The organism is Chitinophaga solisilvae, from assembly GCF_009928525.1.
Classification (GTDB): domain Bacteria; phylum Bacteroidota; class Bacteroidia; order Chitinophagales; family Chitinophagaceae; genus Chitinophaga; species Chitinophaga solisilvae.
In genome coordinates this window covers 1-115,343 of sequence record NZ_JAABOK010000014.1, presented here as the reverse complement: position 1 = coordinate 115,343, position 115,343 = coordinate 1, and the positions used below count along the sequence as shown (strand labels likewise).

Below are 115,343 nucleotides of genomic sequence, written 5' to 3'. Positions count from 1 at the left end.
TGCTGGGTGCGATCGGCTTTTTTATATTACGGCGCCGGATGCCGGATTATCCGCGGCCCTATAAAACATGGGGGTATCCTTTGCTGCCGCTGTTATTTATTGTGTTCTCCCTTTTTTATGTCATCAGTACGGTATGGAATGATGTGAGCGCATTCAGGAGCGGGCGCACGCCTGTGATCAACTCTTTGCTGGGGCTGGCTATAACTGCACTGGGACTGCCCCTGTATTTTTATTTCAGCAGAAAGAATAAAAAAGCGGGATGAATAATACCCCGCTTTTTTAAAAGGAGCTTAACCTTTAAGATCATAATTAACCATCCAGGCAATACCGAATTTATCTGTCACCATTCCGAAGTAGGCGCCCCAGAAGGCTTTGTCCAATGGCATGGTTATCTTACCGCCGGCGGCCAGGCCTTTGAAAATACGATCTGCATCAGCCTCGCTGTCAGGGGAGATGGCAATGGAGAAGTTGTTACCTGCGTTTACAGGTCCCATATGTGCAGGTGAATCACTGCCCATGAGGATAGTGCTGCCAATCGGAAGGGCCACGTGCATCACCAGGTTGTCTTCCCCTGCGCTGTCTTTATACTCTGCCGGAATTTCAGCGAACCGGGAGATGGTCAGGAATTCACCGCCGAATACGGATTTGTAAAAGTTGAAAGCTTCTTCGCAATTACCTGCGAAAGTGAGGTACGGATTTACTGCTGCCATAGTATATTGATTTAATTGTTAGACTGCTGTTATTTGTCAGGCAAACCTAATTTGAAATATCCACATGGAACGGGGGGGATTAAGACAATTAAACGGGGAAATACGACAATTTGTTTTAAGTAATGAAGGAATAGCTGACGAGCCGTAAGGTGTGCGTGGTATGAGCAGCGAAATAATAAAATAAGGAAATAATAAAATATTGACGGCGTGGCAGTTTAACTGCAACGCCGTCCTGGTATGTGGAAGGGAATTATTTGCGGGTGAATTTTATCTCCATATCTTTTACTTCTTTCCCGTTGACCATCCGGTACATTTCCATGGTATGGTGGTTATCATCCTGCCAGCGTATGACTTCACGTACTTTCATTTCCTGGTGGGTAGCGGGATCCACCATTTTGCCGTGGAGTATCAGCGCTTTAGCGGCGGGGTCCCATTTACCTTCCATCACGGAGAGGCCGGTGCCCATATTATCGATCCAGGTGCTGATGTATAATTTACGGGCATTATCGAAAGCGGTGGTACCGATGCCTTCGAATGGCATACCCATCATATCGCCGCTGAAGCGGCTCTCCTGGTAGCGGTCACCCAGGATCATTTTTGTGGTACAGTTTCCGGCTGCGTGCTGCGCGGGGCTGCCCGGCGAAGGCCAGAAGCTGAGATCGGTGGACCAGTTGCCGGCGCCTTTGCCCAGCAGCTGATGTTCAGGGCCGGGAGTGGCATATTCCATACAGGCTTTCTGCATGGCGGCGGAGTCCTGCTGTGCAGATGCAGAGGCTACGAACAGACATAACGCTACGGATAACAGGGTTAATGTTTTCATAATGTGCAGCAGTTTATTAGGTGAATAATGATTGGGGTGATATGCGACTGCAAAGTTACTCATTTATTATATCGGCGCCGTGTTGCATGTTATACCTTTCATTAAGCAGGCTGGCGCATTTGCCGTATAGATTGTATCTTAGGCGATCAATACCGGATCATGAGAACAGCTTCTATCAGTGAGTTGAAGAAAGAACTGCAGGCCATACCACCTTCGGAGGTGGCGGCGCTGTGCCTGCGCCTGGCCAGATTTAAAAAGGATAACAAGGAGCTGCTGACGTATCTCTTATTTGATGCGCATGATGAGCATGGGTATGTTGAATCCGTGAAAGCGGAGGTGGATGAAGGGTTTGACGGCATCCGGAATGACAGTCCGTATAATGCCAAGAAGCGGTTGCGTAAAATATTACGTGTTATGGCCAAGCATATCCGGTTTATGGGTTCCCGGCAGGCAGAGGCAGAGCTGCTGTTACATTATTGTACACGTTTTGAAGAAACAGGTTTGTTATCTCACTATAATACTGTCATCAATAATATTTTTCTGATGCAGATGAAGAAGCTCTCGAAACTGATTGATGCATTGCATGAAGACCTGCAGTTTGACTACCGCCGGCAGTTTGAGCGGCTGGTAGCGGCTGTCCGTTAAAAAGCTTTGATATTTCAGGGATAAGTAGTATTTTTTCCGTTGACCACATGATACCCGGTGGTCGTTCCACTTATGAAAGGCAGTATAGTATTGATTCTAGGGCTGTTTTTGGGGATGTTTTTGCAATCGAATGCACAGGCCAGGCTGCCGGTGCTTGGGATAGCCGCTTCCATTGAAAATGATAGTCTGGCACATGCTGCCGGATTTGTATACCTCGAAGAAACGGTAAAGAGATTATTATCGCCGGCCGTCAGCGACACGCAGTTTGCGCGGAATGTAGCCATGCTGAAGCGTGCCCGTTGCCGGGTACAGACCTGCAATGTATTTATTCCCGGTTATATTAAGCTGACAGGACCTGCAGCCGACGAGCAGCGGGTATTGGGTTATGTGGATACCGTGCTGCATCGGGCGAAGCTGGCAGGCATACAGCTGATAGTACTGGGCAGCGGAGAAGCCAGAAAGCTGCCGGAAGGCGTTACCGAAGCGGCGGCGAGGCCGCGATTTATTGCACTGGCGCGTAAGATGGCCGCGGTTGCTCAAAAATATAATTGTGTGATTGCCATCGAAAACCTGAACAGCAGCGAAACGAATTTTATCACTACGCTGGCCGCCGCCAATGAGGTGGTGACGGCAGTAGGGCATCCGCATTTCAGGCTTACGGCCGACATCTACCATATGCTGAAAGAAGGAGAATCTGCCGCCAGTATAGAACAGGCCGGGAAGAACCTGGTGCATTGCCACATAGCAGAGCGGGAGAAGCGGACCGCGCCAGGCGTTGCCGGCGATGACTTCCGTCCCTATCTGCAGGCATTGCATAAGATCGGATACACCGGCAGTATCATGATGGAATGCCGCTGGATGAATGCCGCTGCCGAATACAGGCCCGCCGTGGCTTATCTGGAGGCGCAACTGAAGGATGCCTATCACATCTCCCGGAAAAAATAATTAAAAACTATACAAATGACTACAACCAGAAAAACGAGACGGGAATTTCTGCAGCAATCGCTGATGGCCGGCGCCGGATTAACTATCAGCGCCATGGGGATGCCTGCCAGCAGTTATGCCCGTATCATGGGCGCCAACGACAGGATTAATGTGGGCCTCGTTGGTTTCTCCGACCGTGCACGCCAGGCATTGCTGCCTTCCTTCTTCAGTCACAACCGGGAACTGAATTTTGACCTGATTGCGGTGTCTGATATCTGGAACCGCCGCCGCGAAGAGGGAAAAGCATTCCTGCAGGAGAAAACAGGTCATAACGTACAGGCCTGTACGAATAATGATGAACTGTACCGGATCAAGGACCTGGATGCAGTGTTCATTGCCTCTGCCGATTTCCAGCATGCCTATCATACCATTGAAGCGGTAAAGAACAAGTGCGACGTATACAGCGAAAAGCCTTTTGCAGAAACCATGGCAGAAGCGCGGCAGGCGCTGAAAGCCGTGAAGGAGTCCGGCAAGATCATGCAGGTAGGTACCCAGCGCCGCAGTGGCGGCAGTTATCATGCCGCTGCCAACTTTATCAAAGATGGGAAATTCGGGGATATCACCATGGTGGAGATGACCTGGAATGTGAACCAGCCCGGCCGCTGGAGAAGGCCTGACCTGGTTAAAAGCATCCGTGAATCGGATACCGACTGGAAGCGGTTCCTGGCCGGCCGGCCCAATGACAGCTGGGATCCGCGCAAATACCTGGAGTATCGTCTTTTCTGGCCTTATTCCTCCGGTATTTTCGGGCAGTGGATGACGCATCAGATTGATACCGTGCATTGGTTCAGTGGATTGAAGCATCCGCGCAGCGCAGTGGCCAACGGCGGCATCTATATGTGGCATGATGGCCGTAAAAATCCGGATACGCTCACAGCAGTATTTGACTACGGCCCTGCAGACGCACCTGATAAAGGATTCCAGGTGATGTACAGCAGCCGCTTTCATAACTCTGCCGGGGGTACGAAGGAAATATATTATTCCAATGGCGGTACCATAGATATGTCTACCGGAAAAATCAGCAATACCGGCGGACTGACAGAAAGAGAAGCCAGTGAAATGGGCATGCATGCCAACCTGCTGCCTGCTGTATCTCTGAACCAGGAGAAAGTAGAAACGAGCGCCAATACCGGTGGCGATATACTCACGAATGCGCACGTACGAAACTGGATGACGTGTGTGCGTGAGCGTAAGCAGCCGAATGCGCCGATAGAAGCGGCCTATTCGCATTCCATAGCGCTGATTATGGGGAATGCAGCTTACAGAACGGGCATGAAGGCTACGTTTGACGAAGCCACGCAGGAAGTGATGGTAGGCGGAAAAGTATTTACATTGTAGCCGTACCGGCAGCATGCGCGGGTCTGTACGTTTGAACAGATCCGTGCTGCCGCAGTGGCCCGAAACATTTCCGGTATTTGTATCCCATTCTATTCAGGAACCCGGAAAAGGTATGTCCGCCTGCTTTAAACACCGGGCGGTGCGCCATCCATACCAGGCAGGAAGTAGCATAGAAAAATATGCCGTAAGCCGGTATACGGGCGCGTTTCAGCCAGCTGCGCCTATCCTGAAAAATAATTGCCAGCCGTTCCTGCTGAAAGGTAATGTGACTGGCTTCATCGATGAGAATATCCGTACAGATCTGTTGCAGCAGTTTACAGGGTGTGGCGTCTTTTAATGACTGGTAAAACAGCTGTGCCGTACTTTCCACCACGATCACTGCCACCGTCCATATTTCCATACTGGTATTGAAGTACCTGATTTTACGGAACAGGGTATCGCCCCAGTTCTGCTGAATCCTTTCTGCGCCGATAGCGTCAAGATACCGCCCCAGGCTGGCTCCGTGCTTTTGTTCTTCCTTAATAAACAGGCTTACTGCTTCCACATATTGCGGGTCCTGGATTTTCGCCGCATATTTTTTAGCGGCAGAGAGCAGGTGTGACCCCTCAGAGGTTTCTCCCAGCTGCCATGCCTGCAGGGAGGGGAGTAGTTCCCTGATAGCGGCGGCGGTGACTGCCGGTGACAGTTGCCAGTTGATGCGGTGGCGGGTGGCATTTTCCTTGAAATGCGCTACCCATTCGGCGCTGCTGTGCATGATGATGGCATTTTTCAGATGAGATAATTGTATTTGAAAGTGCTTTGTATTGCAAAGTAAAAGTAAAATTTTCTGCTACACAAAATTTTTCTGTACCGGAATATTTCAGGCAGATGATTATGTTATTTGCTTAAATAATGTTAATTTCAGTAATTATGTCAATCGATTGCAAAAAATATAAACCAAATACTGAACCCTTAACCCGGAACTAAAAATTCACTTTATGAAACCTTTATTCCGTGCGTCTTTCAAAGGAAGGCGCCTGTCCCTTTATTGCCTGACCACCGCCATTTTTGGTGTCCTGATGCTGGCATTTTCGTATAGCCATGCTCAGGTGACATTATCCGCCAATGGTCCCGGCAACACTTATGAACTCATCGAGAGCGTGCTGGGAAACGGCACGGCAGATGAAGTGCCGGACTGCGCACACCCTGCCTTCGGCAGGCATATTACGGAGGTGTTTGACAATGATCTCAATAAAAATGTGTTCGTCTTCCATATTCACAACACCCCCGACAATGATCGCTGCGGCGGCAACACCGACCGTCAGCGTAATGAAATAAAGACTTTTGGCCCTTCGCCGGCCAATGTAAAAGCCACTTACGGAGAAACAGTCACCTATCGCTGGAAATTCAAAATAGACGCAGGCTTTATTCCTACCAGCGGTTTTTGCCATCTGCATCAGATCAAAGCCGGAGACGGAGATGACGGCTCGCCGCTGATGACGCTGACGCCACGCGCCGGCAATCCGCAGAAACTCCAGGTAATATATACGCCCGGCACAGGCCAGACAGGAGGAGGGGAGAAAGCCAGCGCACCGTTATCTTCCTTCAAGGGAACATGGGTGGAAGTAGTAGAGAAAATCACCTACACCACCAGCGGCTCCTACCAGGTAACCATCAAAAAGGTAAGCGACGGCGCCACGCTGCTGACCTATACCAACAACAACATCAACATGTGGCGTGATGGCACTACTTTCTGCCGCCCGAAATGGGGAATATACCGTAAACTCGTCAGCGGTATGCGTGATGAGCAGGTACGATTTGCTGATTTCTGTATCGCTGAAGGCAGCGCCACCTGTGGCAGTACGCTGGACGAAACCGCCGCCGCACCGGCGCCGGCAACCGCAGACAAAACCGAAGCGGACCTTCCGGTAGTGGTAAACATCTTCCCCAATCCGGTACAGGAAGTAACCAACATCGATTTACAGGTAAAAGAAGCCGGCGCCACCCTGGTAGAGATTTTCGACATACGGCAGCAACGCGTAGCCATGGTCATGAATGCCAGCCTGAGCCCCGGCAGCCACCGCACCTCCCTGGATACCCATAACCTGGCCGCCGGTACCTACGTGATTAAGATTACACATAACGGGAAGAGCTATACGAAGAAGCTAAGTAAACAATAGAATTACGAATTACGAATTACGAATTGCGAATGAGGAACGAAGACATAATCGAAGAAGTAAATTCTTTATCCGCTAATGTCTTCGCTTCTCATTCGCAATTCGTAATTCGCAATTCGTAATTTTTACTATTTTGCTGTCATGATAAGGATACTTTTTATTTTTCTGGCCTTCACCAATGTATTATGCGCGCAGGGGCGCAGGTATGAAGAAGATGTTCAGACCATAAAGAAATATGATGAGATGTATGCGCCGGCAGCGCACCCTGTTTTGTTTACGGGCAGTTCCTCTATACGGAAGTGGGATGACCTGGAACGGACGTTCGGGGCGTACAACGCCATGAACAGAGGAATTGGCGGAGCAATTGTAAATGACATCTCCAACTTCACGGAAGAGTTGATTTTTTCCTATCATCCACGGCAGGTAATTATTTATGTGGGAGAGAATGATCTGCCGCTGGAAGGTACTACAGCAGACAGTGTGCTGCAGCGGGTAAAACGTTTATATACAGCTATCCGGAGCCGGTTGCCGCAAACGCCCATCGCCTATATTTCTATCAAGCCCAGCCCATCGCGGGTGCAGTATATTGAAACTGCTGCCAAAGCGAATGACCTGATACGTGAATTTCTATCGAAAGAAGCCAATACGCGTTTCATCAACATATATCCACTGATGCTGGACAGCACCGGTAAACCCAGACAGGAACTGTTTGTGAGCGACATGCTGCATATGAATGCCAGGGGGTATGCTATCTGGCGCAAAGCGATATTACCTTATCTTGTGAAGCCATAAAATTTTCTTTCCGATATTTATTTTTTGTAATATTAAGCCATGAATCTTATCGGAAATATTATCTGGCTCATCTTTGGAGGTTTTGTTGTATTTGTGGAATACATGATTTCAGGCATCCTGTTTTGTTTAACCATCATCGGTATTCCTTTCGGACTGCAATGTTTTAAAATAGGTTTGCTGACACTCTTTCCCTTCGGCCGTCAGGTGCGGGAAGTACCTGGTCCGACCGGTTGTATTGCCACTGTCTTCAACATCATATGGATATTCACCGGAGGCATCTGGGTGGCCTTGAGCCATCTGGTATTTGGCCTGTTGCTGGCACTGACCATTATAGGCATACCTTTTGCCCGCCAGCATTTCAAGCTGATGAGTCTTACGTTTGCGCCATTTGGGAAAGAGGTTATCTGAGGGAGGAATTAAACAGTCTCTTCAAAAATAATACTGTTGAGGAAGGGGTCGATGACAGTCATCATCAGGATATCGGGATTCCATTCCGCCCGTTCCAGTCCGGGTTTCATGTACTTATAATCTTTCTCCGTCAGTTCCTTGTGAAATGCCTTCAGGTTTTTAAAATCAGCAATAATGATTTTAGCGCCGGGGGAAGCATCGCCGTGGTGTTCTGACAGATCTATCACCGCATCGCCCTTGGAGATTTTCATGTAGATGGGAAAGCCGTCCGGCCTGTGTTCCCAGACAATTTCAAATCCGAGCCAGTCAACATAAAACTGTATTGCTTTGGCATAATCAAACATGCGAAGGATTGGAATAACACGTGACATAAGCAATAATTGTTCTTAAATATAAAATTTATTTTTCGCAGGGAAGCAGGGGCGGGAGATTTTTTTCAGAAAAAAATTTGGAGGAGAAAAATTAATTTCTATCTTTGCGCTCCCGAAAAGTTAATATATACAAGGGATTCCGTAGCTCAGTTGGTAGAGCAATACACTTTTAATGTATGGGTCCTGGGTTCGAGTCCCAGCGGGATCACCAGAGAAACAGGTTCGCTAATGCGAACCTGTTTTATTTTGTCATATTCCACCATCCAACAGAAATATGAAAATTGCAATAGCCGGTGCTCACAAGGTCGGTAAAACCACACTGGCAGAAGAACTGCTGCAGCATCTTCCCGGATATACCTTTGAAACGGAGCCATATTATCAACTGGAAACATCAGGGTATGAATTTTCAGAAATACCTGTTGCGGAAGATTTTATAGAGCAGTTTAATTATTCAGCAGCACTGCTTTCCAGGAGCGAAGACAATGTGATATTTGACAGGTGTGTTATTGATATCCTAGCCTATCTGCATGTTATTGATCCCGGGAGAAATATTCAGCGGCTGTTTGAAACAGCTCAAACAGTGATGGCAGGAATCGACCTCCTGGTATTTGTTCCTGTAGAAGAACCGGATCTGATACCTGGTCATCAGACGGATCTGCCGAAGCTCAGACGCCAGGTGAATGATTTGCTCTATGACTGGATAGGGGATTTTGGTATAGAAACGATTGAAGTCAGCGGTACACTATCGGACCGCAGCGGTCAGGTACTCGCTGAAATTTCATGATAGATCATTGTGATAAGATTCGCCTTAGTGGAGGGTTTGATGCATGCAGGAGTTGCGGTCCCCCGGAAGTTTTTTTTAAGCCAGGCCAGCCATCCTTTGCGTTGCCACCTGATGTTCATAATTGCAGGTAAAGTATTATTTTGTAACCTGTTCGTTTTCTACTGATATATAGCCGGCAATCACCGCATACCGGCAGCCATTGCCTGTACGCTGTAATTAGCATTTCGTCCTCACAACGATTATGAAAATAAAGCATAGCGTATGCGTAAGTTCCTTTTTATTACATGCCTTACATGGGCCCTTTTCTGCGGCCATAAAGGTTACGCCCAGTCTGAAAGCACTATTGCCGCAACAGGTTCCGGCAGACAATTATTACCGGTAGCGGGAATGCAGCAGGACCTTCTGATTTTACGGGATGCTTTTAAAGCAATTCATCCGGCCTATGGGTTGTATACTTCCGGAGATAGGTTACAGCAGCGCTGTGATACTACGATGGAGGCCCTTCGCCGGCCTCTGACAGAAGATGAATTTATTAATACGCTTTATCCTTTCGTCAGTGCACTGAAATGCGGACATACGCAGATAAAACACGCCGTAAACTATCAGCCATCCCTGGCGTACAGGATGCCGCAACTACCATTTCAGGTATTAGTGCAGCAGGGCAGGGCATGGGTGACTACCTGCCGGTTAACAGCCATTCAGACAGGCGACGAATTATTAAGTATTAACAGTGTACCGGTTACGGATATTATTAAGCATGGAGGAGATCTCTATGCCGCCGATGGTAATAACCAGACTTTCAAGGAGCTTTTTCTAAGCGAATATGATGGCTTTGAAGATGCCTGCAATAAATATTATCATTGGAAACCGCCTTACCGCATCACTTTCAGAAACCGGCAGGGGGCCATCAAAACTACAGTTGCTGACACCACCGGAAAATCATTGCAGTCAGCTGCAACCGAAGTTGATCATTACAAAGGCTGGAGCAGTGCTGCCAACACGGATTATCTGCCGTTGCGTTTTCTCCGGCATCCGTCTGTAGCCTGTTTAGAAGTACATAGTTACCAGTATCAGGACACGCTGATTTTTGATAAGGCATTTAAAGACATACAGGAGAAAGGAGCGGAGTACCTGATCATTGACCTGAGACATAATACCGGCGGCGATATCAGGATAGCTGCAAAGCTACTGACCTATCTGGCAGATGATCCGTTTCAGATGGTAGGAGATCTGTGGGCCAGGGTACCGGATCCCGGCCAAACCAGGTTTTCCGCTTACTTTGATTCCTCCGGAATGGAGAGTCTGTTTCAAAGTTTCCGGTCAACAGGCATAAAAAAGGATAACCATTACGAGATGGCGTTTCAGCCGGCGTTTGGGGACCTGCTCAATAAGACAGGTCTTGATAAAAGGTATCATTATAACGGGCAGCTGATTGTATTGATTGATGGCGCCACCTTTTCTTCAGGCGCTCACACTGCTGCCGTTATTAAGCAAAACTGCCGGAAAGCAATTTTTATCGGACGTGAAACAGCCGGCGGATCAGAAGGCTGCAGCGGCGGGTCTATTCAGCAGTTAACGTTACCCAATACCGGTGTAGTCATAGACTTTCCAATGTTGCGTGTAGTATCCGTAATCAGGCATCCCACGTATGGACGGGGCATTATGCCGGACTATCCGGTGTTGCTGACACCCATGGATGTGGTAACAAAAAGGGACCCCGATCTGGAGAAGGCTTTGAGTATTATCAATTCCCGGAAATGATGATATGACAGCCCGTTACGAAAGTATTTTCGTATAGGCGTTAATTTTTTTTGTAAAAGTGTTTGATTATTGATGGATTTTTATACCTTCGCGCTCCGTTTGAATGATTCCGTAGCTCAGTTGGTAGAGCAATACACTTTTAATGTATGGGTCCTGGGTTCGAGTCCCAGCGGGATCACAAATAGACTTTAAAACCTGCGCCTGGCGCGGGTTTTTCTTTTTAGTCGAGTTCCTGTTAAATAACCTCAATTTCTTTCCTGTACCTTATACAGGCTTTTACTAAGATATGAATCTAATTAATCTTGATCTATTAAACCCCGTATTAAGACTATTTCTCCCGGTTTCGATTAAGGCAAGGAGCTTTACACATGGAGCCAACCTGACCTTGGTAAACGTCCGGATTCCTCTTGGGCTTTTTATTCAGGATGCCGAAAATCAGTTAAATTAGAGCAAAGAATAGATACCAATAGACTATTATCCGATTAATAAATTTGAAAAGAAGCATGTATTGTTGCTTGTACGGGATATGCCGGAGTTTATTAAATTGAAATTACAGTTTAATTAAATTTTATACCAACTTTATCTCCCTTAATACTTTAAAATAATCCAATAGTTAGAACAATGTTACAAACTGGCTATAAAACTATGACCAAGAATTCCGTACGTATCTTTACCCTGCTTTGTTTATTCGTTTTAAACACAGGTCTGTCTATTGCCCAATCAGCAGACAGCCTGGTTATTACAGGGAGCCGACACACTATCTATTCTAAAATACTAAGCGAGAACAGAACCTATTCTGTTTATCTGCCGGCTTCTTATAAAAACAATAGAGAGAAAAAATATATAGTTGCCTATGTTCTCGACGGCGAAAGAAGTAAATTTTTAGAAGTATCGGGGATAGCACAGTCTATGCACTCCTCATTCAACCTAAAGTTACAGATCCCTGAAATAATTATAGTTTCTATAGAAAATACAAATAGAACCAGGGATTTTACGCCTACCCATTCCTTGAATTATTTGGATAAGGAAGATATTGCTGCATTTAAAAGTAGCGGAGAAGCAGATGGTTTTATGAACTTTATAGAGAAAGAATTAATGCTTGAAATTAAAAAATCTTTCAGAACCCTTCCACAGAATATGATTATTGGACACTCCATGGGAGGGCTGTTTGCTTTGTATTGTTTACTTGAAAAGCCAGAACTGTTCAGCTATTATTTACTGATTGACCCCTCTTGGTTTTGGGATCACAACTATATAGGAAAGAGAGGTAAAGAAGTACTGGAAAAACGGGCCGATATGAAAGCACGGGTATTTATTGCATTAGCCAATAATTTTCATGAAGACCCAAGGCACTACCAATGGGGAATGCAATTTTATAACCTTCTGAAAGAAAACAAGTCTTCTGATTTGACGGCAGAAATAAAATACTTTGAAGATGAAAAGCACCTGACAGTAACTATACCAGCTACTTATTACGGGCTTCGCTATATCTTCCAACCCTATGAAATTGATATTAATGAAGTAATTAAAGATCCGGCTGTATTAGCCAATTACGACAAGAAAATTCAGAAAGAACTGTTTCTGAACATGAAACCAGACGAGAATTTTGTAAATACAATCGGATATGTTGCCCTTTATGACAGGAAAATGCCAGATGCTGCAATTTCTATTTTAGAGATTAATACAAAAAATTATCCTCAATCATTAAATGCGTGGGATAGTCTCGCCGATGCTTACATCGCTAAAGGCTACACTGAAAAAGCAAAAATGTGTTACAAGGAAATTTTAATTCTTTCTCCGGATAACAATGACGCGAAAAGTAAACTGGAAAAATTAAACAGATTGTAACAGATAATATTTAATCTGACAATGGGATTGATTTTTTAATAATGCAATCCTGGAAGTAGAAAGGCGGGTTGACTCCCTGCCTCGAAATTTTCAATTTACAGCGCTACAGTTTTTCAGGGGAAAATGGGTATCATACAGGCTGAACTCTCGTCCAGCTGACGAGGTATTCCTACGTCTATACCCAAGTCTGCTTGTTTGTTGTCGTATGGTTGATGCTTCTTTAATTGTTACATCGCTTTCAATTGTATCGCTTCGGTTAAGGTGGGCAGGTCGTAATTATCCAGCATGACACATTGGCCATCTCTGTTGTGGATAGCGAAAAATTCAAATCAGTAGTGTCTAAGAGGGGCGTTTGCCTCAGTTGGATAAGGCGCCTGATTAGTAAGGCAGGAATTCTACATTAAACTTCCTGTCTTTAATTGCTGAGATCAGGCTTTCCGTAGCAACGAAAACCCGTTTAAATTCTGCGTCACGGGCAAGGAGAAAATTATCTGCAGCACTATTATTAAATGACGCTTTCGTAAGGATTTTAATGCCACGAATGTTGGAGAATCTTGAGGTTTCAAGATCAACCAATTTCAAATATTTTTTAGTCTTCGCGGCGAAATAAGTACATCTACCTCCCCTCAAGTGCAATTTCGCCGGAATTGGTTCGATATCGGCCAGCAATTCTCCAGGAGCATTCTCAACAAAGTTTTGTGAGAAGAGGGGGATACCCCAGGTCGTTTGCAGAAAGTCTGGTTGAACCTTCTCGAACTTTTGGAAGTTAAGGTCGGCATCCACATCAATGCATGTCAACATCGGGTTCACCTCTTCGTTATGCACGAAGAAATTCGTGCCCAACGTATCCTCTCCTCGCATGACAATAGAAAATTCTCCAAGTGAAGTTGGAGATAATAAACGATAAAAAATACTCATGTCACTTTAAGTTTTCAGGTTCTTCCCGTATGTCGAGTTGGTCTTGTCCTAACAAATTATTTCACAAATTTTACGGTAATCAAATATGATGGCCCGATAATTTCTAAAACACTTCTGAAGGCTGCTCCTTTTCTGCTCAATTAGATTTCTCTTTTTAATTGTTGTTTTTTTAATTTAACTCTGACAAACAGTGTGTTATAAAGCGTTTATGCATTAGCGTTACCGTGTTCGTGGCAGCTGCAATCAGGTGAACAAACCGCGGTTACATTCCGGAACTCTATGTTGTGCTTTTAAGCTAAGGTCCATGCTTACGGCATGGTTTATTATTGCACCTACTGATATGTAATCTACTCCCGTAGCTGCATAGTCTGCTACTGTATTCATATTTATGCCGCCTGATGCTTCTGTTTCATATTTACCATCTATCAATTGTATCGCTTCGGTTAAGGTGGGCAGGTCGTAATTATCCAGCATGATGCGGTGTATATTGCCCACACTCAATATGCGTTTTACATCATCAAGGTTACGGGTCTCTACTTCTATTTTCAAATCCAAATTATTTGTTTGCAGATAGGCCACCGTTTTTTCAATAGCTTTTTCAATACCGCCGCAAAAATCTATGTGGTTGTCTTTGAGCATCACCATATCGTAGAGGCCCATACGGAGGTTGGTGCCGCCGCCAATGCGCACTGCTTCTTTTTCATACACGCGAAACAATGGGGTAGTTTTGCGTGTGTCCAATATTTTGGTTTTATAGTTCTTTATTTTTTCTACATACTGATTGGTAAGGGTAGCAATGCCGCTCATGCGTTGCATACAATTCAATACCAGCCTTTCGGCCATTAGTATGGTATGTACATCGGCAGCTACTTCAAAAGCTATCTCACCATTCTGTACGTGGTCGCCATCTTTTTTGTATAAGGTAAATGTTGTCTCGGGTTGCAGATAATAGAATATTTCCTGTGCCAATCTAATACCAGCCAGTATGCCATCTTCTTTTATCTTTAACAGCGCTTTTCCTTTTGCCGTCTTGTCTATAGCGGCTAGTGTAGAGTGGTCGCCATTACCAATATCCTCTTTAAGAGCCGCTGCGATAAACATTGTACTATCCATATACACACCTGTTTGATCGCAAATATAGTAAATACAAAGTTGCAAGGCAGATATAAAGATTAACTTCAGAACAAGCCATTACTGTTTTTCTGAAGTCTCTGCTAATTTAAGTTTTACATTTTGCAAACCAGGCTTTAATGCAAGCGCCTTTCTATAGCATATAATTGCCTTTGAGCGATCACCTTTTTTCAGGTATGCATCACCCAACTGGCTAAAGGCAGTTGCTGATGCGGGATAGTTTTGAGTATTCATTTCCAGTAAACTTATTGCGCTATCCAGCGCTCCATACTGAGTTATTAAATACATGGCTGCGTTGTTCATATTTACCTCTGACGGTGTAATAGAATATCCGTACCGTTGGGACAGTTGCTGATAATGTTGCTTTACAACAGTGGCATTCAATGGTTTCAGATCTGTCAGTGGCAGATCCCATTGCCTGAAAATAAACCGTAAAGCGTCATAATAGGCTTTTATAGGCTCCGTCATATGTGTGTCTTCAGGATAGTAAGCATACTTATGGTCTAAGCTCGCTATCTTTCTTTGGGTTATTATAGCGTCGAATTTTAACAGATTGGTATGGAAGGCAGGTGATGACATTCCCTCGTCCGCATCACTGTAAAAGATTATTTTATTTACAATCCGATCATTTTTTAGTTTTTCATCAGCAAGGTTAAGTAGATATCCCTTGTCCCACCAAAAGGATGGGCTTATAGCTACATAGGCTCCAAACATATCCGGCTGCGTTAACAGGCAATTGATTGTGGTAATACCGCCGAATGAATGTCCTGCAAAGATTTTAAAAGGTTGTGTTTTGTAGTGGGCGTCAATATAAGGTATCAGCTCAGTGCCAATAAACTGTAGGAAATTATTTCCGCCTCCGCTTGACTTAAACCTGGAATTCGAACTGGTATCAGGTTTCCCTTCATAATCAGTAATACTCCTGGTAGGTGTAAGATCCCTTGTCCGGTTTGTATTAGGAATACCAACTATAATCATTTCCGGTATAGCATTTACATCGTTGCGGCTAAGGTACCGGCAATATTCTGTAAGGAGGCTAAAGTGGTTGTCTCCGTCAAGAACATATAGTACAGGGTAGCGCTTATCGGGCAGTAAGGTGTCTGCAGGTGGAGTATAAATATAAATTTTCCGGTCTTCATCCAATACTTTGGACGAGAGTTTGATGATGTCTGCTGATATGGGTCTGAATGCCGGATCCGTTTGAGCAATTAAGCATTTGGGTGCTAGTAGTATAAAGAGAATATAAGCAATGTTATTTCTAAAATGACGCTTTAAGAAACAGTTGTAAATCATACGAATAAAGGGTTAAAGTCAGCCTGGTTTGATTCAAGGAAGGCTTAGGGATATGTGTTTGACAAAATTCACAATATTTACTTCAAAAACTTCCCTAAGCTCATCAAAATTCAGTCTTTGTTCAAAGTTTACATTGGCTATATTATCTATCTCTGTTACTTTGAACTCAATATTTTCAAACCCGGTTCCAAAAATAATTTCCTGATTAATTGTATAATTCTTATTACCGTTAGTTTGTAATATGATGCTTAAAGTTATATCATTGGGCCTCTCTCCGTTTTCCTCCTCTATGTCCTCTTTGAATGTATACGATATGGAAAACGTAAATACTTCTCTTTTACCGCCTTCAAGCGAATGAAGCGTAAAGTTGTTTTTCTTTCCATAAATAACCTCTTTCTTTACCAATATATCAATACTTGTTTTAGGCAAACAAGTATTGATATATTGGTCTATTCGTAAAATTTCGGTATTAATAAATGATATTAGATTCATTAGATTTTATTTATAGTTTGCAGCTTTGGGATCACGAATTATGCTCCATTTACGGCCTTTGCTATCTCAATAATATCCTCTTGCAAAGATATTTTGCTTTGGAATTTTGTGTCGATCAGCTGCTGTACTGTCAGATCTTCTTTATAGAACGCTTTTAGCTCGCTTTTAAATTTACTAAGTCTCATCGTATTAACTAAAAAAAGCAAATCTGCCGTCTGCATTTTCAAAAGTGTAAAAAGTGCCAAGAATCGCTCCGTTCTGATTTACTGTAAGCAATTGGTAAACACTGGTTTTTTGTCCCAGGATAACTGGTTTAAGGAACTTAAGGTTTTTGGGGCTCATCATAGGTTTTTAGAAAAGCCTGTGACTGATTCCGTTATGTGAAAATCCATAGCTTTTTATATCTTCAGGCTTCAGTTTTTTTCTTTCCCCAAAACTATCAACAATCTCCACCCGGTAAATAAACTTTGATAAATCTTCTCCTCCAAAAATTAATTTAGGCAATTTTATTTTTGTATAGACCGTATCGTTTGAGTAGGTTACATAATACCCTGGAACTGTAGTGGGAGTTTGTGCATTTGAATTCCCAAATACCGGCAACAAAAAAAGCAGAAAAATGAATTGTCTCATTGCTGTTGATCATACATACCTCCAGTCCCCGGTTTATAGGTAACATTAGATTTACAAAAAGAGAATATTGGTCACTAAGTTTTCCCAATGCACAAGATACCGAAGAATTTGATGATATTACTGATGATATGTTGGATTTTTGTATGGTGGATCTTTGGTTTCGGTTCCGGGAATCCCGGTGGTAAATAGAATGCCAGCTTCTTCCAGCTAAATAACGGGTCATCTATATAAAGAAGTAAAGGATATCCAGGATTTTTTTACAAAATTGCTGGCCTGAATGTATCCGACATAATGCTGCCACAAGCCTGTATAGCCATTCTGCCCATTCTAACGGCGATTGGATGTGTCATTTAACGATAGTTATGATCCATCATTGGAGAACCGGGGAATCGTATTTGAGTTTTCCTGATATTGTTATGTGGGTAGCGATACCCCCATAAAATCCAGGTATTTTGTCAACAGCTCCTTGTTTATGACAGGGGTTTTTATATCGGTGCCTTTTAGAAATTCATCTGTGTTGCGTCTTTCGAAATAATAGGTCATTTCATAAACTTCTACCAGCGATTTACCGGGAACAACTTCTTCAGTGAAAAGGCTCAGTAAACTGTACAGTGGGCTGTTTTCATTGTCTTTCCATAGAGCCAGCCAGTCGCGGAAATGAGCAGGAACGAGGTTTAGGTTCAGGCATTCATTCAACTTTACGAAGAAGTCCGATACCGAAAGATCGTGGACCGGAGACGGCACCATATGGAAGTATTTACCTGGCGCGTCTTTGTTTTTCGAAATATGGACAATGGCTTTTGCCACGAAATCTACTGTGATAAGCTGATCTTTAAGTCCCATGATCATGGGATAGACACCGAGGGAAAGGCAACATCTGACAAAGCTTCCCCACCACTGGTTCATTTCTGTTGCCCCGGTCGTGCCATGACACATTACGAAGCCAAGGCGTATGCCAATTACAGGTAAGCCTTTCTTTTTCGCTTTTTCCAGTATTTTTTCCATGACCCATTTGCTTCTGACATAGTTGGTATCCCGGCAGATGGTCGGGAGGTTCTGATGTATGTCCTCATCCTCATACATCCACGTCTTGCCGGTCAGTAAATATCCCCAGCTAAAGACAGCAACAGTAGAACATGCAACAAGGTACTTGAGTTTTGTGGTGGTGGCAAACGCGATAATTTTCTGGATGCCGTCTACATTCACGGCTTTCATAATAGGGTAAGGCTTGATATAGTTAACATTCCCGCCAGTGTGGTAGATGATTTCCACTTCACTGGACAGACGTTGGTATTCATCCTCCGGAATACCCATGTTATCAAGTGTAAAATCCCCGATTACCGGTTTGATACGATGTTGCTGATCTTCCGGCCATGGCATGTTGTACTTGCCGAGCGTAAATTTGATCCTTTCAATCGCATGTGCAGTATTCTCTGCGCGAACCAGGCAATAGACATCTGCGGCTGTACCTGCAAGAAGCTCCAGTAGGAGGTGGACTCCGACAAAACCGGTAGGGCCGGTAAGGAATACCTTCCGAGGAGCCGCCAGCACACCGGGATCGATGTCGGTGGGATAGTCGTAATCGGCTTCCAGCAGAATGTCGTTAAGGAGTATTTCCGTTGATAGCTTCATTTTTTCCTCAAATGTCTGAGGGGGCTTATTGTCCCGGGCCCTGATCTCTGCGGCCAGTGTTTCAATAGTGGGAAAGAGGTAAAGGTCTATCAGTTTAAGTCGTATACGAATGTTGTCGGGTAAGGATGCGAGCACACGGACGATGCCAAGGGAATGGCCCCCGAGGTCAAAGAAGTTGTCCGTAGGCTTGATTTCCGGCCATTGCAGGACATGCTTCCATACCGTAATAAGGATACTTTCAATATCGTTTTCGTCCAGGCCGTCCAACGATAGTCTTTCTTCGGTTGACATCGTCTGTAATACTTTCTTGTCAGTTTTGCCAGCCGGGGTTTGTGGTAACGCTTCCAGTATGGCAATTTTTTCAGGTACCATATAGGATGGAAGCATTCTTTGTAGTGACTTGCGTATATGAGCTTTTACCCTCAGTTCGTCATCGGCCGGGAATTGTTGTAAAGTGATAAATGCGGCGAGCACCGCCTGCCCATGTTGTGCATTTATTGCTACTACGGCGCTTTCCTTTACGCCGCTGATGCTGTTGATGTGGCTTTCAATTTCTCCGGGCTCAATCCGGAACCCCCTGACCTTTATCTGGGAATCATTTCTTCCTATGAATTCGATATTGCCATCCGGAAGGAGTTTTACGATATCTCCCGTTTTGTACATCCGTATTATCTTTTTCTCATCAGTTGGATTATCCGCAATATTGATGTACGGAAACTTTTCTGCAGTCAATGCCGGCCTGTTCAAATATTCTTTTGCCAGTTGCGATCCGCCGATAAAAAGCTCCCCCGTTTCTCCTGCCGGCAGTTGCCGGAAATTTGAATCGAGTATATAAAACTCAACGCCTGGCAGGGCCTTTCCAATGTTTCTTACGCTTTGTCCCTGTTCATACCTGTGGCAGGTAACAGCTATGGTACTTTCAGTAGGCCCGTAGGCATTATATAACTTTACGTGAGCGGCCCAGTAGAGGTAGACATTTTCAGGGCATACCTCACCACCAACACCGATGCTTGTTAGTTCGCCAAATGGTTCCCCCTGCGGTATCGAAGCAAGAATGGTGGGCGTAATCATCGTTATGGTATCAATGTGGTGTTCTCTTATAAAGGCCAGGAGCGGGGCCCCCAGCATTTTGTTGTCCGGGTAGAGATGGAGGGTGGCGCCCACCAGCAGTGGGATCCACTGGTCCATAAAGGAAGCATCAAAGGTATAGGATAGTATCTGTATAACAGTGTTCTCTGCAGTAAGGCTGGTAACCGGCAGGTAATTTTTAGTGAAACTTGCGACAGCGCTGTGCTGTACTGCAACGCCTTTAGGATTTCCGGTACTTCCTGATGTGTAGATCACATATACCAGATCACTTAAAAGGATGGGTACCTCCAGATTACTGGTTGGGTTTGCGGATATCAGTTGTTGTTCGTCTCCTGGTATAATTATTTTGCCTTCGAAGTTGCTGAATCTGGAGGATAGCTCATGGGTGGTAATTGCATGAGATGCTTTTGTGTCCTCAAGCATGAAATTAATCCGGGCCTCCGGATACTCCGGGTCAAGCGGTATATACGCAGCGCCGATCTTCATTAGAGCGAGTATGGACAATGGCCTGCTTATGGACTGTTCTAAGCAGATCGCCACCAGGGCCCCTCTGGTAACTCCGGCGGCAATTAAATACCTGGCAAGCTGATTCGCTTTGTTATTGAATTCCTGGTAGGTTATACTTTCTGAGAGATGCACCAGTGCTGTTTTCCCTGCATGTAAAGTTACCTGCTTTTCGAAAATATCAATTATCGTTTCATCTTGGGTTAAGTTCATAAAAATAGATTTAATGAATTACATATATGCTGGAATATAATACCCCTGAAGTGTTGTTGCATAAGTTGACATTGCTGATAGTTAAGTACCTCTCTTCAGGCTCCTGAGCATAATTACTATTGATCTTTTGTAAGCGATATACGATTCAATGGTGAAAGTAAGCGCAATTGAATTAATGTGTATTTTGAGGATTTAGTTAATTGTTATAATGAAGATATGCTAACGGAGTTGAAGATAGGTTGCATTTTCAATGCTCCGATCCGGCGAATTAATGTACCCTTTAGGTGATAGAAAGAATGCTGATATGCTTCGTGGTTTTTCTATCAATATTGCTGTTGCGTTGCAGCATACTGATGTAAGTTATTGTAGATGTCATTGGTGCCACAATAGAAATTTTTTTAAAGTATGGGGAATAAATATTTTTAAACAAAAAAAAGCCATGAAAACGCATCCTGTCACTCAGTTTAATCCAGACCCCTGGTATCACGAGATGCGCAATCATCATCCCGTTTATTACGACCCGGATTTTCGCTTCTTTTTCGGAGCGCAGGGAGGATGGCTTTTATTTGCATATGAAGATGTAAAGCAAGCCCTTAATGACTACGAAACATACTCATGTGAGTATATACCTGTCACGGAAAATGATTTGCTTAGCGCCAGCATTTTTACGATGAACCCACCACGTCATAAAAAAATGCGCGCAATTGTTTCGAAAGCCTTTTCGCTCTCCATGGTGTCTCAGATGGAGCAATGGATGTACAATGTATGTCACTCACTCATCATGCCGTTTATCGGGGACGGCCGGATGGAGTTCGTACGTGATTTTGCCGCAGGCCTGCCCAATTTGGTGATGGCCCGGCTAATTGGCATACCCGATAATTATGGAGAAAAAGTATCACAGTGGTCGAAGACACTCACAGGAGACCCTGCAGTATTGGGAATGGACGCGCACTACAACACGATGGCCGAGATGAGTTCATTTTTATCGCAACTGATTCAGGAACGGTCCTTGCAACCGCAGGAAGACTTAATAACGAACCTTCTGCATGCAGAAATAGATGGCGAAAAACTGACAATAACAGAAATACTGGCATTTTGCGTTACACTGCTGGGTGCTGGCACAGAAACATCTGAGGGGTGGCTGTCAATTGCGATGTACATGTTCTCCCGCTATCCTGCAATTCAGCAGCATCTCCAGGCTGTTCCGGCAGATATACCCAAGGCACTTGCAGAGGTGCTGAGGTTGCGTAGTCCCGCAATTGGACTGGCGCGTATTGTAATCCGGGACATACAGCTCCAGGGGCAGAAGATCAAGAAAGGAGACCTTGTCAATCTATTTCTAAACGCTGCCAACCTCGACCCGGCTTGACATCAACCGGGACAACTCCCGGGCTCTTAGCTTCGGCTATGGAATTCATTATTGCATTGGGGCAATTCTAGGAAAAACGGAGGCAAGAATAGCATTTGAGGTACTGTTGCGAAACATGAAAAATATAAGGACCCAATCGGATAGCGACCCCATAAGGCCCCCCAGCACATTTATTTACAGTTATAAAGAATTGCCCATTATTTTTGATAAAACAGAACTGATTCAATAGGATATCGCTAAATATGCCGGCAGATGTTTTACTATGATAACTATTCTGTCATCCTTCTCCCTTAATCATAAGGGATGAACAATTAGTGGATAATATCTATCACTTGTCGTTGGATACAGTAAAGCTCCCCCTATTGGCCATGCTATTGTGGCGCTTATTTCCTATGGCCCCTTATCAGTTCATATGCTGCTACCGTTTAGACGTTCCCCTTTATTTCCCCTGGTCCGCAATTTTAATGCTTTAGAAAATAAACACCAGCTGATGCCGTTTACTCATCTTTTATGGTAATTCCTGCTACCGGGAATGTAGAACTGGTATCAGATTAGTGGTGAAATACAGGTATTAAAAATTAAAAGAAGATATATTATTGGGATATGCAATGAGAATTGTCTACTTTGGCCAGCATAAAAAAATAACTCCAATGAAGCTATCCCAATTCTCTATGCTGATTTTATTAACAGCTGCCATTTTTTTAGTAAACGCCTGCAGTAAGGATGGTAGTGCCGGGCCTGCCGGAGCCCCCGGTGGCAAAGGCGACAAAGGCGATCCTGGTGCTCCCGGTACTACAGGGATCATTTATTCCAACTGGCTGGATGTGAAGTATGAAGCAGATACTGTACATCTGGCCGGCGGCCGCATCGATACAACCGGCTATTACGCTGTCATAGATGCGCCGAAATTAACCCAGGAGGCACTGACGTCCGCTGATGTAAGATTGTATATTAACCTCAGTGACGCTGCGAATCCGACTATCGCACTTTTACCCTACGTAGAAGAAAGCGGGATAGTGATTCGTTTCATTGCATATAAGGGAAAACTGCAGCTGACTTCCAATATTAATGCCGGTACTATCATTGATAACCGTGGTGCCAAACGGTTGCAGTACCGCTACATGATTGCCCCCGGTGGTACAGCGGCACGAAAGGCCGGACATGATATTAACTGGAGCGACTATAATGTTGTAAAGGCTTATCTGGGTCTTAAAGACTGATCCTCCACATCGTCTGCTGACAATAAAAAAGCGTGGTGCTGACTCCACGCTTTTTTATTGCGCCTGTAATTTTCAATGAGAAAATGAAGAAGCCTTTGCCCTGTTAGCTGTTCCTTGGTTCAGCGCTGACGCTTCATCATCGTTACCAGGATATTTCTCCTGTTTCAGGATTGTTTTCCTCACTGAAAAACTTCCCTGTTGGGCCATCATCGCCAATCAACGCATATTTTACGATTCGTTTTCCGGCAGCTTTAACGGTTCCGGTTCCGCGATGTCCATTGAAATCTGTTTTTGTATATCCGGGGCAAACGGCATTTACTTTGAAGCCGGTATTTTTAAGTTCGTATGCCAGAACCACAGTATACATATTCAGCGCCGATTTGGAAGAAAGATAAACAACGCCTTTGTAGTCGTAGTATTTATATGTTGGGTCACTGTGCAGGGTAATGGAACCCTGGCTTGAACTTACGTTTACAATACGGGGTGCAGGCGAGTTTCTCAGTAAATCAATAAATGCCTGTGTAACCCGCACTGCGCCGTAAACATTTGCATCATAAGTTGCTTTAAACTGATCAATTGTTGCGTCAAGAGCCGTTTGAGGGTAACCACCATACATACCTGCATTATTAATAAGTATGTCCAGCACGTTGGTTTTTTTTCCTATTGCTTTGCGGGCTTTAATTACGGATGCATCATCTGTAATGTCAAGCTGAATAACTGCTACATTGTTTAATCCCTTCGCTTTTAATTTATCAACGGCTCCGGCGCCACTTTCCGGATTACGGCAGCCGAGGTAAACATATATTCCTTCCTGAGCAAGCTGCTGTGCAACTTCAAAGCCAATGCCTTTGTTAGCCCCTGTTACTAATGCAAATTTCATGTTGTATGAATTTTATAAGGCAAAAGTAGCAGGCCGGAAAATAGCGGGCATGGACAAATCTGTTTATTCCCCCGACAAATCGTGCCTGGGTAAAAATTCACTGGCGCTTTTACCGGTACTTTTTTTGAATAGCCTTGAAAAATAATCAGGATCATTAAAACCCAGTTCGTAGGCCAGTTCTTTGATGGAAATACCGGAATAGCGTAATTTTCTCTGCGCTTCCACCATCAAACGGTTAATAAAGTAATCTTTTGGCGATGTTCCGGAATATTCTTTTACAATCCGGTATAAACTGTTTGTAGATAACGCTAGTTTTTCTGCAATTGCGTTGATGGAAGGTTGCTCAGTAAGGGATGTTTCCACAACTAGTTTGAACTCAACAAATTTTGAAAGGTTGGTATTAAAGATATTGGCAGATGTTTTGTTTTTGAAATAGGCGCTGTTTAATTCTGTCAGTAACAGGTTCAGATATGCCAATATAATTTCAGTGTCTGTCTCAAATTTATCCAAGTACAGTATCTGGTTCAAAATTCCAAAAATCTTTATTACTCTTCCCTTTGCCGCGCTGTCAAGCGCTATGGTTGGTGTATTTAAAGGGTTGACTAAAAAAGGAAACTGTTGTGGCAACAAGGCCAGTGTATTTTCATCAAACAGCAGCTTGAAATATTTAAGGTTGTCTGTTTTGGCGGGGGGCGTAAAAATCTGATTGGGCATGGCAAAAAGCAGATGCCCGTCAGTAAGTGTATAGTCCTGTAATTCCAAATTGTATGTAATGGAGCCGCTTTCAATTAATACAATAAAATAAGAAGATAATCTGCGGGGTTGCAGCTGTTTTTTTTGAGAATCAGCTGAGGGGTAAGGATTGTCGTTTGACAGGATCTTTATTCCCGGCTCATCATGCGGTAAACCCTCCTGTTTATCTTTTTTTGCCTGCATAGTATTTGCCAAGGTTTGTAGTGGTCGCTATATAATGACCTCTAACCGGTGATTGGATTATTACAAAATTCGGATTCTTTTTTTACATTTTGTAAATCAAAAATAGTGGCCGGAAATGCCGGATGGGCAGTTGGACAGATAACAACGGTTTGCGCTGAACATCGGCAGGTCTTTGACAGACAAACCTAAAGATCAACTGTACCCTCAGCTGATGGAAAAGGTGCTGCCGTAACAAATAAGACCGGCTTTGCGGGCTACACTACGGGAAGCATGATTGTTCCAGGAGGTGCTGTACAACGGTAATGCACCGGTAGCGCGTACCATAGCTGCCCAGCGTGCCAGTACGGCGGCAGCATGGCCCTTGCCGCGAAAAGGGACCAGCGTATCAATGCCGGCCTCATGGGCGGTGGCGGTAATACGTACGCTGCGGCAAACAGACGCTACGCTGCCATTTTCAATTACGGCGGCGCACGGCTGAACATGCGCCAGCTCCTGTGGGAGCCATTTGAAGTCAGGGCCTATCAGGGAAGCGTGTGCTTTCGTCAGGTGAATGGAAGGCCCGTCGGAGGTAAAGTTCTCCGGTATATAAAAAGAAGGCCCTGCTTCCCAATGATGACTTTGCAGTAACTGTTGATATTGGGTGATATGCCGCGGCGCCTGGTCAGGTATACCTGTAAATGATTCAGTGCCTGCTACCGCCTCCAGTGCCTGTACTACAGCTTCCGGTACATCATGGCGGTATCTGCGTACCGGCGTGCCCGTTACCGGAAGACCCAGAAAGAACAGGGGAGCCAGGCCGCGGTCCGGCCAGGGCTCATTGGCCTGCAGCATGCGCCCGCGGGCATCGTAGGTGAAAAGCACGTCGGCATGCAGCTGCATCAACGTTGCTGCCGGTAAATCGTTCAGGAAGTCCATGCCTGCAAGTTATCCCAATAAAGGAAATTCTCACAGATCAAAGTCAGAAAAGTCCGGCTTTAATACCATGGGTGCTCATCACGGAACTGTCGGTGCCGGCCTCTGATGGGTTACTATATTCCTGCATGTTTTAGACATAGTACATCAGGGCGCCGGATGCCCGGAACCGGTTGCAGCGTATGCTTGTTCATATGGCAAACGGGAAGAAATTCAAAGTGCATACCCGGTAGATTTTTAAGACGGCTGATGTGGACCGGAACTACGGCTATCAGGCAAATCTGCAGTACACGCTTTACCTGACCGGCTGCTGTGTATAAGCAGGTGATTGTAAGCGTTTCATCTGGCAAACACCTGATCGGGCTATAAAATCACCCGATTGGAGTGTTGAAAATTAGAGGGAGTTTGAATACCGATCTTTAATTTTAATCAGGAAAACTAAAATGGACATTTCGATATGCTAAGTGCTGCTTAACAATATAAACTTTACCTGTCAACGATATTGTTAAACCTGAAGACGAAGTTAACCGGATAGGAAATATTCCTTAAACAGTGCAACCAGCTACTGAATGGATATGCCATTGACTGATAACAACACCTCAAAATAATATACTCAATGAAGACACCTGTGATTGAATTGCTGGAAGTAACCCCGGGGGTGGTGCAGATAACGATGCAGGACCGGATACATAAAAATACATTTTCCAGTGAGCTGGTATCAGGACTGGCGGAAGCCTTTAAAATAATCCACGGGAATCCGGCCTTTAAGGTGGCTATTCTTACAGGATACGACAACTACTTTTGTTCGGGAGGAACAGAAGAGGGTATACTTGCTATGGCAGACGGTAAATCAAAGTTTACTGATAATAATCTTTATAGCCTGGCAATGGAATGCGATATCCCCGTTATTGCCGCCATGCAGGGGCATGGTATCGGCGGTGGATTTGTGTTTGGGCTGTTTGCCGATTATGTTGTCCTGGGAAGAGAATGTATCTATACTGCTAATTTTATGAAGTACGGTATTACGCCAGGTATGGGCGCTACCTTTATTGTACCGAAGAAACTGGGAACAGGACTAGGAATGGAAGTACTGCTGGGCGCTGAAAATTACAGGGGAGGCGAGCTGGAAAAAAGAGGGCTGCCCTTTCCCGTATTGCCGAAAAATGAAGTGGTGAAATATGCACGGCTGAAGGCGCTGCATCTTGCAGATAAACCACGGATTTCACTGGTGACACTGAAGCAACATCTGGTTGCAGACATGCGGACGGAACTTGCCGCCGTCATTGAAAAAGAACTGCAGATGCATGAAATAACATTTCACCGGCCGGAAGTAAAAGACCGTATACGGGCCTTGTACGGAAGATAACCGGCCTTGTACTACTCCATGAATACATGTAACAAACACACACCAGCTAAAATTAACTTTTCCATGAGAAATACCATTGTTGACTTAATCACCAGAACCCTGGTTGAAATTATTCCTGATTTATCTGCAGAGAACATTGACCCCGATGAAACATTTGTTGATCTGGGAGCGAATTCAGTAGACAGAGGAGAGCTGATTGCACTTACCCTTGAACGACTGGATCTTGATATCCCACGTACAGATCTTGCGGGTGCACAGACCATCAATGAACTGGCAGACCTGCTGACAGCAAGAAACAGCTGATCTGTACCAATAGAGGAAGTATTACTGATCACGCCCCATTGGCAGAGCAGAGTCGCCGCCAGGTAATCTATTGCATAATCCCTGCCCGTATGGGAAATTATTTATTAACACAGATATTGAAACAATATGCATTTATCCGCTAACACCCTTGAGCAGAAGGATAAAATGTTTCTGCAGCAGGTATCTCTCAGGTTGAAAAGTATGCTGACAGATAACCCGGAACTGAAAGACTTACTGGTAGAACGCCATTACTGCGAATCTCTGTCGCAGGAAGCTTTCAGTATCACGCTGATGAGAACTGCCTGCGAAATTTATGCTGACAGGCCCGCTATGGGAAGCAGAAGTACCGGTATAGAAACGGATGAAAGCGGATTGTCAAAATTGACATTTTTGCCGGCGTTCCGGACTATTACCTACCGGCAGCTCTGGAAAAAAATAACGGATATAGCTACCGGATTACGTCACCTGCAACTGATAGGTTCAAAGGAGATAATGGCTTTCCTGGGGTTTGGCAGCATGGACCTGTTCATTATGGAACTGGCCTGCATGCACCAGGCAATTGTTGCCGCGCCACTGCAACCTAACCTTACCGCTGATGTGTTGCAGGAACTGCTGAATGAATGCCAGGCAAAAGCAGTTACCTGTAGCTTTGATCAGCTGGAGAAAGTAGTGGATTTACTACATCAGTGTCCGTCTGTACAAAGTATTGTTGTAACGGATTTCTATAATACGGATACGGAGCAACTGCAATGGGATAAATATGCACAGCGGCTGAAGGCGGTAAATGATAAGATGGTGATGATTCCGTTGCAGCAGGTAGAAGCACTGGGTGCCGGTATTGCGCCACTGCCCGTTGTCTGTCCTGAAGATCCTGAACAGCTGCTGACCCTGATATATACTTCCGGAAGTACAGCACGGCCCAAAGGCGCCATGTATACCGAAAGGGCAGTACTGACACAGACAAGAACCGCACTTGGATTTATACGTCCCTTCGAAGGCCTGCCAATGGTATCGCTTTCCTGCCTGCCGCAATGCCATGGACTGGGTAAACTGGGTGTGTTTGTAAGCATCATCAGCGGAGGGTTACTGCATTTTACCCTGAAACCGGATATGTCATCCCTGTTTGATGATCTCGCCCAGGTACGCCCTACTTATCTGATGCTGGCGCCCAGGATATTTGAAATCATTCATCAGGCCTATCATCTGAAACTCCGGCAGCATACAGCACCTGAAGGTAATGGAGCGATCATTGCCGGACAGAATGATATACCGTCCGAAAAGGTCGTTGCCGGTGACCGCCTGTTATGGACGGTTACCGCCGGCGCTCCCTTACAAGAAGAACTGTATGCATTCATGGAGAATACAATGGGCGTACGGGTTATTAATCTTTACGGGCAGACGGAAACCGGGTTTATCAGTACGGATAACCGGCTGATAGAAGCTAATGTAATAGATTATAAACTGGTTGATGTACCGGAGCAGGGTTACAGGAAGGCCGACAGTCCTTTCCCGAGGGGAGAGCTGCGTGTCCGTATCAGGGGAGGTATTACCGGTTACTTTAAGAATCCGCATGCGACACAGAGCCTGTATGATGAAGACGGATACCTGTGCATCGGTGATATTGTGGAAGAAAGAGCCCCCTGGCATATTGTACCGATCGGAAGAACTACGGGAATATTCAAATTGTCACAGGGAGAATTTGTAAATGTTAACCGTCTCGAAAATGTTTTCCATACAGCAGATGGCCCCATATCCAGGATTTTTCTCTATGGTAAAAGTACACAACCTTACCTGCTGGCTGTTATTGTTCCGCGTTTCGAGCTGTTGCAGCTGTTACAGCTTACTGAGAGCAGGGATGAACCTAAAATCAAGGAACTGATCAGCTGGCATCTGGCCAGGGTTGCTGAAAAAAATAGCCTCCAGGAATATGAAATCCCCAGGGATTTTATTATTGAATGGGAACCATTTACGATTGCCAATGGTTTGTTGACGGCCGCCGGAAAAACGGCCTATGGCGCGCTGAAACAAAAGTACCAGGAACGCCTCGATAATTTGTATGACAGGCACCAGCAATTAGCCAGGCTGGCAGCGCAGGAAACTAACGGTGAAAAAAGCCTGGCTGATAAAGTTCGTCATGTCTTTGCCATCGCATTGCATTTACCGGAGAGCCAGCTGAAGGAAGCTACTGGTTTTAAAGACACCGGTGGCGATTCTGTCAATGCCGCACTGTTGAGTGAATTGCTTTACAGGCATTGCCAGGTGAAAGTGCCGGTGAGCTTTATCCTGAGCCCTTCGGTAACCCTTTCTGATATTATCCGGTATATCAGCAAATCTGCCACCAGTAAGGATACACGGAGTTTTGAAGCCATTCACGGTAATAGCCCTGACAGCATTAACGCTGACCAGCTGCAACCGGAACATTTATTCAGCAGGGAAGAACTCAGCCTCTTTGAACAGGCCGCACCTTACATGGATGGTAAGGTAAAACAGGTGCTTCTTACGGGCGCCAATGGATTTCTGGGAAGATTTATTGTATTGGAAGCACTTACCCGTTTACCTGAAGATGCTAAGCTATATTGTATTGTACGTGGTAAAGACAGGGAGGATGCCACAAAAAGACTCCTGCAGTCATATGCTCCTAATCCGCATCTGGCATTACTGATGGAAGAAGCTATTAAAGCAGGATACCTGGAGGTGATGGCCGGCGATCTTTCATTGCCGCGGCTGGGGCTTGACGATGATACCTGGGACAGGCTCTGTCATGATATTGATTGCATCATTCACAATGGTACATTGGTAAATCACCTGCTTTCCTATGAACAGCTGTTTGCTCCCAATGTCGCCGGAACTGCTGCGTTAATCAGCATGACATTATCTGTAAGGAAGAAACGGTTCAGTTTTGTTTCTACCCTGGATGTTATGCGTTTCCTGCCGGTAAAGCCACGGTTAATAAACGAGGAAATCGCTGCCACTGCTATAACTTATAAAGTACCGGTGAGTAACACAGAACCTGGTTACAGCGCTTCCAAGTGGGCGTGTGAGGTATTGCTGGAGCACTGCCGGATACGTTTCGGCTTACCCGTCACCATATTCCGCTGCGGCCTGATCTTCGGGCATTCCGGTCTGCAGGACCAGATTAATATTCCTGATTATTTTACAAGATTGTTATTTAGTATTATTCATACAGGAATAGCACCTGCTTCTTTCTACACGGATCCTGTCAACGGATTCCATTCCATGCTGCCGGTTGACTTTGCCGCAAAAGCTATTGCGGGCATTACTTTCAGTAAGCTGGAGAAGGGATACACTGCCTATCATGTCTCCAATACGCATCGTGCCGGCAGTATATCGCTGGATGATATTGTACGTTATGTACAGGCTGCCGGCTATTCCATTAATACCATAGCCGGTTACAATACCTGGGTCAGTACTTTCAGGAAGAAATTGGAAGCCTTGCCTGCAGTACAGCAACAGCGTTCATCCCTGCCTGTTATAAGGCAATGGGAACAGCAGGAGTCCCCGGAGGACTATAAAATTGAAACCACCCGTTTCCGTGAAAAAATAATCACTGAATCAATTTCAGATACAATTCCTGATATAACAGGGGGGATGATAGATCATTACCTGAAATCAATGCAGTCTCTGGGTCTGATACCTTCTTCTGCCGGCGGGGAACTGTAAATCAGGTGTTGTGTATAGATATGTTGATGGTTTTTTGTGTGTATACATAGTAGTTAGGACTACTAATAACATAGTTTTAAAGAAAATAAAATTAATGTATGAATAAGGATGTCGCAATTATAGGCGTTTCGTGCCGCTTCCCGGGTGCGGAGAATTACGAAGAGTTCTGGAGGCTGCTGAAGCAGGGAGATTCCGGTATCCGGGAAATACCGCTTTCCAGATGGGATTGGTCGAAAGAAGAAAAGAAGGATGCATTTCGTGATAAGGAAAAGATAAGCAGATGGGGAGGATTTATCAGTAATGTTTCAGGCTTTGATGCGGCCTTCTTTAATGTGTCTGCTAAAGAAGCTGCTATAATGGATCCCCAGCAACGCATTATGCTGGAGCTTTCCTGGGCATGTTTTGAAGATGCGGGTATACCTCCGTCCGGTATGTCAGGCAGCAGAACAGGCGTATATACAGGTGTTTTTAATTATGATTATAAACAACTGCAGGAGAGTACGCCAGGTTATAGTATTCAGGCTCATTATTCAACGGGAACTGCTGTAACAGCAATACCCAACCGCGTTTCCTGGTTCTTTAACCTGAAAGGGCCAAGCCTGCCGGTTGATACGGCATGTGCGAGTTCATTGCATGCTATTCATCTGGCAGTACAAGGAATATGTACCGGAGAATGCGAAATGGCACTGGCCGGAGGTATCAGTCTGATGCTGACACCTGCACGGCATATTTCCTTTTCAAGGGCTGGTATGCTGTCGTCAACCGGTAGCTGTAAAGCGTTTGATGACGCAGCAGATGGATATGTCCGGAGTGAAGGCGCCGGAGTTGTCTTGTTGAAACCGCTGGACAGGGCACTGAATGACGGGGATCATATTTATGCCGTCATTAAAGGAAGCGCCGTAAACCATGGCGGAAGAGTACGTACCCTGACATATCCTGACGCAGATGCACAGGCTGACGTAGTGCTTTCTGCGATGCGACGGGCCGGTGTTTCTGCTGACAGCATAGGCTACATTGAAGCGCATGGAACTGGTACCCCCCTCGGAGATCCGGTTGAATGGGAAGGCTTATGCAGGGCATTCAACCGCGCTGCATCGTCGGGACTTGCTCAGCATTACTGCGGTATCGGTTCCGTAAAACCCAACATCGGCCACCTGGAATCCGCGGCAGGTATTGCAGGGGTAGTGAAAGTACTGATGGCGATGAAATACCGTGAACTACCCGGTCAGCTTAATTATCATACACCCAACCATAATATAGCTGTTGAAAGCAGCCCGTTTTATATTGTTGAGAAGAACCTGATATGGAAACACTTACAGGATGAAGCAGGAAACGAAATACCATTACGTGCAGGTGTCAGCTCCTTTGGATTCGGAGGTACCAATACACACATTATTCTGGAAGAAGCGCCGCAAATAAACCGGCCGGTGGCACATGCATTCCGGGAACAGCTTATTTGCCTGTCTGCCAAAACAGACGCTGCCCTTCATCGGAAAAAGGAAGCATTGCTGTCCTGGCTGAATGAACATCCGGATGCTGACCTGCACAGCATCAGCGCAACATTGCTGGCAGGAAGGGAGCATTTCGATATACGGGAAGCTTTTGTAACAGAAAGTGTGCCGCAAATGATAAATACGCTGAAGTCCTTGCAGGCGGGGGGAGTGAAACAGACAGCATTTGACCGGGAAAGTATGACGCAAAGAGAAGATGTAACAGCAACGGTTACACGTATATTACAGCCGCCGGCAGAAATGACCGGCGAAGAGTATAAACAATTGTTACAGCTACTTGCTGACAGGTATCTGCAGGGCGCCCGCTGGAATACCGCCGGCCTCCCAGTGGCTGCGCATGATTTTTATGCAGGAATGTCTGTTTATCCATTTGATAAAACGGAATACTGGCTTAAAATACCTCCTGCCGCCGTCAGTACGGATGAAACCACGGTCAGAAGCCCGCAACCCGCAACTGCCGCAGTTAACCTGAGGCAGCTGCTGAAGGAATATGCCACCGGTTTACTGGGGAGCATGCCTTCCGGACTGCCTGAAAATGCCCTGTTGTTTGAATATGGATTTGACTCTGTACGCTTCACTGCGCTGGCTGATAAGCTCAACCGGACATTCGGGTTAAAACTTTCTCCTACCTTGTTTTATAGCTATAAAACCATCCGGGAACTGGCGGATTATTTGCTGGCCGGCTTCCCGCATATCGCTGCGGCAGTAACAGCGGAACAGCAGGATAGCCGTAACGGTAATGCGGCAGCTGCAATTCCGACAGGCGAAATAAAAGCAGCTGTAAGGCCATCAGACAATACCAGACCGGCAGGTAAACAGTATGATGATGAGCGTATAGCCATTATTGGTATGTCAGGAAGATATCCCGACGCACCGGATCTCCATGTATTCTGGGAGAATATGGCGGCCGGGAAAAATGCTGTAAGGGAAATAGCTGCAGAGCGATGGAATATCAGCCGCTATTATCAGCCCTGGCCGGGACAATATGGTAAGACTTACTGTAAATGGATGGGAATGGTTGATGATGCGCACAGTTTTGATCCGTTGTTCTTTAATATTACCCGGGAAGAAGCATCCAAGATGGACCCTCAGCAACGTATTGCATTGGAACAGGCTTACCTGGCTTTCGGAGATGCCGGGTATAACCGCAGTGCACTTGATGGTAAAAAATGCGGTGTTTATCTGGGCGTAATGTCAGGAACCAGCGTATATCCCACCCAGGGAGAGGCAGCCTTTTTGACAGGAAGCAGTAATGCTATTTATGCGGGCCGTATCGCTTATTTCTTCAATCTTAAAGGACCGGCAATTACCGTTGATACAGCCTGTTCCTCCTCACTTACCGCTATCCATGCTGCCTGTCAGGCACTGAAAATGAATGAAACCAGCATGGCATTGGCGGGTGGGGTGACCTTGTATCTGAATCCGGTTTCCTATATCCAGATGTCAAGTGCCGGTATGCTCTCCGCTGACGGGAAATGTAAGGTCTGCGATGATGATGCCAACGGATTTGTTCCCGGAGAAGGCGCAGGTTTTGTGGTATTGAAACGGCTCAGCGATGCCATCGCTGACCATGACCATATCTATGGTATTATTCTTGGGTCAGGTATTAACCAGGATGGCAAAACGCAGGGGATTACAGCTCCCAATATGTACAGCCAGCAGGAAGTAGAAAGAGAAGTATATAACCGCTATGCTATTCATCCGGAAAGTATCTCCTATGTGGAAATGCATGGCACAGGGACCAGGCTGGGAGATCCCATAGAACTGAATGCCTTGTCCGCAGTTTTCCGGGAGCGGACAGACAGGCAGCAATTCTGCGCTGTCGGATCTGTAAAGAGCAATATTGGACACACTACTGCTGCTGCAGGTGTAGCCGGTGTTCACAAGGTATTACTGAGTATGCTGCATGGAGAACTGCCACCTTCGCTGCATATGCACCGGCCGAATCGTAATTTCGACTTTGAAACATCTCCTTTCTTTGTCAATACACAATTACGTCCCTGGATAGCTCCGGACAATACCCCGCTGCGGGCAGCCGTCAGCTCTTTCGGGTTCAGCGGTACGAATGCCCATATCGTACTTGAAAAATTCATCCCGGAACCTCAGGAGAAAATGGATGTTCCTGTAATCATTGTTTTGTCGGCTCAGCACAGGGAACAGCTGCAGGAGACAGCTGCCACACTGAAGGATTATCTGACTGCACATGAAACTCTCACGCCTGAAGACGTTGCATTTACCCTGCAGACCGGTCGCGATGCCCTGCAGGAAAGAGCAGGATTTATTGCTGATGACAGAAACATATTGCTGGAAAAGCTGACGGTTATTGCCACCGCCGAAATATGGGATGAGGATATATATACAGGAAAGGTAAAGCTGCATCGTTCTGAACACCTTTCTGCTAATGAAGACAGCATCGCATCTGTAAAGCAATGGATAACAGCCGGGCAATACACCCGGCTGCTGGAAGCATGGGTGAAAGGAGAAGTGATAGACTGGTCGCTGCTTTACCATGATAAAGACATGCAGCCGGATAAAGTCAGCCTTTCGCTAAATCCATTTGTAAAAGAACAGATGCCGGCAACCACCGATATCCCGGTAACAGAACCTGCATCTATAGCTAAATACAGGGAACTCCATCCTTTGCTGCATCAGAATATATCTACCCTGACTGCTCAGCGCTTCAGCAGCGTTTTTACAGGAGAGGAGTTTTTCTTCCGGGATCATGAAATACACGGTAGGCTGCTGCTGCCTGGTGTGGCCTACCTGGAGATGATCCGGGAAGCAGTAGTGCAATCAACCGGTGCTGCCGGAAATATCAGTATAAAGGGGCTTACCTGGCAGCAGCCGGTAACAGCCGGCGGCAATCCTGAAAAAGTACTGCTGGAACTGCATCCGGTTCGTGATAATGAAATGGCATTTGAATGTTATAGTGAAAAGGCTGCTGATACCCTGGTTATGTATGCATCGGGGACCGCTGTAATCCGGGAATTGCCGCCTCCTGCTGTATATGATATAGCGGCGCTGACGGAAAAGTTTAGCCATAACCGTTACCCGGCAGATAAACTATATCAGCAATACCGGGAAAAGGGATTCGCATATGGTCCTGGCATGCAGGCAGTATCAGAACTGTTCGCAGGAGAGGGGCAAATACTTTCCAGGCTTGTTTTACCGGAAGCATTGCAGGCGCATCTGAATGATTTTATGCTGCACCCTTCTTTAATGGATGCTGCGCTACAGACAACCGGAGCGTTTCACCTGCTTCCTGACGTAGCTGACTGGCCCGCTCCGGGATCAGCATTGCCTTACCTCCTGGATGAAGTGCTGATATACAGCAGCTGTACGCCGGTAATGTGGGCTGCCGCCCGCCCTGATCCCGCCGGAACCCTGCAGGGCCCCTTGTTCCGGGCCGATGTTGACCTTTGTGATGAGAATGGAAAAGTATGTATTGTGCTGAAAGGTTTTTATGTAAAAACAGTAGCTGCATGGACTGATTATCCGGTTCAGGAGCCGGAAACAACTGCTCTTCCGGCTTCTCCTTCATCTGGAGTGGAAGAAGCAACAGTATTGGTGCGGAAAGTACTGCTTAATCTGACGCAGGAACTGGCTGCTCTCCTGAAGATGAGTAGCACTGACCTGGAGCCGGATACCTATTTCAGCGATTGCGGACTGGACTCGATTCTTTTCAGTGCATTTACCAACCGCCTGAATGATATCTGGAATATTGGCATTACACCAGCCATATTCTACGAATACAGGACATTACTTAATCTCGCTGATTTTCTGGCAGTGGAATACCGGGAACAGTTTACTGTTTTGTTCCCTGATGCCGCAGCACAGCAAGAGACGCCGCAAACCGCAGCGATACTGCCTGAGAACAGGGAAAAGGTTGCGCAGCATAAAAAAGCACAGCCACGTTTCACATCAATGGCTGCTGTACAACCGGCTGCTGTTTCCCGGAACGGTGCAGTTGCGGTAGCTGTTATCGGTATGAGCGGCCGTTTTCCGCAGTCGCCGGATATACAGACTTTATGGGAGCAGCTCCTGGCAGGAAAGGATTGCATCACGGAGGTACCCGCAGAACGATGGAACTGGCGCGATTATACGGAAACTTATGGTGAAGCCATGCGCTGGGGCGGATTTATAGAAGGAATCAAGGAATTCGATCCGCTGTTCTTTAATATTTCTCCGGAAGAAGCATCCTATATGGATCCGCATCAGCGGTTACTGATGATGTATGCCTGGAATGCCATTGAAGATGCCGGCTATGATCCTCGTAGTTTGGCTGGCAGTAAAACAGCCGTTTTTACTGCCATCGGTTCTCAGGAGTACAGAAAGATGATGATGGATGCGCAGGTGGACATGAAGGCTTACTTCTCCACGGGTACAACACCCTCTATCGGACCAAACAGATTAAGCTATCTGCTGGATCTGCGGGGTCCCAGTGAACCTGTCGAAACAGCCTGCGCCAGCTCCGTGGTGGCTATTCACAAAGCCGTAACAACATTGGCTGATGGCTCCTGTAACCTGGCGCTGGCAGGTGGCGTGAATATATTATTGTCGCCTGAATTTGCAATGGGCCTTTCAAAAGGAGGCTTTATCAGCTCTGACGGCCGCTGTAAAACCTTTTCTGCTAACGCCAACGGGTATGTGAGAGGGGAAGGAGTAGCTGTCATAGTACTGAAACGCCTGGAAGATGCAGAACGCGATGGCGATCACATATACGGCGTTATCCGTGGTACTGCGGAAAATCACGGAGGTCACGGTAATTCACTTACTGCTCCCGGAGTGACCGCTCTGGCAGAAGTGGCAACTGATGCTTATAAACGCGCGGGTATAGACCCACGTTCAGTAGGGTACATAGAAGCGCATGGCACCGGTACAGAGCTGGGGGATCCGATAGAGGTAAATGCGCTCAAAGCTGCGTTTAAGAATTTATATGCTGACACCGGTGCTGGCGCTGCCACATCCCGGCATTGCGGACTCGGCACAGTGAAAAGTAATATAGGCCATACTGAAATGGCATCGGGTATGGCATCTGTGATAAAAGTACTGTTGCAGCTGCAACATAAAACACTGGTGAAAACACTGCATGCCGATCCCATCAGTCCTTTTATTTCACTGAACAACAGCCCGTTTTATATTGTGCAGCAGAATGAGGAATGGAAACAGTTGTATGATGCGGAAGGGAAAGAAATTCCCCGCCGGGCTGGTATCAATACTTTCGGTTTTGGTGGCGTGAATGCCCATATTGTACTGGAAGAATATGTTGCCCCTGAGACTGCCCCGCAGCCCATACCTGAAATACCCAACATGATTCTTTTATCTGCAGAAACGCCGGATGTACTGAAGGAATATGCAGGCAGGCTGCGTGAAATGATTGACAAAGGTTATTACCGGGAAGCAGACATGCCGCGTATCGTATATACATTACTGTCAGGCCGGTCTTACATGAAATACCGCACTGCTTTCATGGCGGATAACCTGAAGGATCTGCGGAAGAAACTGCAGCTGCTTGAAAAAGGAGAAGACGGAGCTGGAATGTACCGCAGTGGAGCAACCGATAATAAGCAACTTGTACAACTGCTGCGGGAAGAAGGCGACCGGGAGATAATGCTCGAAACATGGATGCAACGGAGAAAATTCGATCAGCTGCTGACAATATGGTCACAGGGCGAAAACCTTCCCTGGCATAAACTCTATCCCGCTGCACATCCGGTGCGTATCAGCCTGCCGGGATATCCCTTCGCAAAGGAACATTGCTGGATTCCGGAAGATAACGCACCTGCTGCGTCTGTTACTCCGGCCGCCATTCCGGCAGATACGGACAGCCTGCTGGCGCGAGAAACGCTATGTTTCTATCCTTCCTGGGAAATTGTTCCCGCTTTGAAAAGTAGTGTTGTGGCCTGGGAGCAGCGCCTGGTAATAGCTTGCGATCTTGAAATACCTGCAGACCTTGGGCAGAATGCCGGCATCTCCTTTGTAACGCTGCGGTCAGCAGAAGAACATCCCGGTAGAAAATTTACTGACTATGCCTGGCAGACGCTCGCTGCTATACAGGATCTGATAAAGGCTGCCGTCGGGAAAAAAATACTGGTGCAGGTACTCATTTCCCACAATATGGTGAGAAAAGGTGGAGCCGGATTATCCGGCCTGCTGAAGACAGCAGAAAAGGAACAGCAGCGGCTGGCCTGTCAGCTGATTGAAATTCATGGCCACTCCCCGGAAGAAAAATTATCAGACATACTCGAATCAAACAGTATGCAGCCTGGTGATAAACATATCAGGTACCTGGGAGAGCAGCGGCAGGTAAGGCGATGGAACCGGCTGGACCATCAGACCGTACAGGAGCTTCCGTGGAAGGATGGCGGCGTTTATCTTATTGCAGGCGGACTGAATGGCATAGGGCTCATCTTTGCAGAAGAAATCGTTAACCATACAAAAGATGCCAGCCTTATACTGGTTGCCCGCTCAGCGCCCGGAGAACAGGCTTTACAGAAAATAGAACAGCTGCGGCGTGCCGGAGCATCCGTGGAATACAAACTGACAGATATTGGTGATGAAGCAGCCGTTACAGCGCTGTTTGAACATATACGGCATCAGTACGGCCGTCTGAACGGTATTTTGCATAGCGCAGGGCTGTTGAGGAATAACTTCATCGTAAGAAAAACGTATGAAGAACTGCAACAGGTACTGGCCACCAAAGTATCCGGTTTGGTGAATCTGGACAGGGCGGGCAGTGAGTTTAATCTGGATATATTCATCCTGTTTTCTTCTATTGCCGGTGCAATCGGCAATGCAGGTCAGGCAGATCACGCTGCCGCGAATGCTTTCATGGATGAATATGCCCTTCATTATACCAATGAACAGCGTCAGGAGGTGAAATATCCTGAACCACCCGGTCAGCAGGATTTACAGCAGATTCAGAAAATGGAAAAGCTGCTGACGGAACTCCTGCTGCTGCAGCTGCATTCGTTACAATTCTTTAAAGGCGGACAACCGATAACAGTATTACAGGCAAATGCAGGCTGGAACAACCTGTATGACCGCTGGCTGAAGGAAAGCCTGCATATGTTGACACAGGCAGGATTGCTGCAGACAGATGGGGAAAATTATATGTTGTCAGGTAAAATGCCAGACGCAGATGCACTATGGGCAGCATGGGAACAGCAATGTGCCGCCTGGGAAAATGATCCCGGTATGCATGCACGGGCAATCCTTGTAAATGCTACGCTGAAGGCATTACCCGACATTCTGTGCGGAAGGAAACACGCAGTTCAGCTGATGTTTCCGGATTCATCCATGAAGCTGGTGGAAAATATTTACAGGAATAATCAGGTAGCTGATTATTGTAATGAAGTAATAGCTGATTGTGTGGTGGCCTGTCTCGAAGATCACCGGAAGAATAAGCCGGGACAGCCACTCCGGATACTGGAGATAGGTGCAGGAACAGGAGGAACCAGTGTGCCGGTTTTCAAAAAACTAAAACCCTTCCGTGACAGTATCGGCGAATATTGCTACACCGATATTTCGAAGGCTTTTTTACTGTATGCTGAAAAGGAATACGGTCCTGAACATCCCTATCTGACCTGTCAGCTGTTTAATGCAGAAGAACCTGCTGCCAGGCAGGCCATAGCCGGACAGCAGTATGATATCGTAATTGCAGCCAATGTATTGCATGCTACCAGCGATATACGGCAGGTATTGAAAAATACATCAGGAACATTGAAGGAAGGTGGCGTGTTGCTGTTATGTGAGTTACGCAGTAAGTCAGTATTCCATCTCCTGACATTCGGCCTGCTGGAAGGATGGTGGCGATACGGGGATCCGCAACTGCGTATGCCCGGCAGCCCGGGACTATACCCGGAGATGTGGCAGCGTGTACTGGAAGTGGAAGGATACTGTGATGTGTTTTTTCCCACAGCGGCAGCAACAGGACTGGAAATACAGGTCATAACAGCGCGGAAATCATCTTCCGGAAAATGGCATCCTTTTGAAGACATATACCGGGATTATTTCCGGCAATTGCAAATGTTCCGGAAAACAAAGATATTGTCTGTCAACTGGCCCTTCTGGCAGGATGGGAAAACAGCCGTGAAGGAAGTGGTACTGCAGGAGTTATATCAGCAGTGGGGACTGATGCCTATGGATACCGCTTCCGGATTAAAAGCCTTTTATCAGGCGCTGGCATCGAAACACCGGGAAGTAGCTGTTATGCATGGAGTAAAGGAAAGCATCCTGCCAGTTTTCCTTTCTGCAGAAAAAGCTTCACCGGAGGTTGTTCCGGAGGAGGGCAGGAGACGGGTCTCCGGGAAGGAAGTAATCGCCTATTTCCGTTCTTTTTTAAGCAAAGCATTGCGCCTCTCTGAAGATAGAATCGGGGAAGAAACACCCATGGAAAAATATGGCATCAGCTCCCTGATGATTATTGAACTGATGGCACAACTGAAGCAGATTTTTGGTCCATTGCCGCAGACACTGTTTTTTGAATTCAGTAACCTGCAGGAACTGAGCAGATATTTCGCGGATAATTATCAGGAAGTACTGGCAGCTTTGTTGTCAGAGAATGCCGGGAATACCGATATCAGTACTCCGGCAGCAGACGATGTCCCGCAACCGGAAATACCTGCTGGCCGTATACCACCGGGCAGAACTGATATTGCCATTATCGGTGTTGGCGGCAAATATCCCGGCGCCGGAAATATATATCAGCTTTGGGATAACCTCCGTAACGGAAAAGACAGCGTTACAGCGATTCCTGTGGAACGCTGGGATTATCAGCTGAATTTTGACGAAAGTAAGGCCGCAGCGGGAAAGGCCGGTAGTAAACACGGAGGCTTCCTGCAGCATATTGACAGATTTGATCCGTTGTTTTTTAATATATCTCCCCGCGAAGCCCATCGCATAGATCCACAGGAAAGGTTGTTCCTGCAATGTGTTTATGAAGCGCTGGAAGATGGAGGATATACGGCGGAAATACTAAACAGGCAGACACACGGCGGAAAAGTAGGTGTTTTTGTCGGAGCCTCCTATATGGAATACCAGCTGCTGGCATTGGAGGCAGCATTGCAGGGTAACCCGCAGCCAGTTATCAATATCATTTCTTCCATTGCCAACCGGGTGTCCTATTACTTCAATTTTAAAGGACCCAGTTTAGCACTGGATACGATGTGCTCTTCTTCCCTGACCGCAATACACATTGCCTGTAACAGTATATACCAGGGCGATTGCGAGGTGGCCATTGCCGGAGGTGTCAATATCTCTGTACATCCGTATAAATATAATCTGCTGGGTGAAAAAGGATTCCTGGCATTGAACGGAAAATGCAGAAGCTTCGGAATAGACGGAGATGGCATGGTGCCCGCAGAAGGTGTCGGCGCCGTATTGCTGAAGCCTTTGGACCGCGCTATAGCAGACGGTGATAACATATACGGCATCATCAAAGGCACGGCTATCAATCATGGCGGAAAAACAAACGGTTACACGGTACCTAATCCGGTAAGCCAGCAGCATGTCATATTGCAGGCGCTTCATGCCGCCGGTGTCAATCCCAGAAATATCAGTTACTTGGAAGCGCATGGTACCGGCACGGAGCTGGGAGATCCTGTGGAAATAGAAGGGCTGAGCCGCGCATTCAGGCAATTCACCGGAGATAAACAGTTTTGTGCTATCGGCTCTGTTAAATCGAATATAGGGCATTGTGAAAGTGCTGCAGGCATTGCCGGCATCACAAAAATATTACTGCAGTTCCGCCACCGTCAGCTTGCTCCCACCTTATACGCAGATGTACTGAATCCGCATATTGACTTTGAAAACAGTCCGTTTAAAGTCCAGCGGGAGCTGGCGGCCTGGGAACGCCTTGTGGTGAAGGGCAATGACAGAACGCAGGAAATACCGCGATGCGCGGGTATCTCTTCTTTTGGCGCCGGAGGTTCCAATGCCCACGTCATTCTTGAAGAATATATATCTCCTGTAACCACTGACAGTACCGGATTACCGGTTATAATCGTGCTGTCCGCCAGGCAAAAAGAAGAACTGCTGCAACAGGCAGAGCGGTTGGTGTTGTTTATAGCAACACAACAGTTAAATGATGATACACTCCCTCATATAGCGTATACCCTACAGACAGGACGGGAAGCGATGCCATTCAGATTGGCCTTTACCGCTGAAACGATGAGGAACCTATCAGATAAACTCCGCCGGTTTATCAGCGGACTTAGTGCACCGGATGAAATTTTTTATGGCGAGGGAAACACCGTAGTCTCAACTGCCAAGGACACGTTACCTGTCAGAGATTGGTTGAATGCCCGGGAATATAACCAATTGCTGAAATATTGGACTGAGGGCCATAATATAGACTGGCAGCCATGGTATGCCGGCAGAAACATGCGTCGTATCAGTCTGCCGGTGTATCCGTTTCAGGGCAAACGGTATTGGATCGCGGAAATACAGCGCAGGCAGCCGGATGCCGGCATCCCTGAGGTAAAGCAGATTGACGTACCTGAAAACAGTATAGCATCCGGCGCAGCCTTTCCGGTTGCAGAAAACAAAACAGCATTTACACAACAAGCAAATACGAATATGACCACTATCAGCACCCAGGTATTACTGGAAGAACTGGCAGCAAGCCTTTGCGAGATTTTATATCTTCCTGCAACCGCACTTGATCCTTCGAAAAACTTCCTTGAAATGGGACTTGATTCTATTCTGAGCGTAGAATGGATAGAGGTGATTAATGCAAAGTATGGTCTTTCCCTTCAGGCAATAATAATATATGATCACCCCACATTACGGGAAATCTCCTCCTTGCTGCAAAAAGAACTGGAGAAAAAGTATAATGGCGGCGTGCCGGAAACTGCATCCATTTCTGCCCCTGCGCCTGCCATGAATGTCATACAGCCCGAAAAGCCACCGGTAATAACTGCCGCATATTCCATTGCCCGTTTACAACAGGAGTTATCAGCAAGCCTGGGTGAAGTATTATATCTGTCAGAGAAAGAAATAAACCCGAATGAAACCTTTCTGAATCTCGGTGTGGACTCAGTGCTGGGACTGGAATGGATTACTGCTCTCAACCAGCGGTATGGCCTTTCCCTGGTAGCCACAGTACTTTATGATTATACTAATATCAGGGAGCTGGCTGCCTATCTGGCGACTGTACTCAAGGGGCAGGAGAATGTCTCCTCCGCTGTAACGCCTGCGGATATACTGCCAGCTACCAAAGCTACATCCGGGTTACCGGTAATTCATTTAACACAGACTTCAGTCGCAACAGCGGAAATAGTTTCAACACCTCCGCCTGTCTCTGTAACAGCTGCATTTTCAGCCAGCCGTTTGCAGCAGGAATTGTCTGATAGTCTGGGTGAAGTATTATACCTGCCGGGCAAGGACATTAATCCGAATGAAACCTTCCTGAACCTGGGAGTAGACTCCGTGTTAGGGCTGGAGTGGGTAACCGTAATTAACAATCAGTACGGGCTTTCTCTCACGGCAACCGTGTTATACGATTATACCAATATCAGGGAGCTGGCAGATTTTCTTGAAGCTACATTGAATGAAGGAAAGCATCCTGCGGCGCCGGTCGCAGCCAGCCAGCAGGATATGCCTGCTTATTCATTACCAGCTGTGACATTGTCAGACCTGGGAGTAAATACAATCTCTGAAAAGAATACCGGTGGTATCAGAGAGCAGCAGAAACCACAGGTATCACCGTCGTCAGAGGAAGCAACTGCAAATAGTATAAAGAATATTGCACCGGATCATCCGGATATGGCGCCACCGGGGACGGAAGATATCGCCATTATCGGCATATCAGCACAATATCCTGATGCACCAACCACACAGGATTTCTGGAATAATCTGTTGGAAGGCAGGGACTGTATCTCAACGGTGCCGGCCAGCCGCTGGAATATAGAGGACTATTATGATCCTGTACCTGGAACATCGGGTAAAACAACCTCCAGATGGATGGGAGCCATTCCGGATGTGGACAAATTTGATCCGGCATTTTTTAATATTCCTCCGGATGAAGCGGTGCGGATGGATCCTCAGCAGCGATTATTCCTGACTCATTGCTGGCATAGTATTGAAGATGCGGGTATCAATCCGGTTTCGCTGTCAGGCAGCCGGTGTGGCGTATATGTGGGATGCACTACCGGCGATTATATATCCCGCGATGTAGAAAGAGAACTGACTATGCGGGAATGGCTGGGTAATTCGGCTGCGTTGCTGAATGTGCGGATTGCTTACCTGCTTAACCTGCAGGGGACGGGACTGTCGGTTGACACTGCCTGCTCTTCGTCCCTGGTAGCCGTTATTGAAGCATGTAAGAGTCTTATTTCAGGAGAGAATGACTTGGCACTTGCAGGAGGCGTTACTGTATACTCCGGCCCATCCATGCACATTATGACGGCCCATGCGAATCTGTTATCTCCTAAAGGACGTTGTTATTCATTCGATCAGAAAGCTGATGGCTTTGTGTTGGGAGAAGGAGTAGGGGTGCTCCTGCTGAAGCGGATGAAAGATGCGTTGCGAGATGGAGATCCTGTATACGGAGTAGTGAAGGGATGGGCCACCAACCAGAATGGTAAAACAAATGGTATTACGGCACCCAGCATGAAATCGCAACTGGCGCTGGAAATGGATGTGTATAAAAAATCCGGCATCAATCCGGAAACTATCACGATGGTGGAAGCGCATGGTACAGGCACCCGTTTCGGAGACCCGATTGAAGTGGATGCCCTGACTACGGCTTTCCGGAATTTCACGCAGCAACAGCATTTCTGTGCTTTGGGAACCGTAAAAAGTAATATTGGAAATACCCTGGCAGCATCAGGAGTGGCCGGCATGCTCAAAGTATTGCTGGCTATGAAGGAAAAGGTATTGCTGCCGACTATCAATTTTGAAAAACTGAATGATTATATACACCTGGAAGAAAGCCCGTTTTTTATTAGTAACAGGCTACAGCCCTGGAACATACAACCAGGTATGCTGCGCAGGGCTGCTGTCAGTTCCTTTGGATTGAACGGCACAAACGCGCATCTCGTTATGGAAGAATATGCTCCGCTCCGGAAAAAGATTGCTGAGTCAAATGCCCCGGTGCTGATAGTATTGTCAGCCAGGAATGAAGCCAGACTGAAAGTCGGTGCGGAAGAACTGGCTGCGTTTATTTCCGGCCATCCGGAATTACTGTCTGCGGAAATAGCCTGGACACTGCAATATGGCAGAGAAGCCATGGAATGCAGGGCTGCATTTGTGGCAGCCTCCCGCGATGAGATAGTAGCTGCATTGAAAGGGATAGCTGCAGGAAACTGGTCATTACCAGGTATTATGACCGGAAAGGTAAGCAGCTGGCAGGATGCAGCAGGGCAGGCGGACCTTGAAGATGAAGCCATACTTCTGCGCTCATGGATAGAAAAAGGTAAACTGGATAAAACAGGCAATCACTGGATAAGTGGAAAAAACATTGAATGGCGGCTTTTGTACGGGAACAACCTTCCGGCGCGCGTACATCTGCCTGGTTATCCCTTTGCCCGTGAAAGTTACTGGCTGCAGGCTGCAGCAACAAATGGACAGACGAAAGAAGAAATCAGTCATCAGACAAAACAGGAACATTTCCCTGCTGAAAAAATTGAAGTTGTCGAAAATAAATTGCAGCAGCAGTTAAAGGAAAGTATTGCAGCAATACTTGCTGTGCCTGCGGAAAAAACAAATATAGATGCAAATTTCCGGGATATGGGACTGGATTCAGATAAGGCCCTGTTATGGGTCCTGGAACTTAACCGCAGATATGGAACCGATTTACTTGTGCCGCATGTTTTTGACTGTCTCAACATCAGGAAATTGGCTGTGTTGCTGGAAGAGAGAATAAGCAAATTGGCGCATGAGAGTAAAACTGGTAATACAGTACCGGTCAGTATCGTGGAAGTAGGTGATGTACTCCATCAGGTGAAGGCCGGAAGAATTGATATCGAAACAGCTCATCTGAAAATACTGCAACTGACCGGAAAATATAATGGCAGTCAGCATATTTGAATTACCCGGAACCTTTATTGGTAAGCAAAAAAATAATAGAAAATGATAACAGCAGGAATACAGGCCATGAATATTTACGGTGGCGCCGCCTGCCTGGATGTCCAGGAGCTGGCCATACACCGTAACCTGAACCAGACCAGGTTTGAAAACCTTTTGATAAAAAGCAAGACAGTAGCATTGCCTTATGAAGATCCGGTAACCTTTGCGGTAAATGCTGCACAGCCGCTGATAGCATCGCTGACAGAGCAGGAAAGAAGCCGCATCGAGTTATTGATTACCTGTACGGAATCCGGGATAGATTTCGGTAAATCAGTAAGTACCTATGTGCATCATTACCTCGGCCTTAACCGTAACTGCCGCCTGTTTGAGATAAAACAGGCCTGTTATTCAGGTACAGCAGGTCTGCAGATGGCTGTCAGCTTTATTCTTTCCAACGCTTCCCCCGGAGCTAAAGCGCTGGTGATTGCTACAGATATCAGTCGTTTTACAATTGTCAGCGGCAGCGAAAACGGTGATAAAGACCTGGCGTTTGCGGAACCCAGCAATGGCGCCGGAGCTGTGGCGCTGCTGGTAAGTGCATCTCCTGGTGTGTTTACAGCGGATATTGGTGCAAACGGATATTATGGGCATGAAATAATGGATACCTGCCGGCCACAGAATGACAAGGAGGTAGGTAACGCAGATTTGTCCCTGCTGTCATATATGGAATGCTGTGAGAAGTCTTATCTGGAGTACAAAAAAAGAGTAACCTATGCGGATTACCGGAATAGTTTCCAGTTTCTGTCTTTTCATACGCCTTTCGGCGGAATGGTGAAAGGCGCGCATCGCAGTATCATGCGTAAGCTGGTCAATGCGGACCCCGCTGAGACGGAAGCCGATTTTACACGGCGCGTAAAGCCAGGGCTGATATACTGTCAGCAGGTGGGTAATATTATGGGAGGTACGCTTTTTCTGTCGCTGGCCAGTACCATTGATAACGGAAATTATGATACACCTGGCCGTATCGGATGCTTCTCCTATGGGTCCGGATGCTGCTCGGAATTTTACAGCGGCGTGGTGACAAAAGACGGACAGGCCCTGCAGCGGCAATTCAGGATACAGGATCACCTCAGCCAGCGGTTAAGATTATCTGTCACTGAATATGAAATTATTGCCGGTAACAGTGCTGTTATGGGTTTTGGCGTACGTGATGTAACGCCTGATCATCAGCTTATTCCCCGCGCATGGGATGTGGTCAAAGCCGCACCAAGACTTTACCTGAAGGAAATCCGGGATTTTCACCGGAAATATGAATGGAGTAAATAGCATATTCCTGAAAACGACAAAAATGAAAATTCATGAAAGTTAAACTTATTCTGCAGGCTTTACAGGCAGGAGGAATAAATGTTGATGATGCACTTAAATCCATTCTGGCATTAAACGGACAGGAAGCAAACCGGCAGCACGCTTTCACACCGGACAATATACCTCATTCGAAATTAACGCGACTGAATAATGCTGTTTCCGGACGCCCGGTATTCTGGTTGCATAGTGGTATGGGGGGAATTGAACCCTATATAAAACTGATGCAGTCAGTACCCCGGCCTGTCTGGCTGCTTCAGCCAAAGGAACAGCTGCCGCCCGGAAATACTTTCATTCCTGGTATCCCTGCCATTGCCGCACGTTACCTGGAAGTAATACGGGCCATACAACCGGAAGGCCCTTATGAATTCGGCGGATTTTCATTAGGTGGCGTAATTGCCTGTGAAATCATCAGGCAGTTACAGGAACAGGGTGAAAAAATAAGCTCTGTTGTAATGATAGATCCGCCGTCTGACCGAACACGGTTCCTGACAAGTTACAAAGATCTGTTACTGAAGATGGTAAACTCCATGTTGTTTTCACGGGCAGTGCAACATCCTGAAGAATCAGGACGCCTGATTATCCGGAGAAACGAAGTGGATACTCACCTGGATGACAGCGCTTTCCTGCAACAACTGATAACACTGGCGTTGCAGAAGGGTTTCAGAAGACAGGAAGCCTCTTTTAAGGAACAGGTAATGTGCAAGGTACAGTTGCTATTGAACTACCGGGTCGATCACTATATACTGAAGCCTTTGCCACAACCGGAAGAAGTTCCCTGTTACTTTTTCTATAACAGGAATGAAATATTTTATGGTGAGATGGAACTCTGGTTCTGTCTGAAACCTGAGCCGCAAGATATGAAGAAGAGCGTTGACTGGAGGGACTGGAAAGCTGTAATGCCTGATTTTCATCTGCTTAACCTGGAGGCGCCCAATCACCTGCTATTGATGTATAATCAGCATCCAATAGCTTTACTTACTGAATTCTGTGAACTGTTATATGACAGGGAATATATGACAGCCGCCGCTTTCAGCGACTTTGTCAATAAAAGCTGTTTAGTTTGATTATATCACCTTACCTGGCAGCAATGATAAAGTAAAGAAAGCATAGCATGCTAATGAGAGGAACAGGTGTTGCAGCAGCAATATCTCCCACCGGGTACTATGCTGCTGACAGATAAAACCTTTACCTGATAGCAGAGGAGGGTGTCAGATTAATTTTTTTTATCAGAAAATTACATGTATGAAAGCATTTCTGTTTCCAGGGCAAGGCTCTCAATTGAAAGGAATGGGAGGTAACCTGTTTGCCCGATATCCGCATATTACTGAATCAGCAAACAGCATCATGGGATATGATATGGTGTTGCTCTGCCTTAAAGATCCTGAACGTCTGTTGAATAAGACGCAATATACCCAGCCAGCCTTGTTCCTGGTTAATACATTGATGTACCTGGAAAGAATTGAAAAGGAATCCAGACCCGATTGTGTACTGGGGCACAGCCTGGGAGAGTATACCGCACTGTTTGCTGCAGGAGCCTATTCCTTTGAAACCGGCTTCCGGATAGTTAAAAAAAGAGGAGAACTCATGAGTGGTATGACAAACGGAACAATGGCCGCAGTACTTGGACTTGACCTGGAGAAAACAACACAAATTCTGCAAACACATTTTGATACGCTGGATATCGCCAATTACAATTCTGCTGAACAGATTGTGATCGCCGGCCCGAAAGATGATATTAACAGAGCGCAGCAAATATTTACAGCCGAAGGGGCGAGGCTTTATTACCCGCTCAATGTCAGCGGCGCTTTTCATTCCCGCTATATGCAATCTGTGGCAAGAGATTTTGGGGCATATCTGTCTGCCTTTATCTTCTCGCCCTTACAGTTGCCTGTTATTGCCAATACTACTGCGGGTGAATATAAAGATAACGTTATGGATATGCTGATTCAACAGATAACCAGCCAGGTGAGATGGTATGAAAGTATCAGCGGGCTTATTCATAAAGGGTACAGGGAGTTCTGTGAAACAGGACCTGGCGATGTGCTGACTAAAATGCAGCAGTTTATTCAGATGAAGCCTGCCGGTAATAATGAAAAAGTAGCAGGGGCGATGATAACAACCCGGTCTCCGGAGCCTGCTGAACCCGGAAAAGATAAAAGGATATTTCGGGACACGGTACAAAGACAGGAACGATCAGACAAAGTTTTTGTGATAAAGGCCGAACAGCTGGGAGACCGGGAGTTCAGAAAAGATTATAACCTGAAGTATGCCTACGTTACTGGTGCAATGGTACATGGTATTGCATCCCGGGAACTGGTAATAAGAATGGGGCGCGCTGGTATGATTGGATATTTTGGAACCGGTGGTATGAAAAGAGATGAAATGGAGTCTGCCATAATAGATATACAACGGCAGCTCAGGAATGGAGAAGCATATGGATTTAATCTGCTGAACGGTTCCAGAGAACGGGACATGGTGGATTTAATACTCAGGTATAAGGTCAGACATGTCGAAGTAGCTGCCTATATGAATGTAACTCAGCAGCTGGTTCGGGTCAGACTGACCGGTCTTACCAGAAGTATGGATGGCTCCGTTCATTCTCCGGTGAGAATTATGGTGAAACTATCCAGACCAGAGGTGGCTGCTGCGTTTTTGAGCCCGCCACCAGAACAGTTAATCGAAAAATTGCTGGCAGAAAATATAATTACGCAGGAAGAAGCGACATTAGGCCGGCTGATTCCCATGGCAGATGATATCTGTGTGGAAGCGGATTCAGGAGGGCATACCGACCAGGGAGCTGCCCTTGCATTGGTCCCGGTAATAATGCGGCAAAGAGATGAGTATATGAAAAATCAGGGGTACAGCCGCAGGATACGTGTAGGTGCAGCGGGAGGCATCGGTATACCTGAAGCCGCTGCAGCAGCTTTTATCATGGGCGCTGATTTTATTCTGACTGGATCTATTAATCAATGTACAGTGGAAGCAGGCATGAGTGATGCTGTAAAGGATATGCTGCAGGATATCAACGTTCAGGATACTACCTATGCACCTGCAGGCGACCTGTTTGAAATAGGCGCTAAGGTGCAGGTGCTGAAAAGAGGCGTTTTTTTCCCCGCAAGGGCAAATATGTTATACGACCTTTACAGATATCATAATAGCCTTGATGAAATTGATGAAAAAACAAGAAATCATATTCAGAAGAACTTCTTTAAACGCAGCTTTGAAGAGATATACAAGGATGTAGAATCTTATTACTCTCTGGGTGACCTGGAAAAAGCAGTTCATAACCCTAAACAGAAAATGGCCTACATCTTCAGATGGTATTTCGGCTATTCGACAAGGCTGGCTATGAAGGGAGACATATCATGCCAGACAGATTTTCAGATACAGACAGGGCCTGCGCTGGGCGCTTTCAATCAGTGGGTGAAAGGCACTCCCTGGGAAAGCTGGAGAAACAGGCATGTAGATGAAATTGCCCTGAGAATAATGAAGGAAGCCGCAGAAATTTTATCATCAAAAATGAATATTTACCGGAATGAATAACTATCAGACTATAAAGGTGCGTATGGAGGCATCTGTATTCTATCTTCAGCTATTTCGTCCTGAAAACAACAATACTATTAATCCATTATTGATTGAAGAGTGCTTCGATGCATTGCAGCAGTACGGACAACATGCAACCATACTGGTGCTGCAAGGGTTGCCGGAAATATTTTGTATGGGAGCTGATTTTAATGAGGCCGCACAGCTGAATACCGCTGCCTTATATGAATTTCTGTACTGCCTGGCAACCGGACCGTTTATCAGTATTGCTCATGTACAGGGAAAAGTGAATGCCGGCGGAATGGGATTGATAGCAGCGTCAGATATGGTGATTGCCGGTGCAGATGCGAGTTTTAGCTTGTCTGAGCTTTTATTCGGACTAATACCTGCCTGCGTAATGCCTTTCCTGATACGGAAGGCCGGTTTTCATCATGCGCAATATCTCGCGTTGTCTACCAAAGCTATCAATGTACAACTGGCATATGGATGGGGAATAGTTGATGCCTGGGCGGCCAATGACGTGGCCCTGTTAAACACTCATCTTCTGCGACTGAAAAGAATATCCCGGCCAGCTATTATCTCATTGAAATCATTCATGAAAGAATTATACAGCCTGGATACTGTAAGAGAGCTGTCTGTAACTACCAGCGGAAAAGCGTTTGCCACACCGGAAGTTCAAAGGAATATCAGAAGATATGCTGAAACGGGTTTGTTTCCCTGGCAACAGTAGATATCAGCATATGCTATCAGGATGGTAAATTGATAATTATCTGATTGAGTTAAAACCTGAGTTATGAGTAACTTGTCATATCCTTCCGGATCCGATAAAATAAAGGTAACAGCTAATCATTCATTCGGAGCCATACAAAGGCGCATGGCCGGACACAAGGAGATGGTCTGCTGGGAGGCGGTTATCGATACTGAAGTATTTCCATGGCTAAAGGATTACCGGCTGCATGGGAAATGCATCTTTCCGGCTGCCTGTTGCCTTGAATATATCTCTTCTGCCATAGTAAACATTTTCCCGGAAAATAACTGGCATATAGAACAGCTAAAACTGACAGAACCACTTTGGATAAAATCAGCAGCAACTTCTGTGCAGTTGATTTTTACAACTGAGCAGCATAACATTATTCTATTTGAGTTTTTCAGTATGTCAGAAAATGCTCCCGGGAAATCGGTATTGCATGCGGAAGGTCGTATACAATTGTCTTATAAATCCAAAGTACAGCCCCCCGCAGCTGATATCAAAAGTGCCTGGGAAACCTTTTCTGAAGAGATTCCGGCAGCCACATTCTATGCTTACTTTAATCAGGCAGGCCTGCAAACAGGGGCAGCATTCAGATTGGCCTGCAGCTGCAGAAAGAATGCGCAGGAAGCAATGGTACACATGATCATCGGAGCGGACGCAACAACATACAGCAGGGAGTATACTATTCCCCCGGCTATTCTGGATACTTGCCTGCATGCAGCAATATGGCCTGTTGAGTATGAGAATGACAGGTTCTCCTATCTGCTTCCGGTAAGAATGGACAGATATCAGCTGTTTAGTAAAACGATTGTTACGGACGACTTATGGATACGCTACAGTAATATTGTCAGGGAAGACGAAAGTACCTGGAGCCTGCAGGTATGCGTATATAACAATATGGGACAACAGCTCGTCTCAATAGATAAAGTGTACTTCGAAAAGCATTCCGACAGGCAGCAACCCTCGATTGCAGATAGTTTTTATGAACTGCAGCTTAAGGAAGTTACCAGGGAGATATTACAGGGAGCTGTCGCAGAAATCAGAAATACCTGTTGGCTGATTATAAACAATACTCCGGAAACACAATATATCGTCGATTATCTGAACAGGTCTATGGCCAACGTGGATGTGTTGCCTGATATCAGTCAGCCACCGGACCGGATGACAGAAAATACTGCCTGGTTCAGCTTTGACAGGTCAGCAATTCATCCAGCTGCCATATCACTGAGCGAATTGCTGAAGAGAAAAGGTAACGCCTATACGGGTATTGTTTGTTTAATCAACACAATAGATGGTAATACGGAGGAACCGGCCACTTTGTGCTCGGACAAGTGTATGGAGCTGATTTCATTGGTACAGGCACTCCGGAAATCTGAACACCGGCATTCTTTCCGGCTGCACGTTATTTTCAGAGGGACACAACAGCCTGAAAATATTACCACAGATGCCTTATGGCAAGCGCCGTTGAATGGTCTTGCCCGGACAATCTCCAGAGAATACCCTGAGCTTGATTGTCAGCTGATAGATTTACCTGCTGCTGCCACCCCGGAACAGTTCGGGCAGCTCTGTCGTATTATTACCGGTAAACATACTGCCAAGGAATACATTATTCATGGAAATATGGTAAGCATATACCGGTTACAAAAAGTGAGTATAGCTGCAGAGAATAATATTGCACAGAAGCAGATTTCCTGGAAACCGTCAATCGCGTTTAGATTTGTTACCACCAGACCCGGTTTGTTAAACAGTATTGTTGCCAGGCAGGTAGACGCTCCGCCTCCTGGAGCTAAAGAGGTGGAGGTGAAGGTACAGGCTGCAGGTCTCAGTTACTTTAATGTACTGGCGGCATTAGGCCTCTATGAATCAGGACAGAACAGACAAATGTCTTTAGGAGAAGAGTTTGCAGGAGTGGTAACACGCATTGGAACCGGCGTAACAAGATTTAAAAAAGGAGACAGCGTAATGGGCCTGGACGTTAGCGATTCCCCCGGCAAGGCATTGTTATTTAATGAATCAGTATTGGCCCGTATTCCGGATGAAATTACAGTAACAGAGGCTGCTACCATACCAGGGGCCTATCTGACTATATACCTCGCCTTTATAAAATACGGCAGATTAAATCAGGGGGAGCGTGTTCTGATTCATTCAGCTACCGGAGGTGTAGGACTGGCGGCTATTCATATGGCAAAGATGCTGGGAGCAGAAATTTATGCCACGGCAGGTACAGCGGAAAAACGGCAACTACTGCGGTCTATGGGGATAAAATATGTATGCGACTCCCGCTCCCTTGATTTTGCCGCTGAGATAAACAGATGGACAAATAATGAAGGAGTAGATCTGGTGCTCAATACACTCACCGGCGACGCTCTTATCGAGGGCCTGAAGCTGTTGCGCCTGCATGGCCGCTTTTGCGATATAAGTAAAAAGGACATCTTTGGTAACAGCAGGTTGGAAATGAAGCACTTTAAAAAAGGGATATCCTATATTTTTATTGATTTGATGAAAATTGGCCGAGAAAATCCTGGTCTTATCGGAGAGATGTTGGAGGCATTCCTGGAATACTGGCGGGTGGGTAGCCTGAAACCTTTGCCTGAAACAGTTTTCCCCGCTTCCCGTATTCAGGATGGATTTAATCTGATGCTGAGATCAAAACACACGGGTAAAATTGTTTTCGATATGGAAGATCCTGCATTGCCGGTAGAACCACTGCCGCCGCCGCTTTTTACAGCAGATGAAACCTTTATGGTTACGGGAGGTACAGAAAAATTAGGTTTAATGACTGCCAGATGGCTGTGCCGGAACGGAGCAAGACAGCTTGTCCTCATAAGTAACCGGGATGCGGATGCTTCAACCATGGAAATAATAACCGGGATGCGTGCTGACGGCTGTGAAGTGGTTGTCAGGTTATGTGATATCAGTGATTGTAATTCGCTTAAACACTTACTGGAAGAGCTTAACAAGACAATGCCCCCGCTAAGTGGTATATTCCTCGCATCGTATGAATGGGAAGAGGGTATGACTGCCTCTCTGCAGAAAAATGATTTTTATATGCCATTCCGGGAAACGGTTAATAGCGGATGGTACCTGCATACACTGACGCTCGGAGAGCGTCTGAAATACTTCATTTCCTTTTCAGGAATTGCCGGCATGCTGGGTACTCCCGGTATGGCCGGAGCAGCTGCCGCTGCCGGATTTTTTGATGCGTTGATGGTGTTACGCCAACAGCAGCGTAAACCGGGATTAAATATTAACCTGGGTTTGCTGGAAGATATGAACAGCACAGAGACACAGAAGGCAGCAGCGAAGCGGTTGCAGCAGGATGGTGTTATGTCGTTTCCCGGAACCGTTTTCGAGGATCTGATGATAGCAGTCATTAATTGTTCCCGGCATACTATAGGGGCTGCCTGGCTGGACCGTAGTCCGGACAGGGCATAATCCATATTCCCGGATATATTCAGCCAATGATAGGTGCCTGTCAGAGTATACACAGGCATTGTATTATTAATCCTAATATTAACCCTATGATACTACAATATGATTACGTGATAATAGGCAGTGGATTTGGTGGCGCTGTCAGTGCTTTAAGACTGGCAGAAAAAGGTTATAAGGTACTTGTTGTAGAGAAAGGTAAGGAATTCAGCGCAACCGATTTTCCCAAAACAAACTGGAATCTCCGTAAATGGTTGTGGGCACCGTTACTGAAATTTAAAGGAGTTCTCAGCCTTTCTTTCTTCCGCCATATGACAGTGTTACATGGTGTGGGGGTGGGAGGTGGATCGTTGATATATGCTGCCGCACTGCCTGTGCCTCCGGCTGGTTTTTTTGACTCCGGTCACTGGAAAGGATTGGCAGATTGGGAAAAGGAACTGACACCTTTTTATGCAGAAGCCAGGCGTATGCTGGGAAGCGCCTGTAACACCAGAATGGAACCTGGTGACCTGGTAATGCAGGAAATGGCAGCAGAGATGGGAATACCCGAAAATTTCAGTAATGCAGAGGTGGGCATTTTTATGGGTGAACCCGGAAAGCAGGTTGATGATCCCTATTTCAACGGGCAGGGGCCGGCCCGCGCCGGATGCACATTTTGTGGCGGCTGCCTTGTCGGCTGTCGACATAATGCGAAGAACTCACTGGATAAAAATTATCTGTACTTCGCCAGAAAGCATGGCGCCGAAATACTGCCTGAGACAATGGTCAGCGACGTAGTTCCACTAGACGGTGCAAAGGGCGCGACCGGTTATAAAATAACATGCAAAACATCCGGCCAGATGAAAAGCTTTACTACCCGGGCAGTTGTTTTTTCTGCCGGCGCACTGGGAACAGTATCGCTCCTGCTTAAGCTGAAAGAAACCTCATTACCCCATCTTTCTCCTATGGTAGGATATGGTGTCCGTACCAATAATGAAAGTGTGGTGGGTGTAATCAACTATAAACAAAATAAGGATCTCTCAAAAGGAGTAGCCATCGGTTCGGTGCTGAGACTGGATGATAAAACTTATGTAGAACCCTTCAGGCACAATGAAGGGTCAGGCGTATGGCGGCTGTTTTTTATACCACTGGCCTACAGCAATACGCTGGCAGGAAGGCTCCTGAAAATAGCCTTTGATTTTATCAGGCATCCCCGGACAAACCTCAGGACCATTTTAGTGGATGATTTTGGTAAACGTACCCAGGGCTTGCTGTTTATGCAGGAGGGAGAACAATCCCTGCGGTTGAAACAGGGATTGTTCGGTATGCGGTCTGTATTACATAAAGGCGTAAAACCAACGCCATACCTGCCTTTAGTTGAAGTGTTTGCGCACAGTTATGCCCGTAGGATAGATGGAAAGCCGTATACCCTGGCTACTGAATCAGTTTTTGGTATACCGGTTACGGCACATGTACTGGGAGGTGCAGTAATGGGGAATGATATTACAACTGGTGTTATCGATAAGGATAATCATGTGTTTGGCTATGAAAATATGCTGGTCTGTGACGGTGCTATGATTTCCTCGAATCCCGGTGTTAATCCATCACTCACGATAACTGCCATCACGGAGCGTGCCATGAGTAAAATATCACCGAAATAGGCTTGCTATACTGAGAATATCAGGAGATGGGTAAGTTGTATACTCTCCGGTAATCAATCACGCCCTGATTAAATGCACCTGAATAATATTTTCAGCTATCTGCCGGTGTGACACTAAACTGAAATTTGCGGTTAATGCAGGGTCTGTTACCAGAATACCGCCATCGCCCACCATTACAGGATGAATATTAAAGTAGATATCGGTTACCAGGTCTTTTTCCAGGAAGGCGTTGTAAGTGATGGTGCCGCCGCCGACTGCGATTTCCTGACATCCTTTTTCAGTCAGGTAGCGGATAGCTTCTTCCGGGGAAGCAACCACCTTGTATTCATCGGTGGCTATTCCGGCGGAAGATATCAATACCAGCTCTATGCCGGGGAAAGCGCTGCTGACATCTGTCAGCACCCGTTGTAACATATCAAAGGTTTTTTTTCCGATTACCAGATTGCCAGCCCTGGCGGCTACTTCTGTGAATAACGCCACTGCTTCCTGTGGCGCCTGATAGCTGGTGTTTTCGGACAGCAGTACTTTCCCGTTGGCAGAGATATTGGCAATGAGTGCTATTTTCATGATGTCAGTATTTTTGGTAAAAGTATTTTACTTTTAACTTTCAGACACTATCCGTTACCTTGAGGAAAGTAATAAATCCAATTGGCCATGACATTGATTCAACGCTGCGAAAAAAATAATGGAAAAGAAAGAGCCCTGGCATTGAGAGATGCAATCGAGCTATTGGGCGGCAAATGGAAGATATGTATTCTGCAGCATCTTTCCTATGCCGGCACCATGCGGTTTAAAGATCTGCAGAAAGAGATTGCAGGCATCTCTCCGAAAGTATTGACAGAGGAACTGCGGCAGCTGGAACAGAATCTGCTTATTACAAAGACGGTGAATAACACCCGGCCGGTCACTGTTTCGTATTCGCTTACCACATATGCCAATGAAACGCGGGATGTGTTCAATGCCTTACTGGCATTTGGTACAAAGCACAGAAAGATGATTATGAAGAACAGTTATGCCGGGTGATATCCTGAAACAATCTTTCTGTTCAGGAAATCCAGTATCAACGGCGCTACTTCTTCAAAATGACTCTCCAGTAATTTATGACCGGCGTCTAAGATATGGATCTCTGCATCGGGCATGTCCCGTTTATAACACGGCGCTTCGGCTACACTGTAGAAGGCATCATACTTTCCCCAGATTACCAGCGCAGGAGGCTGAACGTTGCGGAAAAACTCCTGGAATTTCGGGAAGTAGGCCCGGTTGTTTTTATAGTCTTCGAATAAGGAAAATAATGCGTCTATATGACCGGGACGATTCATCAACACCCAGTCCAATGTCCAGGTATCAGGCGTGAAAAGAGGAACCTGATCTTCCGGAATGCCTGCCAGATACTGCCGGCGCGCGCCTTCCTCATTCAGGAATTCACCTATCTTCTCCCTGTTTTCTTTTGTAGGATGATCCCAGTAAACCTTGCAGGCATCCCATTCTTTACCAAGACCTTCTTCATATGCATTGCTATCCTGGAAAATAAGCGCGGTGATTTTTTCCGGATGCAGCAGGGCAACGCGCATACCTATTACAGATCCATAGTCATGGAGATACAGCGCAAATTGCGTTAGTTTTATCTGCTCCGTAAAAGCAGATAAGACTTGGCTGTAATGCTGAAACGTATACTCGAATGTTGCTGCAGAAGGGTAGGAGCTGTACCCAAATCCAGGGAAGTCCGGAGCAATCACATGGTAGTGATGGTCTGCCAGAAACGGAATTAATCTTCTGTATAAAAAGGAAGAGTTAGGGTAGCCGTGCATGAGCAAAATGGCCGGATCAGCAGGGTTTCCGGCTTCCCGGTAAAAAATATCCAGGTCGCCCACACTGATGGTGTTGTGATACACCTTGTGCTTTTGCGGGAAGTTCATAAGCTGTTTTTTTGCTGACTGATTAGTGTGACTGGTTTTATTTAGGTGCCTCAAATCCGGTGCCAGTATAGTTGGTTTAAATAGCAGAGATAGCCACCAGCGCTGCATAGCCGCCTATGCCGTTAGCCGTTTTATATTAGGATTGCTGCCGGATTTACAGCATGATGAAATTGTTATAGATGAACCTCCACCATATAGTTGGCGCCCGGACTGCACCACCATCATGCCGGTCCTTTTAATGTTATCTAGCTGTAACAGATTCCTGTTTCCCGGCAGGATCCCGCTCATCTGACAAAATGAGGAAAAAAATTGTCAATATTCTTTGCGTTTAAAAGATCATTCGTTAGATTTACCCCAATGAAAGTATGGTTTCCAGATATTCCGAATAAGTAGTTTTTAACCTGAAAAGAGATTCCGGACCAGCTGTTAGGTCAATTTTGAAGTATTTTGTTAATTCAACCAACGATTTAAATGAAAACAATTGTATTACCCGGTACCGGTTTGTTAGAGAGCCATTTTTTCTGAGTGATCTTATAAACCTGTTTTTTTTCGCATTATAAGTTAGAAGCAATCAGATGCTGTAGAGCCAGTTTCACTGCGCAATCGAATTACAATAAGTACAATGGTACTTACTGTAGCGATAGCTTTGTTTTGACCTGAATGATCTGCGTCAGAGCAGATAATCCATTTTCCGCAACCCACGTTAAAAAGTAGCCTATGTTAACTTATTATTACCCGTAAAACCTTTCACTCCGGTTCATTGCCGGCGTTGTTTCCCCTTACAAAAAACTTGTAGCAGCCATGCTATACGGGAACATCATTGCCGCATCTGAACCGGATCATCAACACGTATAGTGGTTATCTCCTTTGCTGATGCCCCTCGATAGGGGAAGGGGATTGTCATGCCTGTTACACAGTATCTCTTTTTCTCAAAATAATAAATCATTGCTATGAGTACCTTTAATACCGGATGGTACCTGATCTACACTATGCCGCGACATGAAAGGAAAGTTGTCAGCCAGCTAAAGGAATACGATGTTGAGTGTTTTTTCCCCACCTGCAAATCGGTCCGGCAATGGAATGACCGGAAAAAAACAATTGAGTTGCCCCTGTTTCCTTCCTATGTGTTCGTGAAACTGAGCAGCATCGAGGAGTTTTATTACGGACAACAGGTAAGCGGAGCCACCGGTTACGTCAGGTTCGGCAAACAGTTTGCCCGGATGGAAGAACACCAGATCGCACAGATTCAGATGGTGGCGCAGCATGGTGAAGATGTCAGGGTATCTAAGGAAACCTTCAGCACAGGACAAAAACTCGTGATTACCAAAGGCCCGCTCAGCGGATTGTCATGCGAAGTAGTGCATGTGGATCAAATGAAAAAAATACTGGTAAGGGTAGATCTTTTACAACGGAATATCCTTATCCGCTTTAAACCGGAATACCTGTCCGTGATGCACGATGTTGCAGCTGCCCGGACCTTTTAACCCCCCGTTAATCCTCAACAGTCACTATGCATACTTTTTTAAAGGACAAGGGGGATAGCCCTTGTCCTGCCACGCGCTGCGCCAATGGCAGCTGCACCCGGAAGTGCTCTCTTTTCCGGCCGGACGAACCTGTTCCGGCTGCTCCTTCACCCGATACAGATAACTTTTTTCTCCGGCAGGAACAGACAGTATGTTCCGGCAGGAAAGCTGACGGCTGCGATGCTGCCGGCGCACAGACAGATGAGCCGGAACAATCCGGTAGCTGACCTCCGTATAAACAACCGGCGATGACTGCCAGTGGTGAGATTCCGGAGAATGCCCCTATCCCAATTACAGGATCGTTAAACACGGTAACGGATGTACGAATTACTAAAAAAATTAAAAGCGCACCAGATTCAGGTTACTTTAAAAGATGACCGCCTGCGTATCAGCAGCCCGGCGACTATTCCGGCTGCTATCGCGGAAGAGGTGCGTACGCATAAAGAGGCGCTCATACAATACCTGAAAGAACGCCGGCAGGATGCGCCGGTAGCAGCTATACCGGCAGCGTCCATAAGCCCGGATTACCCGCTGTCATCAGCACAGCGCCGCCTGTGGGTACTTAGTCAGTACCAGGAAGGTAACCTGGCCTATAACATGCCGGCAGTATATCTCTTCGAAGGCCGGCTGGATATTGCCCGGCTGGAAGATGCCTTCGGCCGCCTGATAGCCCGTCATGAAATACTCCGGACCACTTTCCGGGTGAATGATCAGGGAGAGATACGCCAGTATATCAACCCGGCGCCGGAAAAGTTCAGCATCAGACAGGTAGACCTGCAGGACCACGAAACAGCGGAGAAATCTGCACAGGATTTAATACAGCAGGAATTTACCACCCCGTTTGACCTCTCATCGGGCCCGCTGCTACGCGCATCCCTGTGCAGGCTTTCAGACCAGAAATGGGTATTCCTGTATACGATGCATCATATCACCAGCGACGGCTGGTCAATGGAAATACTGATCCGTGAACTAATGATATTGTATCTGGAAGCGATGACGTTGCCACCGCTGCGCATCCAGTACAAGGACTATGCAGCGTGGCAGCAATCGCAGCTGGCAGCGGAACAGATGCAGCCGCACCGCGCCTACTGGCTCCGGCAGTTTGCCGGAGAACTGCCGGTATTGCAGCTGCCGTATGATCATCCACGGCCTGCAATAAAAACTTACCCCGGCGCCATGGTTAAACAGCTGCTGGACCCTGAAATATTTGCCAGGTTCAGAGAGGTGGTTTCAACTCAGAAAGCTACTTTGTTTATGGGATTGCAGGCGGCTGTCAATGCCCTGTTATACTGGTATTCCGGCCAGAGCGATCTCATTACCGGCACGCCGGTAGCAGGCAGGGATCACCACAACCTGGAAGAGCAGATCGGGGTGTACATTAATACACTCGTGTTAAGAGTGCACTGTCAGCCGGACGATACTTACCTGCAGCTGCTGGATAACGTCAGGCAGATTACGCTGGATGCTTACCGGCATCAGGTATACCCGTTCGACGAGCTGCTTGATGAACTGAACCTCCGGAGGGATATGAGCCGCAATCCGCTGTTCGACGTGATGGTGAGCCTCCATAACAATGATGTTAATCCTGCCGGTCAGCAGGAGCCGGACCAGCTCCGTGTGTGCCCGTATGCCTATACGGAAGAAGCCGGCCTGGTCAGTAAACTGGATCTGACATTTGATTTCCTCGAAACGGATGGTACGCTGCAGGCTATCATTGAATATAATACGGACCTGTTTGTACCTTCCACCATCAACAGGATGATGGGACACCTGTTGCAACTGATCGATGTGCTTTCCGCATCACCGGATACTGTCATCGGAGAGCTGGACTGTCTCCGTCCGGAAGAACGGCATCAGCTGCTGCAGACGTTTAACAATACTGCAGGCAGCTTTGCAAAAGATAAAACCATTGTCTCCCTTTTCCGGGAACAGGCAGCCCTTTCGCCGGACAAAACAGCTGTTGTATTTGAAGGCCGGGAGCTGACCTATCGGCAACTGGATGAACAGTCAGATTACATCGCCTGGCAGCTGTCTCAACACCTGCAGGTACAACCCGGCGAACTGGTAGCGCTGATGACAGAGCGCTCCATTCACCTGATGGCAGGCATGCTGGGCATCCTCAAGGCTGGTGCTGCTTACGTGCCGGTAGATCCTTCCTATCCGGCAGACAGAGTGCGCTACATCCTGGATGACTGCCGTGCCCGCGTGCTGGTAGCCGGTGAAGAAACTACCGTGCCGCCGGATTATTCAGGTACGATATTGAAACTGAGTACCATTACAGGGGGTACTAACGGAGACGTATATACGCCGTGTAACGTGTCGCCGGAAGATATAAGTTACGTCATCTATACCTCCGGCTCTACAGGGAATCCGAAAGGAGTGATGATCTGTCACCGTAATGTGGTGAATTTCTTTGCCGCGATGGATAAAGCGTTGCCTTTGCAGGCAGACGACTGCCTGCTGGCGATGACCAGCACTTCGTTTGATATTTCCGTACTGGAACTGTTGTGGACCCTGTGCCGCGGTGTTCAGGTGTTGATTCATCCGTCTGACCGGCTGCCGGGCAGCCTGGACCGTTATACCGGAGATGAACCGTCCCCGTTGGATTTCAGCCTGTTTTTCCTTTCAGGCTACGATAAGGACAGCAGTCATAAATATGATTTGCTGCAATCTTCCGTGCGTTATGCCGATGAACATGGGTTCCGCGCTGTATGGATGCCGGAGGGCCATGGTCTTGCATCGGGGGGCGTGCATCCGAATGCTGCTGTCATGGGCGCTGCGCTGGCAGCAAGTACCCGTCAGCTGGAAATTCGTGGTGGTGGCGTATTAGCGTCACTGCATGATCCGGTACGCATCACGGAAGAATGGGCAGTAGCAGATAACCTGTCCGGCGGCCGCGTGGGCTTATCATTTGCCTCCGGCCACCCTGCGGATGGTGTTGCATTATCCGCAACACCTTATACTTCCATGTACGAACAGATAGCGGCAGTACGCCGTTTGTGGGAGGGCGGCAGTGTTACCCGTACGAATGCATTAGGACAGGAAGTATCCCTGCAGGTATATCCGCGCCCGGTACAGGCAACCTTGCCTGTCTGGGTAACGGCAACAGACAGTGAAGATTCCTTCCGCAATGCCGGCGCCATCGGTGCACATGTGCTCACACCGCTGGCAGGCCAGCACCTGGAAGAACTGGCGGAAAGAATACGGATATACCGGGAAAGCCGCCGTGAGCACGGGCATGAAGGTTCCGGTACGGTAACAGTAATGTTGCCTGTCTATCTGGGTACAGAGGAAGCAACGGCGATGACGGAAGCAGAATTACCTTTTATAAGCTACCTGAAGAATACACTTGGACTGAGTCGTATCCTGCTGGAAGAATCAGGTCTGAATGCAGCAGATATCAGTGAAGAACTGCAGGCGCAGATCCTGCGCAACAGCTACCGCCGTTATGCCGGTGGCAGTGCGCTGATAGGTACGCGTGCAGGCTCCCGGCCACTGGTAGAGCGCCTGCGGCATATCGGTGTCAATGAAGTGGCATGCCTGATTGATTTTGGTATGGCTGCAGATAAAGTACTGAAAGGGCTGGAAGAGCTGAACCTGCTGCGGCAGGAATTTACCACGGTAAAACATGCCGCGCATCGTCCGGTAACATTGATGCAATCTACGCCTTCCTTACTGCGGCTGCTGGAAGAAGAAGGCAGTTCCGCCCGTCTGCTGGGATCCCTGCGGGCGCTGCTGCTGGGAGGAGAGCCGTTGCCGGCCTCCCTGCTGGCGCAATTACGCAGCCGCTATGATATACCGGTGTATAACATGTACGGACCTACGGAGACTACCATCTGGTCCTGCGTATGCCCGCCGGCAGCGCTGGATGAACCGGTGAGCATTGGCCGTCCTGTACTGAACACACAGGTGTACGTGCTGAACAGCAATGGTCAGTTATTGCCTGCCGGCATTGCCGGAGAGCTGTACATCGGCGGTGAAGGCGTATCACCGGGCTATCTGTACCGGGAAGAGCTGACAGCCGCGCGTTTTATACCGGATCCGTTTACGCAGGGCGGCAGATTATACCGCACGGGCGACCTGGCGCGCTGGCTGCCTGACGGCCGGCTGGAATGCCTGGGCCGTGCCGACGACCAGGTGAAAGTACGGGGCCACCGCATAGAACCCGGAGAAATAGAAGCCGCACTGCTGACTTACGAAGGCGTGGACAGCGCATTGGTTGTTGCCCGTAAAGACCCTGCCGGCGATCAGGTGCTGGTGGCTTACCTCGCGGCAGCGGCAAATATTCCGCATGCCTCCCTGCAGGCACACCTCGCCCGCAGGTTGCCTGCGTATATGTTACCAGGACATTATGTGCGGTTAACAGCGTTTCCACTGACACCCAACGGCAAAACAGACAGGAAGCAGCTACCTGACCCTTGGGCACAGGGACAACAGCCATCAGCAGGATATGTAGCTCCCGCGAATGAACTGGAACGTACATTGACAGACATTTGGGAAACTGTTTTAGGGAAAGGAAAAATCGGCATGCAGGATAACTTTTTTGAACTGGGCGGACAAAGCCTGAAAGCAGTCAGGCTGGTCACGCTGGTAAATAAAGAGCTGGCGCTGGGGATGGTGTTTACAGACGTATTCACCTATCCGACGGTGGCAGCTATGGCTGGCTGGGCAGGAACGTCCCGCTGGATCAGGGATGCAGAAAATGAGCCGGTAACAGAAGCAGATCAGGAAACAGAAAAAATGCTCTTTTGATCATCTTCCAAAAAAACAACATGATGACAACAACGGTAAAAAATATACTGGATACGCTGAGAGCAAAGCAAGTCCGCATCTCCCTGAACGGAGAACAGCTGCAGGTAGAAGCTCCTAAAGGTGTACTGGACCAGCAGCTGCAGCAACAGATCCGGGATAATAAAGAGGCTTTGATAGCCTACATCCGGCAGATCAAAGGCATACAGGAAATCACTATTGCACCTGTACCCGTGGCGGCATCCTATCCGCTCTCTTCCCCGCAGCGCCGGTTGTGGATACTATCCCTGCTGGAACCTGGCAATACGGCATATCATATACCGGTGGCCTACCGTTTTGAAGGTGCATTGCAGGTAACTGCCCTTGAAAAGGCATTGCAGCAGCTGATTGACAGGCATGAAATACTACGCACCGTATTCCGGGAACAGGAAGACGGAGAGCCGGTGCAGATCGTATTGCCGGCAGCACAATCCGGTTTCCGCCTGTTACAGGAAGACCTGCGCGGCAGTCATTATACAGAGCACGACATCCGTAAACAGATGAACGAGGTACTGATGCAGCCGTTTAACTTAACAACGGATGCGCTGTTGCGCGTAGGGCTGTACAGAACCGGCGATCAGCAATGGATGCTGCTGGCAGTCATCCATCATATTATCAGCGACGCCTGGTCCATGCATGTACTGATGCAGGACCTGATGCAGTATTATTATGCTGCTGCTGATGGCGCTGCTGCAGCGCCGCCGGCATTGCGCATACAATACAGGGACTATGCGGCATGGCAGCAGGCGCAATTACAGCAGGGAGGATTTAAAGATCATAAAAGCTACTGGCTGTCACAGTTTGAACAGGGCGTGCCGCCACTGCAACTCCTGGGCGATCTTCGCCGTCCGGCAGTAAAAACTTATCGCGGCGGCATCATCAGGAAAGAGATCAGTGCACGGTTGACACAGGGCCTGAAACAGCTGGTGCATGAGAGTGGTACTACGCTTTATACCGGGTTGCTGACAGTGGTGCAGGTACTGCTGTCCCGCTATACCAGTCAGCGGGAAATAGTACTGGGCACACTGATGGCAGGGAGGGAGCATATTGATCTTGATAATCAGATCGGCTTCTACGTAAACACAATCGCATTGCGGTTGTCCATCGCAACGGAACAGGGATTCCGGCAGCAGCTGGAAAGAATGAAACACTTCATGACCGGCGTCTATAAATACCAGGATTATCCATTTGATGAACTGGTGAAAGCACTGGACCTTACGCGCGATGCCGGCCGCCATCCATTGTTTGATGTGTTGGTTGTGTTGCAGAACATGATGCCGCAGACGGAAGCAACAATAGCCGGCAAACATAACCTGCAGGTGATGCCTTGTGAACTGCCGTTAACCGCAGCTACCAGCAAGTTCGATCTTTCTTTCTACTTTGCGGAGCAGGCAGAAGGTCTGTTGCTTGACATCGAATTTAACAGCGACATTTACCTGCCGGCCACCATCCAAAGAATGGGCAACCACCTGGAAATATTGCTGGAGGCGCTGTTGCGGGATCCGGATCAGGCAATGGCAAAAGCAGACTATCTGAGCAAATCAGAAAAAACAGTATTGCTGGAACGTGCTGCGCAGGGAGCTTCCCTGTATTTTACGGCCAGAGAGGCGCTGGTGATGGAGGAAGCCGGCGAATGAAACAAAATAGAATAACGCAGGATGATTACATAAATGCACTCATGTTGCAGCAATAAATTTTGAAGAATTTATTTTTTTCTGATTTTTATTCATAATATTGGTTGGTAATTCTGATACACTTTTGTACCCTGATATCCTTTTTTAACATTGATACCCAACTTGCAGTAACACTATACCGTATTTACTGTAGCGATAGCTTCGTTTTTTCCGGAAACCTTACCTGCATGAGATCTTCAGGGATCTTCCATTTTAAGATTTAAATATTCATTCAGCATATTCCATGAAGGAAACAATATATTCTCTCAAACCTGTTCCTGTAACCGGACCATTGTTTGAAAGATGGTATGCCCGGTCATATCTGATTCCGTCGTTGCTGCAGGCAGGTTTTGACCATGTGTCAACTGAAAAAACGATATGCCGGAAACAACAGGCGACAACGAAATTACCCGCAACACACTACATCACCCGATAGTATAATTTCCTTCCCCCTTTTAATTTCCAAATATTTATGGCAGAAGAAAAAAAGGAATCCCTGATGGACAGGGTCAGGGCGCATTTTGCATATATGAAGGATTTTTTTTCAGAATATAATGCACTGCTGGGAGAAGATAAACCCCGGCCTTTACCCTCATTTACAGATGAGGAAATGATGATTTACTGTGGTCATCCGGAAGGACAGGTAATTGCCCCGGAAGAGCCACCCGTAGCCGGATGAGCTATCGTCCGGACTTTCTTGTTTGAAAAATAAAAAGTATAATGGTGCGTACCGATAACCCCATCCATCATCTGCGTATTTATATCCTCGATAATCACGACCTGCTGGTACCTGTTGGTATCGCGGGAAAGATATGTATTGGCTGCGATCATCCGTCGGAAACAGACGGACATTTTGCTGCCGGATCCTTATCATCACCGGTGCCTGATCCGTTCCACCGGAACGGATGGATGTACAGAACCTCTGATACCGGCCGGTGGCTGGAGTCCGGGGAGCTGGAGCTGCTGCCTGATTTTCATATAACCGGTACCGTTAGTACTCCGGCAGATGTCACCGCAGCGCCTTTTGAAGCTCCGCGTAATACGCTGGAGCAACAGTTGCTGGATATCTGGCGAAGCATACTGGGTAAACAGGAGATCAGTATCCACGATGATTTCTTCCGCTCCGGAGGCCACAGCCTCAAGGCGGTACAGCTGTTTGTCAGGATACGCCAGGTAATGGGCCTGTCCCTGCAGCTGAAAGATGCATTTGCCCATACCACTATTGCGGAGCAGGCAGTTTTTTTATCAGCAGCTGCTGCCGGAGGCAATACAGGTATTGTCCGTATTCCCGTCAGGGAAAGCTATCCGCTCAGCCATGCGCAACGCCGTTTCTGGATGCTGAGCCAGCTGGAAGAACGTTCCAGGGCCTATCATATCTCAAACGCCTATACGTTAACCGGAACACCTGATAAAAAGGCGCTGCAACAGGCGCTATTATTTCTGCTGAACAGGCATGAAAGCCTGCGCACGGTTTTCCGCATTGACAACGAAGGAGAGGTACGGCAGCATATTCTGCCGGCAGGAGAGGTGGTATGTGAACCAGCATATGAAGATATTTCAGGCAGCCCTGATGTCAGCTATGCATTGCAGGAAATCTTCCGGCGGGAACAAGCGGCTGTATTCGATCTTACCAGGGCTCCGTTGTTACGTGTAACAGTCGTGAAAACCAACCACGATGAACAGGTGCTTTTCTATACGCTGCATCATATCATTGGCGATGGCTGGTCGCTGCAGGTGCTGGCCCGCGATATGACTGCTGCCTACAATGCACTGAGCGCCGGTGTGTTGCCCGATCTGCCGCGGCTGAATATCCAGTACAAAGACTATGCGCACTGGCAGGAGCAATACCTGCAGGGCGATACGCTGGCCTCCCTGGAAAAATACTGGTTCACACAAATGAGTGGTGAATTGCCGGTTATGCAGCTGCCGCTTGACTATCCGCGGCCGCTGGTACAGTCTTTCCACGGGCATAGCATCAACCGGCAAGTACCCGCAGCAGCAGTGGCGGCCTTACGTGCGTTATGTCATACCGCCGGCACCACATTGTTTACAGGGCTGTTGTCTGCCTTGTCTGCTTTGCTGTACCGCTATACCGGGCAGGAAGATATGATTATCGGAACGCCGTCAGGCGGCCGGGAACAGATAGAACTGGAAGATCAGATCGGCGTATACCTGAACACGTTGCCGTTAAGAATAAAACCGCAGCGTGATGATACTTTCACATCATTGCTGGCAAAAGGCAAAGAGGTGCTGCTGGGCGCCTATGAGCACCAGGCGTATCCGTTCAATATGCTGACAGACAAGCTGGCGCTTCCCGTAAATACCGGCAGATCGCTGCTGTTTGACGTAATGGTGGTGATGCAGAACCAGGAAAGCATTCTGCTGGAAAGCACCGCGCAGGGGCTTACCAACCTGGCCACCGGACAGGCACAGGAACTGTCGCTGCAAACCAGTCAGGTAGATCTTACCTTTACCTTCACCGAAAGAAATGGCGCGCTGTATCTTCAGATCGGTTATAATACCACACTTTTCAAACAGGATACCATTGACCGTTGGTTTATCCATTTTAACAACTTGCTGCAGGAAGTAACTACCCGTCCGCGGCAATATATTTCTCTGGTAAAATATTTATCCGGCGAAGAAGAACAACAGCTGTTATACACCTTTAATGATACTGCCACCGATTATCCCGCCACACAAACGATCAGCAGCCTGTTTGAACTGCAGGCAGCAGGTACGCCTGACGCGGTTGCCCTGATTTATGGCGCCCGGCGGATGACCTACCGGCAGCTGGATGATGCGGCTAACCGGTTGGCGCAGCACCTGCTCAGCCATTACAGGATAGGGCCTGATACCCTGATCGGGATCATGCTGGATAAATCCGATCTCATGATGATCGGCATACTGGGTATTCTGAAAGCAGGCGCCGCTTATGTTCCGGTCGACCGGAGTTATCCTGCCGCGCGGGCAGGAGCCTTGCTGCAGGATGCAGCCACCACGCTGCTGATTACAGATTCAGCAGCTGTGTTTGATATGATTACCTGTTTCCAGGGAGAAATGATAGCGCTGGATGTGCAGCTGGACAGCTTCCCAACACCGCTGCAGCTCCCTGTTAGTACCACCGGGCCGTCGCACCTCGCCTACGTGATGTATACCTCCGGTTCTACCGGACAGCCCAAAGGGGTGATGGTGACGCATCAGGGAGTGGTACGTCTGGTGAAGCAGACCAACATCGTTGCCTTCTCTGAAAGCGATGTGCTGCTGTCTACCGGTGCTGTCGCTTTTGATGCGGTAACTTTTGAGTACTGGGGCATGTTGCTGAACGGAGGGTGCCTGGTACTGGCAGACCGGGAAACCCTGCTTGATCCTGACAGGTTAGGAGATCTTATTAAAAATACAGGCGTCACTATGATGTGGTTTACCGCGTCGTGGTTTAATCAGCTGGCAGATACCGCCCCCGGCCTGTTTGCACCGCTTAAAACGATCCTGGTAGGAGGGGATCGTTTATCGCCGCACCATATCGGCAAGCTGCGTGCCTTATATCCTTCCCTGGTAATGATTAACGGTTACGGCCCTACGGAGAATACCACCTTTTCTGCCACCTGGCGGATCACGGAGGCAGATGCGGAAGATATTCCTATCGGACGGCCAGTCAGCAACAGTACGTGTTATATCCTGGACGCCAACCTGCAGCTGCTGCCGGCTGGCATTACAGGAGAGTTGTATACAGGCGGCGATGGTCTGGCGCGGGGATACCTGCAGGCGGCTGCCCTCACGGAGGCGCAGTTTATCCCTCATCCCTTTGTTCCCGGAGAGCGGCTGTACCGCACCGGCGATATGTGCCGTTACCTGCCGGATGGCATCATCATTTTTGCCGGCCGTAAGGACCAGCAGGTGAAGATAAGGGGCCACCGCGTGGAGCCGGCGGAAGTAGCGGCTGCAGTGAGCCGGGTGCCCGGCGTTACCCAGGCTGTTGTAACAGTAACAGCAATGCCGGGGAATGATAAGGTGCTGGCAGCCTATTATACTGCTGCACCCGGAACAGACCGGGAAACGGTCAGCCTGGCATTGTCTGCGCTCTTACCCGACTACATGCAGCCGCATACACTCATGCAGCTGGAACAGTTTCCCCTGAATACCAACGGAAAGGTGGATACCGCTGCATTACCGGCGCCGGATATGACAGCGCTGCGCGGAACCGCCACCAGCTATGTAGCACCCCGTAATGAAACGGAAGCACGCCTGGCAGGCATCTGGGAAGAAGTATTGGAAAGACAGCCGGTAGGTATCAACGATCACTTTTTTGATCTCGGTGGCCATAGCCTGAAAGCCATACAGTTGGTGAGCCGTATCAGAAAGGAATGGGCAGCGGATATACAGATAAAGGATATTTTCAATCACCCCCGCCTGACAGAACTGGCCACACTGATTGCAACTGCAGGGCAACAGACAGCGGAAGTTATTCCCAGTCTGCCGCCGGCCGAAAGTTATGCACTCAGTAATGCCCAGCTACGCTTCTGGGTACTGAGCCGCTTTACAGACAGCTCTCTGGCATACAATATGGCGCTGGGACTGCAGCTGGACGGACCGTTGCAGGAAGCGCTGCTGAAATCAGCCCTGCTCGCAGTTGTCAGCAGACATGAAAGTCTGCGTACCGTATTCAGACAAACACCTGCAGGAGAGATAAGGCAATTTATACATCCTGTAGCAGACATACAACTGAACTGGAATTATCAGGATATCAGCCGGGAGGAAAATCCTGACCAGCTGCTGAAAGAAATATATGCCACGGAACAACTTACGCCTTTCGACCTGGAGAATGGTCCGCTGCTGCGGACAACGCTGGTAAAGGTATCGGCAGACCGTCATGCATTTTTCTATACCTTGCACCACATCATCAGCGATGGCTGGTCTATGCAGGTGCTGGCCGGCGAAGTAGTAACCATCTACAATACATTGCTGCAGGGCGGACAGCAGGAGTTGCCGCCGTTGCCGATACAGTACCGCGACTATGCCGCCTGGCAGCTGGCACGCCTGGCCGGTGGCCGGATGCAGCAACACGAAGATTACTGGCTACAGCAACTGGAAGGTGAACTGCCCGTGCTGGACCTGTTCCCCGGTAAAACCCGCCCGCCTGTACAGACGCACCGTGGCGCAGGAATTACATTGACCCTTCTGGAAGGACGCATGGAAACACTGGAGCAATACTGCCGCCAGGAAGCCGTTACGCCCTTTATGGTGTTGCTGGCAGCGATGAAAGGACTGTTTTTCCGTTATACGGGTCAGCAGGATATAATTGTGGGCGTACCCGTAGCCGGCAGGCAACAGCAGGAACTGGAAAACCAGATTGGTATCTACCTGAATACGTTACCACTCCGTACCCGCTTTGAAGCAGCACAAAGTTTCCGGGACCTGCTGCAACAGGAAAAAGAAGTCTTGCTCGGTGCTTATGAACATCAGGAATGTCCGTTTGACCGGTTGCTGGAACTGCGTAAGGTAAACCGGGATGTTAGCCGCTCCGCATTATTTGATGTGCTGGTAGTGTTACAGAACCAGGGTAGCCTCAACGTTAACAATGCCGCCAATACCCTGGAGGGGCTCACTGTGAGCAGCATGGATTGGATGAGCGCTGAAACAAGTCAGTTTGATCTTACTTTTTCATTTGCAGAAAGAAAAGAAGGTATTCATCTGTCACTTTCCTATAACACAGCTGTTTTTGAAGAAAATGAAATACAACGTTTAACAGCCCATTACGCACAGTTTCTTGCTGCAGTGATGGAAGATGCTGCCGTGCCGGTATGTGAGGTGGATTACCTGGACGAAACGGAGAAGCAGACATTGTTATATACGTTCAATGATAACAGCGCCAACGTCCATGAAACAGCTACCATACTGGATGTGCTGGCGGTCAATATACAAAGGCAGCCTGATGCTCCGGCCATCAGTTATGAAGATACTGTCATCACATATGCCATGCTGGAGAAGATGGCCAATGATATGGCCAGCCGGCTGCAAACCGGTTACGGTCTGCAGAAAGGAGATCTTGCCGTCATCCTGATGGATCGTTCTCCTTTGCTGGTGGCCGCTATCCTCGCTATCTGGAAATGCGGTGCAGCTTATGTGCCCATCGATCCGGATTATCCCGCTACCCGTATACAGGCTATCATCAGGGCTGCACGCCCCGCACTGGTTATCAGCAGTGACAGCTGCCTTGCCCTGGCCGGGCAGCCGGACAACCTGCTGATGAATGTTTCAGTACTGCCGGAAGCGGCACTAACGCCAACGCATGTACGTATTGCGCCAGCAGACCTGGCCTATGTGATATTTACCTCCGGTTCTACCGGGGAACCCAAAGGGGTGATGATTGAACACCAGGGAATGCTGAATCATCTGTACGCCAAAACAGAAAGCCTGGGCATGTCGGCAGACAGTGTTGTTTGTCAGAATGCCTCGCAGAGCTTTGATATCTCCGTATGGCAGTTTTTTACGGCGCTGATGACTGGCGGCAGAACGGTTATCTGCAGCGACCGGGAAATATTTGAACCGGCAGCATATTGGGAAAAACTGCGCCGGGAAGGGGTTACCATCCTCGAACTGGTACCGTCCTATCTGTCGATGTTGCTGGACATACTGACACCACAGCCGGAAAGAGCAGCACCGCCGCTGCAATACCTGCTGCTCACCGGAGAAACACTGAAGGCAGTACTGGTGAAGAAGTGGTTTGACCTGTATCCGCAGATACCGATGGTGAACGCGTACGGTCCCACAGAAGCTTCGGATGATATCACCCATCACTTTATGCACAAGGCGCCGCCGACCGGCAATATTCCTATTGGCAAGCCGGTACGGAACATGAAAATATATGTGCTCGATGCGCACCGGCAGCTATGCCCGGTAGGAGTGGCCGGAGAAATTTATGTAGCCGGTATCGGCGTGGGCAGAGGCTATCTCGGCGATCCGGATAAAACGGCAGCAGCTTTCCTGTACAGCCCTTTTAGTGCAGACGTTGCCGAAAGAATGTACAGAACAGGCGATGCGGGCCGGTTCCTGCCGGATGGCAGTATTGAGTTTTTCGGAAGAAAAGATCAGCAGGTAAAAATCCGCGGTAACAGAATAGAACTGGAAGAAATAGAAAGCGTACTGTTACGGCACGATAGCGTAAAAGAAGCAGTAGTGCTGGCGATGGATGGCGCCGATGGCCGTACCATGCTGGTAGCCTATGTGGTGGCAACGGCTGCTGATGTAGCCACATTACGCGGCTACCTGGCTGAACTGCTGCCCGATTATATGATTCCTGCACATATTGTACAGATACTGCAGATGCCACTTACGCCCAATGGAAAAACAGACCGGAAGGCATTGGGGAAAATGCTGCCGCCGGAACTGCTGGAACGCAAAAGCGGAGAGCCTCCTGCCAGCGATATGGAAGCCCGGCTGGTAAACATCTGGGAAGAAGTAATCGGTGTGGAAGGAATAGGCGTGACTGATAGCTTCTTCGAACTCGGCGGCCATAGCCTGGGTGTCATCAGGATCCTGAATGCCGTGCAACAGGAATATGACGTGAAGGTGGATATGAGGGAACTGTTTAAAAGCCCCACCATCCGGCAGCTGGCGCAGGAAATCGATCTGCTGAAAGCCCTGCAGGAACCTGCTGGAACCACAAACAATCATCAAAGCAAGGAAATCTTTTTATAATGGAAACGAGGGAATTTATCCTTTACCTGAAGCGTGCAGGCGTTAGCGTTAGCCTGTCGGAAGGACAGTTGCGGCTGCGGATGGAGCACGATATTACAGACGATATGCTGGCTGTGATACGGGAAAGAAAACCAGAATTGATTGCGTTTCTCTCCGGGAAGCAAAGTCAGGATACCAGGGTGGCTGCCATTACACAGGCGCCTTCGCAGGAAAGCTATCCGTTAAGTCACGCACAGCAACGCTTCTGGATACTGAGCCAGTCACCGGAAAGCTCGGCTGCCTACAATATCCCCGGTGTGCTCATCTTTGAAGGAACACTGGATACGGACATATTTTCCCGTGCGCTGCAATTTGTGATGCAGCGGCATGACAGCCTCCGCACCGTTTTCAGGCTGAATGAAGCAGGAGAGGTCAGGCAATATATACTGCCCGCCGGCGATTGCCCGCTGCAGATATCAGACCTGTCAGATAAGGCAGACCAGCAACAGGAGCTGAAAGTTATTTTTGCCCAGGAGCAGCAGGATGTTTTCGATCTGGAAAACGGCCCGCTGCTGCGCACACGCATTGTCCGGCTGGAAACCGCCAAACACGCCTTCTTTTATACCATGCACCATATCATCAGTGATGGCTGGTCGCTGCAGGTGTTAACCCGTGAAATCATTGCTGCATATAACAGTTTCAAACAGGGGCAGCAGCCCGGCCTGCCAGCCTTGCCGCTGCAATACAAGGACTACGCACACTGGCAGCAGCAGGAACAGCCTCATTTCCGGCAGCAGGAAGCATACTGGCTGGAACAGTTTGCCGGTCAGCTGCCGGTACTGGAACTGCCTGCTGCCAGCAGAAGGCCTGCTGTTAAAACTTTCCGGGGCGCCTCTATGATGCGGACATTGTCGCCGGCTGTGCTCTACCAGCTGAAAGACCTCTGTGTGAAGGAAGGATGTACCCTGTTCATGGGTTTGCTGGCCGGCATGAATGCCTTATTCCACCGCTATACCGGTCAGGAAGATATCATACTCGGCACGCCGGTGGCAGGACGCGAACATCCCGGACTGGAAAATCAGATCGGATTATACATCAACAGCCTGGCATTGCGCACCCGCTTTTCGGGAACAGACAGCTTCCTTTCTTTACTGAGAACACAAAGAACAGTACTGATAGATGCCTACAGCCACCAGGGCTATCCGTATGACAGGCTGGTGGAGCGTCTTGCGCTACGCAAGGATGCCAGCAGGCAGCCCCTGTTCGATTTTATGGTGGGAATGCAGAACCAGACATCTGCCAATATCTACGATGGAAAAACAACCCTGGAAGGGCTGCAGATAAGCGCCATCGAAGGGCTACATATCGATAACAGCCACTTCGACGCTGCCTTTACCTTCGTGGAAGTACCCGGCGGCCTGGAACTGGTGATCATTTACAATACGGATATCTTCCATGAAAAGGAAATGTCGTATATGTTTAACCGTTATCAGCAACTTCTGCTGCATGCGGTCGCTGACTCCGGTCAACCAATAAACCGGTTGTCCTGGATGGATGCAGCTGAACTGCAGGAACTACAGACATTGGGCGGTATGCACCGGTTGCGGGCAGTTCCTGCGGCAGATACGGTGGCAGATCTTTTTGAAGCGCAGGAACAGGCAACGCCAGCCGCCATTGCGGTGATACATGGCGCCCGGCAGGTGAGCTATGCCGAATTAAATGCTACCGCTAACCGGATTGCGCACTACCTGCGGGAAGTGCAGCAGGTACAATGCGGACAGCTGATCGGGCTGATGGCAGAGCGGTCTGCAGACCAGGTAGCGGCTATGCTGGGCATCTGGAAGGCCGGCGCAGGTTATGTACCGCTGGATCCCGGTTACCCGAAAGAAAGAATCTGCCATATGCTAACGGATGCGGATATACGATTGGTGCTGAGTGAAACAGCTGTTCCACTGCCGGTAGCAGTGGAAGTGATAGCCCTGCCTTCGCTGGAATTATCAGCTGCTGCTGATGGCAACCCTGCGCGCACTACGCGGCTGTCAGATGTTGCCTATATGATTTATACCTCCGGCAGTACCGGTGCGCCGAAAGGCGTACAGGTCACGCATGGTAACGCGGCGCACTTTTTTGCGGCGGTGCGGCAATATGGAAGCGGCCCCGGTACAGTGTTTCCGTTTGTAGCTTCTCCCAGCTTCGATATATCCCTGTTCCAGTTGCTGACACCGTTGCTGAGCGGGGGAACCAGCCTGATAGCTGACCGGCAGGTGCTGGATGATCTGCCCGCCTTTACTTCGCTGCTGCAGCAGGCAACCATGATTGATACGGTTCCCGGTGTTTATAACCTGGTGGCCGATTACATCCTGGAAAATAATCTTTCAGAAAAATTTGATCAGGTAGAAAAAATATTCATCGGTGGAGATACCATTCCGGACATGCTGCTGAAAAAGCTGTCGGCTATTTTCAGGAAAGCAGTGGTGGTAGTAACCTACGGCCCTACGGAAGGAACCATCTTCTGCACATCGGTGGGCTATGATATAGCTGCGGGCGTACTTCCCGGCATCGGCGCATGCATAGGTACTCCGCTTCCCGGCAGTACCATCTGCATACTGGACAAAGCCCATCAGCCTTTACCGGCCGGTATTATGGGAGAGATCTGCATTGGCGGCGCCGGCGTATCTGCCGGTTACCACGGACAACCAGCGCTGACGGCAGAAAAATTTGTGTCCGACCCGCTTGTGTCCGGAGGCCGTATCTACCGCAGCGGGGACCTGGGCCGCTGGAATGAAAAGGGCGAACTGATATTTATGGGCCGCGCCGATACACAGGTGAAGATCCGCGGCTTCCGCATAGAAACAGGAGAGATAGAGCGGGCCATACTCAGCTACGGCGATATCCGTGAGGCAGTAGTGATTGCCCGCGAAGACGCTGCCGGCAGTAAATACCTGGCAGCTTACCTGGTGGCAGACAAAACTATAACCCCATCGGATATACGAAATTATTTGTCCGGCCTGCTGCCGGATTACATGCTGCCCGGCTACTATATCAGTCTGCCGCAGCTGCCGCTGACCTCCAACGGTAAAATTGACCGCCACGCGCTCCCGGAACCTGGTGAGGATGATGCCGGCCGCAGTATGGCCTATGCCGCTGCCCGTACAGACAAAGAAGCTCTGCTGGTGCAGGTATGGGAAAGTGTGCTGGGGCGTTCAGGCATAAGTATCCATGATAACTTTTTTGAAGCAGGAGGAGATTCCATCAAATCCATACAGATAGTATCGCGGCTGCGGAAGCATGGCTACAGGCTTGCTGTTACAGATGTATTGCGGTATCCTACTCCTGCCGGACAGGCACAGGTAGTGGAAGTGTTATCATATAGTAACCAGGAGGAAGTGTTGTCCGGCGAAGTACTGCTCAGCCCTGTTCAGCGTGCTTTCCTGGAAAATGAAGCACTGGAAAAAGGACAGTTCAATCAATCTGTTTTGCTGCAGCACGAGGAACGCATACAGGAAGATGGCATCCGGGAAGTCTTCGGAGAACTGTGCCGGCATCATGATGCACTGCGTCTTCGGTTTGAGCAGCGGAACGGTGTTTGGGCACAGGAATACAGCCATCCGGAAACAGCTTTTTATCTGGAAGTACATGATTGGGAGAACAGGGAGATAGCTGAGAGTATTACGCTTATGGAAGCGGCGGCGGATGTCCTGCAAAAGAGCATGACGCTGCACGAAGGGCCACTGGTAAAACTTGGCCTGTTCAGGCTCGCAGATGGAGACAGGTTACTCGTTATCATTCATCATCTGCTAACAGATGCGGTTTCCTTACAGATATTGCTGGAAGACCTGAGTACCTTATACGGGCAATACCTGGCCGGTGAAGGGTTTACGCTGCCGCCGAAAACAGATTCTTTCCGGCAATGGACGGCACAGCTGCAGGAATATGCACAGTCGCCCATGCTGCTGCAGGAAAAATCCTTCTGGCAAAAAATGGAGGCCATCAGTCCCGACCCGTTGCCCTTCGATCATCTCACAGCACAGAACCTGGTAAAAGATACACAGGCAGTTGCCTGCCAGCTGACGGAAGAACAAAGCCGGCAGTTGCTGACGGTGGTAAATAAAACATTGAACACGGAAACAGACGATGTGTTGCTGACAGCGCTGGGATTGAGTCTGTGGGATACTTTCGGGATGCGGCAGATACTGGTGGAACTCGAAGGACATGGCCGCCAGCCTGTAACCGGTCCGGCAGACGTCAGCAGAACAGTTGGCTGGTTTACCGGTATTTACCCGGTAATGTTGCAGGTTTCCACGCCTGATGATCTCCCGCAGCAACTGAAAAGCATAAAGGAAACCCTGAGAAGTATTCCGGACAAAGGTATCGGATATGGTATCCTGAAATACATGAGTACGCGGGAAGCAGCGGTGGATCTGCAGTTTAAGCTGTCTCCTGCCATCAGGTTCAATTACCTGGGGCAGTATGGTGATGCATCGCTGGCGGAAAATGAACATACCCGCTTTTCTTTCTCATCAGCAAATAAAGGGCAGGAAATCAGTGAAACCTCCGGGAGGGAAGTGGCGCTGGAGCTGACGGGCATATTGTTCAACGGAGTGCTGAACCTGCACCTGTCTTACAATATGCGGCAGTTCAACCAGAGTACAATGGAAAAGCTGCTCGATGCAATGAAGGAAAGATTATCCGGCCTGATCAGCTATGGCGCAGCTGCAAAGGAAATAGAAATAACGCCCCTGGATCTGGGCGATGCCGAATTATCAATGGAAGCATTCAATAACCTGTTTAAATGAGCGTATGCTGGTAAAGGAAAATATTAAGTTTATCTCCAAACTCAGTCCCCTGCAGGAAGGGATATTTTATCATCATTTGTTGGACCCCACTTCTCATGCCTATTTTACGCAGACGTCATTCCATATAAAGGGAAAACTGGATGTAGCACTGTCCGGGCAAAGTTTTCAACAGATTATAGACCGTTATGATGTACTCAGAGCGGTGTTTGTACAACCGGACATGACTGCTCCCAGGCAGATCATATTGAAGGAGCAGGAAGCGAAAATACAGTTTACTGATTTGTCTGCCACCACTACAACGGCCAGCCGGGAAGCTACCATAGCATCGCTTCTGGAAAAGGACAGGCAGCAGCTGTTTGAACTCGGTAAGGGCAACCTGCTGAGAGTGAGTCTGGCCCGGCTGTCTGCAGAAGAATACTATCTTATCTGGAGTCATCATCACATTCTGATGGATGGCTGGTGTCTCTCTGTGATTATCGAAGAATTTCTGGCCATCTATCATGGGCTGTTGTCCGGCAAACCTGTCCGGCTGCCGGAAGTAGCGCCCTATCAGCGTTATATCAAATACCTGGAAGGAGTAAACCGGCCGGCGGCGTTATCCTACTGGAATCAATACCTCGCGGGATATAATACACAGGCTACGGTGCCGGCAGCGCTGCCGGAGAACCAGGCGCCTTACCAGCTGGCCGAACTGTCCTGTACCTTCAGTAAACCGGTCAGTGATGGTCTGACGGCACTAGGCCGGAAATACCAGGTGACGCTTAACACTGTAATACAATCTTTATGGGGCGTGCTGCTGGGTAAATACAATAACACCCGCGATGTGGTATTCGGAGCGGTTGTATCCGGCAGGCCACCGGAAATATCGGGCATCGAAAAAATGATCGGCCTGTTTATCAATACTATTCCGGTAAGAATACAAACGGAAGAAGATACTTCTTTCGGCGAGCTGTTGCGGACCGTCCAGGAGCAGGCTATTGAAAGCCTGCCGCATCACTATGTGCAGCTGGCGGATGTACAGCTGCAGAGTGAGCCGGGCGTACGGCTCCTGGATCATATCATGATCTTTGAGAACTACCCGGTAGCAGAAAAGATACAGGAGGAGTCCGCCGCTGCAGGCATGGAACTGTCCGTGATTGGTACCGGCGGAACAGAGCAGTCCAGTTATGATTTTAATATTACGGTATATCCCGGCAGTACGGTTACTGTCAAATTCAGCTATAACGCCAACCGTTATACGGATATAACGGTGTCGGGTATACGCTCACACCTGGAACAGCTGGCCGCTGCGGTGGTAAAAGATGCCGGATGTCCCCTGAAACATATTCCCTGGCTGGGAACTACGGAGCTGCAGCAGTTACAGACATTGGGCGGTATGCACCGGTTGCGGGCAGTTCCTGCGGCAGATACGGTGGCAGATCTTTTTGAAGCGCAGGCACAGGCAACGCCAGCCGCCATTGCGGTGATACATGGCGCCCGGCAGGTGAGCTATGCCGAATTAAATGCTACCGCTAACCGGATTGCGCACTACCTGCGGGAAGTGCAGCAGGTACAATGCGGACAGCTGATCGGGCTGATGGCAGAGCGGTCTGCAGACCAGGTAGCGGCTATGCTGGGCATCTGGAAGGCCGGCGCAGGTTATGTACCGCTGGATCCCGGTTATCCGGAAGAAAGAATCTGCCATATGCTAACGGATGCGGATATACGATTGGTGCTGAGTGAAACAGCTGTTCCACTGCCGGTAGCAGTGGAAGTGATAGCCCTGCCTTCGCTGGAATTATCAGCTGCTGCTGATGGCAATACTGCGCGCACTACGCGGCTGTCAGATGTTGCCTATATGATTTATACCTCCGGCAGTACCGGTGCGCCGAAAGGCGTACAGGTCACGCATGGCAACGCGGCGCACTTTTTTGCGGCGGTGCGGCAATATGGAAGCGGCCCCGGTACAGTGTTTCCGTTTGTAGCTTCTCCCAGCTTCGATATATCCCTGTTCCAGCTGCTGACACCGTTGCTGAGCGGGGGAGCCAGCCTGATAGCTGACCGGCAGGTGCTGGATGATCTGCCCGCCTTTACTTCGCTGCTGCAGCAAGCAACCATGATTGATACGGTTCCCGGTGTTTACAACCTGGTGGCCGATTACATCCTGGAAAATAATCTTTCAGAAAAATTTGATCAGGTAGAAAAAATATTCATCGGTGGAGATACCATTCCGGACATGCTGCTGAAAAAGCTGTCGGCTATTTTCAGGAAAGCAGTGGTGGTAGTAACCTACGGCCCTACGGAAGGAACCATCTTCTGCACATCGGTGAGCTATGATATAGCTGCGGGCGTACTTCCCGGCATCGGCGCATGCATAGGTACTCCGCTTCCCGGCAGTACCATCTGCATACTGGACAAAGCCCATCAGCCTTTACCAGCCGGTATTATGGGAGAGATCTGCATTGGCGGCGCCGGCGTATCTGCCGGTTACCACGGACAACCAGCGCTGACGGCAGAAAAATTTGTGTCCGACCCGTTTGTGTCCGGAGGCCGTATCTACCGCAGCGGGGACCTGGGCCGCTGGAATGAAAAGGGCGAACTGATATTTATGGGCCGCGCCGATACACAGGTGAAGATCCGCGGCTTCCGCATAGAAACAGGAGAGATAGAGCGGGCCATACTCAGTTACGGCGATATCCGTGAGGCAGTAGTGATTGCCCGCGAAGACGCTGCCGGCAGTAAATACCTGGCAGCTTACCTGGTGGCAGACAGAACTATAACCCCATCGGATATACGAAATTATTTGTCCGGCCTGCTGCCGGACTACATGCTGCCCAGTTACTATATCAGTCTGCCGCAGCTGCCGCTGACCTCCAACGGTAAAATTGACCGTAAAGCGCTGCCGGAGCCTGCTGCCGGTGATATGGGCCGCAGTACAGCGTATGTAGCTGCCGGCACGGAAACGGAAATCCGCCTGGCAAAAATCTGGGAAGAAGTTTTGTCACGTACCGGCATCGGTATACACGATAATTTCCTGGAGGCCGGCGGCCACAGTTTGAAGGCGATTCAGCTGGTAAGCAGGATCAGGAAAGAGTTTGAAGCATCGATTGTATTAGCGGATATTTTTGCCTGCCCGGACATTGCCTCCCAGGCCGCTTATCTGGAGCGTGCTGCCAGCCAGGTATTTACAGCTATCCCACGTACCGCTGTCCAGGAAAGTTATCCGCTCAGCCATGCCCAGCGAAGGTTCTGGATATTGAGCCAGTTCGGCGACAGCTCCGCGGCGTATAATGTTCCGGGGTTCCTGCTGTTCGATGGCGTACTGGAACCGGCATTGCTGGAAAAGGTACTGCGGTATACCGCTGCGCGTCATGAAAGTCTGCGGACGGTTTTCCGGGAAGATGCTTCCGGGGAAGTAAGACAATTTATCCTGCCTGCAGAGGCACTGCCGCTGATGCCGGCATATACGGACATCAGCCATATGCCGGATCCCATGGCGGTTTTACGGGAGATGTTCTCCGCAGAACAGCATACCAGATTTGACCTGAGTGAAGGCCCGCTGATAAGAACATCGGTTGTAAAGGTGGCGGAGCAGCAATATGCGCTGTTCTACACCATGCATCATATCATCAGCGATGGATGGTCAATGGAAGTATTGTCCCGCGAGGTAATAACAGCGTACAATCATTTCCGGCAGGGACAGGAACCGGACCTGCTGCCTTTGCCGCTGCAATACCGCGACTATGCAGCCTGGCAGCTGTCTGCACCGGCAGCAGATGCTTTCCGCGCGGATGAACGTTACTGGCTGGAACAGCTGTCCGGTGAACTGCCGGTGCTGGACCTGCCGGCAGATAAACGCCGGCCGGCTATCAAAACCCATCCGGGCAGCAGTGTGACGGTAGCCTTACCGCCCGCTGTGGTGGCCGCCTTGTCCGCACTCTGCCAGAAAGAAGGAGCTACGCTTTTCATGGGACTGCTGGCCGCGCTGAAAGCGCTTTTCTACCGCTATACCGGTCAGGAAGATATCATTGTAGGCAGCCCCGTGGCTGGCCGTGAACATAAAGACCTGGAAGGACAAATAGGGTTGTATGTCAACAGCCTGGCTTTGCGCACACGCCTGAGCGGAAAGGATACCTTCGCAGAGCTGCTGGCAAAGGAAAAGAAAGTACTGCTGGATGCCTATGCACATCAGAGCTATCCATTTGACAGGATCGTAGGGGCGTTGCCGTTACCTAAAGATCTGAGCCGCCTGCCGCTGTTCGATATTATGGTGGGTATGCAGAACCAGGTTTCTACCAATGTATATGACCGCAGCGTGGGTCTCGACGGACTTGTACAAAAACATGTGGATGAAATGAAACAGGAAAGAAGTCAGTTCGATCTGCTCTTCAGCTTCCTGGAAGGACCCGGTGAATGGTATCTGTCGCTCACCTGGAATACGGATATTTACAGTGAACGCAATGTACAGGCGCTCTGCACGCACTTCCTGCAATTGTTACAGGAGGTGACACTCAGGCCGCAGACTGCTATAGACAGTGTGCAATATATTCCTGCCGCCGAACAGCAGCAATTGCTGCATGATTTCAATGACACTGCCTGTTCATTCGGGGAAGCCCGTACACTGCAGGAACATTTTGAACAGCAGGTATTACAGACCCCGGACAAAGTGGCGATAGTGGCAGAAAACAGGCAGCTGACCTATCAGGCGCTGAATGAACGGGCCAATCAGCTGGCACATTACCTGCGCCGTACCTACTCGCTGCAGCCCGGAGATATGGCGGCTATTATGGCCGACCGTTCCGAGCTGGTGATCATCGGTATACTGGCGGTGCTGAAGGCCGGAGCTGCCTATGTGCCGGTAGATCCGGCATATCCGCAGGAACGTATCCGTTTCATGCTGGAAGATGCGGCCCCCAAAGTAGTGCTTACATTTTCAGACCGGCTGTTTGAACTGATTGATTATTATTCGGGACAACTGTTTGCACTGGATATACAACTGGAAGGGCTAAACGAAAGCAGTGATAACCCTGCACCGCTGGCTGACCCGTCGAGCCAGGCCTATGTTATTTATACCTCCGGCAGCACCGGTCAGCCGAAAGGAGTGATGGTACCGCACAGCGGCGTCGGCAACATGTCGCAGGCCCAGATCCGCCGGTTTGATATTCAGCCTGATGACAGGATACTGCAATTTGCATCCCTCTCTTTTGATGCTTCTGTCTCCGAATGTTTCATGGCTTTCCTCTCTGGCGCTACGCTGGTGATGGCTGCTGATACGATCATCCGGGAGCGGGAACAGCTGATTGAATACCTGCGGCAGCAACAGATTACCGTTGTCACCCTGCCGCCTGCCTACCTGCAGCTTTTCAGTGAAGAAGAACTGTCGGGGTTACGCGTACTGATTACCGCAGGGCAGGAAGCAGACAGGGCTACTGCGCTCCGTTTCGCCCGTAAAATGCATTACTATAACGCTTACGGGCCTACGGAGAATTCGGTTTGCGCCACTATCTATAAAGTAGATCCTGATATGCCGCCGGCAGGCAGTGTGCCTATCGGGAAGCCTGTCGCCAACAACCGTATCTATATCCTGGACGACCGCCAGCAGCTGACGCCCATCGGCATACCCGGCGAAATATATATCGGAGGGGAAGGCCTGGCGCAGGGATATCTTCATAACCCGATCCTTACAGTTGCCAGGTTTATTGACCATCCCTACGGAAGATTGTATCGTACGGGAGATATCGGCAAATGGGATGCCGCAGGAAATATACTGTTCCTGGGAAGAAACGATCAGCAGGTAAAAATCAGGGGCTACCGGATAGAACTGGAAGAAATAGAACAAACGCTGCTGCAGCTGCCGGGCATCAGCCATGCAGTAGTGCAGCTGCGGAAAGAAAACAATGGCAACGGCCATTACCTGGCTGCATATGTGGTAGCGGAGGAGATGCCCGGCCATGCGCCGATAACAGCCTGGCTGGCCGCGCGGCTGCCGGAATATATGGTGCCGGCCACCTTCATGCAGCTGCCGGCACTACCGCTGACGCATAATGGAAAAGTAGACCGCAGGGCGCTGCCGGATCCGATGGCTGCAGATGCAGCAGCAGCGCAATTTGTACCGCCTGCAGGCATGCCGGAAATACAACTGGCAGCACTCTGGGAAGAGGTGCTGGGAAGAAATCAGGTTGGAAGAAACGATCATTTCTTTTCGCTGGGCGGCCAGAGCCTGAAAGCGATGCAGCTGCTGAGCCGCATCCGTAAAGCCTTTCAGGTGGACGTGGAGCTGAATGACCTGTTCACTTTTCCTGTTTTGCAGGAACAGGCCGCATTTCTTCAGGCCGCCACGCCCCGCAGCTTCTCTGAGATACCGAAAGCGCCTTTGCAGGAGAGCTACCCGCTGAGTCATGCACAGCAACGCTTCTGGATACTCAGCCAGTTTGAAAATGCTTCTGCCGCCTATAACGTGCCGGGAGCATGCATCCTGGAAGGAGAGCTGAATGCTCCATTGCTCGAAAAAACTATTGATATCATATGGCATCGCCATGAAAGTTTAAGAACCGTATTCAGGGAAGATGCGGCCGGCGATATACGGCAGTTTATTTCCGACCCGGAAGAACAGCGTGCTGATGTAGCCTGGCTGGATATCAGCCGGGAGACAGACATCATGGAAACATTGCAGCAGATGTTTGTCGAAACCCAGGAAGCGGCTTTCGACCTGCAACAGGGTCCTTTGCTCCGCATCAGGGTGATCCGTCTCGGCGATGCTGCCCACGCATTGCTGTATACGATGCATCATATTATCAGCGATGGCTGGTCGCTGCAGGTATTGATGAAAGAAGTGACCACCATCTACAACGGGCTGAAAGAAGAGAACAATTTCGTATTGCCTTCCCTGCCGGTACAATACAAGGATTTTGCAGTATGGCAGACTGCCGGCAGCGGCGACGGTCACCAGGAAACACACATGGCATATTGGCTGGAGCAATTCTCCGGCGTACTGCCGGTGCTGGACCTTCCTGCCGGTAAACGCCGGCCCGCGGTAAAAACACATCACGGCGCCAGTATCGGTTGTATGTTATCTGCCACCACCGTGCGCGCACTCGCGGCGCTTTGCCTGAAAGAAGACGCGTCCCTTTTTATGGGGTTGCTGGCGGCTCTCAACGCACTCTTTCACCACTATACCGGGCAGGAAGATATTATTGTTGGCAGTCCTATTGCCGGAAGAGATCTGAAAGAACTGGAAAACCAGATCGGGTTATACCTGAATACACTGCCGCTGCGTACCCGCTTTCAGGCAACAGATAGTTTCCTTGCGCTGCTGAAACAGGAAAGAGAAGTATTGCTGGCTGCATACCGGCACCAGGCTTATCCTTTTGACCTGCTGGTAAATCAGCTGCAGCTGGAACGTAACACAAGCCGCTCGCCACTGTTCGATGTACTGGTAATTATGCAGAACCAGTCTGCGGTAACAACCCATAACAATACCGGTATGCTCTCCGGATTAGAATGGCGGGAGATGGAAGGAATGAACAGGGTAACGAGCCAGTTTGACCTGGAGTTTTCCTTTATGGAAACAGGAGAGGAGGTGGAAGTGCTGCTGAACTACAATACAGATATTTATACGCCCCGCTTCGTCCGCACTTTGCTGACACATTTCGAACGGCTGCTGACATTTGCTGTCAGCCATCCGGAAGTACCGCTGGGCATGCAGGATTATCTGACCGATGAAGAAAAGTATCTGCAGTTGTCTGTCTACAATAATACTGCTGCTGCTTTTCCGGAAGATGCCACCATTGTAAGCCTGTTTGCCCGGCAGGCTGCTGCGCATGCCCATGAAACAGCCGTTGTGTTTGAAGACCGGCAGCTGACGTATCAGCAGCTGGACGAACAGTCGGACTACATCGCGTTGCAGCTGACCCAACAGCTGCAGGTGCAACCTGGTGAGCTGGTAGCGCTGATGACAGAACGCTCCATTCACCTGGTGGCGGGCATACTGGGCATCCTCAAGGCCGGTGCTGCCTACGTGCCGGTAGATCCTTCCTATCCGGCAGACAGGGTGCGCTACATCCTGGATGACTGCCGCGCCCGCGTGCTGATAGCCGGCGAAGAAACCACCGTGCCGCCGGATTATACCGGCGCTGTACTGAAACTAAATACGGCGGTGAAGCCTGCTAACGGACATGCATATACGCCGCGGACAGTATCGCCGGAAGATATAGGCTACGTTATCTATACCTCCGGCTCTACAGGGAATCCGAAAGGAGTGATGATCTGTCACCGTAACGTGGTGAATTTCTTTACTGCGATGGATAAAGAGCTGCCTTTGCAGGCAGACGACTGCCTGCTGGCGATGACCAGCACTTCATTTGATATTTCCGTGCTGGAACTGTTGTGGACCCTGTGCCGCGGGATACAGGTAGTGATACATCCGTCTGACCGGCTGCCGGGCAGCCTGGACCGCTATACCAGAGATGCGCCGTCTCCGGTGGATTTCAGCCTGTTCTTCTTTTCAAGCTACGATCATGGCAGCAGCAATAAATACGGCTTGCTGCAATCTTCCGTGCGTTATGCCGATGAACATGGGTTCCGCGCCGTATGGACGCCGGAACGCCATTTCCATGAATTTGGCGGGTTATATCCAAACCCTGCTGTCATCAGCGCAGCGCTGGCTGTAAATACGCAGCAGTTGGAGATCCGCAGTGGCAGCGTGGTAGCGCCGTTACATGATCCGGTGCGTATCGCGGAAGAATGGGCAGTGGTAGATAACCTGTCTGCCGGCCGCGTGGGTTTATCCTTTGCTCCCGGCTGGAATGCGAACGATTTTGTATTATCCTCCACACCTTATAACTCCCGCCACCAGCGGATGTACGAACAAATTGCAGCAGTGCGCCGTTTGTGGGAAGGCGGCAGCGTTACCCGCACGAATGCATTAGGACAGGAAGTATCCCTGCAGGTATATCCGCGCCCGGTGCAGGCTACCTTGCCTGTCTGGGTAACGGCTGCAGGCAGTGAAGATACCTTCCGCAGCGCCGGCGCTATCGGCGCACATGTGCTCACACACCTGCTGGGGCAGGACCTGGAAGAACTGGCGGAAAAGATCCGGGTATACCGGGAAAGCCGCCGCCAGCATGGTCATGAAGGTCCTGGTACGGTGACGGTAATGCTGCACGCCTATCTGGGCACAGATGAAGAAACGGTAATGGCGGAAGCAGAAATGCCGTTTATCAGCTACCTGGAAAGCTCCGTGGGATTGAGCCGCATCATGCTGGAAGAATCCGGTCTGAAAGCAGCAGATATCAGTGAAGAGCTGCAGGCGCAGATCCTGCGTAACAGCTACCGCCGGTATGCCGGTGGCAGCGCGCTGATAGGCACGCGTGCCGGCTGCCGGCAGCTGGTAGAACGTCTGCGGCATATCGGCGTCAATGAAGTGGCATGCCTGATTGATTTCGGTATCACACCAGACAAGGTACTGAAAGGGCTGGAAGAGCTGAACCTGCTGCGGCAGGAATTTGCTGCGGTAAAACATGCCGCGCATCGTCCGGTAACACTGATGCAATCTACGCCTTCCTTACTGCGGTTGCTGGAAGAAGAAGGCAGTTCCGCCCGCCTGCTGGGATCCCTGCGGGCGCTGCTGCTGGGAGGAGAGCCGTTGCCGGCCTCTCTGCTGACGCAGTTACGCAGCCGCTATAATATGCCGGTGTATAACATGTACGGACCAACGGAGACTACCATCTGGTCATGCGTATGTCCGCCGGCAGCACTGGATGAACCGGTGAGCATTGGCCGCCCCATACTGAACACACAAGTATATGTGCTGAACAACAGCGGACAGTTATTGCCTGCCGGCGTTGCCGGAGAGCTGTACATCGGTGGTGAAGGCGTATCACCGGGCTACCTGTACCGGGAAGAGCTGACAGCCGCACGTTTTGTACCGGATCCGTTTACGCAGGGCGGCAGATTATACCGTACGGGCGACCTGGCGCGCTGGCTGCCTGACGGCCGGCTGGAATGCCTGGGCCGTGCCGACGACCAGGTGAAAGTACGGGGCCACCGCATAGAACCCGGAGAAATAGAAACCGCGCTGAAAGCCATCTCCGGTATCCGCGAAGCGGTAGTGCTGGTGGAATTATCTCCCAAAGGAGATGCTGGCCTGGTGGCCTGCCTGGTAACGGACAACGCTCCGGATGCCCTGCAGATAAGGTCCTTACTGGCAAAAAGATTACCGTCGTATATGATACCCTGGCGCTTTGCTGACTTCCGGGAATTTCCGCTGACACCTAACGGTAAAACAGACAGAAAGCGCCTGAAAGAATGGCTCCTGCACGAAACCCCCGAAGAACGCGCCTATGTAGCCCCTTCCACTCCAACGGAAGAAAAACTGGCCGGCATATGGGAAACAATTCTTGGAATATCTCCCGTGAGCATTACAGACAGTTTCTTCACGCTGGGCGGTCAGAGTCTCAGTGGTATGAAGCTGCTCAACACCATCAGGACCGGATTCGGAATCAGCATAGGGATTGCAGACATCTTCAATGCCCAGACCATTCAGGAGCTGGCCCGGCTGATAGACGATATCGAAAAAGTAAATGCCATACAGGCGGATGTACAGAACGTTGAAAAAGAAGAAATAATCTTATGAGAATAGCGGATTTTATTATTGCATTAAAAGAACAGCAGATAACGCTGGAAGTGGCAGACGGTAATCTGAAAGTGGCGGTGCCCAAGGGCAGCAAAGTGCTGACGGATACGTTGAAGCAGCAGATCCTGGAAAATAAGGAGGCCATTATCACCTTTTTTATGAAGGTAGCCGCTTCCACGTCGCAGTTGAACATCCCTGTGGTGGCGCAAAAGGAGCATTATCCTTTAAGCCGCACCCAGAACCGTTTCTGGGTATTGAACCAGTCCGGTGAAGGCGGACTGTTATACAACATGTGCCGCTCCCTGCTGCTGGAAGGGGACCTCGATGCTGCCATGCTGGAAAAGGCATTGAACCATGTTATCAGCCGCCATGAAAGTCTGCGTACCTGCTTCCGGGAAAATGAAGCGGGAGAAACAGGACAATATATTCTCGCACCGGACGCGATGCCGGCAGTAATGGAGTTTACCGACATCAGCAGCAGGCCGGATCCGCAGGCACTGCTGAAGTCAATGGCAGAAAAAGAACAGCATACCCCGTTTGACCTGCGTCAGTCGCCACCACTGCGGGTAAAGCTCGTGAAAGTAAAGGAACGTCTGCATGCATTTTTCTTTTCCATGTATCATATCATCAGCGATGGATGGTCTATGGAAGTACTGGCAAAGGAAGTAATCACTGTATATAATCTCCTGCGGCAGGGCCAGCAGCCGTATCTGCCGGCATTATCCTTTCAGTACAGGGACTATACTGCCTGGCTGGAAGAACAGTTACAGCATGATCTGAAAAAATCAGAGACTTACTGGCTCACGCAGTTGTCGGGAGACTTACCGGTATTGGAACTGCCTGCCGATAAAGTACGGCCTGCCGTTAAAACAGGCAACGGCGCCAGTATATCCATACAGCTGCCACCAGCTTTGATGGCCGGATTGAACCGGTTATGCCGGGAAGAAGGAGCTACGCTTTTTACAGGCCTGCTGGCAGCAATGAATACGCTCTTCTTCCGCTATACCGGACAGGAAGATATTATCCTGGGCCTGCCGGTAGCAGGCAGGGATTATACAGAACTGGAAAACCAGATAGGGCTGTACCTGAACACGCTGGCGCTTCGCACGCGGTTCAGCGGAACCGTTTCTTTCAGGGAGCTGCTGCGCTTACAGGGCCAGGTATTAACAACAGCATATGATCATCAGTTGTATCCGCTGGATATGCTGCTGGACAAGCTGCCCCTTACGCGGGATATGAGCCGGTCGCCGCTTTTTGATGTACTGGTCGTATCGCAGGTGGGAGAACAGACAATCGCCGGAAACGGTGCTTCTCTGCAGGGATTGCAGGTGAGCGCCATGGAGAAAGGCGAAGGTGGTATCAGCGAATATGACCTGCTCTTTAATTTCAATATGGCCGGAGAACAGGTGTCGCTGGCATTAACCTATAACACGGATATTTTCAGCCGGCGTAATATAGATATGTATTGTCAGCATCTGGAACAGCTGCTGGCGGCGGCCATCGCGGAACCTGCGGCTCCGCTGGCCCTGCTGGATTATCTGCTGCCCGCTGAAAAAGAAATATTGCTGGTAGCGCAGCAGCAAATGCACGTACGCTTTCCGGAAGATGCTACCATTGTTTCCCTGTTTGAAAAACAGGCTTTACAAACGCCGGATAATATAGCAGTAGATGACGGTACACTTTTACTGACTTACCGGGAACTAAATGAAAAAGCGAATCAGCTGGCACATTATCTCCGTGACCAGCACCACATTGGCAGCGAAGCAGCGGTAGGACTGCTGATGAATAAAACAGCGCATACCATCATGGCCATGATTGGTGTGCTGAAGGCAGGAGGAGCCTATGTACCCGTAGATCCGTCTTTCCCGGAAGAAAGAAAGCAATATATTTTACAGGATGCCGGCATTCGCCTGATATTGACAGATGAAGAGAGGACTGAAGAAGCTGCAACCTGCGTGAACGTGGTAACAACCGGTTTCTCTGCGTTTCCGGTTACCAATCTGCCAGCCCGGGCAACACCACAGGGACTTGCCTATGTGATATATACTTCCGGCACCACCGGGCAGCCCAAAGGCGTGATGATCTCACACAGGAACGTGGCGCGCCTGTTCTTCAACGACGCGTCGCTGTTTACTTTCACGGAGAGAGATGTATGGACCATGTTCCATTCCTGCAACTTTGATTTTTCTGTTTGGGAGATGTACGGCGCATTGCTGTATGGCGGCAGGCTGGTGGTAGTGCCCGCAGCAGTTGCACGGGACAGCTATCGCTGCTGGCAGCTGATACGGGAGAAAGGCGTCACCGTTTTGAATCAAACGCCTTCTGCTTTTTATCAGCTGATGCAGGTAGCGCTGGAAGATGATTACGAGATCACCGCCTTACGCTACGTCATATTCGGAGGAGAAGCATTGCAGCCCGCAAGGCTGACAGCCTGGAAAAATGCATATCCTGGTGTAAAGCTGATTAACATGTACGGTATCACAGAAACAACTGTACATACGACTTTTAAAGAGATGACCATCGCGGAGATGGGAATGCCGGCCAGCAATATCGGGGTGCCGATACCGACGGCAGGTGTATATATTCTCGATGGCAGACAGCAGCTGATGCCGGTAGGCGTACCCGGAGAACTGTGCGTGTGTGGTGCAGGACTGGCGAAAGGTTATATGAATAATCCGGCGTTGACGCAGGAGAAATTTGTACCGGATCCGTTCCGCCCGGGAGAACTGCTGTACCGCTCCGGCGATATCGGCCGCTGGCTGCCGGATGGCAATATTGAATACATCGGTCGTAAAGACCACCAGGTGAAGATCCGTGGTTACCGTATCGAAACGGGAGAAGTGGAAACAGCCCTGCTACGGCATGAAAGAATAAAGTCGGCGCTGGTCATCGCCAGACCGGAACCTGGCGGCAGCCATCACGCGCTTGTGGCATATATAACCGCCACAGAACAGCTGGAGGCCAGGGCACTGAAACAATACCTGTCGGGCATCCTGCCGGAATACATGGTGCCCGCCTGGTTTGTGCAGCTGGATGCTTTTCCGCTGACCGCCAACGGGAAAACGGACAGGAAAGCGCTGCCTGATCCTGCAAAAGATGGACTGTCAGGAGGAGAAAGCTATGTGGCTCCGCAGACAACAGCAGAAAAACAACTGGCAGCAATATGGGAAGCGGTGTTAGGACGGGAAGCTGTAGGGCGTCACGATAATTTCTTTGAACTGGGAGGCCACTCCCTCGCAGCGATGCAGGTAATATCAAGAGTGCATCATGGCATGAAAGTACAGATAGGTTTACAGCACTTCTTTGAACATCCTGAGCTGCAATCACTCGCGGAAAGGATTGCTTCCTCGTCGCGCAGCGAACACGAAGCCATCACACCGGCTGCACCGGCAGCCAGCTATGAACTGTCCTATGTACAACGCAGCATCTGGATGCTGTCACAATTCGAAGAAAGAAAAGTAGCGTATAATATTTCCAGCGCATTGCAGTTTGACGGCGTCCTGGATATACCGGCTTTTGAAGCATGTCTGGATATGCTGGTAGAACGTCATGAAAGCCTGCGTACTACTTTCATGGAAACAGGTGGCATCCCTGTACAGAAAATTCATCCTGTAACGCCGGGATGGCTCGGCGCCGTATATACAGACCTGCGGGGAGAACCGGAACAGGAAAACGCTGCCGCGCTTATCAGGAAACAGGAAGTAAGCAAATCATTCCATCTCGGCAAAGGTCCGCTGGTCAGCGTACGGCTGCTGCACCTGGCAGAACAGCAATTCATCCTGCTGTTTACCATTCACCACCTGATCTGTGATGGATGGTCGCTGAACCTGCTGATGGCAGAAACTGCTGCGCTGTATAATGCCTGCCGGCTGAAAACCGCCAGCCCGCTGCCACCACTGCGGCTGCAATACAAAGACTACGCCGTATGGGAGAAAAAGATGCTGGAAGCCACCCGCCTGACCGAAGCAAAAAATTTCTGGCTCCGGCATTTTGATGGCGGCATCAAACCGGTAAGCCTGCATGGCGGTAAATCAGTATCCGCTTCCCGTAACTTCAAAGGCTCGCATCATACCTTTAAACTGGACGATTCCCTGAAGCAGGGACTGGAACAGCTGGCCAGAAAATACAGCGTGACGCTCTATCCGCTCATGCTCAGTATTTTCAACGTATTCCTGTCCAGGATCAGCAAAGAAGAGGATATCACCGTGCTGTGCGCCAGCGCCGGCCGCGAACATGTGGACCTCGAAAACATACTGGGCGTGTTCGTGAAAACCTTCGGTATCCGCAATTTCCCGGAAGGTGGCAAACCGTTTGCAGACTTTCTCGCGGAAGTGATGAAACGATACCTGGATGTAGTACACCACAATTATTACCCCTTCGAAATGCTGCTCAGCGATCTGGAAGATGTACAGCAAAACAGGAATATCGGTAACGTATATTTCCAGATCGATAATTTTTCTTCTTTCCGCATGCCGGAAACAAAAACAGGCATGGACGGAATGGCCATCTCTTCGCTGTTTAACGGTGCGGATACTTCAAAGGCAGACCTGATGCTGTATATCACGCAGAACCCGGATGAGTGGTACCTGACGTTTGAATTTAAAACAGATCTTTTTACGGCAGAAAAAATAGCGCTCTGGTCCTGCTGGCTGCGCGAGCTGATCGGCCAGATCATCGCAGCGCCGCAGCAACCGATCGATGCCTACCGGCTGAGCGACGGGCACGAACCGGAACTCTATACGCTGATGGGACAGTCTGAAGATGACATCTCCCTGTTGTATCCCCTTTCCGCACGGCAGGAAGATTTTTACCTCAATTGCCGTATCCTCCCCAAAGAAACTGCGCACCGCGTTATTTTCTATGCGGTAGAAGATTTCCTCGACATACAGCAATGGCAGGAAGCTATCGCTGTCATCAATGATATATATCCGATACTCACCACGCGGCTGGCAGAGCGCGACGGGGACGTATATCAGGGGCTCCGGAGCCGGATCGCCCTCAATACCGAAGAGATAGATCTCACTGCGCTGCAACTCCGTGAAGAAGACCTGGTAAACAGGCTGGGTGAATATGTAACGCTGGATCACGGACTGGATAAGGAGCTGGTGAAATATTTCCTGATAAAAATCAATGACAGCTGTTATGTAAATCTCATCAGCATTCATCACCTGATATCAGATGTAACATCTTCCGTACTATTTTTTAAGATGTTTGAAAAAGTATATGGTAAAAGGAGGGAAGAGATACCTGCGGAACTGTTCCACCAATACCAGTACTACGACTATGTGATGAATAACCCCCGGCAGTTTGATACAGCAGCAATTACGGATTACTGGAAGCATAAGCTGAAAGATGTGGAACCTGTGCCGGGTAATGTTTATGATGCTTTGCCGGAAGAAAGCATCGAAGAAACGCTGGTGATATCGCCTGCACATATGGAGGGTATCAGCCGTTTCTGTGTGCAGCACAATATCTCTGAGGCCCTGTATTTCAGGGCGCTGTATTCGTTGATGGTGCGGCTGTATGCAGTGCCGCAGGGTAATTTTATCATCAACGATATTACACACGGACGCGATGCGCTCACCAAAGATACCTTCGGCTGCTTTACGGCCATATTGCCGCTCGTGTACGATGCCAGTGCTTTTGCAGGCACCGTGGAAGAATATCTACGTTACCTGCGGCAGCAGAAGAAGGAGATTGCCGGCCGGCAATATATCACCGTGTTTCAGCTCAACCGGCTGATCAGTACCGCCGGACTTAAATTCTATTACAACTATCAGACGCTGTATACCATTAAAGAAGGCAGTGATAAGCTGGTGAAGGTGCTGGCTTACTTTGCGAAAGATGAAGTACAGTTTTCCATCCGCAATACAGCAGCCGGACAAACACTCATCCTCAACTATAACCGGGCCTATTTTAATGCCGGCGGGTTTCTGGAGAGACTGGCCATGGTATCCGAACAGTTCCTGTCCGGTGTAAAAACCGTGAACGATCTCAACATGCTGCTACCGGCAGAGCAGTCATGGTTGCAGGTGGCAACACCAGTGAGGGCAGCGGCATCCTGGACGCCGTTGTACCGTCAGATAACACAACATGCGCAGCAAACCCCCGCCGGTATTGCTATCCGTTGTGGCAACCGGGAGTGGAGTTATGCGGCATTGGAAAAACATACGACCGCACTGGCCTGTAGCCTGCGGGAACAATATGGCATCGCCTCCGGTCAGCTGATAGCTGTTATGACCGGCCGCTCCGCGGAAATGGTGATTGCGCTGCTGGCCGTGCTGAAGGCGGGCGGCGCTTATGTTCCGATAGATCCTGAATATCCGGCGGAACGGATTGCATACATCTGCAACGATGCCGGTGTGAAAGCGGTGCTGACAACCTCCGATCTGCTGTCTTCCATCCCCGCGGATTATGAAGGCGGCGTGCTGGCGCTGGATATTCAGCTGGAAGGATTACCCCCCGGGGATCCTCAACAGCTGCCCGATGCAGCACCGGACGATACCGCCTATGTGATTTACACATCCGGCAGTACCGGCCAGCCCAAAGGATGTATGGTCAGCCACCGCAATCTGCATCACTACATTTCCTGGGCCAACAGTTACTACTGGAACAGCGCCGCCACGGGCAACTGGGGCCTGTGTACCTCCATCGCTTTTGACCTCAGCGTAACCGGCATCTTTACCGCGCTGACAAGAGGCAGGCTGTTATATCTTCCTGCCGGCGACCAGATGCCGGCGCTCCTGCAGGAATGTTTTACCACGCAGGGCATCGACACCCTGAAACTGACTCCTTCCCACATCTCACTGGCAGGTACGCTTCCCATTGAGCGCACGGCAGTCAGTACCGTAATCTGCGGCGGAGAACAGCTGCTGCCGGAACAGGTAGACATACTGCTCCGGATGAACCCTGATATGTGCATCTATAACGAGTACGGCCCTACGGAGACAACGGTAGGCTGTACCGTGAAAAAAATTACGGCGGCAGACAGAAATATCTCCATCGGTAAACCCGTTGCAGATACGGAGATACTGATTCTGAATGAAGACAGGCGGCTGTTACCGCCTGGCCTGGCCGGAGAAATATACATTGCCGGTGCAGGCGTTTCAAAGGGATACCTGAACAATGCTGCGCTGACTGCCGGAAAATTCCTGCCACATCCATGGCAGCAGGATCAGCTGATGTACAAAACCGGCGATGCCGGCAGATGGTTGCCCGATGGCAACCTGCTCTATACCGGCAGAAAAGACAGGCAGGTAAAGATTCGCGGATACCGGATAGAACCGGATGAAATAGAAGCGGTGATCCTCCGTCATCCGGCCATCACAGCAGCCTCCGTGCTGACCATCCCTGAGAAGGACGGCGCCAGTCTGGCTGCCTTCTATGTAGCGGAAGGTAACCTGGAAAGCGCTGTGCTGAAGGAGTTCCTGACAGCGCAGCTGCCCGTTTACATGCTGCCGTCTTTTTATGTGCAGCTGGAACGGATGCCATTAACCGTGCATGGCAAGATAGATTACAGACAACTTCCTGTATTCCTGGAAGCCAGTCGTGCAGGCAGCCGCGAATACGTAGCGCCTGAAGGTGAAACAGAAGAAAAACTGGCGCTGATATGGGAAGAAGTGCTGGGGCAGGAACGCGTGAGCGCCACCGACAGCTTCTTCGACATCGGTGGACATTCCCTGAAAGCTATGCAGGTAGTATCCCGGATACACAAGGAATTTGATATGGAACTGGAACTGGGCCAGCTGTTTGAAATGCCGGTGCTGAGAACACTGGCTGCTCACATCCACCAGGAAACATGGTTCCGGCACGCACCCGATGAAAGCGCCGGCGTATTTAAAGAAATCAAAATCTAGCCCCTACTATGAAAGAATTTCTGGCAAAGCTGAGAAAGCAAAATATCCATCTGAGCCTGGACAATGGTGATATCTCTGTAAAATTTCTTTCAGAAAATATAGATACCGACCTGATACAGGAGATACGGACAAAGAAGCAGGACCTGGTAAGCTATCTTTCTTCCCTGAACAAAAGCGCTTTCTCAGGTATTATGCCGGTGGCAGTGCAGGCAGACTATCCCGCTTCTTCTGCGCAGAAACGCCTGTGGACTGTCAGCCAGCTGAATGAAGCCAATGCCGCCTACAATGTACCGCTGATCTGCAATTTTGATGGCGACCTGGATATCCCTGCGCTGGAAGCTGCTTTCAGACAGCTGATCGGCCGGCATGAAATATTACGTACCGTTTTCCGGGAAAATGAAAACGGCGAATTACGGCAACGCATATACGCTGATGGCGCACAAAACTTTGCGATTCACCGCAAGGACCTCCGCGATGCCATACTGCCTGAAACGGCTGCCCGGCAACAGGTAGAAGCTATCACCAGCCGCCGCTTTATACTGACGGAAGGGCCATTGCTCACCGCCGATCTGCTGCAGCTGGATACCAGCCGGTATGTACTGGTATGTGTCATGCATCATATTATCAGCGATGGCTGGTCTACCGGCGTGATGATGAATGAACTGATGAGCGCCTACAACGCTTTTACCACCGGTATCACCACTGCTCCGGCACCGCTCCGGATCCAGTACAAAGACTACGCCGCATGGCAGACGAGAGAACTCAGCGGCGACCGCCTGGCTTCGCACCGGCAGTACTGGCTGCAGCAATTCGATGGCGTACTGCCGCTGCTGGATTTTGCTGTTGACAGGCAAAGGCCGGTGATTAAAACGTATAACGGCGCGGCTGTCAGCCGGGAGATAGATCCGCTGCTGCTCCGCGGCTTCAGGCAACTGTTGCAGCAGGAGGGAGCTACGCTGTTTATGGGATTGCTGACGGTTCTGAAAGCCCTGCTGTACCGTTATACCGGTCAGGAAGATATTGTTATCGGTAGTCCCGTAGCGGGCAGGGATCACATCGACCTGGAAAACCAGATCGGTTTTTATGTTAACATGCTGGCCCTGCGCACCCGGCTGGAAAAGGACGACAGCTTCCGCGACCTGCTCAGGAAGGTAAAACAGGTAACCCTCGGCGCTTATGAGCACCAGGTATATCCTTTTGATGCGCTGGTGAGCGATGTGTACACGGCTGCAGATCCCGGCAGGCATCCGCTTTTTGATATTGTACTGGCGTTGCAGAATATGAACGACGGCAGTGACGGAGCGCAACAGCCTGCTGCCGCAGGCCCTCTTACCATTAGCCCCTACAGCGGCGCCGAGCGCGTGGTGAGTCTCTTTGACCTGCGCATTGACTGCCGGGAAGCCGGCGACCAGCTGTACTTCATGATAGAATACAACACGGATATTTATGATAAAGACCGTATAGAACGGTTGGCAGATAACCTCAGCGGCATGTTGCAGGCTGTGGTACAGACCCCTGCAGCACCCTTGTTCAGCATTTCCTATCTCCATGCAGCTGAACTGAAACTGCTGACCGGCAATGTGAACAATGCTGCTTATCCGGAAAATGAAACGATTGTAAGTCTCTTTGAAGCGCAGGCAGGCCGCACACCTGATGCGGCAGCCGTGGTGCTGGACAACCAGTCACTCACCTACCGGCAGCTGGATGAATATGCCAACCGCATCGCGCATTTCCTGATGAATAAAGCATCCCTGCTCCGCGAAGAAGGAGTGGCAGTGATGCTTAACAGAACGCCGGACTGTATCGCTGCACTGCTGGGCATCCTGAAAGCCGGTGGCATGTATGTGCCACTGGAGCCCGATCAGCCGGAAGAGCGGCTGAAGTTCATGCTGCGCGATGCCGGTATAAGGGTATTGCTTACGGAAAAAGCATTTATCGAAATGGCGAACCGCCTCCAATGGGTCTGCGATGAACTGGAGATTTACTGCTGCCTTGACAGCGGAGATGTGCATCATGAAAAGGAACAGCAGGAAAATGTGATGATGGCCCGCGAACTATGGGACCACGTGGGGGAGAATGCCGTAGATCAGATCACCGGCGGCGGATGGGGAAACAGTTTCACCGGCGGCGCCATTGCTGCGGCAGAGATGGAAGAATACGCCATGAACGCTTATCTCAAACTGCAACCATTACTGCACAGGAATATGCGCGTGCTCGAAATAGGCTGCTCCTCCGGGCTTACCCTCAGCAAGGTAGCGCCGGAAGTAGGATACTATCTGGGCACTGACCTCTCGCCCGTTATTATCGGCAACACCCGGCAGATGGCAGCGGAGAAAGGATGGACACATGTACGGCTGCAGGTGGGCATTGCGCATCAGATCGGCGATATCAGCGAAAAAGACTTCGACCTGGTTATCATCAACAGCGTTATTCAGCACTTCCACGGCCATAACTATCTGCGGGATGTACTGCAGCAGGCTGCCTCCCTGGTAAAAGATAACGGCTGGATATTTATCGGCGATATCATGGATACTGCCAGGAAAGAAAACCTGATAGCGGACCTCACCGCTTTCAGAGCCACACATAAAGGAAAGGGACTGCAGACCAAAACAGATTTTTCGGCAGACCTGTTTATTGCAAAAGGTTTCCTGGAAGACCTGGTAGCAGAAGATAATCCTTTCAAAACGGTGGAGATAACAGAAAAAATCTGCACAATTGAAAATGAGCTGACCAGATACCGCTATGATGCACTGCTGACGGTAGATAAAACCACTGCCGGCATCAGCACTGCACAGCGCAGAAACAAATGGCAGTACAGCAATACAGCAGTGCTGGAGCAGTCGTCAGCAAGACCGGCGGCGCCTTTATTACCGCATAACCTGGCCTACCTCATCTATACATCCGGCACCACCGGGCAACCTAAAGGGGTACAGGTACAGCACAACAATGTAGTAAGACTGTTTATGACCAGTCCTTCCCTGTTTGATTTTAATCAGGCAGATGTCTGGACGATGTTTCATTCCTATAGTTTTGATTTCTCTGTATGGGAAATGTACGGAGCATTGCTCTTTGGCGGTAAGCTGGTACTGGTGCCCAAAGAAGTAGCACAGGACGCAGGCGCCTATCTGCAGCTGTTGTCCCGCGAAGGAACTACAGTGCTGAACCAGACGCCTTCTGCTTTCTATAACCTGTCTGCCGAAATACTGCAGGCAGCTGACCTGCCGCTGCAATTACGTTATGTCATATTCGGAGGCGAAGCACTAAGCCCCGCGAAGCTGAAGGACTTTCATGCAGTCTGCCCCGGAGTGAGGCTCATCAACATGTACGGCATCACAGAAACTACCGTGCATGTTACCTTTAAGGAAATGACAGCAACAGAAATCGGGCAGGGCATCAGCAATATCGGGCAGCCTATACCTACGCTGAGCTGCTATGTGCTGGATGCCCGCAGGGAGTTGCTGCCCGTCGGCGTACCGGGAGAATTGTATATTGGCGGTGCAGGCGTGGCGAGAGGATATCTTCGCCGGCCGGAGCTGACAGCACAGCGTTTCCTGCCGGATACCTTCAGTGGTGCAGGAAGCCTATACCGCTCCGGAGACAAGGTAAAACTGCTGGCCGGCGGAGAAATGGAATACCTGGGCCGGATGGACCACCAGGTGAAAATCAGGGGATACCGTATTGAGACAGGGGAAATAGAAACCTGCCTGCAGCAACAGGAAGGCGTGGATAAAGTAAAAGTCATAGCCCGGGAAGACCGGGATGGCAATAAATACCTGGCGGCCTATTTCACCGGAGATACAGATACAAATGTAAAGGAGCTGAGAGCCGCACTGGAGAAAGAGCTGCCGCAATACATGGTGCCTTCTTTCCTGATACAGGTAACCGGATTTCCACTGACCCGCAACGGTAAAACAGATACCAGCCGCCTGCCGGATCCTTTGTCGCCCGCCATCCGCGAAGCAGCGGGGTATGTGGCGCCGGTCAACGCCACGGAGCAGCTGCTGGCCGCCATGTGGGAAGATATTCTGGGCAGGGACCGTATCAGCAGGAACGATAATTTCTTTGAGCTGGGAGGGCACAGCCTGAAGGCGATGCAGGTGAAAAGCCGTATCCAGAAAGAATTAGGTAAACAGGTAGTACTGAAAGACCTGTTTCAGCATAACACGATCAGCAGTCTGGCACAGCTGCTGGAAAATAATTATCATACAGGCGTTTACGTTAGTATACCCCGGTTGCCGGAGCAGGAGAGTTTCCCTGCCAGTTACTCCCAGCGCCGTTTCTGGGCCCTGAGCCAGCTGAATGAAAGCGCGGTGGCGTACAATATGCCCGGCGCGCTTTTCCTGCATGGCCCGCTGGACCTGGATGCGCTTCAGCAGGCTATCAACTGGGAAATAACCAGGCATGAAAGTCTGCGTACCGTATTCCGCCCGGACGATGCCGGCGACATCAGGCAGTTTGTATTGCCGGCAGCTGCAGCAGCATGCCCGGTGGTATTTATGGACATCAGCCGGGAACCGGATACCGGCGCTATACTGAAGCGCCTGTACGAATCCGATCAGAACACCGTGTTTGATCTTGCTACCGAGCTGCTGCTGAAAGTAAAAGTGATAAAGATAGCGGAAGATAAGCATGCCCTTTTCTACCTGATGCATCATATCATCTGTGATGGCTGGTCCATGGAAATACTTGCTGCAGAACTGGGAGAAGCCTACAGTTGTTTTGCAGCCGGACAAACGCCTGACTGGGCGCCGCTGGAAATTCAGTACAGGGATTATGCATCCTGGAAAAGCAAACAACCGGTAGCAGAGAATGAAGCCTACTGGCTGCAGCAGTTCACCGGTGATATACCGGTGCATACGCTGCCATCCGACCATCCGAGGCCGGCCAGGAAAAGCTATCGCGGCGGCAGTATCGAAAAGCAACTCCCCGATGAAGTTGTGCGTGCATTGAAAGCCCTTTGTGCGCAGGAAGATGCTACCCTTTTTATGGGACTGCTGGCGGCGCTGAACGCCCTGTTCTACCGGTATACCGGTCAGGAAGATATGGTAGTGGGAACGCCCACCGCCGGCAGGGAACATCAGGAACTGGAAAAACAGGTGGGGTTATACCTGAATACGCTGGCACTCCGCACACGCTTCAGCGGAACAGATTCCTTTCATGCACTGCTCGCCAATGTGAAGAATGTATTATTGAATGGCCATAGCCATGGCGCTTATCCTTTCGACCTGCTGATAGAAAAGCTGCAGCTGGGAAAAGACCCGGGCCGCTCTCCGCTGTTTGACATATGCATGGTGTTGCAGAACCAGCGTGATACCAATCTGGGCACAGGTTACCGTGCCATGAAAGGACTGGAGATAGCACCGTTTGAAAATGGTGAGCAGACTGCCAGCCAGTTTGATCTGCTGTTCAATTTTAATGAGAAGGAAGAGGAACTGTACCTCCTGTTGAATTACAGCACCGATCTTTTCACCGAAGCCACCATGCAGCGTTTGTATGATCATTATGTACAACTGCTGCGGGCAGTAACTGCTGTACCGCAAGAGCCGCTATGCGAAGTAAATTATCTTACAACGGCGGAAGTACAGCAGGTGGTGGAAGAATTTAACAATACAGCAGAGGTATTTCCGGCCGGCACCATTATGGAGCTGATCGAACAGCAGGTAGCGGCGCATCCGCAAAGACCGGCTGTGGTGTATGCAGACAGAACGCTGACCTATGCCGCTTTGCAGGAGAGAGCTAACGCACTGGCTATCCGCCTGCGGGAAGATTACCACTTAACACGTGGCGATGTAGCGGCGGTGATGATGGACCGTTCGGAATACATGGTCATTGCCTTGCTGGCACTGCTCCGGATGGGTGTTGCCTATGTACCTGTAGATCCTGATTATCCGGAAGAAAGACGCCGGTATATGCTGACGCATGCTAAGGCTGCCGTAGTACTCACCGATGAAAGCCATCGCAGTAAAGCCGGCGTATATCCGTTGGCGATAGTATCCGGTCTGCTTGACAGCACCCCGGAAACAACCCACCGGGAAGCCATGGCTGCACTACCGGAAGATACCGCCTACGTAATATTTACATCCGGTTCTACCGGACAGCCGAAAGGCTGTATGATTACACATCATAACCTCGCCAATTATATACAGTGGGCAAACGGATTTTATTTTGAGGAAGCCGCCGCCGGCAACTGGGGACTCATTACCTCGCTGGCGTTTGACCTGACGGTTACTTCGATATATACAGCGCTGACAAGAGGCAGAACGGTGTATGCAGGCGATGCAGGGAAAGATATCCGGCAGTTGCTGGAAGACTGCTTCCGTCATCCGGATATTGATACGCTGAAGCTCACACCTTCGCATATAGCCCTTTTGCAGGGAATGGAAATAACAACCACCGCCATCCGCAGGGTGATCTGCGGCGGAGAGCAGCTGGCGGGCGCTCATGTAGAGGCACTCCGGCATATACATCCGGATATCAGGGTGTATAACGAGTACGGGCCTACGGAAACTACGGTAGGTTGTGTAGCCTGCGAAGTGGCGCCTGTGCCCGGCGTGTTGCCCATCGGCCAGCCGGCCGCCAATACAGCCATATATATTCTGGACGAAGCCGGAAATATTTGTCCGCCGGGCGTTTACGGAGAAATGTATATCGGTGGCCACGGCGTAGGCAGTGGTTACCTGCATGACTCCGAACAAACCGGCAGGCGGTTTGTCTGTCATCCCTTCCGTCCGGGAACACGGGTATACCGTTCCGGAGATATCGGCAGGTGGCGTCCTGACGGCAGCCTTCAGTTTGCCGGCAGAAAAGACAACCAGGTAAAAATAAACGGTTACCGTATTGAAACGGGAGATATAGAACAGGCCATATTGCAGCAGCCGGGTATTACCGGAGCAGCGGTACTGCCCGGAGAAGTGATGGCGGGTACAGAACGTTACCTGTCTGCCTACTATGCCGCTCCGGCCAGTTTGCAGCCTGAAATGCTGAGAGCCGCGTTGCAGCAACTGTTACCAGCGTATATGCTTCCCCGTTATATAGTACGGCTGGATGCCATGCCGGTTACGGTACATGGCAAACTGAACACTGCCGGCCTTCCTGATCCGCGCACCGCAGGTCCGGCGGCAGATGCGTATACCGCGCCGGCAGATGAAGTGGAAGCACAGCTGGTATCCATATGGGAAGCTGTGTTGGAAAGGAAGAAAATCGGCACGCTTGATAACTTTTTTGAGCTGGGAGGTAACAGCCTGAATATATTGCGGCTGAGCGCAGCTATCAGAAAAAATATGGGCGTGGAGGTAGGTCTCCGGGATGTGTTAACGTATCCTACCATTGCACAGCTGCGCCGGGAAAGGTTTTCCGGGAAGGAGGCCGTTGCGGCTCCTGCCGGTATGCATCTGTTCAATGCACCGCATAAGTCGTCCCGGAAGAATGTGTTCTTCCTGCCGCCGGCTTCCGGAATTTCCTACTGGTACTCAGAATTACTGCAGGCATTGCAGCAGGATGTCAACGGTTATTTCCTGAATCTGAGAGGCATTTTTGACGATGGGAATCCTTATGGTACTATAGATGAACTCATCCGTGAATTCCTGGGATATGTGCTGTCGGCGGCGGTTCCCGGCGAACCTGTTTTCCTCGCCGGCTATTCCAGCGGCGGCCCTATGGCTGCTATCATCGCATCGATGCTGGAAGCAAAAGGATACAGGACGGTATTATTCCTCCTGGATGCTGTTCCCAAGGAAGTGTATACCGAACCGATTACAGCGCGGGAAACCTTCGTGTCCACCATCTTCCCGGATATAGACCGTTTCAGTAAGCTGGCAGCAGCCGTAGCGATAAACGCAGACCGGGCAGCGGTAGACAAATTCCTGGATATGGCATTTAACTTCCATTGCCTGTGGCCGGATTTCCGGCAGCCGGACATCACCTGCGCGGCCAATGCTTATGTATTTGTCAGTCCGCCGCTGCAGGCAGACCTGTCATCTTTCCGGAAATGGGAAACGTATATCACGGGAGAACTGCAATACATCATGCTGGAAGAAGGAGATCATATGCAGCTTTTGCAATACGGCGGCAATATTGACCGCATCGCAGCCTGCATCAGAAAAGCGCTCCGTTTTTTTGAATGAGTATTGCCGAAAAATACTATTTTGTGCAGTACCACTGTTTTGTTCATTATCTGTAAAACCCTCGACATGTTCAGATATAATTTTCAAGTGATCCTCCGGACTTTCAAACGATTCAGGTCCACGCTTATCATCAACCTGATCGGACTTTCCACGGGTTTGGCCGGCGCATTGCTGATTTACTTATGGGTGATGGACGAACTCCACTTCGATAAATTTCATCAGCTTGATAACCGTCTTTACCAGGTGATGGTAAACGAAAAAAATGCAGATAAGGTAATCACCACCGAAGGTACCGGCGGTACCGTAGGAGACAGGCTGCTCAAACAGGTGCCGGAAGTGGAAAAAACAATTACTACAGCTCCGGCGGACTGGTTCCAGAAATTCAACGTAACCTATAATGATAATACAGTCAGCGCTAAAGGTAATTTCGTTGGCAGCGATTATTTCAATGTCTTTTCCTATAAACTGATACAGGGAAATAAAAATGAAGTACTGAACAGCCCCGGTAATGTGGTCGTATCCAGGCGCCTGGCCGAAAAGTTGTTTACCAGCGCCGGAAACGCCATGGGAAAAGTGCTGCAATGGAAATGGCAGGCCTTTGCCAAACCCTGTACCATTACCGGCGTATACGAAGATATGCCGCATAACTCCGCTTACCGTTTTGATTTTGTGCTGCCTTTTTCCGCGTGGAAGGAAATCATGCCGGCAACCGATGAGCAGGTTACTTCTACCGGTCCTTTCACCACTTTTGTAGTACTGAAGGAAGGCGCAGACCCGGAACGCTTCAACGGTAAAATGGCCGGCTTCCTGGAATCCAACTACAAGGATGTTACCTCCGGCATGTTTATCAGGAAGTATTCAGATGCGTACCTGCATGGTAAATATGACAATGGCGTTCAGGTAGGCGGCCGCATTGAGTATGTACGGCTGTTTTCACTCATTGCGATATTTATACTGCTGATCGCCTGTATTAATTTCATGAACCTGTCTACTGCCAGGGCCTCCACACGTATGAAGGAAATAGGGGTGAGAAAAGCGCTCGGCGCCAACAGGTATACGCTCATTACTCAGTTTATGGGAGAGTCCGTACTGATTGTTTTTATCTCCATGATACTGGCTATCATGATAGTGCTGCTGCTGTTACCGCAGTTTAATATCATGAGCGGCAAACATCTCACCTTGCAGCTGGACATGCAGCTGCTGTTATCCATCGCGGGCATCACGTTGTTTACCGGCATTATCTCCGGCAGTTATCCGGCGCTGTATCTCTCCGGCTTTGATCCGGTGGCTACACTCAAGGGAAAGCTGATTCACACTTCCCTGGGAGAACTCTGGGCAAGGAGGGGGCTGGTTATCTTCCAGTTTACCATCTCGGTGGTGTTTATTGTGGCGGTCATTATTTTTTACAATCAGATAGATTTTATTCAGCATAAAAATCTTGGATACAATAAGGATAATGTGATCTACTTTGAAATGGAAGGCAGGGCAATGGACGGCAAAGACGCTTTCCTGGCGGAACTGAAAGGCATCAATGGCGTAGAGAATGCTTCCAGTATTCAGCAGAAAATCCTGATGCCCAGTTTTATGCCCAGCTCAGATGTACAATGGGATGGAAAAAATGATGATAACCGCATCCGCTTTTTTGAATTGCCGGTCAACTACGGACTGATTGAAACACTGGGCATTCAGATGGCTGCAGGACGCACATTTTCCAGAGACTATGGTACTGATACCAGCGGAGTGGTGCTGAACGAGGCGGCTGTTAAAACGATGGGCATACAGGACCCGGTCGGTAAAACCATCTATGTCCGGAAAAAAGCGACCCGTATTATCGGGGTGGCTAAAAATTTCCATTTCAACTCCCTGCATGAAGAGATCAAACCATTCATCTTTAAGTTGTCGCCGGAAGAAACCATGCTGGTGATGGCCCGTTTGAGAAGGGGAGATGAAACAGCCACCATTCAGCGTATCGCTGGTTTTTATCAGCAGTATAATTCAGGTTATTCCTTTGATTTCAAATTTCTGGACAGCGACTACCAGCAGCAGTATGCCGCAGAAAGGCTGGTGTCTGTCCTCTCCAGGTATTTTGCCATACTGGCCATCGTTATTTCCTGTCTGGGTTTATTTGGGCTGGCTGCCTTCACCGCGGAAAGAAGGATCAAGGAAATTGCGATCCGGAAAGTGCTGGGCGCCACAGAAGGCAATATCATTTACCTGCTGAGCGCTGATTTTACCCGCATCCTCCTGATTTCTATAGTAATTGCCATACCTGCCAGTTATTTCTTTACCCGTAGCTGGCTGAATGACTTTGCCTACAGGATACATCTGAGCCCCTGGTATTTTGTGGGCGCAGCCTTTGTAGCCGTTGCTACTGCATGGCTCACCATTGGTCTGCAGACCATCAGGGCATCCAGGATTAATCCGCTGGAATGTATGAAAGATGCCTGACCGTTAAATTAGTGTGCATGTTTAAGGAAGCTGTCAATTTATTCCTGTTACACCATGCCGGCGGAAACAAGTATGCCTATCAGCAGCTGAAATCGATGTTTCCGCCGGAGATAAAGGTGACGCTGCTGGAGTTGCCCGGAAGGGGCGCCAGGATGCATGAACCGCTGGTAAGTGATATACATCTGCTGGTGGAAGATATCTACCGGATGATATCGCCGGCACTGGATGCTCCGTATTTTTTTATGGGGCATAGCATGGGAAGTGTGCTGGCTTACCTGCTGACCCGGAAAAGCCTCCGGGAAAACAGAACGCCGCCTGCGCACCTGTTTCTCTCCGGCCGCAGAGGTCCTGCGTATGCAGAGGATAACACTTCACAAAGTTCCTCGCTGCCAAAGGACGCGTTTATAGCCGTGTTGCAGGAGCTGGGCGGTATTCCGCAACAGATCCTGGAGGATGAGCAGGCAATGAATTTTTTTTTACCGGTCATCCGTTCAGACTTCCGGGTGCTGGAAAACTATTGTTATGAACCGGAACCGCCATTGCGTATACCCGTTACTGTGTTGCTGGGTAAAGATGACCACAGTGCGCACAAAGCAGGTATTCCCTGGCAGGATATCACCACATACCCGGCAGATGTCAGGTATTTTGAAGGCGGCCATTTTTTCCTCTTCGAAAATCCCGTGGCAGTAGCCGGCGTTGTTGCTGAACAGGTCATGGCCCGTTTTCAGCATCAGATAATATAAATACATCTTTACCCATACCGCCGGAATAACCCTTCATGCCGGCTTCTTTTTTTGCAGTAGTGACGGCTGTCAGTTACTGTAGCGTTAGCTGTATCCTTTCATCATTTTCTATTCTGTTTTATGAACGTTCGCGTCAGCGCGCTCCGCAGCTACCTGGAAAGTATCTGCGGGAGCAGGAGTGTTTCTGATGATCCGGAGGTGTTATATCCTTACGGATCTGATCAGACACAACATCTTCATTTCCCTTTCGATGTGCTAGTGAAACCGGGAACACCGGAAGAAGTCAGTCAGATACTGCGCTATTGCAGCAGCAACGGTATTCCTGTAACGCCCAGGGGCGGCGGCAGCGGTGTGACCGGCGGCGCCCTTCCTGTACAGGGTGGGGTGGTGCTGTCTATGGAGCGGATGAACCGCATCCTCACCGTGAATAACGTTGACGGCTATGTGATAGCGGAAGCCGGTGTGCTGACTGCTGATCTGTGTAAGGAAGTAGAGGAGTATGACCTTTACCTGCCCGTAGCTCCCAGCAGTATGGGGTTCTCCATGATTGGCGGCAATGTGGCTACCAACGCAGGCAGCATCCGGTCATGCAAGTACGGCACCACAGCGCAGCAGGTCCTTAATCTGGAAGTGGTGCTGCCGGATGGCAGCATTATCTGGACAGGCGCGAATGTGAGAAAGAATGCTACCGGCCTCAATCCCACACAGCTGTTTGCCGGCAGCGAAGGTACGCTGGGGGTCATCACTAAGGTTGTTTACCGGCTGATACCAAAACCCCGTGCGGAAGTCTTGCTGCTGGCAGGTTTTCGTACACTGGAAGATGCCGTGAATATGGTAGCGGCCCTGAAAATGTCCGGTCTGTCGCCTTCCGCCGCTGAACTGATATGTGACAATGCATTACAGTTTACGGCCGCTTATCTGGGGGGCCGGCAGCCGCTGGTACAGGAAGGTATACATACACATCTGCTGATCGAATTTCAGGAGCCGGATGATGTATTGATGCATCACCGCCTGGAAGCGGCGTCGGCACTTTTGCAGCAACATGGCTGTGCTGAAGTGCTGGTAGGCTCCACAGCAGCAGAAAAGGAGCGTTTAACCAAACTACGGTATGCCATTGGTGAAGCAATGACCAGCTTTGGCACTACCTACCGCGATGTAGATGCGTGTGTGCCGCTGAGCGGGCTGCTTCCCTATATCGTAGCAGTGACGGACATCTGCCGCCGCCGGCAGGTACCGCTGATCTGTTTCGGTCATGCACTGGATGGCAACCTGCATACCATGCTGCTGCTGAACAGCCAGGCTTCTCTGCAGGAACAGGAAGCCCTGGATGCGGCGGCAACCGAGATCTACACATATGTTACCAGCCATGGCGGCGTATTATCCGGTGAACATGGTATCGGCTGGCTGCAAAAAAAATACCTGCCGCTGCAATTCGACGAAAAGCGACTGTCGTTCTCCCGGCATATTAAATCCCTGATAGACCCGGCCAATATCATGAACCCGGGAAAGTCTGTATCCACATTTTAGTTGATTGTTTGATTATTCCTTTTAAATCGAAATTTTATGTCTTCACCGTTCGTTACACAGGATGAGAGCCTGTATCAGGAAACCGACCACCACACGTGGTCGCAATTGTTTGAGAAACAACATCAATTAGGAAATGAGCATCTTTCCAGCGCCTACCTGGAAGGGTATGAGAAACTGGGGCTTAACGACAGGCGGATCGTGCGGATAGAAGATATCAGCCGCCGCCTCGAAGCTATGTCCGGTTGGACGCTGGTGCCCGTTGCCGGACTGATACCCACCCGGGACTTCTTTTATATGCTGATTAATAAAAAATACCCCGTCACCGTATATATCCGTCAGCCGCATGAACTGGATTTCAGCGAACAGCCTGATATATTCCATGATGTATATGGGCACCTGCCGTTGCTCACCAACGAGAAATTCACCCGCTTCCTGACTTCCTACAGCATCATCGCCCTGAAATATGTGAACAATGACAGAGCAGTGGACTTCCTGGGACGCTTATACTGGTTTACCTACGAAATGGGACTGATAAAGGAAAACGGCGAGAGTAAAGTATATGGCGGCGCTATTATCACCTCTGCAGAAGAAAGAGCGAATATCGAGAGCGGAGCAGCACCTGTTTATCCCTTTGCGCTCGATCATGTAATGAATACACCCTATAATCCCTACAAACTGCAGCAGCAATATTTTGTTATCAACTCCTTCGATGAGCTGTTCAATGTAATTGAAGGGCTGGAAGCCAAGCTGATAGAACATTTGCTGCTGCCCCAGCAGGATAATGTGGTGCGGAATTTTTCGCTCAACGATCATATCGGGAAAGAATTTAATGATGTAATAGGCTTCCTCAATGATACGCAGTTCAAATATCCGGAAGCGATTTCTTTTGTGGCCGGTCAGCCGGATGAACGTTTTTTTGATATCGAAGATCATATCGCGAGCTTTGATACGTATGTGCGTTACCGTACGGAAAAAACCGGCAGCACCCGCACGGAAGTGGTGAATAAGATCGGGCAGTATGGTAAAACAAAAGGCTTCATCAACGACCTGGTAGCGGAATACCTGAAGGTAGAGGAAGACATCAAGGTTACGCCTGAAGATATCCTGATGACCGTTGGCGCACAGGAAGCCTTTGGCATTGTGGTAGCCACGCTGTGCCAGCAGGAGAAAGATGTGGTGCTGGTAGAAGATCCGGGGTATATCGGTGTGAGTGCTTTTGCCAAGGTATTTAATTACAACATGGCCGGCGTTGGCATCGACGAGGAAGGGATAGACCTCAAAGCGCTCCGGAACAAGATACTGGCCATCAATGGCTCCGGCAAGCGGGTAAAACTGCTTTATGTCATACCCGACTATCAGAACCCTTCCGGTTCCTGTATGCCGATAGGCAACCGCCTGAAACTGCTGGAGATGGCACAGCAATATAACTTCATGATACTGGAAGACAGCGTGTATAACAGCTTCACCTATGCCCAGAAGAAAAATCCCACACTTAAATCGCTGGACCGCTACGGCAGGGTTTTATATGTTGGTTCCTTCTCCAAATCCCTTTTCCCCGGATTACGTATAGGCATGATCGTTGGCGGGCAGCTGGTGGAGAATCATTGCGGCGACAGAGTATCACTGATCGATGAAATGACAAAGGTGAAAGCGCAGATGACCAACAATACGTCCGGTATTTCCCAGGCCATGCTGGGCGGCGTACTGCTGGCCAAGAACTTCCGGCTCAGTGAATGGAACCGGGCAAAGTTTGAAAGCTATAAAATGAAACGGGACCATATGCTGGCAGCGCTGGACAAATACCTGGATCCGCAGACGCATGAATGGGCGGCAGGCATCCGCTGGACCCGGCCGGAAGGCGGTTTCTTTATCAAAATGTCGCTGCCTTTTGAAGTAGACGATCAGTCTGTCATGGACGCCGCCAGCCAGTTCCATGTGATCTTCAGCCCAATGCGTTACTTCTACCTGAAAACCGGCGGAGAGCATGAGTTGCGGCTCACCTTCTCCAACCTTTCCCGCGAAATGATAGAAAAGGGTGTCAGACAACTGGCACAGTTCATCCGCTGGAACGTGACCGGCGTAAAAGCAACACAGCCGCTGACAGCAGGTAATGCTATCTGATATCTTACAAAACTGAAAACAATTTTATGCATAACAAATCTCTCCGGATAGATTATATCGAGATATATACCCCTATGGCCAAAGCGCTGGCCTACTGGCATGTACAGGCACTGGGCTTTACGCCGGCCGCAAAAATGAATGCAGAAACGGGCGCGGCTACGGTGGCTTCCTATGTGCTGAAAAGTAACGATATACAGCTGGTGCTTACATCGGCGTATCCTACTGCGCAGGGCCCCGCCGCCAGGGAAGTGGAATCCTATATCAGCCAGCAGTACTGCGGCGTGAAGCGGATTGCATTGCATACGGACGATGTAAAAGCATCCTTTCATGACAGCGTAGCCAATGGCGCTATTCCTTTGCGGGTGCCTGCTGTAACGGAAGATGCACACGGATGGGTGGAGGAAGCTGCTGTTAAACTATACGACAACAGTGAAATCACCTTCGTCAACCGCTCCGCATACAATGGCGCTTTCAAACCAGGCTACCAGCCCGACAGCGCCGCCTGGCAAACGGAAGGGCAGTGGCTGCAGGCAGTAGACCATGTGGCGGCAGAAGTACGTATCAATGAAGCCGGCTACTGGACCAACTACCTCACAGCTGTTATCGGTTCTGCCATGGTGCAGAATATTGGCCGCAGTGAAGATAACAGAACGGGCATGATCCTGAATATTAATCAGACTGGCGACAGGCAGCTGACCTTTGTTATCGCGGAACCTGAAACCTGTCTGCGCCCCTCCAAAGTGCAGGACAATATCAATAAGTTCGGCCCAGGTGTGCACCACCTGGCCTTCAGTACGGAAGACCTGCAGCAGACAGTAGATGCACTGTCTGCCAAAGGCGTTGACTTTGTACGCTTCCCCGCCGCCTATTATGAACTGCTGCGTAATGATGCTGATTTTAAAACTATCGACATCGATGCGCTGGAAGAAAAAGGCATCATCATCGACAAGGAAGGAGATGCTTTCCTGCTACAGAAATTCATCAAGCCCATCAGCGACCGCCCATTCTTTATCTATGAACTGGTACAACGCGTAAACGGCTACAGTGGCTTTGCCCTGCGTAATATCAACGTACTGAAAAAAGCAGAAGAAATAGAAATACTGCAAACGCGGTAAAGCTGGCTGCGGGCTGGAATAAAAAAAGGTCCGGCTTTAAAATAATTGCGAATTACGAATTACGAATTGCGAATGTAGAAGCGAAGATTACAACGAAGATTAAAGGAAATAACTATTAAACATCTCCCTTAATCTTCGTTGTAATCTTCGCTTCTACATTCGTAATTCGTAATTCGTAATTCGCAATTATTTTAAAGCCGGACCTTTTTTTATTCCAGCCCCACCGCATACGTTGTTATCGCTTTTACCGGCGCATTGTTTGCGGATGCCTTAAACTGGTATACGTCGCAGAAAGCGACCTGTCTTCCATCCTTATACTTCAGTAGTCCCTCGGCAACTCCATGGTATCCGTGCGTAACGATCGTATGGATAGTCAGTTCCGCGAGGGTATCACTCCGGTGCTGTTGCAGTGCTGTAAGCACTGCATCCTTTCCTTCCACAGATGCCCCGCCTGCTATATTCCACCGGATATCGTCAGTAGTATGCTTGCTGATGAAAGTTTCATCATTATTGACAATTGCCACCAGTAAATCCTGCACGAATATTTTTTTCGGTGCATTGCCACAATCTTCTTTCGCATGAATTTTTACCATGGTATTTCCTGAGTTTAGAAGAATGATTACTGCATATGAAAATAGGATAAGTGTTTCAAATATTAAAAAAGGTCCGGATTTAAAATAATTGCGAATTACGAATTACGAATTGCGAATGTAGAAGCGAAGATTACAACGAAGATTAAAGGAAATAACTATTAAATATCTCCCTTAATCTTCGTTGTAATCTTCGCTTCTACATTCGCAATTCGTAATTCGTAATTCTATAGTGTCCGGGGAAACTAAAAGCCATAGTTAGCTTAGCGCTTCCGTGATTAACCAATAGGGCATGAAGGGCCTGAGAATGAGTATTTGTCTAAAATAACCAAAAGATATTTCAAATACTCAATTCTCTGGCCCCTCTAAAAAGTAAGCCCTTTTTCTAAGGAGAGAATAATTT

55 protein-coding genes, 2 tRNA genes and 2 pseudogenes (1 of these 59 running past the window's edge) are annotated in these 115,343 nt (G+C 48.9%); 43 read left to right on the top strand and 16 right to left on the bottom strand.

From position 1 onward, the window contains the following. Positions 1 to 263 carry the 3' end of an APC family permease gene (locus GWG06_RS24735; protein WP_160716759.1) on the top strand. The gene continues 1,171 nt to the left of window position 1, outside the view, so 263 of the gene's 1,434 nt are visible here — the last part of the coding sequence; its start codon lies off the left edge, out of view; the stop codon is at positions 261 to 263. A 27-nt stretch (positions 264 to 290) separates the two neighbouring features. Here GWG06_RS24735 and GWG06_RS24730 read toward each other — a convergent pair whose 3' ends face one another. Continuing rightward, positions 291 to 710, bottom strand: a complete 420-nt coding sequence (locus GWG06_RS24730; protein ID WP_160716757.1) for a VOC family protein — start codon at positions 708 to 710, stop codon at positions 291 to 293. 250 nt (positions 711 to 960) lie between these two features. Further along, positions 961 to 1,530, bottom strand: coding sequence for a DUF1579 domain-containing protein (locus GWG06_RS24725; protein ID WP_160716755.1), 570 nt, complete (start codon positions 1,528 to 1,530; stop codon positions 961 to 963). 159 nt (positions 1,531 to 1,689) lie between these two features. On the opposite strand from GWG06_RS24725, the gene GWG06_RS24720 reads away from it, so the two are divergent. The 3 genes from GWG06_RS24720 to GWG06_RS24710 all read left to right on the top strand — a co-directional run bounded on the left by GWG06_RS24720 (position 1,690) and on the right by GWG06_RS24710 (position 4,497). Continuing rightward, positions 1,690 to 2,175, top strand: coding sequence for a hypothetical protein (locus GWG06_RS24720; RefSeq protein ID WP_127043668.1), 486 nt, complete (start codon positions 1,690 to 1,692; stop codon positions 2,173 to 2,175). Positions 2,176 to 2,289: 114 nt separating this feature from the next. Then, complete coding sequence (locus GWG06_RS24715) at positions 2,290 to 3,120, top strand: sugar phosphate isomerase/epimerase family protein (RefSeq protein ID WP_160716753.1); 831 nt, start codon at positions 2,290 to 2,292, stop codon at positions 3,118 to 3,120. 15 nt (positions 3,121 to 3,135) lie between these two features. Next, complete coding sequence (locus GWG06_RS24710; protein WP_160716751.1) at positions 3,136 to 4,497, top strand: Gfo/Idh/MocA family protein; 1,362 nt, start codon at positions 3,136 to 3,138, stop codon at positions 4,495 to 4,497. On the opposite strand, the gene GWG06_RS24705 is transcribed toward GWG06_RS24710, so the two are convergent. Then, the gene (locus GWG06_RS24705) at positions 4,487 to 5,251 is read right to left on the bottom strand and encodes a ferritin family protein (protein ID WP_202183110.1); all 765 of its coding nucleotides are present in this window, start codon (positions 5,249 to 5,251) and stop codon (positions 4,487 to 4,489) included. The genes GWG06_RS24710 and GWG06_RS24705 overlap by 11 nt on opposite strands. A gap of 223 nt (positions 5,252 to 5,474) precedes the next feature. Between GWG06_RS24705 and GWG06_RS24700 the strand changes: the two genes are divergently transcribed. From GWG06_RS24700 to GWG06_RS24690, 3 genes are all read left to right on the top strand, one after another. Beyond that, positions 5,475 to 6,656, top strand: coding sequence for a T9SS type A sorting domain-containing protein (locus GWG06_RS24700; protein ID WP_160716749.1), 1,182 nt, complete (start codon positions 5,475 to 5,477; stop codon positions 6,654 to 6,656). A 138-nt stretch (positions 6,657 to 6,794) separates the two neighbouring features. After that, on the top strand, positions 6,795 to 7,445 hold the full coding sequence (locus tag GWG06_RS24695) for a GDSL-type esterase/lipase family protein (RefSeq protein ID WP_160716747.1): 651 nt from the start codon (positions 6,795 to 6,797) through the stop codon (positions 7,443 to 7,445). Positions 7,446 to 7,484: 39 nt separating this feature from the next. Continuing rightward, positions 7,485 to 7,853: a YccF domain-containing protein gene (locus GWG06_RS24690; protein WP_127043673.1), complete on the top strand. Its 369-nt coding sequence runs from the start codon at positions 7,485 to 7,487 to the stop codon at positions 7,851 to 7,853. 8 nt (positions 7,854 to 7,861) lie between these two features. Here the strand turns inward: GWG06_RS24690 and GWG06_RS24685 are convergent, their stop codons facing one another. Further along, positions 7,862 to 8,224 (bottom strand): glyoxalase superfamily protein, encoded by a 363-nt coding sequence (locus tag GWG06_RS24685; RefSeq protein WP_127043674.1) that lies wholly within the window; start codon positions 8,222 to 8,224, stop codon positions 7,862 to 7,864. A gap of 135 nt (positions 8,225 to 8,359) precedes the next feature. On the opposite strand from GWG06_RS24685, the gene GWG06_RS24680 reads away from it, so the two are divergent. From GWG06_RS24680 to GWG06_RS24660, 5 genes are all read left to right on the top strand, one after another. Further along, positions 8,360 to 8,435, top strand: a tRNA-Lys gene (locus GWG06_RS24680). A 63-nt stretch (positions 8,436 to 8,498) separates the two neighbouring features. Further along, positions 8,499 to 9,008, top strand: a complete 510-nt coding sequence (locus tag GWG06_RS24675) for an ATP/GTP-binding protein (RefSeq protein WP_160716745.1) — start codon at positions 8,499 to 8,501, stop codon at positions 9,006 to 9,008. A 261-nt stretch (positions 9,009 to 9,269) separates the two neighbouring features. Continuing rightward, positions 9,270 to 10,769 carry a S41 family peptidase gene (locus GWG06_RS24670; protein ID WP_160716743.1) on the top strand — a complete coding sequence of 500 codons (1,500 nt, stop codon included), beginning with the start codon at positions 9,270 to 9,272 and terminating at the stop codon, positions 10,767 to 10,769. Positions 10,770 to 10,874: 105 nt separating this feature from the next. Beyond that, a tRNA-Lys gene (locus GWG06_RS24665) sits at positions 10,875 to 10,947 on the top strand. Between the two features lie 467 nt (positions 10,948 to 11,414). Further along, on the top strand, positions 11,415 to 12,617 hold the full coding sequence (locus GWG06_RS24660) for an alpha/beta hydrolase-fold protein (RefSeq protein WP_160716741.1): 1,203 nt from the start codon (positions 11,415 to 11,417) through the stop codon (positions 12,615 to 12,617). Between the two features lie 378 nt (positions 12,618 to 12,995). Here GWG06_RS24660 and GWG06_RS24655 read toward each other — a convergent pair whose 3' ends face one another. The 6 genes from GWG06_RS24655 to GWG06_RS24630 form a co-directional block, all read right to left on the bottom strand. Continuing rightward, entirely contained in the window at positions 12,996 to 13,535 is a 540-nt protein-coding gene (locus tag GWG06_RS24655; RefSeq protein ID WP_160716739.1) for a hypothetical protein, read from the bottom strand. A 243-nt stretch (positions 13,536 to 13,778) separates the two neighbouring features. Beyond that, positions 13,779 to 14,648 (bottom strand): carboxylating nicotinate-nucleotide diphosphorylase, encoded by an 870-nt coding sequence (gene nadC, locus GWG06_RS24650; RefSeq protein ID WP_160716737.1) that lies wholly within the window; start codon positions 14,646 to 14,648, stop codon positions 13,779 to 13,781. A 78-nt stretch (positions 14,649 to 14,726) separates the two neighbouring features. Beyond that, complete coding sequence (locus GWG06_RS24645) at positions 14,727 to 15,959, bottom strand: alpha/beta hydrolase-fold protein (protein WP_160716736.1); 1,233 nt, start codon at positions 15,957 to 15,959, stop codon at positions 14,727 to 14,729. A gap of 33 nt (positions 15,960 to 15,992) precedes the next feature. Further along, complete coding sequence (locus GWG06_RS24640) at positions 15,993 to 16,451, bottom strand: hypothetical protein (RefSeq protein WP_160716735.1); 459 nt, start codon at positions 16,449 to 16,451, stop codon at positions 15,993 to 15,995. Positions 16,452 to 16,802: 351 nt separating this feature from the next. Continuing rightward, positions 16,803 to 17,081: a hypothetical protein gene (locus GWG06_RS24635; RefSeq protein WP_160716734.1), complete on the bottom strand. Its 279-nt coding sequence runs from the start codon at positions 17,079 to 17,081 to the stop codon at positions 16,803 to 16,805. A 414-nt stretch (positions 17,082 to 17,495) separates the two neighbouring features. Beyond that, entirely contained in the window at positions 17,496 to 20,519 is a 3,024-nt protein-coding gene (locus GWG06_RS24630; RefSeq protein ID WP_160716733.1) for a non-ribosomal peptide synthetase family protein, read from the bottom strand. A 439-nt stretch (positions 20,520 to 20,958) separates the two neighbouring features. Here GWG06_RS24630 and GWG06_RS24625 point away from each other — a divergent pair, with 439 nt between their 5' ends. Both GWG06_RS24625 and GWG06_RS24620 read left to right on the top strand, forming a co-directional pair. Then, positions 20,959 to 21,888 carry a cytochrome P450 gene (locus tag GWG06_RS24625; RefSeq protein ID WP_160716731.1) on the top strand — a complete coding sequence of 310 codons (930 nt, stop codon included), beginning with the start codon at positions 20,959 to 20,961 and terminating at the stop codon, positions 21,886 to 21,888. A gap of 650 nt (positions 21,889 to 22,538) precedes the next feature. Then, a complete protein-coding gene (locus GWG06_RS24620; protein ID WP_160716729.1) occupies positions 22,539 to 23,108 on the top strand; it encodes a hypothetical protein in 570 nt (189 codons plus the stop codon). 142 nt (positions 23,109 to 23,250) lie between these two features. Here the strand turns inward: GWG06_RS24620 and GWG06_RS24615 are convergent, their stop codons facing one another. From GWG06_RS24615 to GWG06_RS24605, 3 genes are all read right to left on the bottom strand, one after another. Then, positions 23,251 to 23,988, bottom strand: a complete 738-nt coding sequence (locus GWG06_RS24615; RefSeq protein WP_160716727.1) for an SDR family oxidoreductase — start codon at positions 23,986 to 23,988, stop codon at positions 23,251 to 23,253. Between the two features lie 63 nt (positions 23,989 to 24,051). Next, positions 24,052 to 24,924, bottom strand: a complete 873-nt coding sequence (locus GWG06_RS24610) for a helix-turn-helix domain-containing protein (RefSeq protein WP_160716725.1) — start codon at positions 24,922 to 24,924, stop codon at positions 24,052 to 24,054. A 204-nt stretch (positions 24,925 to 25,128) separates the two neighbouring features. Beyond that, a complete protein-coding gene (locus GWG06_RS24605; RefSeq protein ID WP_160716723.1) occupies positions 25,129 to 25,839 on the bottom strand; it encodes a GNAT family N-acetyltransferase in 711 nt (236 codons plus the stop codon). 613 nt (positions 25,840 to 26,452) lie between these two features. Between GWG06_RS24605 and GWG06_RS24600 the strand changes: the two genes are divergently transcribed. The 10 genes from GWG06_RS24600 (at position 26,453) to GWG06_RS24555 (ending at position 57,435) form a co-directional block, all read left to right on the top strand. Further along, on the top strand, positions 26,453 to 27,202 hold the full coding sequence (locus GWG06_RS24600) for a polyketide synthase (protein ID WP_160716721.1): 750 nt from the start codon (positions 26,453 to 26,455) through the stop codon (positions 27,200 to 27,202). A gap of 63 nt (positions 27,203 to 27,265) precedes the next feature. Further along, positions 27,266 to 27,505, top strand: coding sequence for an acyl carrier protein (locus tag GWG06_RS24595; RefSeq protein WP_160716719.1), 240 nt, complete (start codon positions 27,266 to 27,268; stop codon positions 27,503 to 27,505). 126 nt (positions 27,506 to 27,631) lie between these two features. After that, on the top strand, positions 27,632 to 31,186 hold the full coding sequence (locus tag GWG06_RS24590) for a thioester reductase domain-containing protein (protein ID WP_160716717.1): 3,555 nt from the start codon (positions 27,632 to 27,634) through the stop codon (positions 31,184 to 31,186). 98 nt (positions 31,187 to 31,284) lie between these two features. Then, positions 31,285 to 46,728, top strand: coding sequence for an SDR family NAD(P)-dependent oxidoreductase (locus tag GWG06_RS24585; RefSeq protein ID WP_160716715.1), 15,444 nt, complete (start codon positions 31,285 to 31,287; stop codon positions 46,726 to 46,728). A gap of 42 nt (positions 46,729 to 46,770) precedes the next feature. Then, entirely contained in the window at positions 46,771 to 48,033 is a 1,263-nt protein-coding gene (locus GWG06_RS24580; RefSeq protein WP_160716703.1) for a hydroxymethylglutaryl-CoA synthase family protein, read from the top strand. A 32-nt stretch (positions 48,034 to 48,065) separates the two neighbouring features. Then, entirely contained in the window at positions 48,066 to 49,136 is a 1,071-nt protein-coding gene (locus GWG06_RS24575) for a thioesterase domain-containing protein (protein WP_160716701.1), read from the top strand. A gap of 178 nt (positions 49,137 to 49,314) precedes the next feature. Next, positions 49,315 to 51,615, top strand: coding sequence for an ACP S-malonyltransferase (gene fabD / locus GWG06_RS24570; RefSeq protein WP_160716699.1), 2,301 nt, complete (start codon positions 49,315 to 49,317; stop codon positions 51,613 to 51,615). Next, positions 51,608 to 52,345, top strand: coding sequence for an enoyl-CoA hydratase/isomerase (locus tag GWG06_RS24565; protein ID WP_160716697.1), 738 nt, complete (start codon positions 51,608 to 51,610; stop codon positions 52,343 to 52,345). The genes fabD and GWG06_RS24565 overlap by 8 nt, the downstream gene beginning before the upstream one ends. Before the next feature lie 63 nt (positions 52,346 to 52,408). Further along, complete coding sequence (locus GWG06_RS24560; protein WP_160716695.1) at positions 52,409 to 55,801, top strand: KR domain-containing protein; 3,393 nt, start codon at positions 52,409 to 52,411, stop codon at positions 55,799 to 55,801. 86 nt (positions 55,802 to 55,887) lie between these two features. Next, positions 55,888 to 57,435 carry a GMC oxidoreductase gene (locus GWG06_RS24555; RefSeq protein WP_160716693.1) on the top strand — a complete coding sequence of 516 codons (1,548 nt, stop codon included), beginning with the start codon at positions 55,888 to 55,890 and terminating at the stop codon, positions 57,433 to 57,435. Between the two features lie 57 nt (positions 57,436 to 57,492). On the opposite strand, the gene GWG06_RS24550 is transcribed toward GWG06_RS24555, so the two are convergent. Continuing rightward, positions 57,493 to 58,002: a dihydrofolate reductase family protein gene (locus GWG06_RS24550; protein ID WP_160716691.1), complete on the bottom strand. Its 510-nt coding sequence runs from the start codon at positions 58,000 to 58,002 to the stop codon at positions 57,493 to 57,495. 87 nt (positions 58,003 to 58,089) lie between these two features. Between GWG06_RS24550 and GWG06_RS24545 the strand changes: the two genes are divergently transcribed. Continuing rightward, on the top strand, positions 58,090 to 58,458 hold the full coding sequence (locus tag GWG06_RS24545) for a winged helix-turn-helix transcriptional regulator (protein WP_160716689.1): 369 nt from the start codon (positions 58,090 to 58,092) through the stop codon (positions 58,456 to 58,458). Here GWG06_RS24545 and GWG06_RS24540 read toward each other — a convergent pair. Then, complete coding sequence (locus GWG06_RS24540; RefSeq protein WP_160716687.1) at positions 58,446 to 59,351, bottom strand: alpha/beta fold hydrolase; 906 nt, start codon at positions 59,349 to 59,351, stop codon at positions 58,446 to 58,448. The genes GWG06_RS24545 and GWG06_RS24540 overlap by 13 nt on opposite strands. A gap of 950 nt (positions 59,352 to 60,301) precedes the next feature. Between GWG06_RS24540 and GWG06_RS24535 the strand changes: the two genes are divergently transcribed. The 18 genes and pseudogenes from GWG06_RS24535 (at position 60,302) to GWG06_RS24460 (ending at position 114,350) form a co-directional block, all read left to right on the top strand. Beyond that, positions 60,302 to 60,835: a UpxY family transcription antiterminator gene (locus GWG06_RS24535; protein WP_160716685.1), complete on the top strand. Its 534-nt coding sequence runs from the start codon at positions 60,302 to 60,304 to the stop codon at positions 60,833 to 60,835. A gap of 26 nt (positions 60,836 to 60,861) precedes the next feature. Beyond that, entirely contained in the window at positions 60,862 to 61,101 is a 240-nt protein-coding gene (locus tag GWG06_RS24530; protein ID WP_160716683.1) for a hypothetical protein, read from the top strand. A 91-nt stretch (positions 61,102 to 61,192) separates the two neighbouring features. Beyond that, a complete protein-coding gene (locus tag GWG06_RS24525) occupies positions 61,193 to 65,626 on the top strand; it encodes a MupA/Atu3671 family FMN-dependent luciferase-like monooxygenase (protein ID WP_160716681.1) in 4,434 nt (1,477 codons plus the stop codon). Positions 65,627 to 65,646: 20 nt separating this feature from the next. After that, complete coding sequence (locus GWG06_RS24520; protein WP_160716679.1) at positions 65,647 to 67,299, top strand: condensation domain-containing protein; 1,653 nt, start codon at positions 65,647 to 65,649, stop codon at positions 67,297 to 67,299. 280 nt (positions 67,300 to 67,579) lie between these two features. Continuing rightward, entirely contained in the window at positions 67,580 to 67,771 is a 192-nt protein-coding gene (locus tag GWG06_RS24515; protein ID WP_160716677.1) for a hypothetical protein, read from the top strand. A 36-nt stretch (positions 67,772 to 67,807) separates the two neighbouring features. After that, complete coding sequence (locus GWG06_RS24510; RefSeq protein ID WP_127035220.1) at positions 67,808 to 68,014, top strand: hypothetical protein; 207 nt, start codon at positions 67,808 to 67,810, stop codon at positions 68,012 to 68,014. A gap of 41 nt (positions 68,015 to 68,055) precedes the next feature. After that, complete coding sequence (locus GWG06_RS24505) at positions 68,056 to 75,030, top strand: non-ribosomal peptide synthetase (RefSeq protein ID WP_160716675.1); 6,975 nt, start codon at positions 68,056 to 68,058, stop codon at positions 75,028 to 75,030. Beyond that, complete coding sequence (locus tag GWG06_RS24500) at positions 75,030 to 79,805, top strand: non-ribosomal peptide synthetase (RefSeq protein WP_160716663.1); 4,776 nt, start codon at positions 75,030 to 75,032, stop codon at positions 79,803 to 79,805. Before GWG06_RS24505 ends, GWG06_RS24500 begins: the two co-directional genes overlap by 1 nt. 4 nt (positions 79,806 to 79,809) lie before the next feature. Beyond that, positions 79,810 to 90,417, top strand: a complete 10,608-nt coding sequence (locus GWG06_RS24495; protein ID WP_160716661.1) for a non-ribosomal peptide synthetase — start codon at positions 79,810 to 79,812, stop codon at positions 90,415 to 90,417. Continuing rightward, positions 90,414 to 98,273 carry a non-ribosomal peptide synthetase gene (locus GWG06_RS24490; RefSeq protein ID WP_160716659.1) on the top strand — a complete coding sequence of 2,620 codons (7,860 nt, stop codon included), beginning with the start codon at positions 90,414 to 90,416 and terminating at the stop codon, positions 98,271 to 98,273. The genes GWG06_RS24495 and GWG06_RS24490 overlap by 4 nt, the downstream gene beginning before the upstream one ends. An 8-nt stretch (positions 98,274 to 98,281) precedes the next feature. After that, positions 98,282 to 100,816, top strand: a pseudogene (locus GWG06_RS30885) (condensation domain-containing protein); the annotation flags it as partial. Beyond that, positions 100,799 to 102,172: pseudogene (locus GWG06_RS30880) on the top strand (amino acid adenylation domain-containing protein); the annotation flags it as partial. The pseudogenes GWG06_RS30885 and GWG06_RS30880, both read left to right, overlap by 18 nt. Positions 102,173 to 102,283: 111 nt before the next feature. Beyond that, the gene (locus tag GWG06_RS30875) at positions 102,284 to 106,396 is read left to right on the top strand and encodes a non-ribosomal peptide synthetase (RefSeq protein ID WP_420826320.1); all 4,113 of its coding nucleotides are present in this window, start codon (positions 102,284 to 102,286) and stop codon (positions 106,394 to 106,396) included. 66 nt (positions 106,397 to 106,462) lie between these two features. Continuing rightward, positions 106,463 to 108,844 carry an ABC transporter permease gene (locus tag GWG06_RS24480; protein WP_160716655.1) on the top strand — a complete coding sequence of 794 codons (2,382 nt, stop codon included), beginning with the start codon at positions 106,463 to 106,465 and terminating at the stop codon, positions 108,842 to 108,844. A gap of 17 nt (positions 108,845 to 108,861) precedes the next feature. Continuing rightward, entirely contained in the window at positions 108,862 to 109,587 is a 726-nt protein-coding gene (locus GWG06_RS24475; RefSeq protein WP_160716653.1) for a thioesterase II family protein, read from the top strand. Positions 109,588 to 109,707: 120 nt separating this feature from the next. Next, positions 109,708 to 111,114: an FAD-binding oxidoreductase gene (locus GWG06_RS24470; protein ID WP_160716651.1), complete on the top strand. Its 1,407-nt coding sequence runs from the start codon at positions 109,708 to 109,710 to the stop codon at positions 111,112 to 111,114. A 36-nt stretch (positions 111,115 to 111,150) separates the two neighbouring features. Continuing rightward, the gene (locus GWG06_RS24465) at positions 111,151 to 113,235 is read left to right on the top strand and encodes a phenylalanine 4-monooxygenase (RefSeq protein WP_160716649.1); all 2,085 of its coding nucleotides are present in this window, start codon (positions 111,151 to 111,153) and stop codon (positions 113,233 to 113,235) included. Positions 113,236 to 113,261: 26 nt separating this feature from the next. Continuing rightward, a complete protein-coding gene (locus GWG06_RS24460) occupies positions 113,262 to 114,350 on the top strand; it encodes a VOC family protein (RefSeq protein WP_160716647.1) in 1,089 nt (362 codons plus the stop codon). 209 nt (positions 114,351 to 114,559) lie between these two features. Here GWG06_RS24460 and GWG06_RS24455 read toward each other — a convergent pair whose 3' ends face one another. Then, positions 114,560 to 114,943: a hypothetical protein gene (locus GWG06_RS24455; RefSeq protein WP_160716645.1), complete on the bottom strand. Its 384-nt coding sequence runs from the start codon at positions 114,941 to 114,943 to the stop codon at positions 114,560 to 114,562. Positions 114,944 to 115,343: the final 400 nt, after the last annotated feature.

Bases quoted from the DNA above. Each gene is read 5' to 3' on its own strand.
- GWG06_RS24730 (WP_160716757.1), bottom strand. From the start codon at position 710: ATGGCAGCAGTAAATCCGTACCTCACTTTCGCAGGTAATTGCGAAGAA.
- GWG06_RS24725 (WP_160716755.1), bottom strand. From the start codon at position 1,530: ATGAAAACATTAACCCTGTTATCCGTAGCGTTATGTCTGTTCGTAGCC.
- GWG06_RS24720 (WP_127043668.1), top strand. From the start codon at position 1,690: ATGAGAACAGCTTCTATCAGTGAGTTGAAGAAAGAACTGCAGGCCATA.
- GWG06_RS24715 (WP_160716753.1), top strand. From the start codon at position 2,290: ATGTTTTTGCAATCGAATGCACAGGCCAGGCTGCCGGTGCTTGGGATA.
- GWG06_RS24710 (WP_160716751.1), top strand. From the start codon at position 3,136: ATGACTACAACCAGAAAAACGAGACGGGAATTTCTGCAGCAATCGCTG.
- GWG06_RS24705 (WP_202183110.1), bottom strand. From the start codon at position 5,251: ATGCACAGCAGCGCCGAATGGGTAGCGCATTTCAAGGAAAATGCCACC.
- GWG06_RS24700 (WP_160716749.1), top strand. From the start codon at position 5,475: ATGAAACCTTTATTCCGTGCGTCTTTCAAAGGAAGGCGCCTGTCCCTT.
- GWG06_RS24695 (WP_160716747.1), top strand. From the start codon at position 6,795: ATGATAAGGATACTTTTTATTTTTCTGGCCTTCACCAATGTATTATGC.
- GWG06_RS24690 (WP_127043673.1), top strand. From the start codon at position 7,485: ATGAATCTTATCGGAAATATTATCTGGCTCATCTTTGGAGGTTTTGTT.
- GWG06_RS24685 (WP_127043674.1), bottom strand. From the start codon at position 8,224: ATGTCACGTGTTATTCCAATCCTTCGCATGTTTGATTATGCCAAAGCA.
- GWG06_RS24675 (WP_160716745.1), top strand. From the start codon at position 8,499: ATGAAAATTGCAATAGCCGGTGCTCACAAGGTCGGTAAAACCACACTG.
- GWG06_RS24670 (WP_160716743.1), top strand. From the start codon at position 9,270: ATGCGTAAGTTCCTTTTTATTACATGCCTTACATGGGCCCTTTTCTGC.
- GWG06_RS24660 (WP_160716741.1), top strand. From the start codon at position 11,415: ATGACCAAGAATTCCGTACGTATCTTTACCCTGCTTTGTTTATTCGTT.
- GWG06_RS24655 (WP_160716739.1), bottom strand. From the start codon at position 13,535: ATGAGTATTTTTTATCGTTTATTATCTCCAACTTCACTTGGAGAATTT.
- nadC (WP_160716737.1), bottom strand. From the start codon at position 14,648: ATGGATAGTACAATGTTTATCGCAGCGGCTCTTAAAGAGGATATTGGT.
- GWG06_RS24645 (WP_160716736.1), bottom strand. From the start codon at position 15,959: ATGATTTACAACTGTTTCTTAAAGCGTCATTTTAGAAATAACATTGCT.
- GWG06_RS24640 (WP_160716735.1), bottom strand. From the start codon at position 16,451: ATGAATCTAATATCATTTATTAATACCGAAATTTTACGAATAGACCAA.
- GWG06_RS24635 (WP_160716734.1), bottom strand. From the start codon at position 17,081: ATGAGACAATTCATTTTTCTGCTTTTTTTGTTGCCGGTATTTGGGAAT.
- GWG06_RS24630 (WP_160716733.1), bottom strand. From the start codon at position 20,519: ATGAACTTAACCCAAGATGAAACGATAATTGATATTTTCGAAAAGCAG.
- GWG06_RS24625 (WP_160716731.1), top strand. From the start codon at position 20,959: ATGAAAACGCATCCTGTCACTCAGTTTAATCCAGACCCCTGGTATCAC.
- GWG06_RS24620 (WP_160716729.1), top strand. From the start codon at position 22,539: ATGAAGCTATCCCAATTCTCTATGCTGATTTTATTAACAGCTGCCATT.
- GWG06_RS24615 (WP_160716727.1), bottom strand. From the start codon at position 23,988: ATGAAATTTGCATTAGTAACAGGGGCTAACAAAGGCATTGGCTTTGAA.
- GWG06_RS24610 (WP_160716725.1), bottom strand. From the start codon at position 24,924: ATGCAGGCAAAAAAAGATAAACAGGAGGGTTTACCGCATGATGAGCCG.
- GWG06_RS24605 (WP_160716723.1), bottom strand. From the start codon at position 25,839: ATGGACTTCCTGAACGATTTACCGGCAGCAACGTTGATGCAGCTGCAT.
- GWG06_RS24600 (WP_160716721.1), top strand. From the start codon at position 26,453: ATGAAGACACCTGTGATTGAATTGCTGGAAGTAACCCCGGGGGTGGTG.
- GWG06_RS24595 (WP_160716719.1), top strand. From the start codon at position 27,266: ATGAGAAATACCATTGTTGACTTAATCACCAGAACCCTGGTTGAAATT.
- GWG06_RS24590 (WP_160716717.1), top strand. From the start codon at position 27,632: ATGCATTTATCCGCTAACACCCTTGAGCAGAAGGATAAAATGTTTCTG.
- GWG06_RS24585 (WP_160716715.1), top strand. From the start codon at position 31,285: ATGAATAAGGATGTCGCAATTATAGGCGTTTCGTGCCGCTTCCCGGGT.
- GWG06_RS24580 (WP_160716703.1), top strand. From the start codon at position 46,771: ATGATAACAGCAGGAATACAGGCCATGAATATTTACGGTGGCGCCGCC.
- GWG06_RS24575 (WP_160716701.1), top strand. From the start codon at position 48,066: ATGAAAGTTAAACTTATTCTGCAGGCTTTACAGGCAGGAGGAATAAAT.
- fabD (WP_160716699.1), top strand. From the start codon at position 49,315: ATGAAAGCATTTCTGTTTCCAGGGCAAGGCTCTCAATTGAAAGGAATG.
- GWG06_RS24565 (WP_160716697.1), top strand. From the start codon at position 51,608: ATGAATAACTATCAGACTATAAAGGTGCGTATGGAGGCATCTGTATTC.
- GWG06_RS24560 (WP_160716695.1), top strand. From the start codon at position 52,409: ATGAGTAACTTGTCATATCCTTCCGGATCCGATAAAATAAAGGTAACA.
- GWG06_RS24555 (WP_160716693.1), top strand. From the start codon at position 55,888: ATGATACTACAATATGATTACGTGATAATAGGCAGTGGATTTGGTGGC.
- GWG06_RS24550 (WP_160716691.1), bottom strand. From the start codon at position 58,002: ATGAAAATAGCACTCATTGCCAATATCTCTGCCAACGGGAAAGTACTG.
- GWG06_RS24545 (WP_160716689.1), top strand. From the start codon at position 58,090: ATGACATTGATTCAACGCTGCGAAAAAAATAATGGAAAAGAAAGAGCC.
- GWG06_RS24540 (WP_160716687.1), bottom strand. From the start codon at position 59,351: ATGAACTTCCCGCAAAAGCACAAGGTGTATCACAACACCATCAGTGTG.
- GWG06_RS24535 (WP_160716685.1), top strand. From the start codon at position 60,302: ATGAGTACCTTTAATACCGGATGGTACCTGATCTACACTATGCCGCGA.
- GWG06_RS24530 (WP_160716683.1), top strand. From the start codon at position 60,862: ATGCATACTTTTTTAAAGGACAAGGGGGATAGCCCTTGTCCTGCCACG.
- GWG06_RS24525 (WP_160716681.1), top strand. From the start codon at position 61,193: ATGTACGAATTACTAAAAAAATTAAAAGCGCACCAGATTCAGGTTACT.
- GWG06_RS24520 (WP_160716679.1), top strand. From the start codon at position 65,647: ATGATGACAACAACGGTAAAAAATATACTGGATACGCTGAGAGCAAAG.
- GWG06_RS24515 (WP_160716677.1), top strand. From the start codon at position 67,580: ATGAAGGAAACAATATATTCTCTCAAACCTGTTCCTGTAACCGGACCA.
- GWG06_RS24510 (WP_127035220.1), top strand. From the start codon at position 67,808: ATGGCAGAAGAAAAAAAGGAATCCCTGATGGACAGGGTCAGGGCGCAT.
- GWG06_RS24505 (WP_160716675.1), top strand. From the start codon at position 68,056: ATGGTGCGTACCGATAACCCCATCCATCATCTGCGTATTTATATCCTC.
- GWG06_RS24500 (WP_160716663.1), top strand. From the start codon at position 75,030: ATGGAAACGAGGGAATTTATCCTTTACCTGAAGCGTGCAGGCGTTAGC.
- GWG06_RS24495 (WP_160716661.1), top strand. From the start codon at position 79,810: ATGCTGGTAAAGGAAAATATTAAGTTTATCTCCAAACTCAGTCCCCTG.
- GWG06_RS24490 (WP_160716659.1), top strand. From the start codon at position 90,414: ATGAGAATAGCGGATTTTATTATTGCATTAAAAGAACAGCAGATAACG.
- GWG06_RS30875 (WP_420826320.1), top strand. From the start codon at position 102,284: ATGTGGGAAGATATTCTGGGCAGGGACCGTATCAGCAGGAACGATAAT.
- GWG06_RS24480 (WP_160716655.1), top strand. From the start codon at position 106,463: ATGTTCAGATATAATTTTCAAGTGATCCTCCGGACTTTCAAACGATTC.
- GWG06_RS24475 (WP_160716653.1), top strand. From the start codon at position 108,862: ATGTTTAAGGAAGCTGTCAATTTATTCCTGTTACACCATGCCGGCGGA.
- GWG06_RS24470 (WP_160716651.1), top strand. From the start codon at position 109,708: ATGAACGTTCGCGTCAGCGCGCTCCGCAGCTACCTGGAAAGTATCTGC.
- GWG06_RS24465 (WP_160716649.1), top strand. From the start codon at position 111,151: ATGTCTTCACCGTTCGTTACACAGGATGAGAGCCTGTATCAGGAAACC.
- GWG06_RS24460 (WP_160716647.1), top strand. From the start codon at position 113,262: ATGCATAACAAATCTCTCCGGATAGATTATATCGAGATATATACCCCT.
- GWG06_RS24455 (WP_160716645.1), bottom strand. From the start codon at position 114,943: ATGGTAAAAATTCATGCGAAAGAAGATTGTGGCAATGCACCGAAAAAA.